Genomic DNA, 114,349 nt, shown 5'->3' on the forward strand with positions numbered 1-114,349 from the left:
TCCCGCAACAACCCGGACGGCCCCTACGGCGACTACTACATGTGGGCCGACGACGACAAGCAGTACCAGGACGCCCGCATCATCTTCGTCGACACGGAAGTGTCCAACTGGACCTTCGACCCGGTCCGCAAGCAGTACTTCTTCCACCGCTTCTTCTCCCACCAGCCGGACCTCAACTACGAGAACCCGGCCGTTCAGGAGGAGATCATCTCCGCGCTGAGGTTCTGGCTCGACCTCGGCATCGACGGCTTCCGGCTGGACGCCGTGCCCTACCTCTACGCCGAGGAGGGCACCAACTGCGAGAACCTCCCCGCGACGCACGAGTTCCTCAAGCGGGTCCGCAAGGAGATCGACGCCCACTACCCGGACACCGTCCTGCTGGCGGAGGCCAACCAGTGGCCGGAGGACGTCGTCGACTACTTCGGCGACTACACGGGCGGCGGCGACGAGTGCCACATGGCCTTCCACTTCCCGGTCATGCCCCGCATCTTCATGGCCGTGCGCCGCGAGTCGCGCTACCCCATCTCCGAGATCCTGGCCAAGACGCCGGCGATCCCGTCGGGCTGCCAGTGGGGCATCTTCCTGCGCAACCACGACGAGCTGACCCTGGAGATGGTCACCGACGAAGAGCGCGACTACATGTACGCGGAGTACGCCAAGGACCCCCGGATGCGCGCCAACATCGGCATCCGCCGAAGGCTCGCCCCGCTCCTCGACAACGACCGCAACCAGATCGAGCTGTTCACCGCGCTGCTGCTGTCCCTGCCGGGCTCGCCGATCCTCTACTACGGCGACGAGATCGGCATGGGCGACAACATCTGGCTCGGCGACCGCGACGCCGTCCGCACGCCCATGCAGTGGACCCCGGACCGCAACGCCGGTTTCTCGTCCTGCGATCCCGGCCGTCTCTTCCTGCCCACGATCATGGACCCGGTCTACGGCTACCAGGTCACCAACGTCGAGGCGTCCATGGCGTCGCCCTCCTCGCTGCTGCACTGGACCCGCCGGATGATCGAGATCCGCAAGCAGAACCACGCCTTCGGACTCGGGTCGTTCACCGAACTGCCCTCGTCCAACCCGGCCGTCCTGGCGTTCCTGCGGGAGCACGGCGACGACCTCGTGCTGTGCGTGCACAACTTCTCCCGCTTCGCCCAGCCGACCGAGCTCGACCTGCGCGAGTTCGCCGGGCGCCATCCCGTGGAGCTGATCGGCGGGGTGCGCTTCCCGGCCATCGGCGAACTGCCGTACCTGCTGACCCTGGCGGGCCACGGCTTCTACTGGTTCCGGCTCCGCGAGGACGCCGTCTAGGCCAGGTCCGCGGACGCCGCCGAAAGCCGCGGGCGGGGCGGTTTCCCCCGTCCCGCCCGGGGCACGCATCAGTAACACCCCGCCCACCCGGGGAAAGGACGTACGCCATGTCGGACGCCGTCACCCGCGTCGCCACGACCACGACGCCCAGCACGAGCCTGCTCGGGTCCCTGGACCCCCTGCTGCGGGAGTGGCTGCCGCGGCAGCGCTGGTTCGCGGGCAAGGGCCGCCCGGTCACCGGGTTCTCCCTGGTGGCGGCCACCGAACTGCTGCCCGCCACGGGCAGACTCGGCCTTTACCACCTGCTGGTGCGCGCCCACCAGCCGAGCGCGCCGGTCCCGGGCGCACCCCCCGCCCCCGCCGACTGCTACCAGCTGCTGATAGGCGTGCGCGAGGCGCTGCCGCCCCGGCTGGCGCCCGCGCTCATCGGCCACGTCACCGAGGGTCCGCTCGCCGGACGCACGGCGTACGAGGCCCTGCACGACCCCCGGCCCGCCGAGGTGCTCCTGGAGGCGCTGCGCGCCCGGGCCCGCATCGGCTCCCTGCGCTTCGAGCGCGACGCCGACCGGGAGATCCGTTCCGGCCTGATGCCCCGCCCGGTGACCGCGGAACAGTCCAACTCCTCGGTCGTCTACGGAGATACGTTCATTCTCAAGTTGCTGCGCCGGATCGTGCCCGGCGTCAACCCCGATCTGGAGCTGCCGCTCGCGCTGGCCCGCGAGGGCTGCCCGCGGGTGCCCGCGCCGACGGCGTGGATGCGCACGGAGCTGGCCGGGGAGTCGTACGTCCTCGGCGTCCTCCAGCCCTTCGTCCGGGGCGCCGCCGACGGCTGGGAGCTGGCGCTGCGCGAGCTGGCCAAGCGGCAGGACTTCGGTGCGCAGGCGCGGGCGCTCGGGCGGGCCACGGCCGAGGTCCACACGGCGCTGGCCCGCGCCCTGCCGACCGTCACCCTCGGTCCCACGCAGATCCGGCTGATGGTCGACGGCATGGTGGACCGCCTCGACGCCGCCGCCCACGCGGTGCCCGCGCTGCGCCCGTACGCGCCCGGGCTGCGCGCCGCGTTCGACGCGGTGACCGAACTGGCGGACGAGGGCCAGACCTGGACCGCCCAGCGCGTCCACGGCGATCTGCATCTGGGGCAGTGCCTGCGCTCGCCGGGCGGCGACTGGACGCTGATCGACTTCGAGGGCGAGCCGGCCCGGCCGCTGGCGGAGCGCCGTATGCCGCAGCCGGTCGTCCGGGACATCGCCGGGATGCTGCGCTCCTTCGACTACGCCGCGCACTCGGTCCGGCCCCCGGCCGAGGACTGGGCGCAGACCTGCCGGGCCGCGTACTGCGCCGGGTACGCCGAGGTCGGCGGGCGGGATCCGCGGACCGACCCGGTGCTGCTGCGGGCCCATGAGACCGACAAGGCGGTATACGAGGTCGTGTACGAGGCGCGGCACCGCCCGGACTGGCTCCAGGTGCCGTTGTCGGCGATACGGCGCCTCGCTTCCGACCGACCGACCTGACCCTCTCCTAGGAGGCTCCGCCCGTGACCCCCCGTACCTCGCCCAGCGGTCCGGATCCCGAGAAGACGGCCGAGCAGCCGCCGGCCGAGGAGAAGGCGGCCCCGGCCGCGGGCTCGACGCCGGTTCCGGCCGCGCCCGCGAAGAAGACCGCGGCGCGGAAGAAGGCGCCTGCCACCGCGAAGAAGGCGTCCGCCACCGCCAAGAAGACCGCGGCCGTGAAGAAGACCGCGGCCGCCCGGACGCCGGCGGACCCGCAGGCGGCGCCCGCCGCCCGGAAGGCCCCCGCCGAGAAGGCGGCGGACAAGAGGACGGCGGCGACCAAGAAGGCCGTGACCGAGAAGGCAGTGGCCGACAAGGCCCTGTCGAAGAAGGCAGTGGCCAAGAAGGCGGCGGCGAAGACCGCCGCGGACCGGACCGCCGCCCCCGCCAAGAAGACGGTGCCGGCGCAGAAGGGCGCCGCGGCGAAGAAGACGGCCGCCCGGAAGACCACGGCGAAGGCCACCGCCACGGCGGCCAGGACCACCGCCGCGAAGACCACCGCCGCCAGGACGACGGCGAAGGCCGCCGCCGAGGCCGCCCCCGCCGAAGCCGCACCGCCGAAGACCCCCGCCGCGCGCAGGCCCGCCGACGCCGCCCGCCCCCCGCAGTCCGCGCCCCCCGTCGACCCCGCCCTCTCCCCCGCCGACCGCACCCGTCTCCTCGCCGGCGCCCACCACGCCCCGCACTCGGTGCTCGGCGGCCACCCGGTGCCCGGCGGTGTGGTCTTCCGCGCCTTCCGCCCGTACGCCCTGGCCGTCACGGTCGTCGCCGGGGAGCTGAGCGCCGAGCTGCACGACGACGGCGACGGGTTCTTCTCCGGGGTGCTGCCGCTCACGGACGTGCCCGCGTACCGGCTGCGGGTGCGCTACGAGGGGACGGTGCTGGACACCGAGGACCCGTACCGCTTCCTGCCCACGCTCGGCGACCTCGACCTGCACCTCATCGGCGAGGGCCGGCACGAGGAGTTGTGGCGGGCGCTGGGCGCCGAGCCGATGACGCACCAGGGCGTGGCCGGCACCCGGTTCACCGTGTGGGCGCCGAACGCGCTGGGCGTGCGGGTGGCCGGCGGCTTCAACTTCTGGGACGCGACCGGCTTCCCGATGCGCTCACTGGGCGCGACCGGGGTGTGGGAGCTGTTCGTGCCGGGGATCGGCGAGGGCGCGCAGTACAAGTTCGAGATCACCCGCCCGGACGGCTCGAAGACGCTGCGCGCCGACCCGATGGCCCGCCGTACCGAGGTCCCGCCGAACACGTCCTCGATCGTGCACGCCTCCGCCTACGAGTGGGGCGACCAGGAGTGGCTGGCGCGCCGCGCCGAACGCGCCGCGCACGAGGCGCCGTTCTCCGTGTACGAGGTGCACCTGCCGTCATGGCGGCCTGGGTTGACGTACCGTCAGCTCGCCGAGCAGCTGCCCGAGTACGTCAAGGAGCTCGGCTTCACCCATGTCGAGCTGATGCCGGTCGCCGAGCACCCCTTCGGCGGCTCCTGGGGCTACCAGGTCACCGGCTTCTACGCCCCCACGGCCCGCCTGGGCACCCCGGACGACTTCAAGTACCTGGTCGACCGCCTCCACCGGGCCGGCATCGGCGTGCTGATGGACTGGGTGCCGGCGCACTTCCCGCGCGACGACTGGGCGCTGGCCGAGTTCGACGGGCGGCCCCTGTACGAGCACTCCGACCCGCTGCGGGCGGCCCATCCCGACTGGGGCACGCTGGAGTTCGACTTCGGCCGGCGCGAGGTGCGCAACTTCCTGGTGGCCAACGCGGTGTACTGGTGCGAGGAGTTCCACATCGACGGGCTGCGCGTGGACGCCGTCGCCTCGATGCTGTACCTCGACTACTCGCGCGAGCCGGGCCAGTGGACGCCGAACGAGCACGGCGGCCGGGAGAACACGGACGCGGTGGCGTTCCTCCAGGAGATGAACGCCACCGTGTACCGCAGGGTGCCCGGCGTGGTGACCATCGCGGAGGAGTCCACCGCGTGGGACGGCGTCACCCGCGCCACCCACCACCAGGGCCCCAGCGGCTTCGGCGGTCTCGGCTTCGGGCTGAAGTGGAACATGGGCTGGATGCACGACTCGCTCCAGTACATGGGCCACGACCCCATCCACCGCAAGTACCACCACCACGAGCTGACCTTCTCGATGGTGTACGCGTACAGCGAGAACTACGTGCTGCCGATCTCGCACGACGAGGTGGTGCACGGCAAGCGGTCGCTGGTGTCGAAGATGCCGGGCGACTGGTGGCAGCAGCGCGCGAACCACCGCGCCTACCTGGGCTGGATGTGGGCCCATCCGGGCAAGCAACTGCTGTTCATGGGGCAGGAGTTCGCACAGGGCGCGGAGTGGTCGGAGACGCGCGGGCCGGACTGGTGGCTGCTGGACCCGGCGTACGGGGCGGCGGCCGACCACCAGGGGGTGCGCGATCTGGTGGGCGATCTGAACGCCGTCTACCGGCGGACGCCGGCGCTGTGGGAGCGCGACGTCCATCCGGACGGCTTCCAGTGGATCGTGGGGGACGCCGCCGACGACAACGTGGTCGCCTTCCTCCGGCTGGACGCCGCCGGGACGCCGCTGCTGTCGGTCAGCAACTTCTCGCCGGTCGTCCGCCCCGACTACCGGCTCGGCGTCCCGGACGACGTCCCGGCCTGGCACGAGGTCCTCAACACCGACGCGGCCCGCTACGGCGGCAGCGGCGTCGGCCACCCGGACCCGGTCAAGCCGGAGGCCACGGGGTGGCACGGCCGCCCCGCGAGCATCCGGCTGACGCTGCCGCCGCTGGCTACGGTGTGGCTGCGGCCCGCCTGAGCGCCTCGGGCAGGTCCCCGGTGTGCAGGACGCCGAGCCGCTGGGTGGCGCGGGTCAGGGCCACGTAGAGGTCGCTGGTGCCGTAGCGGCCCGGCTCGACGACGAGGACGGAGTCGAACTCCAGGCCCTTGGCCTGACGCGGGTCGAGCAGCACGACGGTCCGCGTCAGGTCGGGTTCGGCCCCGGCGGTGACGCCGTCCAGGTGGGCGGCGAGGCGGCGGTGCAGGTCGCGCGGGGCGATCACCGCGAGCCGCCCCTCGGCGGGGGTCAGCTCGGCGACCGCCTTCGCGACGGCGCCGGGCAGGTCGCCGGCGTGGCGCACCCAGGGGCGGATTCCGGTCGAGCGCACCGAGCCGGGCGGCTCGAAGTCCGGGTTCTCGGCCCGTACGACGGCCGCCGCGAGCTCCATGATCTCGGCGGGCGTGCGGTAGTTGACGCCGAGGCGGGTGTGCTCCCAGCGGTCCTCGACGTACGGCGCGAGGATGTCGGCCCAGGAGCCGACGCCGGCCGCCTCCGCGGTCTGGGCGGGGTCTCCGACCAGGGTCATCGAGCGGGTGGGGCAGCGCCGCATCAGCAACCGCCACGCCATCGGGGACAGTTCCTGCGCCTCGTCCACGATGATGTGCCCGAAGGCCCAGGTGCGGTCGGCGGCGGCGCGTTCGGCGGTGGAGCGGTGGTCGTCCTCCTCGTGCCGCTCGGCGAAGCGCTCGGCGTCGATGATGTCGTGCGCGGACAGCACCTCCGAGCCCTCGGGGTCGTCCTCCTCCTTGTCCTCGAACTCGTAGGTCCGGGACGCGTACGACACGTCGAGCACGCCCTGCGCGTAGGCGATCTGCGTCTCCCGCTCGCGTTCGGCACGGGCGCGGGCGGGGCGGTCGTCCTCGCCGAGGAGTTCGGCGGCCTCGTCCAGCAGCGGCACGTCGGCGGCGGTCCAGGCGCGGGTGACCGGGCGGCGGACCGCGGCGGCGTCCTCGGCGGAGAGGTAACGGTCGGGCTCGGCGAGGAAGTCCGCGACCAGCCGCTGGGGCGTGAGCACCGGCCACAGCCGGTCGATGGCGTCCCAGACCTCGGGGTTCTCGGCCAGTTCGTCGCGGATCTGGGTGATGTCGCTCGCGTCGAGCAGGCTGGAGCCGTCGTAGGGGTCGGTGCCGATGCGCTCGGCGACCATGTCGGTGAGGGTGTTGAGGATGTGGCCCTCGAAGTGCTCGCGGGCCACGTTGTGCGGCAGCCGGGCGGCGCGGGTGCGCTCGCGGGCGACGTTGACCAGGCCGTCGTCCAGCATCAGGACCTCGCGGTCGTGCTCGATGGCGAGGACCGGGTCGGGCAGCGTCTGCCGGTCCCGTACGACGGCGGCCAGCACGTCGGCCATGTCGGCGCGGCCCTTCACCGCCGCCGCCCCGGGCGTGTCGGCGGCGGTCGCCCGCACCCCGGGGAACAGCTCCCCGACGGTCGCCAGCAGCACGCCGGTCTCGCCGAGGGAGGGCAGCACCTCGCCGATGTAGCCGAGGAACGCGGGGTTGGGGCCGACGATCAGCACGCCGCGGCGGGCGAGCAGCTCGCAGTGCTCGTAGAGCAGGTACGCGGCTCGGTGCAGGGCGACGGCGGTCTTGCCGGTGCCGGGGCCGCCCTCGACGACGAGCACGCCCCGGTGCGGGGCGCGGATGATCTCGTCCTGCTCGGCCTGGATGGTGCGCACGATGTCGCCCATCCGGCCGGTGCGGGCGGAGTTCAGCGCGGCGAGCAGCACGGCGTCGCCGGTGGGGTCCTCGTGGCCGGTGCGGGTGGCGTCGCCGAGGTCCAGGATCTCGTCGTGCAGGGCGGTGACCCGGCGGCCCTCGGTGGAAATGTGGCGGCGCCGGCGCAGGCCCATCGGGGTGTGGCCGGTGGCGAGATAGAACGGGCGGGCGACGTCGGCGCGCCAGTCGATCAGGACCGGGGTGCGTTCGGCGTCGTCGGCGCGCAGTCCGATCCGGCCGATGTGATGGGTGACGCCGGAATTCAGGTCGATCCGGCCGAAGCACAGGGAGCCGTCGACGGCGTTCAGGGCGGCGAGCAGTCCGGACCGCTCGGCGACCAGGACGTCCCGCTCCAGTCTGGCCTGCATCGGCTTGTCGCCCTGCGCGAGGGCGTCCGTGACGGCGGCCTCGGTGTCGCCCCGCAGCAGGTCGACGCGCGCGTACAGGCCGTCGATGAATTCCTGCTCGCGACGCGTTTCATCGTCTGGAAAAGCGACGTTTGACAATTCCACTCCCGCCCGGATATACTTTGCCCATCGAACTTTTCGCGTTTCCGTAACCTCTTCCGGCACGAAGTCGCGAATCATTGAATATACGCAGAGAAATCCCCCGGGCGCAATTACCGCCCGGGGGATTTTCGTTTGCCGTCGGGTTACGGATCGCCGCACGGCCCGACGAGGGTCACAGCACCTCGTCCAGCTCCGCCAGCAGTCGGCGCCTGGGCCGCGCCCCCACCACCGACATCACGGGCTCACCCGCGCGGAAGACCATGAACGTCGGCATGGACAGCACCTTGTAGGCGTTGGTGGTCTCCGGGTTGGCGTCCACGTTCAGCTGCACCACCTTCAGCCGCTGCGCCTCCTCGGCGGCGACCGCCTTCAGCACCGGGGCCATCTGCCGGCAGGGCGGGCACCAGTCGGCGGTGAACTCCACCAGGACCGGCAGGTCCGAGCCGATCACCTCGGCCGCGAAGTCCTCGTCCGTCACTTCGATCACGACGTGTGCCCTCCCAGTTCGCAGACCGGCTCCGGACCGCCCGGAACCGACGCCTCGGCGGCCAGCGACTCCCGCGCCCGCTCGGCCCGGGCCAGCTGCGCCCCGACCTCGGCCCGCACCGCGCCCAGCTCTTCGATCAGCGCGTCGAGTTCGGCCAGCTTGCGGCGGTAGACCGCGAGCGAGGCGGGGCAGGAGTCGCCCTCCGGGTGCCCGGCCCGCAGACACTCCACGAAGGGCCGCGTCTCCTCCAGGCCGAACCCGAAGTCCTGGAGCGTCCTGATCTGCCGCAGCAGCTTCAGGTCCCCCTCGTCGTAGGTCCGGTACCCCTTGCCGTCCCGCCGCGCGGGCAGCAGCCCCCGCGCCTCGTAGTACCGCAGCGCGCGCGCCGTCGTCCCGGCCCGCGCGGCCAGCTCACCGATTCGCATGTCCCGACGCTAAGCCCTGACGCCGACGTCAGGGCAAGGCCCGCGCCTGCGGGCAGGGGTGCGCCCCGCGCCCCTGGGGAGGGGGGTGGGCGCGGGGCGCGGTGGGGGGAATCCGGTCGAGGGGGCGGCGATGGCGTCAGGCCTTGGCCAGTTCCTTGTCGCCGCCGGCGGTCGGCCCGGCCGGCGCGGCGTCCGCGTCCGCGCCGTCCGTGTGGTCGTCCCCGTGGTCGTCCAGGAGGGTCTTCTCGTCGAACGGCGCCCGGCCCGCCAGGACCTCCGTCACCCGGTCCCGGTCGATCTCCTTGGTCCAGGTGCCGATCAGGACCGTGGCCACCGCGTTGCCCGCGAAGTTGGTCAGGGCGCGGGCCTCGCTCATGAAGCGGTCGATGCCGACGATCAGGCCGATGCCGTCCACCAGGGCGGGCTTGTGCGACTGGAGGCCGCCCGCCAGCGTGGCCAGGCCCGCGCCGGTGACGCCGGCCGCGCCCTTGGAGGCGACCAGCAGGAACAGCAGCAGCGGGATCTGCTCGCCGACGGACATCGGGGTGCCCATGGCGTCGGCGATGAACAGGGACGCCATGGTCATGTAGATCATCGTGCCGTCGAGGTTGAAGGAGTAGCCGGTCGGCACGGTGATGCCCACGACGGGCTTGCTGACGCCCAGGTGCTCCATCTTGGCGATCAGCCGCGGCAGCGCCGACTCGGAGGAGGACGTGGACAGGATCAGCAGGAACTCCCGGCCCAGGTACGCGAACAGGGACAGGATGTTCAGGCCCGAGACGATCTTCAGCAGCGCGCCCAGCACCAGGAAGACGAACAGCACGCAGGTCACGTAGAAACCGAGCATGAGCACGGCGAGGCTCTTGAGCGCGTCGAGGCCCGCGGAGCCGGTCACCGCGGCGATGGCGCCGAACGCCCCGATCGGCGCGGCCCACATCACCATGGCGAGGATGCGGAAGACCAGCCGCTGGATGTGCTCGATCCCGCGCAGGACCGGCTGCCCGGCCCGGCCCATCGCCTGCAGTGCGAAGCCGGCGAGCAGGGCGATCAGCAGCGTCTGGAGGACCTCGCCCGAGGTGAACGCCGACACGATCGTCGTCGGGATGACGCCCAGCAGGAACTCCGTCGTGTCCTTGGCCTCCGCCTCGACCTGCGCCTGCCCGGTCTCGCGCACCGCGTCGGTGACCGCGAGGCTGCTGCCCGGCTCCAGGAGGTTGCCGACGAGCAGACCGATGCCGAGCGCCACCAGCGACATGACCAGGAAGTACGCCAGCGCGATCCCGCCGACCGCGCCCACCTTGGCCGCCTTGCGCACCGAACCGATGCCCAGCACGATCGTGCAGAAGATGATCGGCGAGATCATCATCTTGATCAGGTTCACGAACCCGGTGCCGATGGGCTTCAGCTCCACCGCGAAGTCCGGCGCGATCAGGCCCACGGCGATGCCGAGCGCGACCGCGACGATCACGGCGATGTAGAGATAGTGGGTGCGGTCCCGCTTGGCGGCGGGTGCGGCAGGTGCCGCCGGGGGTGTGCCGGCCACGGCTGCCCTCCTTGACGTCGTCGTCGGTGTCACCGGCGTGCGGCTCACGTCCGGGGGATGCCGTGACTATGGCGCGCCCTGTGAGGGCGGTCACCCTTGCGTTCATTTAGTTCACGCACGGGCGCCGGGGCACACTGGCGCCATGCGCCTCCCGTCCCTCCCCCGGCCGCGCAGCCTGGCCGGGCAGCTGTTCGCGATGCAGGCCGTGCTGATCGCGGTGCTGGTCGCCGGGTACGCGCTGTTCGCCTACGTCAGCGACACCCGGCAGGCCGAGGAGGCCGCGGGCCGCCAGGCGACGGCGGTGGCCCGGGCCGTCGCCGACGCGCCCTCGGTGCGGGAGGCGGCCCGCGCCCCCGACCCGACCGCGGCCCTCCAGCCGTACGCGCTGCGGGTCGTCCACGGCACCGGCGTCGACTTCGTGACGATCATGAGCCCGGACGGCATCCGCTGGACCCACCCCAGCGCCGACCAGATCGGCGGGCGCTTCCTCGGCCACACCGACCGCGCCCTGCGCGGCGAGACCTTCACCGAGACCTACACCGGCACCCTCGGCCCCTCGGTCCGCGCGGTCGCCCCGATACGGGACGGCGACCGGATCACCGGCCTGGTCAGCGCCGGCATCCGGGTGGAGGCGATCAGCGAGCGGGTGCGCGGCCAGCTCACCGCCCTGATCGGGGTCGCCGCGGGCGCGCTGACGCTGGGCGCGATCGGCACGTACGTGATTAACGCCCGGCTGCGCCGGCACACCCACGGCATGAACGCCGCCGAGCTGAGCCGGATGCACGACTACCATCAGGCCGCGTTGCACGCCGTACGGGAGGGACTGCTGATGCTGGACGGGCAGTACCGGGTGGCGCTGATCAACGACGGCGGGCGGGAGCTGCTGGGCCTCGGGGGCGAGGTGGTCGGCCGTTCCGTGGCCGACCTAGGACTGCCCGCCCCGCTGACGGGGGCGCTGCTGGCGTCGGAGCCGCGGGTGGACGAGGTGCATCTGACGGCGGACCGCGTGCTGGTGGTGAACACCTCACCGGTGTCGGGCGGCGAGCGCCGCGGCACGGTGGTCACCCTGCGGGACGTCACCGAGCTGCAGTCGCTGATGGGCGAGCTGGACTCCGAGCGCGGCTTCACCCAGGCCCTGCGCTCCCAGGCGCACGAGGCGGCGAACCGGCTGCACACGGTGGTCTCGCTGATCGAGTTGGGCCGCGCCGAGGAGGCGGTGGAGTTCGCCACGGCCGAGCTGGAGCTGGCGCAGGCGCTCACCGACCAGGTCGTCGCGGCCGTCGGCGAGCCGGTGCTGGCGGCGCTGCTGCTGGGCAAGACCGCGCAGGCCAACGAGCGGGGCGTGGAGCTGGTGGTGTCGCCGGACAGTCGGCTCGACGACGGGCTGCTGCCCGAACGGCTGCCCGCCCGCGACCTGGTCACCATCCTCGGCAACCTGATCGACAACGCCGTCGACGCCGCGCAGGGCGCGGTGCCCGCCCGGGTGACGGTGTCGGCGCTCACCGAGGACGGCGAACTGGTGCTGCGGGTCTCGGACACCGGCGACGGCGTGGACCCGGCCCACGCCGAGGCGGTGTTCCAGCGCGGTTTCTCCACCAAGCCGGCCGGTCCGGGCGGGCGGGGGCTGGGGCTGGCGCTGGTGCGGCAGGCGGCGCACCGGCACGGCGGGACGCTGTCGGTGGCCGGGGCCGAGGGCGGGGGCGCCGAGTTCGAGGCACGGCTGCCGCTGACCGCCGCGCCGGCCGCCACGCGCGCCACGCCCGCGGGAGCCGGCGCATGACCGGGGAGCGCGAGCCCATCCGCGTCCTGGTCGTCGAGGACGACCCGGTCGCCGCCGACGCGCATGCGATGTACGTCGGCCGGGTGCCGGGGTTCGTCGCGGTCGGGAAGGCGCACACGGGCGTGGCGGCCCGGCGCGCGCTGGAACGCACGCCGGTGGACCTGCTGCTGCTCGACCTGCACCTGCCGGACGTGCACGGGCTGCAACTGGCGCGCTCGCTGCGGGCGGCCGGGCATCACGCGGACGTGATAGCGGTGACGTCGGCGCGGGACCTGGCGGTGGTGCGGGAGGGCGTGTCGCTGGGCGTCGTGCAGTACGTGCTGAAGCCGTTCACCTTCGCGACGCTGCGCGACCGGCTGGTGCGTTACGCCGAGTTCCGGGGCGCGGCGGGCGAGGCGAGCGGCCAGGACGAGGTGGACCGCGCACTGGCGACCCTGCGCGCACCGGGCCCCGCCGCCCTGCCGAAGGGGCTGAGCGCGCCGACGCTGGAGCGGGTCACGGGCGCGCTGCGCGAGTCGGCCGAAGGGCTCACGGCGGCCGGCGTGGGCGAGGCCGTGGGCATCTCGCGCATCACGGCGAGGCGCTATCTGGAGCATCTGGTCGACGCCGGCCGGGCCGGCCGCAGCCCGCTGTACGGGCAGGTGGGCAGGCCCGAACTGGTGTACCGCTGGGTGCCCGCGACCCCGGAACCGGGCCGCTGAACGCCGGCCCGGCGCCGCCGGGCGCCGGACGCTGCCGCCGCCGAGCCAAGGCCGGTCGCCCCTGGGCCGGCCGGCACATGCCGCCGCCGGCCGCCCCCGAGCGCGCCCCCGACCGCCCAGCGCGCCCCATTGACCGGACTGGACCACGCTCTTACGTTCACCGTGCAGCCATCCCCGCGCCACAACGACGTGCGCCCGCAGGAGGTCATGCCCGTGCGCCCCACCGCCGCCCTGCTCTCCACCGCCCTCGCCCTCGCCGCCGCCTCCCTCACCGCCTGCGGCGGCGGTTCCGGAAGCGACCCGGACACGATCGAGGTCTCCTTCAAGCAGTCCACGGACAACTCCGTGAAGGTGATGGACACCTACCTCGCGGACGTCAAGGAGCAGTTCGAGCGGGCGCACCCGGGCAAGAAGGTGAAGCTGGTCCCGATCAAGGCCCCGGACGCGGAGTACTACACCAAGCTCCAGCAGATGCTGCGCTCCCCCAAGACCGCCCCCGACCTGGTCTACGAGGACACCTTCCTCATCAACTCCGACATCACGAGCGGCTATCTGCAGCCGCTGGACCCCTACCTCGCCCGCTGGAAGGACTGGGACCGGTTCATCGACCCGGCGAAGGCCGCGGCGCGGGGCGAGGACGGGAAGACGTACGGCGTGCCGGACGGGACGGACACCCGGGGCCTCTGGTTCGACAGGGGGATCTTCGCGAAGGCCGGGCTGCCGGCCGACTGGCAGCCGAGGACCTGGGAGGAGGTCCTCGACGCCGCCCGCACGATCAAACGGAAGGTCCCCGGCGTCGTCCCGCTGAACGTCTACACCGGCAAGCCCGCCGGCGAGGCCGCCGCCATGCAGGGCTTCCAGATGCTGCTGTACGGCACCAACGACGGCACCTCGGACCCCCTGTACGACCGGCGCGCCAAGAAGTGGATCGCCGGCAGCCGGGGCTTCCGGGACGCCCTCGCCTTCGTCGGGACGGTCTACGCGGAGAAGCTCGGCCCGGACGTCGCCGACGCCCTCGACCCCAACTTCGCCACCCGCGTGCGCGGCGAGCTGCTGCCCCAGGGGAAGCTCGGGATCGCCCTCGACGGCTCCTGGCTCCCGCAGGACTGGCTGCCCGGCAGCGGCCACGAGTGGCCCGAGTGGTCCGAGCGGCTCGGCCTCGCCGCGATGCCCACCCAGCACGGCCAGGCGCCCGGCAAGGTCAGCATGTCCGGCGGCTGGACCTGGGCCATCCCCGCCGAGGCCGCCAACCCCGACCTCGCCTTCGCGTTCGTCAAGACGATGCAGACCAAGGAGAACGCCCGCAAGTGGTACGTCGCCAACTCCGGCATCGCCGTCCGCGGAGACGTGGCCGGCGACCCGGCGTACGCCGACGCCCAGCCCGGCACCCGGTTCTTCACCGGCCTGGTCGCCCACACCCACTACCGGCCCGCCTACCCGGCGTACCCGAAGGTGTCGGTGGCGATCCAGGAGGCGATGGAGGGCGTCACGACCGGTGATCTGTCCGTCGCGGAGGCCGCACGCGGCTACGACGAGACGCTCGAGGAGGTCACCGACGGCCAAGTGGTCCACAAGTGACCGCCCGGCGCCTAGTCCGCCTGCTGCCCCTGTCCCCCGCCGTCGTCCTGCTGCTGCTCTTCCTCGGCGGGCCCCTGGCGTACTGCGTCTGGATCGCCTTCACCGACCTCCAGCTCACCGGCCAGGCCGAGGCGTCGTTCGTCGGGCTGGACAACTTCCGCACGGCGTTCCGGGACGAGGCGTTCCGCAACGCCGTCTGGCTCACCGTCGTCTTCACCGTGCTGTCGTCCCTGATCGGCCAGAACACCCTCGGGCTCGCCCTGGCCGCGCTGATGCGGCGCGCCTCGAAGCCGGTGCGCACGCTGACCGGAGGGATCGTGGTGACGGCGTGGGTCCTGCCGGAGGTGGTCGCGGGCTTTCTCCTGTACGCGTTCTTCCGCCGCGAGGGCACCTTGAACGCCGTGCTGGACCTGCTCCGTCTGCCGTCCCAGGACTGGCTGTTCACGCTGCCGATCCTGGCGGTGTCCTTCGCCAACGTATGGCGCGGCACGGCCTTCTCGATGCTGGTGTACTCGGCGGCGCTGAACGAGATCCCGAAGGAGATCACGGAGGCCGCCGAGGTCGACGGCGCCGGCGGCTGGCGGCGCATGTGGCACATCACGCTGCCGATGATCCGCCGCTCCATCGGCACGAACCTGATGCTCAACACCCTGCAGACGCTGTCGGTGTTCGGGCTGATCTGGGTGATGACCCGGGGCGGGCCGAGCGGGCGGAGCCAGACGCTGCCGCTGTTCATGTACGAACAGGCCTTCCAGAACAGCATGATCGGCTACGGCACGGCGGTGGCCCTGCTGTTGCTGCTGGTGGGCTCGCTGTTCTCGGTCGTGTATCTGCGGCTGCTGCGGACGGAGGTGTGAGCCGCGTGTCCCTCTCCCACCGGCGTACCCGGCGCCGCCTCGCCGCCGACGCCGGGCTGCTCGCGGTCGCCGCCGCGTTCGTGCTGCCCCTGGCCTGGGTGCTGCTGTCGTCCGTGGACCCCGGCGCCGATCTGCGGGTGAAGGCCCCGGACGGGCTGACGGCGGAGCACTTCGACGCCGTGCTCACCGCGGACGTCACCTTCACCCCGCTGCTCAACAGCCTGATCCTGTGCGGCGGCGCGACCGCGCTGACCGTGGTGTGCGCGGCGCTCGCGGCCTACCCGCTGTCCCGCCACCGCTCCCGGCTGAACCGGCCCTTCCTGCTGACGATCCTGTTCGCCACCGGCCTGCCCATCACGGCCGTCATGGTGCCGGTGTACGCGCTGTTCGTCCGGATCGACCTGATCGACACCCTGCACGGGACGATCCTGTTCTTTGCCGCGTCCCAACTGCCGTTCGCGATCTGGCTGATGAAGAACTTCATGGACGGCGTGCCGAAGGAGCTGGAGGAGGCGGCGTGGACGGACGGGGCGGGCTCCCTGCAGTCCCTGCTGCGGATCGTGCTGCCGCTGATGGGGCCGGGCGTGGCCGTGGTGACCGTCTTCTCGTTCGTGATGACGTGGGGGAACTTCTTCGTCCCGTTCATGCTGCTGCTCACGCCCGAGAAGATGCCGGCGTCGGTGAGCATCAACGAGTTCTTCGGCAACCGCGGCATGGTGGCGTACGGCCAGCTGGCCGCGTTCTCGGTGATCTACTCGACGCCGGTGATCCTGCTGTACGTGCTGGTCGCGCGCCGGCTGGGCGGCGGCTTCGCGCTGGGCGGCGCGGTCAAGGGCTGACCGCCCGGTCCGGAGGACCGGGCGGGGACCTCGCCGGTCTAGAAGACCGACTCGGCCTCGTCCATGCGGTCCGTCGGGACCGTCTTCAGTTCGGTGACGGCCTCGGCCAGCGGCACCATCACGATGTCCGTGCCGCGCAGCGCGGTCATCCGGCCGAACTCGCCCCGGTGGGCCGCCTCCACGGCGTGCCAGCCGAAGCGGGTGGCGAGGACGCGGTCGTACGCGGTCGGGGTGCCGCCGCGCTGGACGTGCCCGAGGATGACCGGCTTGGCCTCCTTGCCGAGCCGCCGCTCCAGCTCGTACGCCAGTGCCGTGCCGATGCCCTGGAAGCGCTCGTGGCCGAACTGGTCGATCTCGCCCTTGCCGTAGTCCATGGTGCCGTCGGCCGGGTGGGCGCCCTCGGCGACGCAGATGACGGCGAACTTCTTGCCGCGCGCGAACCGCTCCTCGACCATCTTGACGAGGTCGGCGGGGTCGAACGGGCGCTCGGGCAGGCAGATGCCGTGCGCACCGGCGGCCATGCCGGACTCCAGCGCGATCCAGCCCGCGTGCCGGCCCATGACCTCGACGACCATCACGCGCTGGTGGGACTCGGCGGTGGTCTTGAGCCGGTCCATCGCCTCGGTGGCGACACCGACGGCCGTGTCGAAGCCGAAGGTGCGGTCGGTGGAGGAGATGTCGTTGTCGATCGTCTTCGGCACGCCCACCACGGGCAGGCCCGCGTCGCTGAGCATCCGGGCCGCGGTCAGGGTGCCCTCGCCGCCGATCGGGATCAGCGCGTCGATGCCGAAGTCGCGGGCGATGTCGGCGGCGTTCTCGCAGGCCTCGCGCAGCCGGTCGCGCTCCAGCCGGGAGGAGCCGAGGATGGTGCCGCCGCGGGCGAGGATGCCGCTGACCGCGTTCAGGTCGAGGGTGCGGTAGCGGCCGTCGAGCAGGCCGGAGTAGCCGTCCTCGAAGCCGATGACCTCGTCGCCGTAGTTGTCGACCGCTCGGTGCACGACCGACCGGATCACTGCGTTCAGGCCGGGGCAGTCGCCGCCTGCGGTGAGAACTCCGATACGCATCGTGCTGTGTCTCCTGCTCGCTGTTGACGCCGGTGAGCCACTGCCGATTCTTCCACGTCCGGCAGGCCGTTGCCGACAGGGCACTGACGGGCGCTCTACATACGGCCGGAGGTATTGTCAAGAGGGTTCCGCTCACCCCTGTGGGCGATCTTTACGACGGAATCTCTGTGGCACGACGGATTCTCTTGTGACGTACCGGAAGGACGGAGAGCACACGTGACGCGCAGCGTGTACGTGACCGGGATCGACCGCGGCGACGGCCGCCAGGTCGTCGAACTGGGGGTCATGGAACTCCTGACCCGCCAGGTCGACCGGGTGGGCGTCTTCCGTCCGCTCGTCCACGACGGGCCCGACCGGCTCTTCGAGTTGCTGCGCTCCCGGTACCGGCTGACGCAGGACCCGTCCACCGTGTACGGCATGGACTACCACGAGGCGTCCGCCCTCCAGGCCGAGCAGGGGGCGGACGAGCTCGTCTCCGCGCTGGTCGAGCGCTTCCACGTGGTCGCGCGCGACTACGACGTCGTCCTCGTCCTCGGCACCGACTTCGCGGACACCCAGTTCCCGGACGAGCTGTCGCTCAACGCCCGGCTCGCCAACGAGTTCGGCGCCTCCGTCCTCCCGGTCGTCGGCGGGCGACGCCAGACCGCCGAGTCGGTGCGCGCGGAGACCCGCAACGCCTACCGCGCCTACGACGGGCTGGGCTGCGACGTGCTCGCCATGGTCGTCAACCGGGTCGCCCGCGAGGACCGCGACGAGATCGCCGAGCGGCTCGCCGGCCGGCTGCCGGTGCCCTGCTGGGTGCTGCCGGACGAGCCCGCGCTGTCCTCGCCGACCGTCTCCCAGATCGCGCACGCCCTCGGCGCGAAGGTGGTCCTGGGCGACGACTCCGGGCTCGCCCGCGACGCGCTGGACTTCGTCTTCGGCGGGGCGATGCTGCCGAACTTCCTGGCCGCCCTGACCCCGGGCTGCCTCGTCGTCACCCCGGGGGACCGCGCCGACCTCGTCGTCGGCTCCCTCGCCGCGCACAGCGCCGGCACCCCGCCCATCGCCGGCGTGCTGCTCACCCTGGGCGAGACGCCGGGCGACCGCGTGCTCACCCTGGCCGGCCGTCTCGCCCCCGGCACGCCGGTGCTCTCGGTGCCGGCCAACAGCTTCCCCACCGCCGAGCAGCTGTTCTCCCTGGAGGGCAAGCTGAACGCGGCCACCCCGCGCAAGGCGGAGACCGCGCTCGGCCTGTTCGAGCGGTACGTCGACACCGGCGACCTCAACAAGCGGGTCTCCGCGCCCAGCAGCGACCGCGTGACGCCGATGATGTTCGAGCACAAACTGCTGGAGCAGGCCCGCGCCGACCGCCGCCGGGTCGTCCTGCCCGAGGGCACCGAGGAGCGGGTGCTGCACGCCGCCGAGGTGCTGCTGCGCCGGGACGTGTGCGACCTGACCCTGCTCGGCCCGGTCGACGTCATCCGCAAGAAGGCCGCCGACCTCGGCATCGACCTCGGCGACGCCCAGCTGATCGACCCGGCCGTCTCCGATCTGCGCGACCCCTTCGCCGAGCGGTACGCGGCCCTGCGCGCGCACAAGGGCGTGACCGTGGAGCTGGCGTACGACGTGGTCTCCGACGTGAACTACTTCGGCACGCTGATGGTCCAGGAGGGCCTGGCCGACGGCATGGTGTCGGGCTCGGTGCACTCCACGGCGGCGACCATCCGCCCGGCCTTCGAGATCATCAAGACGAACCCGGACGCGGCGATCGTCTCCTCGGTGTTCTTCATGTGCCTGGCCGACAAGGTGCTCGTCTACGGCGACTGCGCGGTCAACCCCGACCCGGACGCCGAGCAGCTCGCCGACATCGCCGTCCAGTCGGCGTCGACGGCCGCGCGGTTCGGTGTGGCGCCGAGGATCGCGATGCTGTCGTACTCGACGGGCACGTCCGGCTCGGGCGCCGACGTCGACAAGGTGCGCGAGGCGACCCGGCTCGTGCGCGAGCGCCGGCCCGACCTGAGCGTGGAGGGGCCGATCCAGTACGACGCCGCGGTGGAGCCGACGGTCGCGGCGACGAAGCTGCCCGAGTCGGAGGTCGCCGGGCAGGCGAGCGTGCTGATCTTCCCCGACCTCAACACCGGCAACAACACCTACAAGGCGGTGCAGCGCTCGGCCGGCGCGATCGCCGTCGGCCCCGTGCTCCAGGGGCTGCGCAAGCCGGTCAACGACCTGTCGCGGGGCGCCCTGGTCCAGGACATCGTCAACACGGTCGCGATCACCGCGATCCAGGCCCAGTCGGCCGAGTCCGCCCGGCCCGCCCCCGCCCAGCCCCCGACCGGGAAGGCCCCCGCCCAGTGACCGCCCAGCCGTCGCCCGTCTCCGACCTGCCCGACGGGCCCCGCCCGGCGGGGCCCGCCCGGGTCCTCGTCCTCAACTCCGGCTCCTCGTCGGTGAAGTACCAGCTGCTCGACATGCGCGACGAGCGCAGGCTCGCGGGCGGCCTCGTCGAGCGGATCGGCGAGGAGACCTCCCGGCTGCGGCACACCCCGCTCACCGGCGGCGAGAGCCGGGAGCGGACCGGCCCGATCGCCGACCACGACGCCGCCCTGAAGGCCGTCGCCGCCGAGCTGGCCCGTGACGGCCTCGGGCTGGACTCCCCGGAGCTGGCCGCGATCGGCCACCGGGTGGTGCACGGCGGCAGGCGCTTCACCGAGCCCACCGTGATCGACGACGCCGTGCTCGCCGAGATCGAACGGCTGATCCCGGTCGCCCCGCTGCACAACCCGGCCAACCTCACCGGCATCCGCACGGCCCGGGCCCTGCGTCCCGACCTGCCCCAGGTCGCCGTGTTCGACACCGCCTTCCACACCACGATGCCGGAGGCCGCCGCCCGCTACGCCATCGACCTCGAGACCGCCGACGCCCACCGCGTGCGCCGCTACGGCTTCCACGGCACCTCGCACGCCTACGTCTCCCGCACCACGGCCGCGCTGCTCGGCAAGGACCCGTCCGAGGTGAACGTGATCGTGCTGCACCTCGGCAACGGCGCGTCCGCCTCGGCCGTGCGGGGCGGGAAGTGCGTGGACACCTCCATGGGGTTGACGCCTTTGGAGGGACTGGTGATGGGTACGCGGTCCGGCGACGTGGACCCGGCCGTCATCTTCCATTTGATGCGGGTTGGCGGAATGTCCACGGACGAGATCGACACTCTTCTCAACAAGAAGAGCGGGCTGGTCGGGCTGTGCGGGGACAACGACATGCGGGAGATCCGCCGCCGTGTCGACGCGGGCGACGAACGGGCGAGGCTGGCTTTCGACATCTACATTCACCGGTTGAAGAAGTACATCGGCGCCTATTACGCGGTGCTCGGTACGGTGGACGCGGTCACCTTCACGGCCGGGGTCGGCGAGAACGCCGCCGCGGTGCGGGAGGCGGCCATCGCGGGCCTGGCGGGACTGGGCCTGCTGGTCGACCCGGAACGGAACGCGGTCCGCAGTGACGAGCCGCGGCTGATCTCCCCCGGCGACGCACGGGTGGCGGTCGCCGTGGTGCCGACCGACGAGGAACTGGAGATCGCCATGCAGACCTACGCACTGGTCGGAGCACTGGTCGGAAAGAACAACTGAGCACCCCGCTCCTCGTTTGTACATTCCGCCAGACGGAATATTCCGGAGCGAAACAAACGGATAGGATCGCCCCATGCGCCGTTCGAAAATCGTCTGTACTCTCGGCCCCGCGGTCGACTCCCACGAGCAGCTCGTCGCGCTGATCGAAGCCGGCATGAACGTGGCCCGCTTCAACTTCAGCCACGGCTCGCACGCCGAGCACCAGGGGCGGTACGACCGCGTCCGGGCCGCCGCCAAGGAGACCGGGCGGGCCATCGGTGTCCTCGCCGACCTCCAGGGCCCCAAGATCCGCCTCGAGACCTTCGCCGAAGGGCCCGTCGAGCTGGTGCGCGGTGACGAGTTCACCATCACCACCGAGGACGTGCCCGGCGACAAGTCGATCTGCGGCACCACCTACAAGGGCCTGACCGGGGACGTGGCGCGCGGCGACCAGATCCTCATCAACGACGGCAACGTCGAACTGAAGGTGCTGGACGTCGAGGGTCCCCGGGTGCGGACGATCGTCATCGAGGGCGGCGTCATCTCCGACCACAAGGGCATCAACCTGCCCGGCGCGGCCGTCAACGTGCCCGCGCTGTCCGAGAAGGACGTCGAGGACCTGCGCTTCGCCCTGCGGATGGGCTGCGACCTGGTCGCCCTGTCCTTCGTCCGGGACGCCAAGGACGTGGCCGACGTCCACAAGATCATGGACGAGGAGGGCCGCCGCGTCCCGGTCATCGCCAAGGTGGAGAAGCCGCAGGCGGTGGCCAACATGGAGGACGTCGTGATGGCGTTCGACGGTGTGATGGTCGCGCGCGGCGACCTCGCCGTCGAGTACCCGCTCGAGAAGGTCCCCATGGTGCAGAAGCGCCTGATCGAGCTGTGCCGGCGCAACGCCAAGCCGGTGATCGTGGCGACCCAGATGATGGAGTCGATGATCACCAACTCCCGTCCGACCCGCGCCGAGGCCTCCGACGTGGCCAACGCCATCCTCGACGGCGCCGACGCGGTGATGCTGTCCGCGGAGTCGTCGGTGGGCGCGTACCCGATCGAGACCGTCAAGACGATGTCGAAGATCGTCCAGGCGGCCGAGCAGGAGCTGCTCTCCAAGGGCCTGCAGCCGCTGGTGCCCGGCAAGAAGCCGCGCACGCAGGGCGGTTCGGTGGCCCGCGCCGCCGCCGAGATCGCCGACTTCCTCGGCGGCAAGGGCCTGGTCGCCTTCACCCAGTCCGGCGACACCGCCCGCCGCCTGTCCCGCTACCGCGCCACCCAGCCGATCCTGGCCTTCACCACCGACGAGTCCACCCGCAACCAGCTGGCCCTCAGCTGGGGCGTGGAGTCGCACGTCGTGCCGTTCGTGAACAGCACCGACGAGATGGTCGACCTGGTCGACCAGGAGATCGCCAAGCTCAACCGCTTCTCCCCCGGCGACATCATGATCATCACCGCCGGCTCGCCCCCCGGCGTCCCCGGCACCACCAACATGGTCCGCGTCCACCACCTCGGCGGCGGCACCGCCAACTGACGCGCCCCGCACCGGCTCCGTGACGACACTGAGGGTGCCCCCTGTGGACAGGGGGCACCCTCAGTGGTGTTGCGCGGCTCCCGGATGGGTTCTTGGGGGGGGCTCAGTCGGTGATGTACTGATGCAGCCCGGGCACGTGCAGAGTGCCGCCGAACTGGCCGGCCTGCTGCACCTTCACGTCGGTGAAGTAGATCAGCGGGATGTTCAGGGGCGGCGGGTGCTCCGGGTCGAAGGTCACCGGGATCAGCCCCAGCAAGTTGCCTGAGATGCTCTCGGTGTACATCACCGTCTTGCCGTCGCGGATGGTCGACATCGAGCCCTTGGCCGCCTGGACGTGGTACGTCTTGCCGGTCTGCTCGTCCTTCACCGTCTGGTGCAGGTCGCCGATGTCGGTGCCGTCGGACACGACGTACTTCAGCACCTTCTTGACGGTGCCGCTCGCGGTGCGCACCTCGACGATGCCCTGGTAGTCGGCGCCCTTCAGCAGCAGCGAACTGGCGTTCAGGTACCAGGGGTTGTCGGGCAGCGCCACGGTGTTGTCGACGCCGCCCTCCGCCTCGGTGGCGGCAGGGCAGTCCTCGGGGCCGACGGTCTCGCTCGCCGACGGGCTGGGCGTCGGGGACGCGGTGACGTCCTCGGCGGCCTCCTCGACGGTGCCCTCGACCGTTTCGGTGACCTTGCCGGCCGTGTCGCCCACGGTGTCGATGACCTCGCCGACGGTGTCCTCGACGGCGTCGGAGGGCTCGTCCCCGGCCTGGCCATCGGTCTCGCTCGCCGACGGGGTCGGGGTGGGCGTCGGGGACGCCGTCTCCTTGCCGCCGGTGCCGGCGAGGCCGTCCACAAGCCCACCGACCAAACCGGTGAGGCCGTCGCCGACGGTCTCCAGGACGCCTTGGCCGGCCTCCTGGGTCTCTTGCGGCACGGTGCCGGAAGAGGCGGCGGACTCGGCTTCCTTCTCGGGCGCGGACGACGAGGCGGACGGCTCCGGCTCGGCCCCGTCGTCGGAACCTGAATCCGACGAAGAGGAGTCACCGGTGGAATTCGAAACGCCTTCCGTTTCCCGGGAGTCGGTCTCCGAGGGCGTCGGCTCGACCGACGGGGTCGCGCTCTCGCTCGCCGAGGCCGACGCAGAGGGCGTGGCCGAGGCGGACTTGTCCTTCTCGGCGTTCTCCAGGGCTTCGACGCAGTCCTCGTACTCGTCGACCGTCAGACTCCGCGAGGGCGGGGTCGGCTGGTCCTCCGCGACGGCGAGTTTCGGCGTGAAGCCCATGCCCATGAGCACGGCGGTCGGCATCGCCGCCAGGGCTATCGCCTTGCCGGCCGGCATGTGGAACCTGGTGAACAGCGGCTTCTTGGGTGCCGCGTGGCGCGGCCCGGTTCTCGCACGGGACGCGTCCACGTCCGTCCCGTGGGTCACCTCGTCAGCCGGCACTGTGCCTCCCGTTCGCCTCGTTGCCGGGGCTCATTCCGGACAGATCATCGGTCTTGTCCCACACGACGCCCGCGGTACCGGCCTCGGCCGGCGGCGCGGACTCGGAGGCGTCGCCTTCCGTCGCCGTATCCTCCGCCGCGCCCGCCGGCGCGGGCGGCGTGCCCTCGCCCCACGCGACGGCCATCGCGCCGCCGATGAGCGCGAACAGGAAGCCGATCACGAAGCCGCCGAAGTTCGACACGGGGATCGACACCAGCCCCAGCAGGATCGCCGCGACGCCCGCGAAGACCCGCACGTGCTTCTGGAACCAGAGGCTGATGCCCAGGACGACGAGCAGCACGCCGATGATCAGGGAGCCGGCTCCGGCGGTGGTGGCCATGGCCAGCGTGAGGTGGCCGATCTGGAGGTTCGCGTACGGGAAGTACATGATCGGCAGGCCGCCGATGAGGATGTACAGACCGGCCCAGAACGGCCTAGTGCCCCGCCATGCGCGGAACTGCAGCCTCCAGCGGGTGAACTGGCCGGCGACGGCAGAAGTTTCGGCGCTCATGGAAAACAGCTCCCTGGAACGGCGTTGCTGAGGTGGAGAGTTGTACTGCGGGGAGGGGCGGACGGGCGAGGGCTCCGAAGGACCCCCGCCCGTCAGCGAGTGCTTAGTAGCACTCCTTGACGCCCGTCGAGAGCTTCATGCTCAGGTCCGGCAGCTTGAAGGTCCCGGCGGTGGTGGCCCATGCCGTCTGCTTCACGTCGGTCAGGACGACGTCCGTGGCCTGCTGGGCGAAACCGAACTCGTTCGCCTGCTCCCCGCCGCCCTTCATGCCGGGGCCCTTGGTGGCACCCCCGGCAGCCACACCGATGTCGATGTTGCTGAAGGTGGCATCCGCCTCGAGGTCGGCGACGTCGATGTACAGGTTCTTCGCGAAGACCTTCTCGTCCTCAGCGCCGGCCCGCAGGATCAGGCTGACGTTCCCGAAGATCGGGACCTTCGGCGTGACGACGGACTGGCACAGAGCCGTGATGTCCGCCTCGTCGAACGCCGAGACGGCGACGGGGTGAATCGTCTTCTCACCGGTGAGGGTGTACCCCTGGTCGATGGCGCCGTACTGGGTGAAGCCCCGGCCCTCGAGTTGCTTCGTCGTGACCTTGAACGACTGGCCTGACACGCTGAACGACGCGGCAAGAGCACCCTGCGCCAGAGCAACGCCTATGCAGGCGGTGGCGGCGACGCTGGGCACCATGACCACAGCGAACCGCTTCCATCTGGTCCCACCACGCACTTGGGACTCCATATTTCCTCCTTCTCGGACGTACATCTCCTGACCCTGACTGGCCCCCGGAACGGCGGCTCAGCCGGGCAGGGATGGGAGAAGTGCTACGTCCTCGGGAAGGAGAGCGCCGCGCCCGGTGGCGCTGGACGCGCCCGAATCACCGGCGATCACCCCCGAGCGACAACCACTGGTCGCGCCTGACGCACATCACGCACAACCCTGCCGGACAGGCTCCGCCGGATGGGCGAAGACCCCCCTGTCCAAGAACGGGCGCCTTGGACGCCCGCTCTGCTCGGTGGGGACCCAGGAGATCCCGCCCCCCAACCGGATGCCGGGGTACGGGATGGGACCGAGCGTGGCCGATCGTGGTGCATTCTCGCCGCCCGCACAAGGGGGTTCATTACTCGCTAGTAACGACCGGATAACCGAACCACGACCCCTTGATCTCGTTCGGCGACGCAGGGTGTCATCACGGGGGTGAACAAAGAGGCTGATCCGCGGACAGAGTCCGACAGATCAACGCCCTCGACTTACTTGCAGTAACAGCGGAGGAGATTGCCAAGTTTTGGCAAAGTGCCGCCGTACCAGGGCTTCCGTGAAAGCCCCGCCCAAGGGTGCCGGACCTCCGAGCGGGGCGGGGAACCCGTGCAAACGGGTTCCCCGCCCCGCTCGTCGCACCTGTCAGAACAGCGCGCGCGCCAGCGCCCGCCGGGCCGCGGTCACCCGCGGGTCCTCGGCGCCCACCACCTCGAACAGCTCCAGCAGCCGCAGCCGTACGGCGTCCCGGTCGTCGCCCGCCGTGCGGCGCACGGTGTCGATGAGCCGGCCGAAGGCGTCCTCCACGTGACCGCCCACCAGGTCCAGGTCGGCGGCGGCGATCTGCGCCTGGGGGTCGGAGGGCTTGTCCGCCGCCTCCTTGCGCACCGCCTGCGGGTCAAGACCCTGCACCCGCTGGAGCAACTCGGCCTGCGCGAGGCCGAGTTTGGCCTCGGGGTGCGCCGGGTCCTCGGCGAGCACGTTCTTGTACGCCTGGACGGCCCCGCCGAGGTCGCCCGCGTCCAGCGCCTGCGCGGCGGCGTTCAGCAGCGCCTCGTGGGGGCCGGCCGGGACCTGCTCCGCCGGGGCGGCGCCGCCGGGCTCGGCCTCGGGGTCGACGGTGAGCCCGGTCAGGCCGAAGCGCTGCTCGGCGACCGCCACCAACTGGTCGAGGGTCTGCCGGATCTGGGCCTCGCCGGCCGCGCCCTGGAAGAGCGGCAGCGCCTGTCCCGCCACGACGGCGAAGACGGCCGGGATCCCCTGGATCCCGAACTGCTGCATCAGCATCTGGTTGGCGTCGACGTCGATCTTGGCGAGCAGGAAGCGCCCGTTGTACTCGACGGCCAGCCGCTCCAGGACGGGGCTCAGCTGCTTGCAGGGCTGACACCACTCGGCCCAGAAGTCGATGACGACCGGGACCTCGGCCGACCGCTGGAGGACGTCCCTCTCGAACCCCGCCTCATCGACGTCGATGACGAGGTCGGCGGGGGAGACGCCCCCGCCCCCGCCCTGCCGGGCCGCCTGGGCCCGCGCCTGTTCCGCCTTGGCCTTGGCCTCTTGGGCGGCCTTCACCGCGGCGAGGTCGACGACTCCGCTCATGGACATGTTCCGTGGCTGCATGCGTCTATCCTCCCCCGTACCCGCGCGTGTGTGAAAAACGCCGTGGAAGCCGGGCCGCCGCGACCGCCGGACCGGCTACTCCCGGGCCGCCGTGACCGCCGGACCGGTACTCCCGGACCGCCGTGACCGCCGGACCCGGGTGCTGCGCGGCGCCGGGTCCCCACCCGCGCCATGTGGTCGTCGCTCGCGCACGCCGTGCACGCGCTTTCGCTACGGGTCGTAGCGTAATGCCGCCGCAGCCCTTTCCGACACCCTCCGCCGGTGATCTCCCTCACGGTCGCGCCCGGTTCCCGTGGCCGCGTGGCCGGATATCGTCATGCCATGCCGAGCAGCCCCGTCCCCAGTCGCGCCGGACGCCCGCGCAGCGCGGCGGCGGACGCGGCGATCCTGGCCGCGACCCGGGCGGCACTGGTCGAACTGGGCTGGTCCAAGCTCACCCTGGGCGATGTCGCGACGCGCGCGGGAGTGGCCAAGACGACCCTGTACCGCCGCTGGTCGGGCAAGAACGAGCTGGTCGTCGACGCGGTCGCGGAGCTCTTCGACGAACTCGAACTCCCCGACCGCGGCTCCCTGGCCGCCGACATCGAGGGCGTGGTCCTCCAGTTCGCCGCGATCCTGGCCCGCCCGGAGGCGCGCAGCGGCCTGATGGCGGCGGTGGCGGAGTCGACGCGCGACGACGCGCTGCGCGACCGCATCCGCACCTCGATCGTGGACCGCCAGAAGGGCCTGGTCCACGAGGGCCGCGCCCGCGCCCAGGCCCGCGGCGAACTCCCCCCGGAGTCCAGCCCGGAGGAGCCGTCCCGCACGGTCGACCTGATCTTCGACATGGTCGCGGGCGCGGTGGTCCACCGCACCCTGGTCAGCGCGGAACCGGTGGACGGGGCATGGGTACGGAGCCTGGTCCGGGTCCTGTTGCTGGGGCTGGCGGGCGCGGCGGCCACCGAAGAACACCAGGGCCCGTAGAGGCCCTGCCCAACCCTGGAACGGCTAGAACCCCGCCGGTTCCGTGTACACCCCCCACTCGTCCCGCAGCACCCCGCAGATCTCGCCCAGCGTCGCCTCCGCGCGGACCGCGTCGAGCATCGGGCCGATCATGTTGGCGCCCTCGCGGGCGGCGCGGAGCATGGTGTCCAGGGTTTCGCGGACCCGGGACTCGTCGCGCTCGGCACGGCGGGCGGTGAGGGCGGCGACCTGGTCGCGTTCGACCTCGTGGCTCACCCGCAGGATCTCCAGGTCGCCCGTGACCGAGCCGGTGTGGGCGTTGACGCCGACGACCTTCTTGTCGCCCTTCTCCAGGGCCTGCTGGTAGCGGAAGGCGGACTCGGCGATCTCGCCGGTGAACCAGCCGTCCTCGATGCCCCGCAGGATGCCGGAGGTGATCGGGCCGATGGGGTGCTGCCCGTCCGGGTGGGCCCGCAGACCGCGCTCACGGATCTGGTCGAAGATCTTCTCGGCGTCCGCCTCGATCCGGTCGGTGAGCTGCTCGACGTACCAGGAGCCGCCGAGCGGGTCGGCGACGTTGGCGACTCCGGTCTCCTCCATCAGGACCTGCTGGGTGCGCAGGGCGATCTCCGCGGCCTGCTCGGAGGGCAGCGCGAGGGTCTCGTCCAGGGCGTTGGTGTGCAGGGAGTTGGTGCCCCCCAGGACCGCGGCGAGCGCCTCGACGGCCGTGCGGACGACGTTGTTGTACGGCTGCTGCGCCGTCAGCGAGACGCCGGCCGTCTGGGTGTGGAAGCGCAGCCACTGGGCCTTGTCGGTCTTCGCTCCGTAGACGTCCCGCATCCAGCGCGCCCAGATCCTGCGCGCGGCCCGGAACTTGGCGATCTCCTCGAAGAAGTCGACGTGCGCGTCGAAGAAGAAGGACAGGCCCGGCGCGAAGACGTCGACGTCCAGGCCGCGCGACAGGCCCAGCTCGACGTAGCCGAAGCCGTCCGCCAGCGTGTACGCCAGCTCCTGCGCGGCCGTCGCCCCGGCCTCGCGGATGTGGTAGCCGGAGACGGACAGCGGCTTGTAGGCGGGGATGCGCTCGGCGCAGTACTCCATGAGGTCGCCGATGAGGCGCAGGTGCGGCTCGGGCTGGAAGAGCCACTCCTTCTGCGCGATGTACTCCTTGAAGATGTCCGTCTGGAGCGTGCCGTTCAGCACGGACGGGTCGACGCCCTGCCGCTCTGCGGCGACCAGGTACATGCAGAAGACCGGCACGGCCGGTCCGCTGATCGTCATCGACGTGGTGACGTCCCCGAGCGGGATGTCGCGGAAGAGCACCTCCATGTCGGCGGCCGAGTCCACGGCCACCCCGCAGTGCCCGACCTCGCCCAGCGAGCGCGGGTCGTCGGAGTCGCGGCCCATGAGCGTCGGCATGTCGAAGGCGACGGAGAGCCCGCCTCCGCCGTTGCCGAGGATCATCTTGTACCGCTCGTTGGTCTGCTCGGCGTTCCCGAAGCCGGCGAACTGCCGGATGGTCCACGTGCGCCCTCGGTATCCGGTCGGATACAGACCGCGGGTGAAGGGGTACTCCCCCGGCCAGCCGATCCGCTCGAAGCCCTCGTACTTGTCCCCGGGTCGGGGCCCGTACACCGGCTCAACGGGGTCTCCGGAGAGCGTGGTGAAGTCGGCGTCGCGCTTGCGCGCGGCGTCATACCGGGCCTGCCACCGTCGGCGGCCCTCTTCTATGGCGTCAGCGTCCATGCCATCGAATTTACTAGGACGTCCTAGTAATTGTCGATGGGAAACCGCCCGGTATCGCCACACACTGCTCCGAACGGCGGTACCGGGCGGGTTCTCGCGGCTTACGCCTTCGCGGTCGCGGGGGCCGCGTCGGTCACCAGCGGCTCCAGCTCGCGGCTGATCCGGCGCTCCACGAAGAACGCGGCCGTCGGGATCGTGCCGGCCAGCAGCACCCACACCTGCTTGGCGATCGGCCACTTCGCCTTGGAACCCAGGTCGAAGGCGAAGACCAGGTAGACGACGTAGAGCCAGCCGTGCGCGATGCTGACGACCTGCGTGAAGTCGGCCGCGCCGTCGATGTCGAGCGCGTACTTGCCGATCATGCCGAAGGTCAGCAGGACGAGCAGGACGCCGGTCACATAGGCCATGACGCGGTAGCGGGTCAGCACGCTTTTCTTCATGCCGTCGAGCGTAACCGGCCGTTCCGGGTGATCTCGGCCAGGGTCGGTCTTCGCGGGCCAGGTCGGCCTTCGCCGAACTTCGCGGGTCTTCGCAGATCTTCGCCCGTCTTCGCAGATCCTCGCACGTCGTCGTAGATCTTCGCCCGTCGTCGTTCTTCGCCCGTCGTCGCCGGAAGCCGGGGCGGCGTTCCCCGAGCGCCGGTCAGTCCTCCTCGAAGTCGCCCGCCGCCACCCGCAGCGGGCGCAGCATCGCGAAGATCTCCGCGCATTCCTCCGCGTCGTACACGCCGAGGCCGAAGTCCATCGCCATCAGGTCCCGCGTGGCCGACTCGACCACCTCGCGGCCCTTGTCGGTGATCACGGCAAGGGTGCCGCGGCCGTCGTTGGGGTTGGGGCGCTTGGCCACCAGCCCGGACCTCACCAGGCGGTCGACCGTATTGGTGACGGACGTGGGGTGGACCATCAGCCGCTCGCCGATCTTCGACATGGGCAGCTCGCCGGCCTTGGAGAAGGTGAGCAGGACCAGCGCCTCGTAGCGCGCGAAGGTGAGGCCGTACGGCTTGACCACCGCGTCGACCTCGGCGAGCAGGATCTGGTGGGCCCGCATGATCGAGGTGATCGCGGACATGGCGGGCACGTTGCCCCAGCGCTGCTTCCAGAGTTCGTCGGCGCGGGCGATGGGGTCGAAGGCAAGGCTGAGCGGCTTCGGCACGGCACCAGACCCTACCGGCCGGTCATATGACGGTCAGCCCCGTCTCGCGGATCGGTCGGCCGGGGGAATCCGGCGGCTCCGGTCGGCGGGGCGAGGCCATGTCGTTCCCGCGCCGGTCGTCCCTCTGTGCAACGATTGCGGCCGGATCGTCACCGTACGTAACCTCCCCCCGGCCAAGGAGCGGCATGCCCCGGTTGATCCACACCCTCACGGCGCTCGCGGTCCTCGGGCTGACCGCCGGCTGCTCGTCGGCCCCCGACGTCGACGAGGCCTCCGTCACCGGCGGCCGCAAGGCCAAGCCCCCCGCCTCGCCCTTCTGGGTCGACCCGGACAGCCCCGCCGCCCGGCAGATCGCCCAGTGGCGTGAACAGGGGCGCACCCGGGAGGCGGAGCTGCTGCGGCGGATCGCCGACCGGCCGGCCGCGCTGTGGCCGCCCGGCGAGATCGACCCGACCGCACAGGTCCGGGCCGCCGCCGGGGCCGCGAGCCGCGCCGGGCAGACGGTCGTGCTCGTCGCCTACAACATCCCGCACCGCGACTGCGGCCAGCACTCGGCGGGCGGCGCGGCGAGCGCGGACGCCTACCGGGCCTGGATCGAGAAGTTCGCGCGGGCCATCGGGCGGGCGAGGGCCCTGGTCGTGCTGGAGCCCGACGCGATCGCCCATGTCGTGTCCGGCTGCACGCCGCGTGCGTACGAGGCCGAACGCGAGCAGCTGCTCGGCGAGGCCGTCGACCGGCTCAAGCGCCAGCCTAACACCAAGGTGTACCTCGACGCGGGCAACCCCGCCTGGATCAAGGAGAGCTGGAAGCTGGTCGAGCCACTGCGGCGGGCGGGCGTCGAGCGCGCCGACGGGTTCGCGCTCAACGTCTCCAACTTCCAGACCAACGCGACGACGACGGCGTACGGGCTGGCGCTGTCGAAGGCGCTCGGCGGCAAGCACTTCGTCGTGGACACCAGCCGCAACGGCAACGGTCCGCTGGACGGGCAGTGGTGCAATCCGCCGGGGCGGGCCCTGGGCACCCCGCCCACCACCGACACCGGGTCGCCCGTCGTGGACGCCTACCTGTGGATCAAGCGGCCCGGCGAGTCCGACGGGACCTGCCGGGGCGGACCGGACGCCGGACGGTGGTGGCCCGAGTACGCCCTGGGGCTCTCGCGCAACGCCAAGGGCTGAGGCCCGGCGCCCCCACGCCCGGGTACGGTCGCGTCGCTTCACCGGGTCGTGCGTCGCTTCACCGGTGGTGCGTCACCTCACCTCGTCGTGCGGCGTCGTGGTGGGTCGCTTGTCGTGGTGGGTCGCTTCGTCGTGGTGGGTCGCTTCGTCGTGGCGCCTCGCTTCGTCGTGGCGCCTCGCTTCGTCGTGGCGCCTCGCTTCGTCGTGGTGCCTCGCTTCGTCGTCGTGCGTCACTTCACCTGCACCCACTTCGCCTCGGACGGCGTCCCCTTCGCGTCCGTCGCGAACAGCATGTACCAGCCCGGCGGGACCAGTGTCCGGTCCTTCGGCACCGTGAACGTCGCCGACCTCGCGCCCCTGGTCACGCCCAGCTCGATCGAGCGCTGCTCCACGTCCGTCGTGTGGGTGACCGCGCTCGGGCGCATCAGGCGCGCCCCGGCGATCCGCTCCGGGTGGGCCGTCTCGAACGTCACCCGGTGATCGCGGTCCAGCTCCTGCGGGCCCGCGCCGAGCACCGGCCGCTGCTTGCCGTACTTGTGCAGCGCGGGCGGGGTGAAGACCTCCATCCGCTGCTCGAAGTGGCCGAGCTTGGTGTTCTGCTGGTCGTCGAAGAGCGGGTCCGAGCCGAACGTGGCGACCCGGCCGTCGGGCAGCAGCAGCGCCTCGGAGTGGTAGTTGCGGCCCACCCGCGGGGCCGCGGCCTCCCGGAAGGCATTGGTCCGCGGGTCGTAGAACTGCGCCTTGAGGATGTTGCTGGCGCTGCGGCCCCGGTAGTCGCGGGAGCCGTTCGAGGTGAACACCGTGTCGTCCGGCATGATCACGCTGTTCAGGTAGCGCGTCCCCTGCGGCAGGTCGGGGCCGTCCTTGAAGGCCGGGTTGTCCTTCTTCAGGTCCACCACCGCCGTGCGGGGCGTCGACAGCTTCGACTCGCCCACTCCCCCGCCGCCCAGGATCATCACCTTCTGGTCCTGCGCCGGGGGCAGGAGAAGGGACGCGGACGTCTCCGTCTGGTTGGAGTCGCGCAGGCCCGGGACCGGTTCGAAGGTGTTCTTCTTCACGTCCCACAGGCCCGGCTCGCGGCCCTTGTCCGCCGGGCCGTACCCGGCGTTGGAACCCGGGTAGAACAGCTTGCCGCCCTTGGTGAGGAACAGCGCCGGGTACGTCGGGAAGTACCGTTTCGGCCCCGTGCTCCACTTCTTGGTCCTCGGGTCGTAGATCTCGTTGTCGCCCGGGTCGATCATCCCCACGTCGTCCAGCCCGGAGACCGCGAGGATCCGGCCGTCCTCCAAGCCCACCAGCGTCGGGTACCAGCGCGCCTTGGCCATCGGGTCGACGGGGACGTACCGCTCCGCCTTCGGGTCGAACTCGTAGGCCGCCCGGATCCCCTGGAAGTCCTGCTTGTCCATGGTGATCTTCTCGGACAGGCCGTAGGTGTTCGCCGCGTCCCTGCCCTTGAGGCCCACGATCTCGTACTGCGCCTGCTTCTCGGTGACCGACAGCGGGCCCTTCTCGACGGCCTCCACGAAGACCCGCGCCTCACCGGCGGTGATCTTCGTCTGCCAGGGCTGCATCACGCCCTCGCGGTTGTACGTGATCTTGAAGGTGCGCTTGGCCTTCGGGATCGTGACGTCGAACTTCGTCACGTACTCGACGCCCGCCGGGGAGCGGAAACGGGTGCCCTTCTTCAGCCGGACCGTCTTGTCCGGGCTCTCGTTCTTCACCCGCATGCCGCCGCCCGCCCGCTCCACCTCGCCGTCGAGCAGTTCGTAGCGGGCCGTGCCGCCTGCCACCAACAGGCGGCCGTCGGGGAGCTGGGCGTGGCCGGCGCAGAAGAAGTCCTCCGGGGTGGGGATCTTCTTGAAGGTGTTCGCCTTCGGGTCCCACAGGACCGTGTCGAACTCGCCCTTGTCGAACTTCTTCTGCTCGTTGCCCGAGCCCGCGACGATCAGCACCTTGCCGGTGTGCAGCAGCGCCGCGTGGATCGCGTTGGTGCGGAACTCCTTCGGGATGTCGACCTGGGTCCAGGAGCCGTACCTGGCCTTGTAGCCGGGCTGCGCGATCTTGTACTCGTGGTACTTCTCGCTCGCGAAGTCGATGGCCGCCGGTGCGTTGAGGCCGGCAAGGATCGCGACCCCGCCGATGCCCAGGACTGTCTTCTTCGTCTTCTGCGAGGGCTGGAAGGCCATGGGCTAGTTGCCTCCTGTCGTGGTGCCGGAGACGGTGGACACCGTGCCGGTCGTCGCCGTGGCCAGGGCGGGTTCGGGGGCGGCGGCCGCGGTCTCCCGGGGCGTGATGGCGGTCGCGCTGCGGGCAGTCGCCGGGTTCTCGCGGCGCTCCTTGAGGACCGTCGCCGCCCAGATCGCCGGCGGCGCCAGGGAGATCGCCAGGGCCAGGCACGCCCAGGTGCGCATCGCCGCGTGCGTGTGGTCCAGGACGACGGACACGGCGAGGGACGTGGCCAGGAGGATCGCCCAGAACAGGTGGATGCGGAAGGTGAGCAGGCGGTCCGGGCTGGCGTCGTCCCCCTTCGGGGTGACCACGAAGCGGCTCGGGCGGCGCAGGACCGCCTCCGTGAACGACTTCAGGTAGATCGGCGCGGACATCGCGGACATCGCCATGCCCGCCAGGCCGCCCGAGCCCTGGGGCTCGTGCGGGGAGACGTTGTGCCGGCGGTTCCAGAGGTACAGGCCGATCTGGAGGGCCGCCGCGTCGCTGTAGAGCATCAGCCAGACCGATGCGGCCACCTGGGTGCCGGACGCGCCGAACCACAGGAACAGCACGCAGCTGAGGATGCCCAGGAACCAGTTCACCGCCGTCATCGGGTAGTAGACGAGCATGAGCGTGTACGAGAACAGGCGGCCCTTCGGCATGCGGAGAGGGGCCTTCCAGTACTGCTTCAGCAGCGTCTCGTAAGTGCCCCGCGACCAGCGCATCTGCTGCGTGAAGAAGTCCGTCCACGACGCCGGGCCCTCGCCCACCGCCAGCACGTCGGGGGTGTAGACCGACTGCCAGTGGTTGCCCGTGCGGGGGTTGCGGGTGCGGTGCAGCTCGAAGCCCGTGGCCATGTCCTCGGTGATGGAGTCGTACAGGCCGCGGATCTGTTTGACGGCGGCGATGCGGACCACGTTGTTCGTGCCGACGAACATGGGGGCGCGGTAGCGGTTGCCGGCGCGCTGGATCAGGGCGTGGAAGAGGAACTGCTGGGACTCGGCCGCCTTCGTGACCGGGTTGTGGTAGTTGCCGTACACCTGGGGGCCGACGACGAACGCCACGTCCGGGTCCCGGAAGTAACCCATCATCCGCTCCAGGAAGTTGGGCAGCGGGACGTGGTCGGTGTCGACGGAGGCGAAGAAGTCGTAGGCGCCGCCGTGCATGGCGATCCAGGCGTTGTAGTTGCCGTGCTTGGTGCGGGCCTTGTGGACGCCGGTCGGGCGGTTCCACTCCGGGACGCCGTGCCGGGTGAAGTGGCGTACGCCCAGCTCCGCGCAGAGCGCCTTGGCCTGGTCGTCGTCGCCCTCGTCGAGGAGCCAGACGTCGAAGGGGCCGGTGTGGCGGATGCGGGTGGCCGCCTCCAGGGTGGCGCGGACCATCTCCAGGGGTTCCTTGCCGGGGACGTACGTCGTGAGGAAGGCGACGCGCGTGCCGGGTTCGGGGGTGACGGGGACGGGGTCGCGGGCGACCATGGTGGCGTGCGCGACGGAGGCGACGTTGACGAGCATGAACAGCTCGATCAGGCCGATCGCCAGAAGCATGGCGACGTCCAGGACGATCAGCCAGCTGTCGGCGCCCTCGCGGTCCACCCAGTGGGTGGGCCAGATCAGGTACACCAGCAGGACGCCGGTGAGGACCGGGGCGAGCGCCATGAGGAGGACGGCTCGTATTCGGTGGGGCTCGCCGGAGAGGAGCGAGGTGTACTGCACCCGGTACGCCTCGGCCGGCTCCGTGAGCGGTCCGGCGAGTCGGCTGTGGGTGTCGTAGTCGTAGCCCTCCGGCCGCACAGCGCCCTCCAGTGATCGAACTGCTCGAACTACTCTCACGAAAGTGGAGAATTCGGGACGTGTCGAGTTGGGAGGGGCCAGGTGGGTGGGGGCGGGGTCGCGTCCGCTCGGGGCGGCGTTCCGGGGGCTCGTCGTGGTGGTGGATTCGTCGCCGGGCGGGTCGAGGGCGGTGCGGATTTCTGCCTGCGGCGGCCTGTCGGGGTGGGTTCTCGGTTGCGGTGGCGCTGTCGCCTGGTGCCTCGTCGGGGCCGGGCCGGGGGTGTCCGTCCTCGGAACGGCGCGGAATCGGTCCGTTGCAAGTGGTACCCGTGTTGACGCGCCAACCGCTGCGGGCGGACACCCCCGGCCCGTCCCCTTCCCGCCGTACGCGGCCTTTCCGCCGTCGTGGCCAGACAGGGTGGGGAGTGCGCCCCCACGAGGGCGGCCTTTCCGCCGTCGTGGCCAGAGAGGGTGGGGAGTGCGCCTCTACGAGGGCGGCCTTTCCGCCGTCGTGGCCAGACAGGGTGGGGGGTGCCGCCCCCATGGGGGCGGCCTCCCGTGGGGGCGGGAACGGCCGCCGACTTTCCCTCGTCTGGGCTAGTGCGCCAAGTGGCGTTCCACCGTTTCGACCTTGGCGGTCAGGCCGTCCTGCACTCCTGGGCGGATGTCCGCCTTCAGGACCAGGGAGACTCTGGGAGCCCTTGCCTCTACGGCCGCCACCGCGCGCTTGACGACGTCCATGACCTCGTCCCAGTCGCCCTCGATGGACGTGAACATCGCGTCCGTGCGGTTCGGGAGGCCCGACTCGCGGACCACCCTGACCGCGTCGGCGACGTATTCGCCGACGTCCTCGCCCACGCCCAGGGGGGTCACGGAGAAGGCGACGATCATGCCGTGGCCTTTCGGGCCTGCGAGGCGAACACCGCGTTCTCGGCCTCGGTGCGCAGGCGGCGCTCCGCGTAGAAGCCGCCGGCCGGGAGGACCGAGAGGACGAAGTAGAGGGCGGCGGTCTTCAGGGACCACTTGGTGCGGTTCCAGGCGTCCGCCCAGAAGATCACGTAGAGGATGAACAGGACGCCGTGGATCGCGCCCATCACCGGGACCGCGTTGAATTCGGTCGTGCGCTTGAGCACCGAGCAGACGAGCAGGACGAGGAAGGACACCGCCTCGGGCGCCGAGACCAGGCGCAGGCGGCGGAGGGCGGTGGCGGTCTTGAGGTCCACGGGGGTCACCTTCGGGGTCGCTTTGTGAACGGGTGCACAAACTTTCCGTCATTGTGACAAACGCTCGCAGGCCGAGTCCCGGCAGGGGTAGGTACCTTCCTTCCTGTGGCGATGTTTCGACTCCAAGGCAGCAAGGTGCTGGCCGTCGACATGACCGGGGACGCCGTGAAGGCGAAGAACGGCTCGATGGTCGCGTACGACGGGCAGATGACCTTCAAGAAGCTGAGTGGCGGGGGTGAGGGGATACGGGGGATGGTGACCCGGCGTCTCACCGGTGAGCAGATGACCCTGATGGAGGTGACGGGGCACGGGACGTGCTGGTTCGCCGACCGGGCCTCGGAGATCAACCTGGTGGCTCTGCAGGGTGACAAGTTGTTCGTGGAGTCGAGCAATCTGCTCGCCACGGACTCGGGGCTGCGGACGGGGACGTCGTTCACCGGGGTGCGCGGCGCAGCTCAGGGCAACGGGCTGTTCACGACGACGGTCGAGGGGCACGGGCAGGCGGCGATCATGTCGGACGGGCCGGCCGTGGTGCTGCGGGTCAGTCCGCAGTTCCCGCTGAGCGTCGACCCCGGTGCGTACATCGCGCATCAGGGGAACCTCCAGCAGTCCTTCCAGTCCGGGGTGACCTTCCGGACGTTCATGGGCGAGGGCGGCGGCGAGGCCTTCCAGATCAGGTTCGAGGGTGACGGGCTCGTGTACGTGCAGCCCAGCGAGCGGAACACCGTCGCGGGGGGTGTGTGAGATGGGTTTCCGTGAGCTCAACGCGAAGATGATCGAGGCGACCGTCGCCCCGGGTCAGCGGCTGTTCAGTCAGCGCGGGGCCATGCTCGCCTACAAGGGAGATGTGTCCTTCACGCCCAACATGGCGGGCGGGCAGGGCGGGGTCGTGTCGATGATCGGGCGGCGCGTGGCCGGTGAGGACACGCCGCTCATGACCGTCGAGGGCAGCGGGACCGTGCTGTTCGGGCACGGCGGACACCACGTGCAGGTGATCAATCTCGGCGGGGAGACCCTGTGCGTCGAGGCCGATCGGCTGCTGGCCTTCGAGGGGACCCTGCAGCAGGGGACGCTCTTCCTGGGGTCCCAGGGCGGGGTCATGGGGATGGTCCGCGGGCAGATCAGCGGGCAAGGGCTGTTCACGACCACGCTGACCGGGCACGGGGCCGTGGCCGTGATGGCCCACGGGGGCGTCTTCGAGGTGCCCATCAGACCCGACCGGCCCGTTCACGTCGACCCGCAGGCGTACGTCGCCCACCATGGTGACGTACGGAACAAGCTGTCCACGGCCCTGGGCTGGCGGGACATGGTGGGGCGCGGCTCCGGCGAGGCGTTCCAGCTGGAGCTGAGCGGCAGCGGTGTGGTGTACGTGCAGGCCTCGGAGGAGAAGCTGTGAACGGTGTCTATGGGCCGCCGGGGCCCGTTGTCCACGATCCGATGACGTTGCCCGTCGACGACAACGTCAACCCGTACACCTTCTGTGTGGAACTCAAGGGCAACCAGTGGTTCCTCCAGAAGGGCAAGATGATCGCCTACTACGGCGCCATCCAGTTCAACGGCATCGGGCACGGTGCGCTCGACCGGCTGGTGCGGACGTCGTTCCATTCGCCTCTGCACGCGGCCGACTGGGTGGTGGCGGACGGCTCGGGCAAGATGCTGCTGGCCGACCGGGCCTTCGACGTCAATTCGTATGACCTCGAAGACGGCAACTTGACCATTCGCTCCGGCAATCTGCTCGCTTTTCAGCCAACCCTCGCGCTGAAGCAGTCCATCGTCCCGGGCTTTCTGACGCTCATCGGAACCGGGAAGTTCGTGGCCGCGTCCAACGGACCGGTGGTGTTCATGGAACCGCCGATCCGGGTGGACCCGGAGGCGCTCGTCGGGTGGGCCGACTGCCCCTCCCCGTGCCACCACTACGACCACGGCTACATGAGCGGGGTGATGGGCGGTCTACGTGCGCTGACTGGCCTCGGCGGGGCCTCCGGGGAGGAGCACCAGTTCGAGTTCGTCGGGGCGGGCACGGTGCTGCTCCAGTCGTCCGAGGCGCTGATGACCGAACAGTCCGTGGGGGCGGGTCCGCAACAGGCCGGAGGGGGTATGGCCGGAGGGCATGGGGCGCAAGGCGGCGCACCGCGTCTTCCCGGACAGCTGGGGGACGTCCAGCGTCGCTTCGGGCTGTGAGCGGTAGTCTGCGGAGTGTGACAGTCGAACGCGTGCGCACTGTCACACGACCCTCACTAGTTCGCCTTTCAACCTTTTAGGTAGACTTCATTCATGGAGACCGAGACGGCCACGCGCTGGCTGACCGATGCGGAGCAGTGTGCTTGGCGCACCCATCTGGACGTCAACAGACTCTTGACGTACCAGCTCGAAAAGGATCTGCAGCCGTTCGGCCTGACGATGAACGACTACGAGATCCTGGTGAACCTCTCGGAGTCGGAGGATTCGCGGATGCGGATGAGCGATCTCGCCGCCGCGACCCTCCAGTCCAAGAGCCGGCTCTCGCACCAGATCACACGCATGGAGAACGCCGGGCTCGTGCGGCGGGAGAACTGCGAGTCGGACCGCCGCGGTCTGTACGCCGTCCTCACCGAGCACGGCATGGAGACCATGCAGAAGGTCGCGCCGCACCATGTGGCGTCCGTGCGCCGGCACTTCATCGACCTGCTGTCCCCCGAGGCCCTGACCGAGCTGGACAAGGCCCTCAAGCCCATCGCGGAGCATCTGCGCGGGCACCGGGGGCGCCCCTGACGAGTCGGTAGCGGGCGCGGGCGGGGCCTCTGCGGGCCCCGCCCGCTCCGTCATGACCGGGTCAGTTCCGCGATCAGGTCGTCCGCCGCGCGGTACGGGTCCAGTTCGCCGGCGACGATGCGCTCCGCCAGGGCGTCCAGCCGGCGGTCGCCGTGAAGGTCGCCGATGCGTTCGCGAAGGGCGGTGACGGCGATCGTCTCGACCTCGCGGGCGGCGCGGGCCCGTCGGCGCCCGCTCAGGACGCCGTGCTCCTCCATCCACGCGCGGTGCTTCTCCAAGGCCTCCACGACCTCGTCGACGCCCTCGCCGCGCGCCGCCACCGTCTTCACGATCGGCGGGCGCCAGTCGCCGGGGCCCCGCGACTGACCGAGGCCCAGCATGTGGTTCAGCTCGCGGGCGGTGGCGTCGGCCCCGTCGCGGTCGGCCTTGTTGACGACGTACACGTCGCCGATCTCCAGGATGCCCGCCTTCGCGGCCTGGATGCCGTCCCCCATGCCCGGCGCGAGCAGCACGACGCTGGTGTCGGCCTGCGAGGCGATCTCCACCTCGGACTGGCCGACGCCGACCGTCTCCACCAGGATCACCTCGCAGCCGGCGGCGTCCAGGACGCGGATGGCCTGCGGCGCCGCCCAGGCGAGGCCGCCGAGGTGGCCGCGGGTCGCCATGGAGCGGATGTAGACGCCCGGGTCGGAGGCGTGCTCCGACATGCGGACCCGGTCGCCGAGCAGGGCCCCGCCCGAGAACGGCGAGGACGGGTCCACGGCGAGGACGCCGACCCGCCTGCCCTGCTTGCGGTACGCCGTCACCAGCGCCGACGTGGAGGTCGACTTGCCGACGCCCGGCGAACCCGTCAGGCCGACCACGTAGGCGTTGCCGGTCAGCGGGGCCAGGGCCGCCATCACCTCCCGCAACTGCGGGGACGCCCCCTCCACCAGGGAGATCAGCCGGGCGACGGCACGCGGCCGGCCTTCCCTGGCCTGGGCCACCAGTGAGGAGACGTCCTGCATCACAGCTCCGTTCGAGAGTTCTTCGGCGAGGGTCAGGCCTTCGGCACGCGGATGATCAGGGCGTCGCCCTGACCGCCGCCGCCGCACAGCGCCGCCGCTCCGACGCCGCCGCCGCGCCGCTTCAGCTCCAGCGCCAGGTGCAGCACCAGACGGGCGCCGGACATGCCGATCGGGTGCCCCAGGGCGATGGCGCCGCCGTTCACATTCACCTTTTCGACGGAAACGCCGAGGTCCTTCATTGACTGCACGGCGACCGCGGCGAAGGCCTCGTTGATCTCGATCAGGTCGAGGTCGGCGACGTCCAGGCCCTCCTTCTTCAGCGCGTGCGCGATGGCGTTGGACGGCTGGGACTGCAGGGAGGTGTCGGGGCCCGCCACGTTGCCGTGGGCGCCGATCTCGGCGATCCACTCCAGGCCCAGCTCCTGCGCCTTGGCCTTGCTCATCACGACCACCGCGGCGGCGCCGTCGGAGATCTGCGAGGAGGAGCCGGCGGTGATCGTGCCGTCCTTGGTGAACGCCGGGCGCAGCTTGCCCAGCGACTCGGCGGTCGTGTCGCCGCGGATGCCCTCGTCCTGGCTGACGACCACCGGCTCGCCCTTGCGCTGCGGGATCTCCACGGGGGTGATCTCGGCCTCGAAGACGCCGTTCTTCTGGGCGGCGGCGGCGCGCTGGTGGGACAGCGCGGCGATCTCGTCCTGTTCGGCGCGGCCGATGCCGAGGCGCGTGTTGTGCCGCTCCGTCGACTCGCCCATGGGGATGTTCTCCCACGGGTCGGTCAGACCGTCGTACGCCATCGCGTCCAGCATCTGCACGGCGCCGTACTTGACGCCCTCGCGGGACTTCGGCAGCAGGTGCGGGGCGTTGGTCATGGACTCCTGGCCGCCGGCCACGATCACGTCGAACTCGCCGGCGCGGATGAGCTGGTCGGCGAGCGCGATGGCGTCCAGGCCGGAGAGGCACACCTTGTTGATCGTGAGCGCCGGGACGTTCATCGGGATGCCGGCCTTGACCGCGGCCTGGCGCGCCGGGATCTGCCCCGCCCCGGCCTGCAGCACCTGGCCCATGATCACGTACTGCACCTGGTCGCCGCCGATCCCCGCACGGTCCAGGGCGGCCTTGATCGCGAAGCCGCCGAGGTCGGCTCCGGAGAAGGACTTCAGCGAACCGAGCAACCGCCCCATCGGGGTCCGGGCGCCCGCGACGATGACGGACGTCGTGCCGTTCGTTGCAGAAGACATGAGCTGAGATCCCCTTACCGGCCTTGCACGGGCCGAGGAGTGAACGAGGGTTTACTCGAATGTACTGAGCGGTACTCCACCCGTCATCGGGCGGTCGGTGTGATCGCGCGCACGTTGCGTAACCACCTCCGGAACGCTGCACTGAATCCATGCTGACGCGAATCGACCACATCGGAATCGCCTGCCACGACCTCGACGCGACCGTGGAGTTCTACCGGGCCACGTACGGCTTCGAGGTCTTCCACACCGAGGTCAACGAGGAGCAGGGCGTGCGCGAGGCCATGCTCAAGATCAACGATACGTCGGACGGCGGTGCGTCGTACCTCCAGCTTCTCGAACCGATCCGGGAGGACTCCACCGTCGCCAAGTGGCTGGCGAAGAACGGGGAGGGCGTCCACCACATCGCCTTCGGCACCGCGGACGTCGACGCCGACGCCGCCGCCGTGCGGGACAAGGGCGTGCGCGTGCTCTACGACGAGCCCCGCCGCGGCTCCATGGGATCGCGGATCACCTTCCTGCACCCCAAGGACTGCCACGGCGTTCTCACCGAACTGGTCACTTCGGCGCCCGTTGAGTCACCTGAGCACTGATGCTCGTACATAGGGGCCGGTAGGGTTGGGGGCGGTCGCCGCTCCTTCCAGGGCGACCGAGGTCCTGTCGCGTTGACGGCAGGACCGCCGGGGTCCGGGTTTCGGGGGACGAGCGTCGGGGCAGCAGCCCATGCTCCGCCGTTGATCTGACACCATTCCCCGGGGGCCCCGTTCGGCGGATGGACGGAGCTCGTTCGGAAAGACTTGCGACCAGGGGACGGATGGGACCGCGCAGTGCGGGGCTACGAGAGCCAGGAGCGAGAGCCGGCGGCTGACGTCGACCACCTCACTCGGTTCGAAGCCGAGATGAAGCGGCTGAGGACCGAGCGGGAAAAGGCCATCCAGCACGCCGAGGACCTCGGCTACCAGGTCGAGGTGCTGCGCGCCAAGCTGCACGAGGCGCGGCGCACGCTCATGACGCGGCCTGCCTATGACAGTGCCGACATCGGCTACCAGGCCGAGCAGTTGCTGCGCAACGCCCAGATGCAGGCCGACCAGATCCGCGCCGACGCCGAGCGCGAGCTGAGCCAGGCCCGCGCCCAGACCCAGCGCATCCTCCAGGAGCACGCCGAGCAGGCGGCCCGCCTCCAGGCCGAGCTGCACCAGGAGGCCGTGACCCGGCGCCAGCAGCTCGACCAGGAGCTGGCCGAGCGCCGGGCCACCGTCGAGTCACACGTCAACGAGAACGTCGCGTGGGCGGAGCAGCTGCGCGCCCGCACCGAGCAGCAGGCCCGCCGGCTGCTGGAGGAGTCCCGCGCCGAGGCCGAGCAGGCCATGGCCGCCGCCCGCGCCGAGGCCGAGCGGCTGACCGCCGAGGCCCGTCAGCGGCTGCGCGGCGAGGCCGAGGCCGCCCGCGCCGAGGCGGAGCAGCTGCTGCGGCGCGCCCGCGCGGACGCGGAGCGGCTGCTGAACGCCGCCTCCACCCAGGCCCAGGAGGCCACCGACCACGCCGAGCAGCTGCGCACCACCACGGTCACCGAGTCGGACGCCGCCCGCCGCCAGGCCGCCGAGCTGAGCCGGGCCGCCGAGGCGCGGATGACCGAGGCCGAGGAGGCGCTGCGCAAGGCGCAGTCCGAGGCGGAGAAGCTGGTCACCGAGGCCAAGGAGGCCGCGGCCAAGACCCTCGCGAGCGCCGAGTCGGCCAACGAGCTGCGCACCCGTACGGCCAAGGAGCAGGTCGCCCGGCTGGTCAGCGAGGCCACCAAGGAGGCCGAGACTACCAAGGCGGAGGCCGAGCAGCTCGTCGCCGACGCCCGCGCCGAGGCCGAGAAGATCGTCGCGGAGGCCGCCGAGAAGGCCCGCACGATCACCGCCGAGGAGACCGCGACCCAGCTGTCCAAGGCGGCCAGGACCGCCGAGGACGTCCTCAACAAGGCCGCCGAGAACGCCAAGAACACCACCAAGGCCGCCGCCGAGGAGGCCGAGCGGATCCGCCGCGAGGCGGAGGCCGAGGCGGACCGGCTGCGGGCCGAGGCGCACGACATCGCCGAGCAGCTCAAGGGCGCGGCGAAGGACGACACCAAGGAGTACCGCGCCAAGACGGTCGAGCTGCAGGAGGAGGCGCGCCGGCTGCGCGGCGAGGCCGAGCAGCTGCGCTCCGACGCGGTCGCCGAGGGCGAGAAGATCCGCGCCGAGGCCCGCAAGGAGGCCGTGGCGCAGATCGAGGAGGCGGCCAGGACCGCCGAGGAGCTGCTCGCCAAGGCCAAGGCGGACGCGGACGAACTGCGCCGGATCGCGACCGCGGACAGCGAGAAGGTCCGCACCGAGGCCATCGAGCGCGCCACCACGCTGCGCCGGCAGGCCGAGGAAACCCTGGAGCGCACCCGCAACGAGGCCGAGCGCCACCGCGACGAGGTGCTGGAGCAGGCCGAGGGCATCCGCGCGGACGCCGAGCGGGCCGCGCTCGAACTGCGCGAGGAGACCGAGCGCGCCGTCGCGGCCCGGCAGGCGGAGGCCGCCGACGAGCTGGCCCGGCTGCACGCGGACACCGAGGCCCGTCTGGCCGCCGCCGAGCAGGCCCTCACCGACGCCCGCGAGGAGGCCGCGCGGATCCGCCGCGAGGCCACCGAGGAGGCCGACCGGCTGCGCACCGAGGCCGCCGAGCGCATCCGCGCCCTGCAGCAGCAGGCGGAGGCGGAAGCGGAACGGCTGCGCACCGAGGCCGCGTCCGACGCGTCCGCGTCCCGCGCGGAGGGCGAGGCCGTCGCCGTACGGCTGCGGACCGAGGCCGCGACGGAGGCCGAGCGGCTGAAGACCGAGGCGCAGGACACCGCCGACCGGGTGCGCGCCGAGGCGCAGGCCGCGGCCGAACGGCTGGCCGCGGAGGCGTCGGAGACGCTGGCCGCCGCGCAGGAGGAGGCCGTACGGCGTCGGCGCGAGGCCGAGGAGACGCTCGGCGCGGCCCGGCAGGAGGCCGACCAGGAGCGCGAGCGGGCCCGCGAGCAGAGCGAGGAACTGCTGGCCTCTGCGCGCACCCGCGTGGAGGAGGCGCAGGCCGAGGCGGTCCGCCTGGTCGAGGAGGCCGACCGGCGCGCCACCGAGATGGTCTCCGCCGCCGAGGCCCACGCCCAGCAGGTGCGGGACTCCGTCGCCGGGCTGCACGAGCAGGCGCAGGAGGAGATCGCCGGTCTGCGCAGCGCCGCCGAGCACGCGGCGGAGCGCACCCGGCGCGAGGCCGAGGAGGAGGCGGACCGGGTCCGCGCCGACGCCTACGCCGAGCGGGAGCGGGCCAGCGAGGACGCGAGCCGGGTCCGGCGCGAGGCGAGCGAGGAGGCGGAGGCCGCGAAGTCCCTCGCCGAGCGGACCATGGCGGAGGCCATCGCCGAGTCGGAGCGGATGCGCGCCGACGCCGCCGAGCACGCGCAGCGCGCCCGGACCGAGGCGTCGGACGCCATCGCGCAGGCCGACCAGGAGGCGGCGCGCGCCCGTGCGGACGCCCGCGAGGACGCGAACCGGATCCGTTCGGACGCGGCGGCGCAGGCGGACACGCTGATCACCGAGGCGCGCTCCGAGGCGGAGCGGCTCACCACGGAGACGGCCGCCGAGGTCGAGCGGGTGCGGGCCGAGGCGGTCGCCCAGGCCGAGAAGCTGCTCGGGGACGCGAACGGCGAGGCGGAGCGGCTGCGTGCCGAGGCCGCGCAGACGGTCGGCTCCGCGCAGCAGCACGCCGAGCGGGTGCGCGGCGAGTCCGAGCGGGTCAGGGCCGAGGCGCTCGCCGAGGCAGAGCGGGTCACCGCCGCCGCGCGCGACGAGGCCGAGCGGACGCTGGACGCGGCCCGCAAGGAGGCCAACAAGCGGCGTTCGGAGGCCGCCGAGCAGGTCGACAAGCTCATCACGGAGACCGCGGCCGAGGCCGACAAGCTGCTCGCCGAGGCGCAGGCGCAGGCGCTCAAGACCACCGCGGACGCCGAGGCGCAGGCCGACACCATGGTCGGCGCGGCCCGCAAGGAGGCCGAGCGGCTGGTCGCGGAGGCCACGGTCGAGGGCAACTCCCGGGTGGAGAAGGCCCGCACGGACGCCGACGAGTTGCTGGTCGGCGCCCGCCGGGACGCCACCGCCGTCCGGGAGCGCGCCGAGGAACTGCGCGCCCGGATCACCGCCGAGATCGAGGAGCTGCACGAGCGGGCCCGCCGGGAGGCGGCCGAGACGATGAAGTCGACCGGCGACCGCTGCGACGCGCTGATCAAGGCCGCCGAGGAGCAGCTCGCCAAGGCCCAGGCGAAGGCGAAGGAGCTGGTGTCGGAGGCCAACTCCGAGGCCGGCAAGGTGCGCATCGCCGCCGTGAAGAAGGCCGAGGCCCTGCTGAAGGAGGCCGAGCAGAAGAAGGCCACCCTCATCCGGGAGGCCGAGGAGCTGAAGGCCGAGGCGATCCGCGAGGCCCGGCGCACGGTCGAGGAGGGCAAGCGCGAGCTGGAGGTCCTGGTGCGCCGGCGCGAGGACATCAACGCCGAGATCTCCCGGGTGCAGGACGTGCTGGAGGCGCTGGAGTCGTTCGAGGCGCCGCCGTCCGGCAAGGACGGCGCGGTCAAGGCCGGGGCGGCCGTGGGACCGCCGCGCTCGGGCGGCAAGGCGTCGGACGGGTAGCCGTGGCGACCGTTGGAGATCGTCCGAAAGTGTTTGGCCTGATTTCCGGAAGCTCGTGCGCTGGTCAGCCGTCCAAATGGGGTGTCATTCTCCAGATCAAACCCGTATCCGCTCGATGACACACCGCTTCGGCCCCTAGGATTCCACCTATCACCTCACCGGTCTCATTCGACAGGAACCCCATGAGCGACACTTCCCCCTACGGCTTCGAGCTTGTGCGGCGTGGGTACGACCGCGCTCAGGTGGACGAACGGATCTCCAAGCTCGTCTCCGACCGTGACAGCGCTCTCGCCCGCATCACCGCTCTGGAAAAGCGCATCGAGGAGCTCCACCTCGAGACGCAGAACGCCCAGGCCGCCGTGACCGACGCGGAGCCGTCGTACGCGGGTCTCGGCGCGCGCGTCGAGAAGATCCTCCGCCTCGCGGAGGAGGAGGCGAAGGACCTGCGCGAGGAGGCCCGGCGCGCGGCCGAGCAGCACCGTGAGCTGGCCGAGTCGGCGGCCCAGCAGGTGCGCAACGACGCCGAGTCGTTCGCGGCGGAGCGCAAGGCCAAGGCCGAGGACGAGGGCGTCCGGATCGTCGAGAAGGCCAAGGGCGAGGCCGCCCAGCTGCGTGCGGACGCGCAGAAGGACGCGCAGTCCAAGCGCGAGGAGGCCGACGCGCTCTTCGAGGAGACCCGCGCCAAGGCCGCTCAGGCCGCCGCCGACTTCGAGACCAACCTGGCCAAGCGCCGCGAGCAGTCCGAGCGCGACCTGGCGTCCCGTCAGGCCAAGGCCGAGAAGCGGCTCGCGGAGATCGAGCACCGGGCGGAGCAGCTGCGCCTGGAGGCCGAGAAGCTGCGCACCGACGCCGAGCGCCGCGCCCGCCAGACGGTGGAGACCGCCCAGCGTCAGGCCGAGGACATCGTCGCCGACGCCAACGCCAAGGCGGACCGCATCCGTTCGGAATCCGAGCGCGAGCTGGCCGCTCTGACCAACCGCCGCGACTCCATCAACGCCCAGCTGACGAACGTCCGCGAGATGCTCGCCACGCTCACCGGCGCCGCGGTGGCCGCGACCGGCCCCGCCGACGACGAGTCCGTCTCCCGCGGCGTCCCGGCGCAGCAGTCCCGGTAAGCAGTAAGCAGTACACGGCGTACCCTCCGCGAGGCCCCCCGTCACTGAAGTGGCAGGGGGCCTCGTGCCGTTTTAGCGTGGCCGCATGATCGAGCTCGAGGGGCTGACCAAGCGGTACGGCGAGAAGGTCGCGGTGAACGGGCTGACGTTCACCGTGCGGCCCGGCGTCGTCACCGGCTTCCTCGGTCCCAACGGCGCCGGCAAGTCGACCACCATGCGGATGATGCTGGGCCTGGACCGGCCCACCGCGGGGGACGTGCGCATCGACGGCGTCCACTACGACCGGCTGAAGGACCCGCTGAAGTACATCGGCGCCCTGCTCGACGCCAAGGCCGTGCACGGCGGCCGCAGCGCCCGCAACCATCTGCTGTGCCTGGCGCAGAGCAACGGCATCCCCGAACGGCGGGTGGCCGAGGTGCTGGACACGGTGGGCCTGACGGCCGTCGCCCGGAAGAAGGCCAAGGGGTTCTCGCTGGGCATGGGCCAGCGGCTGGGCATCGCCGCCGCGCTGCTGGGCGATCCGCGCATCCTGATGTTCGACGAGCCGGTGAACGGGCTGGACCCCGAGGGCATCCACTGGATCCGCCATCTGATGAAGTCGCTGGCCGCCCAGGGCCGTACGGTGTTCGTCTCCTCGCATCTGATGAGCGAGATGGCGCTGACGGCCGACCACCTCGTCGTCATCGGCCAGGGCCGGCTGCTGGCGGACACCTCCATGGCCGACTTCATCGCGCGGAACAGCCGCACGTACACCCGGATCCGCTCCCCCGAGCGGGAGCGGCTGCTCGACGTGCTGCACGGGGCCGGGATGACGGTGGTGGAGAACGGCGGCGGCGCGCTGGAGGTGGACGGCGCCGGTGCGGAGCGGATCGGCGAGCTGGCCGCGCGGCACGGGATCACGCTGCACGAGCTGAGCCCGCAACGCGCCTCGCTGGAGGAGGCGTTCATGCGGCTGACGGCGGAGTCGGTGGAGTACCACGCGCACTCCGACTCCCCGGAGCCGCCGGCGGCCTGGGGCGAGGGCTGGAGGAAGGCAAGCACATGACGGCGGCCCAGGTCATCCGCTCCGAATGGACGAAGATCCGCTCCGTGGCGTCCACCGTGTGGACGCTGTCGCTCGCCGTGGTCGTGACGATCGCGCTGGGCATGCTGATCTCGGCGCTGTCGAAGAGCGAGTTCGACCGGATGGACGAACGCGACCGGCTCTCCTTCGATCCGACGTTCATCAGCTTCGCCGGGATGAGCCTCGGCCAGCTGGCGATGATCGTCTTCGGGGTGCTGGTGGTGTCGAACGAGTACAGCTCCGGCATGATCCGCACCTCCCTCGCGGCGGTGCCGCAGCGCGGGACGTTCCTGTTCGGGAAGCTGGCGGTGGCCACGGCGCTGGCGCTGGCGGTCGGCATGGCGACGAGCTTCGCCGCGTTCTTCCTGGGGCAGGCGATGCTCGGCGAGCTGCGGGCGTCGCTCGGCGACCCGGGGGTGCTGCGGGCGGTGCTCGGCGGCGGGATCTACATGACGCTGATCGCGATGTTCTCCATGGGCGTCGCGGCGATGCTGCGCTCGCCCATGCTGTCGCTGGGCATCCTGATGCCGTTCTTCTTCCTGATCTCCAGCATCCTCGGCAACGTCCCGGCCACCGAGAAGGTCGGCCGGTTCCTGCCCGACCAGGCCGGCAGCCGGATCATGCAGGTGGTCACCCCGGTGGACGACGACACCCCGTACGGCCCCTGGGGCGGGCTGCTGATCATGCTGGCGTGGGTGGCGGCGGCGGTCGCCGGCGGCTATCTGGTGCTGAAGCGGCGGGACGCCTAGCCGCACTGTGCACGGAGCGTTCTTTTGCCCGCGCTTGAAGGGAACCGGCGGGGCCTGGATATCCTCCTAAGCCTTACGGGGGCGTGTGCCCCGCTGTCCAGGACCTTTCGATGGGTGCGGAGCATGATCGAGGCAGTCGGCCTGACCAAGCGCTACGGCGACAAGACCGCTGTGCACAACCTTTCCTTCCAGGTGCGGCCCGGAGCCGTCACGGGCTTCCTCGGGCCGAACGGCTCCGGCAAGTCGACGACGATGCGGATGATCCTCGGCCTGGACAACCCCACCTCCGGGCAGGTGACGATCGGCGGCTACCCCTACCGCAAGCTGCCGAACGCCCCCCGCCAGGTCGGCGCCCTGCTCGACGCCAAGGCGGTCCACGGCGGCCGGTCCGCCCGCAACCACCTGCTGAGCCTCGCCCAGCTGTCCGGCATCCCGGCCCGCCGCGTGGACGAGGTGCTCGGCGTGGTGGGCCTCCAGGACGTCGCCAAGCGGCGCTCCAAGGGCTTCTCCCTCGGCATGGGCCAGCGGCTCGGCATCGCCGGCGCGCTCCTCGGCGACCCCCAGGTGCTGCTGTTCGACGAGCCGGTCAACGGCCTCGACCCCGAGGGCATCCTCTGGGTGCGCAACCTGATGAAGTCGCTCGCCGCGGAGGGCCGCACGGTCTTCGTCTCCTCCCACCTGATGAGCGAGATGGCGCTGACGGCCGACCACCTCATCGTCATCGGACGCGGTCAGCTGCTCGCCGACATGAGCGTGCAGGACTTCATCGCGGCGAACTCCGCGGGCTTCGCGCGCGTGCGCACCCCGGACACCGAGCCGCAGCTGCGCGAGAAGCTGGCCTCCGCGCTGGCCGAGGCGGGCGGGCACGTGCTGCCCGAGCCGGACGGGGCGCTGCGGGTGACGGGACTGCCGCTGCCCCGCATCAGCGACATCGCGCACGACACGGACGTACGGCTGTGGGAGCTGTCGCCGCACCAGGCCTCGCTGGAGGAGGCGTACATGCGGATGACGCAGTCGGTGGTGGACTACCGCTCGACGGCCGACCAGAAGGCCGGACTGATGCAGCCGCTGCCGGCGGGCGCGCAGCCGCCGGTCCCGGTGCCCGGCCAGGGCCAGCCGGGCTGGTACGCCCCGCCGCCGCCCCAGCAGGGCGGTCAGCCCTTCGCGGGCCCGTACGGTGGCCCTCAGCCGTCCGCGCCCGCCCAGGGCGGTACGCCGAACCCGTACGCGCAGCCGGCGCCGCAGCCGCCCGCCCAGGCCCCCGCGCAGCCCGCCCAGGCCCCCGCGCAGCCGCCCGCCGCGGCCCCCTCCGCCTCTGCTCCCGCCGACCAGACCAAGCCCGAGGACGCCCGATGAGCACGCCCCAGCCCTCCACGCCACAGGCCGCGCCCCAGTGGGGAGCGCCCTCCGGCGCCCCGTACCCCGGTTACACCTCGCCGATCCCGGTCGTGCGCACGCACCTCGGGCACGCCGTCGCCTCCGAGTGGACGAAGATCCGGTCGGTGCGCTCCACGATGTGGACGCTGGGCGTGTTCGTGCTGCTCGTCGTCGGCATCGGGCTGTCCACCGGCGCGCTGGTCGCCGGCTCCTCGGAGGCCGACCTGGGCGGCGAGAGCCCGCTCGCGCTCGGCTTCTTCGGGCTGCTGCTGGGCTGCATGTGCATCATCACGCTGGGCGTGCTGACGACGGCCTCGGAGTACGGCACCGGGATGATCCGGACCACGATGACCGCGTGCCCCTCGCGCGCCCGGGTGCTGGCGGCGAAGGCGATCGTGTTCTTCACGGTCGCGTTCGTGGTGACGCTGGTCTCCTCCGGCTTCGTCGCCCTGGCGCAGGTCGGCATGGTGAGCGAGGCGCGCGAACCGTCCGGCGGCGAGTGGTTGAGGGGGACGGTCGGCGTCTCCCTCTACATCGCGCTGCTGGGCCTGCTCTCGCTCGTGGTCGGCTCGATCGTGCGGCACTCGGCGGGCGCCATCACCATCATGATCGCGGCGGTGCTGGCGCCGCTGGTGATCGCGCTGTTCATGTTCTCGTCGTCGCTGGAGGACCTGCGCGAGGCGCTGTTCGAGTACTCCATCCCGAACCAGCTGAGCGTGTTCTACGCCAACTCCCTCAGCGAGTCCGGCCCCTCGGGCTGGGACCCGCTGTGGATCATGCTGGGCGTCACGGCGGTCGCGTTCGCCGGGGCCGTCGTGCTGCTGGAGAAGCGGGACGTCTGAGACTCCCGGGGGCCGGCGTCCGGGCCACCCTAGAACTTCGGCGCGTTTCGGGACCGCTGCACCCGGGTGGTGCGGCGGTCCCGCGCGTTCCAGCAGGACTTGTGCCAGTGCCGGCGGTCGTCCACGCCCGCGTGCTCGGGCCAGGCCACGACGTGCGGCACCCCGGAGGGGATGAGCTGGTCGCAGCCGGGGCAGCGGTACGACTTGCCCTGCGAGGAGGCGCCGGCGACATGGCGCACGCTCCAGCCGTCGCCCTGCCAGTCCTCGGTGGACTGCCAGCCGCCGTAGCGGCCCGGGCGGTCGTCCTCGGCACTCCGGCCGGAGGAGCCTGAGCCCTTGGGTCGGTTGCGGCGCGGCGACACGGGACACCTCACGGAGTCGTCGGGGAGTGTTCGCGACAAGCCTACGCGTCCCCCGTAGGGGTACCCGGAAGGGTCCGAAGCTCACAAGTCCCCCGCGCGCGCCACCGATTCTGCCGACAATCCGCAAATCCCTCCGCCCGCCCGTGTCCTCGGTACGTGTCGGCCGGTTATGCCCGTGGGGGAGCTCCGTGTCGGAGCCAAGGAAGCAGGAATTGCGATGCGCGTAGGAACATTCGTGCTGGCCGCCCAGTTCCCGGGGCAGGGCCAGGGGGAGGCGCTGCACCGCGCGGTCCGCTCGGCGGAGGCCGCGGAGGAGGCGGGGCTCGACTCGGTCTGGCTGGCCGAACACCACTTCGTGCCGTACGGGACGTGCCCGTCGGCCGTCACCCTCGCCGGGTTCCTTCTCGGCCGCACCCGCCGCATCCGGGTCGGCACGGCGGTGAGCGTGCTGCCGACCGCCCACCCGGTCGCCCTCGGCGAGCAGGCCGCGCTGCTGCACATCGCGAGCGGTGGCCGGTTCTCGCTGGGCGTGGGGCGGGGCGGCCCCTGGGTGGACCTGGAGGTGTTCGGGTCGGGCCTGGAGGCGTACGAGAAAGGGCTCCCGGAATCGCTCGATCTGCTGCTGCGCTGGCTGCGCGAGCCGGCCGTCGCGGGCACCGGCGAGCGCTTCGCCTTCCGCGAGGTGCCCGTCGTGCCCCGGCCCGCGGAGGCGCTGACGGACGCGCCGGGGCCGGAGGTGCTGCTGGCCTGCACCTCCCCGCAGGGCGTGCGCACGGCCGCCGAGCGCGGGCTGCCGATGCTGCTCGGCATGCACATCGGGGACGAGGAGAAGGCCGAGATGGTCGCCCTGTGGCGGCGGCACGCACGCGCCTGCGGACGCCCTGCGGCGGAGATCGCCGGCGCCGCCCATGTCTCGGCCGGCGTCTGCCAGATCGCCGACCGGCGCACCGACGCGGCCGAGACGCTGCTGAAGGCAATGCCGGGCTGGCTGCGCCAGGGGCTCGACGCCCATGTCACGGTGGACGGCCGCGAGCGCCGGATGCGCGATCCGCTGGCATACACGGAACTGCTCTGCGGACTGCACCCGGTGGGCCCGCCGCGGCTGTGCGCCGACCGGCTGGCGGCGACCGGCGAGCGCACGGGCGTCACCCGCTTCGCCCTGCTGGTCGAGGGCTCCGGCGACCTGGCGACGACGGAGGAGAACGTACGGCGGCTGGGCGCGGAGGTGCTGCCGCAGCTGACGTGACCGGGGCCGCGGCGGCGTGCCGCGCGGCGTGGTGGGCTTGCCGCTCCGGTACGGATCGCACCTCCCCCGCGTACGGAGCGGCAAGCGAGCGGATCGCCGCCGTCAGCAGTCCCGCAGCTCCGGGGACTGGTTGAGCAGCTGGCTGCGGACCGAGGTGAAGCGGGTCAGCGTCGCGTCCGCCGAGGCGTCCAGCGGGAACACGGCCACCCGGTGGCAGTTCTGGAACGCCAGCCGCACCCCGAAGTGCCGCGACAGCGCACCGCGAATGGCGTCACTCGCCAGCGCACGCAGCAGCTGACCGCGTGCCTGCTCGTCCGGCGGGGGCGTCAGGTTGTCGGCGAACTGTCCGCCGTCCACCTTCAGCTGGGCCACCAGGGAGCTGATCATCTCCCATGCGTAGGGCAGGGAGGTCCGGACGCAGTCGACGAAGGCAGCTTCGTCGACCTCGCCTCGCTCGGCCTGTTCGAGTAGGGCCGGTGAGACGTCGAGCGACATGGGTTCTCCTCTCGCACCCCCAACGAGCAGGGGTTGCCGGACAGATGAGGGAGCACGCACGGCGAACACGCTGGGTACACGCGCGGCGACCTCCCGTTTATACGGTAGGCAACTGCCGGAGGCGGCACCAGGAGAATGCCGACACAGACGCGTTCCGCTGTGTTCACTATCGGCCATTGCCGAACAGGTCTCTTCCAGGGCGAATCGCGTGCGCTCTCGTCCGTCGAGTAGCGTTGCCGACCATGCGTCTCGTCATTGCCCGATGCTCCGTCGACTACGCGGGCCGGCTCACCGCCCACCTTCCGACCGCTCCCCGTCTGATCCTGGTGAAGGCGGACGGCAGCGTCTCGATCCACGCGGACGACCGGGCCTACAAGCCCCTGAACTGGATGTCGCCGCCCTGCACGCTGAAGGAGGGGACCGGCGAGGAGGCCGGCGTCTGGACCGTCGTGAACAAGGCCGGCGAGAAGTTGATCATCACGATGGAGGAGGTGCTGCACGACTCCTCGCACGAACTCGGCGTCGATCCCGGCCTGATCAAGGACGGCGTGGAAGCGCACCTCCAGGAACTGCTCGCCGACCGCATCGAGACCCTCGGCGAGGGCTACACGCTGATCCGCCGCGAGTACATGACGGCCATCGGCCCGGTCGACATCCTGTGCCGCGACGCCGAGGGGCGGACCGTCGCCGTGGAGATCAAGCGGCGCGGCGAGATCGACGGCGTGGAGCAGCTCACCCGCTATCTGGAGCTGCTGAACCGCGACCCGCATCTGGCGCCGGTGCGCGGCATCTTCGCCGCGCAGGAGATCAAGCCGCAGGCACGTGTCCTCGCCACGGACCGCGGCATCGGCTGCCATGTGCTGGACTACGACGCCCTGCGCGGCATCGAGGACGACAAGCTGCGGCTTTTCTGACCCGCACCTGTGCCCCACCCGCGCCCGCCGGGCCCGGGTGGGCTCTCAGATGACCGGCTCCTCCGCGTGGTCTTCGGGGTCCTCGGGAGAGGAGGCCGTCGAAGTGCCCGGGCCGGTCGCCGAGTTGGTGGTCGACGGGCTGGTCGAGGTGTCGGTGGGCGTCGGGCTGCTCTGGCTCGGCGTCGGGTCCGGGCTGGGCGACTGCGATTCGTCGGAGGACGGGCTCGGCGTCGGGCTCGACGAGGTCGGCTTCGACGTGGACGGCCTGGTCGGCGTGGAGGGGTCCGCCTCGTCGTCCGGCTTCGTCGTGCCGGTGGGCTCGGCGTCGGGCTCGTCCGCTCCCTCGTCGCCGTTGTCGCCGACGGCCGTCGGGGTCGGGTCGTCGGCCGTGCCGAGGGTGCCGTCGGGTCCGGGGGCGGTGGGCCGGCTGGTCGCCGAGCCGGTGTCGCCCACGTCGTCCCCGTCCGCCACGCCGAGGTTCTCCTCGCCGTCGTCCTGGGTGGCCGTCGGGTTGACGCCGACGCGGCCGGACGGGCCCTCGGCGTCGTTGTCGGAGGTGGCGCCGAGGGTGACGACGGTGCCGAGCACCGCCACGAGCAGGGCGCCCGCGCCGGCCGCGACCAGGTTGCGCCGGGCCAGTCCGCGCAGGCCGGCGCGCGTGTGCCGGGACGGCGTGCCCGGCACGGAGACGCCGCCGTACGCGGCCAGCGCCGGGGCGTCCGTGGGCGGCTGGAGTTCGGGGAAAGGCTCCGGCGACGCGGGCGCCTTGGCGGCGTCGCCGTCGGCGAAGGCGTCCGGGAAGTCCGCGAGGTCGTCGCCGAACGGGAGACCGGCCCCGGCGATCGCGGCCGTGCCCCCTCCCGGTGCGGTCGCGAGCCCCGGTGTGCCCGAGCGGTCGGCGACCAGGGCGAGGGCGCGGCGGCCGGCGACCGTGCCGCGCTTGTCGGCGAGGGCGCCGCGCAGCCCGATGGACGCCTCCAGCTCCGCGCGGGCCCGGTCCAGCCGGCCCCGGCACAGTGCGAGGACGCCCAGTTCGTGCTGGAAGTAGGCCTGTTCGGCGACGTCGCCGGCGAGCCGGGCGGCCTCGGCGCCGGCGCGCAGGGCGCGTTCCCAGGCGCTCCAGTGCAGTCCGGCGGCGAACGCGGGCGCCGCCGTGCGGGCCAGCCGTACGGCTGGGCTGTCCCCGTCGTCGCCGACCGGGGCGGCGGGCTGGAGCGCGGCGAGCAGGGCGTCGGCCTCGGCGCCGACGCGCTCGGGGTCGACGGAGGGGTGTCCGGCCCACCAGGCGTAGTGCCGGGCGGCGGTGAGGGCGTGGGCCGGGGCGTCCTGGGCGTATCCGGCGGCCTCCAGCTGGGTGCGCACGCCGGCCGCGAGCCGGTAGCGGGTGCCCACCGGGGAGACCAGGGCGCAGCGGAGCAGTTCCCCGAGCGCGGCGTCCGCGTGGGTGTCGCCGACGAGGGCGGGCAGGTGGGCCTGGTGCGGCACCTCGCCGCCGAGCGCGACGGCGAAGCGCAGGGTGGCCCGCGCGGAGGGGCTCAGCCGGGAGGCGAGCAGCGCGGCGGGCGCGGCGCCCTCGGCGAGGGAGGGCAGCGGCACGTCGTCGGCGAGCGCGGCCGGGTCGACGGGGGTCTCGAAGGCCGGGTCGGCCGGGATGTCGCCGAAGACGCCGAACTCGTCCAGGGCGTCGGCGCCGGCCCGCAGCCGGTCGCGCTGCCGCAGCAGGGCGCCGGCCTGCACGAACCGCAGGGGCAGGCCCTCGGACTCGAACCACAGGTCGCCGGCCCAGTTGGCCTCGTCCTCGGTCAGGGGGCGGCCGACGGCGTGCTCCAGCAGCCGCAGCCCGCCGGCGCGGTCGAGGCCCCCGAGGGCGACCTCCTCGATGCCGGCGTCCGCGGAGGGGGCGGGCGCGCCGGGGGCGGCGCCGATCAGGAAGGCGCACTCGGGGGTGGCGTCGAGCAGCTCGTCCAGCGCGGCGCCGCCGAGTTCGGCGTCGTCCAGGACGACGACCGCGCCGATCTCCCCGACGAGTTCGAGGAGTTGCTCGCGGTCGGGGCGGTGGCCGGGGGCGGCGTAGACGGCGTGGAAGAGGTCGTGGAGCAGGTCGTCGGCCGTGCGGCGCAGTCCGCAGAGGCGGACGACGCCGTCGGGGGCGAGGTCGGCGCAGTCCTCGGCGACGGTGTCGAGCAGGGTGGTGCGGCCGGAGCCGGCGGGGCCGGTGACGCGGGCCGAACGGCCACGGGCGAGCAGGCGTATCAGGCGCTCGCGTTCCTCCTGGCGGCCGAGGAGCGGCGGCGCGGGCCGGGCGGGGCCCGGCGGGACAGGGGGGCGGGCGGCGCGGGCCGCCTCGGCGCGTTCGGCGGGGGTGCGCTTGGCGGGGCGGGCGGGCCGCTCGGCGGGCGGGCAGACCTCTATCTCGCTGCCGTCGACGGGGTTGACGGTGAGCAGCAGGTCGCCGGAGACCAGCCGCGCGGTGCGGGCGGGCGCGGGCGCGTGCTGGCCGAAGTCGGAGGTGAGGGGGTCCCTGGGCGGCCGCCGGCCCGACGGGCCGTCGTCGTGGCCGTACTCCTCGGGTCCCCGGGTGTTCGGGTCCATAGGTTCCAAGCCCCCAAAAGCGTCGAGTGCGTCCAGCCCCTCCCGGCCTTGCCGCACACCGCGCTGTCGCTTCTGGTCCGGGCCCGCTCGAGGGTCGAACAGTCGCGGGCGTCCGAACACTAACCGCAGGCCGGTGTCCGCGACAGCCCGGGGTGCCGCGCCGTCCGAGACGTCACGGTCCAAGCGGAATGCGCGCGTCGGGCGTTTCGCCGTGGGCTGCCCGGGTCTCCCCCGGGCGGCCGTTCACACCTGCCGGGTCAGACCCGCGGCAGGGACTCCACGCCGATGCCGCCCTCGATCGCCAGGATCCGGTGCAACCGGGTGGCGACGAGGAGGCGTTGCATCTGGGGCGGTACGCCGCGCAGCACCAGCCGCCGGCCGCAGCGGCCGGCGCGCCGGTGGGCGCCCATGATGACGCCGAGTCCGGTGGCGTCCCAGGAGTCCAGTTCGGACAGGTCGAGAATCAGGTCTCCGGCGCCGTCGTCGACCGCCGTGTGCAGAACCGCACGGGCGTCCGCCGCGGTGCGGACGTCGAGGCGGCCCCCGACGACCACCTCGGCGTGGTCGCCCCTGATGTGCATATGCGCTCCCCGTGAGTGCGGTTGACGTACTGCAGAACGGTGGCTGTGCAACGTCTGACGGCTTCCGTGGCGATGCGGTTGCTGGTTGTGAGCGAACCGATACCGAATTCACCCCGAGGTGTGATGCCCTCGGGGCGAGTGCTGTTTCAGTGCTTGTAGAAGCCCTGCCCGCTCTTGCGCCCGATGTCACCGGCGTCAACCATCCGGCGCATCAGCTCCGGCGGGGCGAACTTCTCGTCCTGGGTCTCGGTGTAGATGTTGCTCGCGGCGTGCAGGAGGATGTCGACGCCGGTCAGGTCGGCCGTGGCGAGCGGGCCCATGGCGTGCCCGAAGCCCAGCTTGCAGGCGAGGTCGATGTCCTCGGCGGAGGCGACGCCGGACTCGTAGAGCTTGGTGGCCTCGACCACGAGCGCGGAGATGAGCCGGGTGGTGACGAAGCCGGCGACGTCGCGGTTGACGACGATGCAGGTCTTGCCGACCGACTCGGCGAACTCCCGCGCGGTGGCGAGGGTCTCGTCGCTGGTCTTGTGGCCGCGGACGAGTTCGCACAGCTGCATCATCGGGACCGGCGAGAAGAAGTGGACGCCGACCACGCGCTCCGGGCGCTCCGTCGCGGCCGCGATCTTGGTGATCGGGATGGCGGAGGTGTTGGACGCGAGGACGGCGTCGTCCTTCACGAGCTTGTCGAGCGCCCGGAAGATCTCGTGCTTGACCTCGAGCTTCTCGAACACGGCCTCGACCACGACGTCCGCGTCGGCGGCGGCGTCGAGGTCGGTGGTCGCGGTGATCCGGGCGAGGGCGGCGTCGGCGTCGTGCGCCTCCATCCGGCCCTTGGAGACGAACTTGTCGTACGACGCCCTGATGCCGTCGGTGCCACGGGTCAGCGCCTCGTCGGTGACGTCGCGCAGGACGACGTCCCAGCCCGCCTGCGCGGAGACCTGGGCGATGCCGGAACCCATGAGACCGGCCCCGATGACGGCGAGCTTCCGTGCCACTGTGCGACTCCCCTGATACGCGCTGTCCTTACTTCTCTCGCCGGGACACTAGCGCTCGTGAGGCGCGCTGTGACCGGTAAGTAACGCGCGTCACGTCTCACATGACGGACATCACACCGGCGGCGGCAGGGCGCGGCAGGCGGTGCCGCGCGCCGGGGCGGCGGCGACGCCCCGGCGCGAACGCCCCCTCGGCCGCCGCGGGTTCGGCCGGTCGCCCGTCGGCGCCGGCCTCGACGGGCGTCTTGCCCCGCATTGTCCGCACGCCGGCGCGGGCGCCGGCCCTTCGCGTACGACCGGACGCCCGCACGAAGCGCCCGCACGGACGAAGGACCTCGTACACGCGTGGGTTCGCGCGCCCGGCGCCGCGCCATACCTCGGCGAAAGTGATCGTCGGGCCGGTCGGCGGGTGCCAGAGTAGGAGGACCCGCGTCCCGTTGCACCGGAGGAGAACCACCCGCATGGCCGTGATCCACCGCACCACCCTGAAGCCGACCAAGCTGGAGCTGCTGACCGCCTGGCTGCCCTCGCGCCCCTGGTACCACGGGGGCGCGGAGAAGCCCGTGCTGACCAAGGCCGGCGGCTTCCGGCTGGACGACCCGGAGGGGGAGGTCGGCATCGAGTTCATGATCGTCACCGATGGCTCCGGACCCGAGCCGGGCGCCGCCTACCTGGTGCCGCTCAGCTACCGGGGCGCTCCGCTGGAGGGGGCCGAGGACGCCCTCATCGGCACCACCGAGCACGGCGTCCTCGGCCGGCGCTGGGTGTACGACGGCTGCCACGACCCGGTGGTGACGGACCGTCTGGCGGCGCTGGTGGAGGGCCGCGCCGAGCCGCAGGCGCAGAGCGAGACGGACACCCCCGACCGTGAGGTGAGCCGCGCCCACGCGGGCGCCGGCCCGGTCCCGTCCGTGTTCACCGCCGTGGCCGACACCGAGCGGGACACCGCGCTGACGGCGCCGGACGGCACGGTCCTGCGGGTGCTGCGGACCCCGCACCCGGCCCCCGGCGGCACGCCGCTGCCCCCGCCGGGCACGACGGGCCACGTCGCCGGCGCCTGGAACGCGGCGGACGGGACCCGCGTCCAGGGGATCCTCTTCACCCTCGCGGACTGAGCGGGCCTACGCTGGCCGCATGGTCAATCTGACGCGCATCTACACCCGGACCGGCGACAAGGGCACCACCGCCCTGGGGGACATGAGCCGGGTCGCCAAGACCGATCTGCGGATCGCCGCGTACGCCGACGCCAACGAGGCGAACGCGGTGATCGGCACGGCCATCGCGCTGGGCGGTCTGGAGGAGGACGTCGTCAAGGTCCTCACCCGCGTCCAGAACGACCTGTTCGACGTGGGCGCGGACCTGTCGACGCCGGTCGTGGAGAACCCCGAGTATCCGCCGCTGCGGGTCGAGCAGTTCTACGTCGACCGGCTGGAGGCGGACTGCGACCGGTTCAACGAGCGGCTGGAGAAGCTGCGCTCCTTCATCCTGCCCGGCGGCACCCCCGGCGCGGCCCTGCTGCACCAGGCCTGCACGGTGGTCCGCCGGGCCGAGCGCTCGACGTGGGCCGCGCTGGAGGCGCACGGCGAGACGATGAACCCGCTCACCGCGACCTACCTCAACCGGCTCTCCGACCTACTGTTCATCCTCGCGCGCACGGCCAACGGCCGCGTCGGGGACGTGCTGTGGGTTCCGGGCGGAGAACGCTGAGCCCTGCCGCCGCACCGTCTTCGGCGCCTTCTTCGGGAAGACGGCGTAGGACAGCGCGATCAGTCCGTGGATGCCGGTCACCTGCCAGGCGACGGCCCGCCACTGCTCCAGGGACGTGACGCGGGAGGCGTCGTCGACGTACCAGACGGCGATCTGGAGCAGCACGGTCGCGGTGGCCGCGCCGATGACCGTGCCCAGCCACACCTTGCCCTCGTGGCGGGCGCGGGCCATGCCGTGCCGGGGCGCCCCGGCGGGCTTGGGGGCGTCGCCGAACCGGTGGGCGGCGTGGCCGTCGAGCCACTTCACGGTGCGGTGGCCGTGGCCGACGGTGTAGCCGATGTAGAGGGCGGCCAGGCCGTGCTTCCAGCTGGGGTCGGCGCCGTTCTTCAGGTCGAGCGCGGTGACGACCAGCAGCACTACCTCCAGCAGCGGCTCGCACAGCAGCAGGGCGAGTCCGGTGCGGGGCATCTTGAGCAGGTAGCGGAAGGCCAGGCCGGCGGCCAGCAGCACCCAGAAGCCGACCTCACAGACGACGATCAGTGTGACGATCACGGCTCGCGCTCCTCCCAGTGCGTCGGATCACCCTTCAAGGCTCCCGTCGCGGCGGCCGGATTTCGTCGTCGCCGCAGACGAACCGCGACTGCATCCTTCGATGTACTGCCGGGGGGCCGGGGACCGTCCCGGAGGAGCAGGCGCGCCCCGCGCGGGCCGTGTTGGATGGTCCCATGGCCGTACGACTCCCCCGCCCGTCCCGCTTCGACGTGTACATCGCGCTGGCGGGCCTGCTGGGCGGGCTGCTGCTGTGGGGCATCGGTCTGGGCATGCGGTCCGCCGACGAGCCGGTCGTGCTGTGGCCCGGGCGCTGGCCGATCCTGCTGCCGCTGGCGCTGATGGCGGGCTGCGAGCTGCTGCGCCGGTCCGCGCCGCGGGTCGCGCTGCCCGCCGCGACGGCGGCGCTCCTGCTGGACACGCTCACCCAGGGCAGCCTGGTCACGGCCCTGATGTTCACCGACGTGATCTACGCCGCCGTCCTGTACGGCTCCCCCGCCGCCGCCCGCCGCATCCCCCGGGTGACGGGGCTGCTGTCGGTGGCCGCCGCGATCGTGCCGTTCGCGGTGTGGCAGGCGCCCGAGGTGCTGCTGATCGGCGTGGCCGTGGGCATCGTGGGGTTCGCGCCGGCCTCCACGGGGCTGATCGTGCGCAACCACCGGGACGCCGCCGAGTCGGCCCGGCTGCGCGCCGAGCAGACCGCGCTGCTGGCCGAGATGGACCGGACGCAGGCGGTGGTCGCCGAACGCGCCCGTATGGCACGGGAACTGCACGACATGGTGGCCAACCACCTCTCCGCCATCGCCATCCACTCCACCGCCGCGCTGTCCCTGGACGACCCCGGCACCAGCCGCGAGGCCCTCGCCGTGATCCGCGAGAACAGCGTCGCCGGACTGGCCGAGATGCGTCGACTGATCGGCATCCTGCGCGACGGGGACGCCGACCGGGAACCGGCGGCCACACCGACGCTCGACGGCCTCGACGCCCTGGTCCGCGCGGCCCGCGGCAACGGCCTGGACGTCACCCTGGAGGCCGAGCACGGCGCGGTCCCGGCGCCGGTGGAGCTGGCCGCCTACCGCATCGTGCAGGAGTCGCTGACCAACGCCCTCAAGCACGCCGTCCCCGGCCGGGTCGCCGTCGTCCTCGCCCGCCGCGACACCACCCTCGACGTGCGGGTGACCAGCCCCTACGGTCACCGGAACGGCCCCCGCGCCCCGGGCTCCGGCGCCGGACTGATCGGCATGCGGGAGCGTGCCGCGCTGCTCGGCGGGACGCTGGAGGCCGGGCCCGAGGGCGACCGGTGGACCGTGCACGCCCGTCTGCCCCTCGCCGAGGGGGACCGCATGACCGAAGGAGAATCCGCATGATCCGCGTCCTCGTCGCCGAGGACCAGTCCGCCGTCCGCGCCGGGCTGGTCCTGATCCTGCGCAGCGCGCCCGACATCGAGGTGGTCGGCGAGGCCGCGGACGGCGAGCAGGCGGTGGCGCTGGCCCGCGAACTGAGGCCGGACCTGGTGCTGATGGACGTTCAGATGCCGCGCCTGGACGGGGTGTCGGCCACCCGGCAGGTGGTCGCGGAGAAGCTGGCGGACGTGCTGGTGCTGACCACCTTCGACCTGGACGAGTACGTGTTCGGGGCGCTCAGGGCGGGCGCCGCCGGGTTCCTGCTGAAGAACACCGACGCACGGGACCTGCTGGAGGCGGTGCGGACGGTGGCGCGCGGCGAGGGGCTGATCGCGCCGGCCGTGACGCGGCGGCTCATCGCCGAGTTCGCGGCGGGGCCGGCGCGGGAGCCGAAGGCCGACCGGGCGGTGCTCGCGGAGCTGACCCGGCGCGAACGCGAGGTACTTTCCTGCCTGGGTGAAGGGCTGTCCAACGCGGAGATCGCGATACGCCTGGACATGGCCGAGGGAACGGTGAAAACGCACGTCAGCCGGTTGCTGGGGAAGCTGGAGCTGCGCAGCCGGGTGCAAGCGGCGGTGCTCGCTCAGGAGTTGGGGATATAGGTTCGCGAGCCGTAGGTGGTCCAGACCTATTGACCTGTGGTCCAGACCTTTCTATTCTCGCCGCACCGTGGACATGAAGGCTCAGTCATGTCCCCCACAACCCCCATAAGGAGGCGCAGCATGCGCTTCAGACACAGAGCCGCGGCAGGGTTCGCGACCCTGTTGCTGCCGCTGGCCGGTCTGGTCGGCCTCGCGAGCCCGGCCCAGGCCGCCACGTCCGCCACCGCCACCTACACCAAGGCCTCGGACTGGGGCAACGGCTTCGAGGGCAAGTGGACGGTGAAGAACACCGGCACCACGTCCATCAGCTCCTGGACCGTCGAGTGGGACTTCCCCTCCGGCACGTCGGTCACCTCCGCCTGGGACGCCGACGTCACGTCCTCCGGCACCCACTGGACCGCCAAGAACAAGGCCTGGAACGGCACGCTCGCCCCCGGCGCGTCCGTCTCCTTCGGCTTCAACGGCACCGGCACCGGCTCGCCCACCAACTGTAAGCTCAACGGCGGCAGTTGCGACGGCGGCCCGTCCGTGCCCGGCGACGCGGCCCCCTCCGCGCCCGGCACCCCGACCGCCTCCTCCGTCACCGACACCTCGGTGAAGCTCACCTGGAGCGCGGCCACCGACGACAAGGGCATCAAGAACTACGACGTCCTGCGCGGCGGCGCCAAGGTCGCCACGGTCACCGGCACCACCTACACGGACACCGGCCTGAGTGCCGGCACGGACTACTCCTACACCGTGCAGGCCCGTGACACCGCCGACCAGACCGGCCCGGTCAGCGGCTCGGTCGCCGTGCGCACCACCGGCGGCGGCAGCGGCGAGGAGCCGCCCCCCGGCACCAAGGTCAACCTGGGCTACTTCACCGAGTGGGGCGTCTACGGGCGCAACTACCACGTCAAGAACCTGGTGACCTCGGGCTCCGCGTCCAAGATCACGCACATCAACTACTCGTTCGGCAACGTCAAGAACGGTCAGTGCACCGTCGACGACACCTACGCCGCCTACGACAAGGCGTACACCGCCGACCAGTCCGTCAGCGGCACCGCCGACACCTGGGACCAGCCGCTGCGCGGCAACTTCAACCAGCTGCGCCAGCTGAAGGCGAAGTACCCGCACATCAAGGTGCTGTACTCGTTCGGCGGCTGGACCTACTCCGGCGGCTTCGGCCAGGCCTCGCAGAACGCCGCGGCGTTCGCCAAGTCCTGCAAGGCCGTCGTGGAGGACCCGCGCTGGGCCGACGTCTTCGACGGCATCGACATCGACTGGGAGTACCCGAACGCCTGCGGCCTGACCTGCGACACCTCGGGTCCGGCGGCGTTCAAGACCCTCTCCCAGGCGCTGCGCGCCGAGTTCGGCAAGGACTACCTCATCACCGCCGCGATCACCGCGGACGGCTCCGAGGGCGGCAAGATCGACGCGGCCGACTACGGCGGCGCGGCGCAGTACCTCGACTGGTACAACGTGATGACGTACGACTACTTCGGCGCCTGGGCCAAGACCGGCCCGACGGCCCCGCACTCCCCGCTCACCTCGTACCCGGGCATCCCGACCGCGGGCTTCAACTCCGCGGACGCGATCGCCAAGCTCAAGGCGAAGGGCGTGCCGGCCGCCAAGCTGCTGCTCGGCATCGGCTTCTACGGCCGCGGCTGGACCGGCGTCACCCAGTCCGCCCCGGGCGGCACGGCGACCGGCGCGGCGCCGGGCACGTACGAGGCGGGCATCGAGGACTACAAGGTCCTCAAGACGGCCTGCCCGGCCACCGGCACCATCGCCGGCACGGCCTACGCCCACTGCGGCACCAACTGGTGGTCCTACGACACCCCGGCGACGATCGCGGGCAAGATGGCCTGGGCCAAGAACCAGGGCCTGGGCGGCGCGTTCTTCTGGGAGTTCAGCGGCGACACCAGCAACGGCGAACTGGTCACGGCGATCAGCAACGGCCTGAAGTAACCCAGCTCCACCCCGAGCCCGTCGCAGGAGACCCCTGCGGCGGGCTCGCCCTTTTCCCCCGGCCCCGGCCGGAGCAGGCGCCTTCCAGGCGCTCGGCCTCTGCCGCCGGGCACCGGAAACGCCCCGAAGGGGCGCGGGGAACCGCGCGACCGGCCCACCACGACCCGCACCCGACCCATCTCGCCCGGGACACCCCCACCCCGCCCCACAAACGAATACGCCCCTCCCGATCCCTCGAAGAGGGGCGGTGGGGCGTCGGACGTCAGGCGCCGGCCGGACTCAGGCCACGTTCACCCGCTGGCCCGGCGGAGCCGCCTCCAGCCACGCCAGGAACCCGGTGAGCGCATCCTCGCTCATCGCCAGCTCCAGCCGCGTCCCCCGGTGCAGACACGCGAGGATCACCGCGTCGGACAGCAGCGCCAGCTCCTCCTCGCCCTCGGGCAGGCGGCGGCCGGCCACCTCGATCGAGGCGCGTTCCAGGACGCGGCGCGGGCGGGGGGCGTAGGAGAAGACGCGGAACCATTCGACCCGATCTCCGTTGTAGCGGGCCACCCCGTAGGCCCAGCCCTTTCCGTCACCGTCCGGCGTCACCGGGGCGTCCCAGCGCAGGCTGCAGTCGAACGTGCCGCCGGAGCGCTGGATCAGCCGGCGCCGCAGGCCGAAGACGGCGAGCCCCAGCACCACCAGGAACACCACGATTCCGCACACAGTCAGAGCGAGGACCATCGACACCGACCTCCTCGTCTCCTAGGTAACGGAACGGAAAAAACATCCATATCTGCCTCAGCCGCGACCGGCACCGGATCGCTCCGGTCCCAGCCGCGGCTGAGTGACGTCATCGCGTACGCGGGTGCGCTCAGCGCCCCGCGGTCGCCGCACGCAGTCGTACCTCCGCACGACGCTCGGCAAAGGCGTCGTCCTCGGACTTCGCGCGCTCCAGCGCCCGCTCGGCGCGCTGGACGTCGATCTCCTCCGACAGCTCGGCGATCTCGGCCAGCAGCGACAGCTTGTTGTCCGCGAACGAGATGAAACCGCCGTGCACCGCGGCGACGACCGTTCCACCATCACTCGTGCGGATGGTCACCGGGCCCGACTCCAGCACACCGAGCAGCGGCTGGTGACCGGGCATGACGCCGATGTCGCCGGACGTGGTGCGCGCGACGACCAGGGTGGCCTCGCCGGACCAGACCTCTCGGTCGGCCGCGACCAGCGCGACGTGCAGCTCAGCAGCCAAGGGTGGCTCCTCGGGTCACCACCCGGCGGGTCTGCCGGGTGTTGGGGTCAATTCTAGTAGGAGTGCGGAGAGGGGCAGGACACACCCCGCGCGGGTGGATCCCGCCCCTCATCAAGAGCGCGGGGGTCAGGAGACGCCCAGCTCCTTCGCGTTCTTCTTCAGGTCCTCGATACCACCGCACATGAAGAACGCCTGCTCCGGGAAGTGGTCGTACTCGCCGTCGCAGATCGCGTTGAAGGCCGCGATCGACTCGTCCAGCGGGACGTCCGACCCGTCGACGCCGGTGAACTGCTTGGCGACGTGGGTGTTCTGGGACAGGAAGCGCTCCACGCGACGGGCACGGTGGACGACGAGCTTGTCCTCCTCGCCGAGCTCGTCGATACCGAGGATCGCGATGATGTCCTGGAGGTCCTTGTACTTCTGCAGGATGTTCTTGACGCGCATGGCGGCGTCGTAGTGGTCCTGCGCGATGTAGCGCGGGTCCAGGATGCGGGACGTGGAGTCCAGCGGGTCCACGGCCGGGTAGATGCCCTTCTCCGAGATCGGACGGGACAGAACCGTCGTCGCGTCGAGGTGGGCGAAGGTGGTGGCCGGGGCCGGGTCGGTCAGGTCGTCCGCGGGGACGTAGATCGCCTGCATGGAGGTGATCGAGTGACCGCGGGTCGAGGTGATGCGCTCCTGGAGGAGACCCATCTCGTCGGCCAGGTTCGGCTGGTAGCCCACCGCGGAGGGCATACGGCCGAGCAGGGTCGACACCTCGGAACCGGCCTGGGTGAAGCGGAAGATGTTGTCGATGAAGAACAGCACGTCCTGCTTCTGGACGTCGCGGAAGTACTCGGCCATGGTCAGGCCGGCCAGCGCGACGCGCAGACGGGTGCCCGGGGGCTCGTCCATCTGGCCGAAGACCAGCGCGGTCTTGTCGATGACGCCCGACTCGCTCATCTCGTCGATGAGGTCGTTGCCCTCACGGGTGCGCTCACCGACGCCGGCGAACACCGACACACCGTCGTGGTTGTTGGCGACGCGGTAGATCATCTCCTGGATGAGCACCGTCTTGCCGACGCCGGCGCCGCCGAACAGACCGATCTTGCCGCCCTTGACGTACGGGGTCAGCAGGTCGATGACCTTGACGCCGGTCTCGAACATCTCGGTCTTCGACTCGAGCTCGTCGAAGTTCGGGGCCTTGCGGTGGATGGACCAGCGCTCGCCCGTGTACTTCTCGTCGACGTTCAGCACCTCACCGAGGGTGTTGAACACCTTGCCCTTGGTGAAGTCGCCGACCGGGACGGTGATGCCGTCGCCGGTGTCGACGACCGGGGCCTGGCGGACCAGGCCGTCGGTCGGCTGCATGGAGATGGTGCGGACCAGACCGTCGCCCAGGTGCTGGGCGACCTCGAGGGTCAGCGTCTTCTTCTCGCCGGCGTTGGCCGGGTCGGCCACCTCGACGTGCAGAGCGTTGTAGATCTCCGGCATCGCGTCGACGGGGAACTCCACGTCGACGACCGGGCCGATGACCCGGGCGACGCGGCCCGTAGCCGTCGCGGTCTCAACAGTGGTGGTCATTAGCGGTCACTCCCCGCGGTCGCGTCGGCCAGGGCGCTGGCGCCACCGACGATCTCGCTGATTTCCTGGGTGATTTCGGCCTGGCGGGCCGCGTTGGCAAGACGGGAGAGCGTGTTGATCAGCTCGCCCGCGTTGTCGGTGGCCGACTTCATCGCACGCCGGGTGGCGGCGTGCTTGGAAGCGGCCGACTGAAGCAGCGCGTTGTAGATCCGGCTCTCGACGTACCGCGGCAGCAGGGCGTCGAGGACGTCCTCCGCCGACGGCTCGAAGTCGTACAGCGGGAGGATCTCGTCCTTGGCAGACGCCTCCTGCGCGACCTCGTCGAGGCTGAGCGGCAGCAGGCGGTCGTCGAGCGCCGTCTGCGTCATCATCGAGACGAACTCGGTGAAGACGATGTGGATCTCGTCCACGCCGCCCTCGGCCGTGTCCTTCTGGATGGCCTCGATCAGCGGCGCCGCGACCTTCTTGGCGTCCGCGTACGAGGGCTCGTCGGTGAAGCCCGTCCACGACTCCGCGACCTTGCGCTCACGGAAGTTGTAGTGCGCCACACCACGCCGGCCGACGATGTACGTGTCGACCTGCTTGCCCTCGCGCTCCAGGCGCTCGGTCAGCTGCTCCGCCGCCTTGATGGCGTTGGAGTTGAAGGCGCCGGCCAGACCGCGGTCGCTGGTCAGCAGCAGGACCGCGGACCGGGTGACCGTCTCGGCCTGGGTGGTCAGCGGGTGCTTCGTGTTCGACCCGGTGCCGACCGCCGTGACCGCGCGGGTCAGTTCCTGCGCGTACGGCGTGGAGGCCGCCACCTTGCGCTGCGCCTTGACGACGCGCGAGGCGGCGATCATCTCCATCGCCTTGGTGATCTTCTTGGTCGCGGTGACGGATCGGATGCGACGCTTGTAGACCCGGAGCTGGGCTCCCATGAGTCAGGTCCCTTCCTACGTCACTTGGAGACGTTGACAGCCGCCGGGGCGTCCTCGCCGAGAAGCTTGCCGTCCGAGGTCTCGAACTGCTTCTTGAACTCCGCGATGGCGTCGGCAACGGCGCCGAGGGTGTCGTCGGACATCTTGCCGCCCTCGCGGATGGAGGTCATGAGGCCCTGCTCCTTGCGGTGCAGGTACTCCAGGAGCTCCTTCTCGAAGCGGCGGATGTCGGCGACGGGGACGTCGTCCATCTTGCCGGTGGTGCCGGCCCAGACGGAGACGACCTGGTCCTCGGTGGACATCGGCTGGTACTGGTTCTGCTTCAGCAGCTCGACCATGCGCTGACCGCGCTCCAGCTGCGCCTTCGACGCGGCGTCCAGGTCGGAACCGAAGGCGGCGAACGCCTCCAGCTCGCGGAACTGGGCCAGGTCCACGCGCAGACGGCCGGAGACCTGCTTCATCGCCTTGTGCTGCGCGGAACCGCCGACTCGGGAGACGGAGATACCGACGTTCAGCGCGGGGCGCTGACCGGCGTTGAACAGGTCCGACTCCAGGAAGCACTGGCCGTCGGTGATGGAGATGACGTTGGTCGGGATGAACGCCGACACGTCGTTGGCCTTGGTCTCGACGATCGGCAGACCGGTCATCGAGCCGGCGCCCATGTCGTCGGAGAGCTTGGCGCAGCGCTCCAGCAGACGGGAGTGCAGGTAGAAGACGTCGCCCGGGTAGGCCTCGCGGCCCGGCGGACGGCGCAGCAGCAGGGACACGGCGCGGTAGGCGTCGGCCTGCTTCGACAGGTCGTCGAAGATGATCAGGACGTGCTTGCCCTCGTACATCCACTGCTGGCCGATGGCCGAGCCGGTGTAGGGGGCGAGGTACTTGAAGCCGGCCGGGTCGGACGCCGGGGCGGCGACGATGGTCGTGTACTCCAGCGCGCCGTTCTCCTCCAGCGCGCGGCGGACCGACGCGATGGTCGAGCCCTTCTGGCCGATGGCGACGTAGATGCAGCGGACCTGCTTCTTCGGGTCGCCCGAGCGCCAGTTGTCGCGCTGGTTGATGATCGTGTCGACGGCCAGCGCGGTCTTGCCGGTCTGACGGTCGCCGATGATCAGCTGACGCTGGCCACGGCCGATCGGGGTCATCGCGTCGACGGCCTTGTAGCCCGTCTCCATGGGCTCGTGCACCGACTTGCGCTGCATGACCGTGGGGGCCTGCAGCTCGAGGGCGCGGCGGCCCGAGGTCTCGATCTCGCCGAGGCCGTCGATCGGGTTGCCGAGCGGGTCGACGACGCGGCCGAGGTAGCCCTCGCCCACTGCCACGGAGAGCACCTCGCCGGTACGGGTGACCGGCTGACCCTCCTCGATGCCGCTGAACTCGCCGAGGATGACGCAACCGATCTCGCGCTCCTCGAGGTTGAGGGCGAGACCGAGGGTGCCGTCCTCGAACTTCAGCAGTTCGTTGGCCATGGCCGAGGGGAGGCCCTCGACCTTCGCGATGCCGTCGCCGGCAAGGGTGACCGTACCGACCTCCTCGCGCGAGGCCGCGTCCGGCTTGTACGACTGGACGAAGGTCTCCAGTGCGTCCCGGATCTCCTCCGGCCGGATCGTGAGCTCCGCCATCTGGGTTCCCTGCTCTCCTTGTTGGGCCCGAAGTTTCACTTTGGGGGGATGGGGACTCCCCCCAACAGGAGGTGAATCCTCTGCACGGCCCAACCAGGGCCGTAAGTACGTACTGCGTTCTGTTTGTGCGCTGCCGGCGGTGCCGTCAGCCCGCCAGGCGGCGGCTCGCGTCTTCCAGCCGGTCCGCGATGGAGCCGTTGATGACCTCGTCGCCGACCCGCACCCGGATCCCGCCGAGGACCTCGGGGTCCACGTCGAGGTTGAGGTGCATCCGGCGGCCGTAGAGCTTCGCGAGGGCGGCGCCGAGGCGCTGCTTCTGCGAGTCGCTCAGCGGGACCGCCGAGGTGACGACGGCGACCGTGCGGTCACGGCGCTCGGCGGCGAGCTTGGACAGGGACTCCAGTCCCGTCTCCAGGCTACGGCCTCGCGGCGCGGTCACCAGGCGCGTCACCAGCCGCTCGGTGGCGGCCTCGGCCCGGCCGCCGAGCAGGCTGCGCAGCAGCTCGCCCTTGGCCGCGGTGGTGGCCTTGCGGTCGGTCAGCGCGGCGCGCAGCTCGGTGTTCGAGGAGACGATCCGGCCGAACCGGAACAACTCGTCCTCGACGTTGTCGAGCGTGCCCGCCTTCTGCGCGGCGGTGAGGTCGGCGACGGCCGCCAGCTCCTCGAGGGCGTCCACCAGGTCGCGCGACTGCGACCAGCGGGAGCGCACCATGCCGGACAGCAGGTCCACGGTCTCGCCGCCGACCTGCCCGCCGATCAGGCGCCGGGCCAGGTCGGCCTTGGCCTCACCGGCCTGCGCCGGGTCGGTCAGGACCCGACGCAGCGACACCTCGCGGTCGAGCAGCGCGGTCACCGCGGCCAGCTCCTCGGCGAGCCGCTGCGCGTCCACGGACGTGGCGTCCGTCAGCGCGTCGAGACGCTCACGTGCGGCTGCCAGGGCCTCGCGGCTCGCTCCGTTCATCGAGACGCCTCGGCCTTCTCCTCGAGCTCGTCGAGGAAGCGGTCGATCACGCGGCTCTGCCGGGCGTGGTCCTCGAGGGACTCGCCGACCAGCTTGCCGGCCAGGTCGGTGGCGAGCTTGCCGACGTCCTGGCGCAGCGCGGAGGACGCGGCCTTGCGGTCGGCCTCGATCTGGGCGTGACCGGCGGCGACGATCTCCTCGCGCTGCCGCTGGCCTTCCGCGCGCATCTCGGCGATGAGCGCGGCTCCCTGCTCCTGCGCCTCCTGGCGCAGTCGCGCGGCCTCGTGACGGGCTTCGGCGAGCTGTGCCTTGTACTGCTCAAGGACGCTCTGGGCCTCGGTCTGCGCGGCCTCGGCCTTCTCGATACCGCCCTCGATGGCCTCGCGACGCTCTTCCAGAACCTTGTTGATGTTCGGGAGGAGCTTCTTGGCGAGGAAGCCGAAGACGATGACGAAAGCGATGAGGCCGATGACAACTTCCGGCCACGGCGGAATGAGGGGGTTCTCCTTCTCACCCTCAGCCGCCAGGAAAACCAGGGCGGATGTCACATCAGTGCCTTTCGTCAAATGGGACGGTCGTCAGGGCTCGTCTTAGTAGACGAACGGCATGACGAGACCGATGAGGGCGAGCGCCTCACAGAAGGCGAAGCCCAGGATCTGGTTGGCGCGGATCAGGCCGGCCGCCTCGGGCTGGCGGGCGAGGGCCTGCGTGCCGTTACCGAAGATGATGCCAACGCCGACGCCCGGGCCGATGGCCGCGAGACCGTAACCGACGGAACCGAGGTCACCGGTGACAGCAGCAAGGTTGGACATGCCAGTTCTTCCTTCTCTTTACGGACCGGTGGGGGTTGGCCACCGGACGACTGGGGGGTGCGAAAGCGGGATCGCTCAGTGGTGCTCGGCGAGCGCGCCCTGGATGAAGGTGCAGGTCAGCAGGACGAAGACGTACGCCTGGACCGCCTGGATGAAGAGCTCGAAGGCCGTCATCACGATGACCATCACGAACGAGACCGCCGAGTAGGCGATGCCGATGCCGTTCAGCATGTACCAGGCGGCGATGGTGAACAGCAGCAGCAGCGTGTGACCGGCGAACATGTTCGCGAAGAGCCGGACCGCGTGCGTGAACGGGCGGACCAGCAGGTTCGAGAAGAACTCGATGGTCATGGCCAGCGGGAGCACCGGGCCGAGCGACTTGTCGTAGCCCGTGAAGTTCTTGAGGGCGCCGACGAAGCCGTGGCGCTTGAAGGTCAGCGAGACCCAGGTGACGTAGACGATCAGGGCCAGGATCGCCGGGTAGGCGATGATCGAGGTCACCGGGAAGGCGGCGACCGGCACGATCGACCAGAGGTTCATCATCCAGATGAAGAAGAACAGCGAGACGGCGAGCGGGACGTACTTCTCGCCCTCCTTCTTGCCGATCGTCTCGTAGACGATGCCGCGGCGTACGAAGTCGTAGCCGGCCTCGGCGACCATCTGGAGCTTGCCCGGGATCAGCTTCGGCTTGGCGAACGCCGCCCAGAAGAAGCCGACCACGATGATCGAGCCCAGCAGGGCCAGCAGCATCGGCTTGTTGAAGTACAGGCCGTTGCCGTCCGCGTCGCCCCAGAGCGGCTCGAAGAGGAACGAGTGCAGGCCCGGGGCCGGGAAGCCGCACCCGTCGAACAGGTGGCAGTCGGTCTCGAAGGCGAGCACCTGCGTCGGGTCAGCACTCACCGCGGGCTCCTTCATCGTGGCGCATAGGTACGGCAACCTCGTTGTGTCGGCGCGGCATGTGGCCGCGGTTCGGCACGGGACTGGTGTTACGGATGTGGGGGCGGCTGTGGGGCATCTCGCCTCGCGATTGAGCAGGCGTCAGCTCGGATGCCCGCGCCCGCGATGCCGCAGTTGGCACCGGACGATAGCAGGATCTGTCATGTGCCTTTATCCCGGCCCTACCCCTCACGACGAGTGCCCCGACTTCTCGGGCTCGACGTAGAGGATCTTGGACTTCATGTGCGCCCGCGTCTGCGCCGCGATCCACGCCAGGGTGGCGGCGACCAGGGTGAGCGCGAAGGCCCGGGGGTGGAACAGCGTCGTGTTCTTGAAGGCCGCGACGAAGACGAACAGCAGCAGGATCTGGGCCGCGTACAGCATCAGGCCCATGGCCTGGAAGAGGTGCGGGAGCGACCTGGCGGTGCGCTGGAGGACGTAGAGGCCGATCCCCATGAAGAGGATCACCACGAGCGTCGCGACGACCGCCCCGATCGCGCCTTCCCCGCCGGCGACCACACCGCTGACGACGGCGGCGACTGCGCCGACGGCGGCTGTGGGCACAGCGGCCTGGGCCAGGATCCGGACGTCGTTGGACGGCATGGCGGCAACTCCGCTTTCAAAGGGGGCAGGGGTGTCGTCATGGACGAGCGTAGTCCCGGGTGGAGAGAGGTCCTCACGCCGCCTGACCGTCGCATTCGCGGTCCTTCGGCTCTGTCCGGGGGTTCTCGTGAACCGTATCACAAACTATTTGATGAGGTCTTTACCTGCCGGGTGTGCCAGCTGTCACACATGAGAGTGAACATGCGCGTCTGTGCAGAAACCGGGACCCTTTGTCGGGTATAGGACCGGTTCGTTCCCCCACGGGTTGGCAATGCTTTAGTCAGATTCTTACCTTGTGAAGCGCGATCGAGGGCCCACGGCGGTCGCCCCGTTGACCCCGGACACCCCAACGGCCACAGGCGTACGGTGCTCCTCCACGGCCGGGGTCTCCGCCGGCGCCTCCGCGGCGGCCGGCGCCGGTGCCGGGGCCGGCTCGGCGAGCGCCCTGCGACGGTAGCGCGGGGGCACGAAGCGCTCCGCCCAGACCGGGGCGCGCGGGGTGAAGCGCGGCATCAGCAGCAGGGCCAGGCCGATCGCGCTGAGGAAGACGATGCCGAGGACGATCCACATGGACGCCGAGTTGACGGAGTAGGCGAGCGCGCCGAAGGCGATCAGGGCCGACCAGAAGTACATGATCAGCACGGCCCGGCTGTGCGAGTGGCCGATCTCCAGCAGGCGGTGGTGCAGGTGGCCGCGGTCGGCGGCGAACGGGGACTGGCCGCGCCAGGTCCGGCGGACGATGGCGAGCACCAGGTCGGCGGCCGGGATCGCGATGATGGTCAGCGGCATGACCAGCGGGATGTAGACGGGCACCATCTGGTGCACGGCGTTGCGCTCGGAACCGGAGAACAGCTTCATCACGTCCGGGTCCACCTGCCCGGTGACCGAGATCGCGCCCGCCGCCAGGACGAGGCCGATCAGCATCGAGCCCGAGTCGCCCATGAAGATGCGGGCGGGGTGCATGTTGTGCGGCAGGAAGCCCAGGCACATGCCCATGAGGATGGCCGCGAACAGGGTCGCGGGGGCGGCGGCCTCGATGCCGTACGAGTACCAGATGCGGTAGGCGTACATGAAGAACGCCGCCGACGCGATGCACACCATGCCCGCCGCGAGGCCGTCGAGGCCGTCCACGAAGTTGACCGCGTTGATGGTGATGACGACGAGCGCCACCGTCAGCAGCGTGCCCTGCCACTGGGTGAGCGCGACCGTGCCGACGCCCGGCACCGGCAGCCACAGGATGGTCAGGCCCTGCATGACCATCACGCCGGCGGCGATCATCTGACCGCCCAGCTTGATCAGCGCGTCGATCTCGAACTTGTCGTCCAGCACGCCGATCAGCCAGATCAGCGCGGCCCCCGAGAGCAGGGCTCTGGGCTCGTTGGACGTCTCGAAGACGTGGTTGAGGTTGGTGAGGTGGTCGGCGACCAGCAGACCCGCGCACAGGCCGAAGAACATGGCGATCCCGCCGAGGCGCGGAGTGGGCTCCCGGTGCACGTCACGGGCCCGGATCTCCGGCATCGCCCCCGCCACGATCGCGAACTTCCGCACCGGCCCTGTGAGCAGATACGTCACCGCGGCCGTGATGCAGAGCGTCAGCAGGTATTCACGCACGGGCTTCCCCACAAGTCTCGCCGGCCATCTCAGCCCCACACCCTAGCGACGTCCGGATACGGGACGCATATACGAGGGGACTGCCGGGTAGCGACGATGGTTGCACGCCTGGCTGTGCGCGCGACGGCGCACCCGGTCGTCTACCCCGCATCGCCCGGGACATGACGGGGATACGGCGGGAACGCCCCGGCCAGTTCGCGCACCTCCTCGCGCACCCTCCGGCCGTCCCGCCGCCCCCGCAGCACGCCCGCGGCCAGCTCGGCGATGTGCCGCATCTCCCTCTCCCCCATGCCCTGCGTGGTGACCGCGGCCGTGCCCAGGCGCAGTCCGCGCGTGCCGGGGTGGGGCAGGGCGCAGCAGTCCATGACCATGCCGGCGGCGGCGAGCAGGCCGCGGGCGGCACGGCCGTCCACGCCGAGCGGGGCCGGGTCGGCGGTGATCAGGTGGGTGTCCGTGCCGCCGGTGGTGACGACGAGCCCCTCGGCGGCCAGTGCGGCTGCCAGGGCGCGCGCGTTGGCGACGACCCGGTGGGCGTACGCGGCGAAGGCCGGGGTGGCCGCCTCGCCGAACGCGACGGCCTTGGCGGCGATGGTGTGCATCTGCGCGCCGCCCTGGGTGAACGGGAACACGGCCCGGTCCACCCGCTCGGCGAGGTCCGCGCCGCACAGGATCATCCCGCCGCGCGGCCCGCGCAGCACCTTGTGGGTGGTGGCGCACACCACGTCGGCGTACGGCACCGGGCTGGGCGCCGCTCCCCCGGCGACCAGCCCCATCGGGTGCGCCGCGTCGGCGATGAGGTAGGCGCCCACCTCGTCGGCGACCTCCCGGAAGAAGGCGTAGTCGAGGTGGCGCGGGTAGGCGATGGAGCCGCACACGATCGCTTTGGGGCGGTGGCTGCGGGCCAGCGCGCGGACCTGGTCGTGGGCGATCAGGCCGGTCTCCTCGTCCACGCCGTAGCCGACGAAGTCGAACCAGCGGCCGGAGAAGTTGGCGGGCGAGCCGTGGGTGAGGTGGCCGCCGTGCGGCAGGCCGAGGGCGAGGACGGTGTCGCCGGGGCGCAGCAGGGCGGCGTAGGCGGCCAGGACGGCGGAACTGCCGGAGTGGGACTGGACGTTGGCGTGCTCGGCGCCGAACAGGTCGCGGGCCCGCTGCACGGCGAGGCGCTCGGCGACGTCGACGATCTCGCAGCCGCCGTGGTGGCGGGCCCCCGGGTAGCCCTCGGCGTACTTGTTGGCGAGCGGCGAGCCGAGGGCGGCCAGCACGGCGGGCGAGGTGAAGTTCTCGGCGGCGATCAGCTGGAGGGTGGTCGACTGCCGCTCGCGCTCGCCGAGCAGGATCTCGGCCAGCTCGGGATCCTGCTGGCGCAGCACGTCGGCTTCGGCATCGGCCGCTGGGGCATGGGTGACCGACATGGGTGGCTCCCGGGGCGTCGACGGTGACGTACGTCCAATGTAGGCCCGGGGCGGGCGGGGCGCCCGGCCGTCGCTCCCGCCGGGTGTCAGGTCCGGGCGGGGACGCCGGTGAGGGCCGTGACGACCGGGTCGAGGGCCTGGTGTATCTCGTCGCCGACGGAACGGAAGAACGTCAGCGGGGCGCCGTAGGGGTCGTACACCTCGTCCGCCTCGGCGGTGGGCGCGAGCAGCCAGCCGCGCAGCGCGGCGGCGGCCCGCACCAGGGCGCGGGCGCGGGTGACGACGCCGTCCTCCAGCGGGGGCAGGGTGGCGGGGTCGATCGCCCGGACCAGGCGGGTGAACTCCTTCAGGGTGAAGGTGCGCAGGCCCGCCGAGTGGCCCATGGAGATGACCTGGGCGCGGTGGTCGCGGGTGGCGGTCAGCACCAGGTCGGCGCGGATGACGTGCTCATCGAGCAGTTCCCGGCCGACGAAGCCGGAGGCGTCCGCGCCGAACTCGGCCAGCACCGTCTCGGCGTTGGCCTCCATCGGGGCGCCCTCGTGGCCCCAGGTGCCGGCGCTCTCCACGATCAGCCCGCCGCCGAGGATGCCGAGGCGCTCGTGCAGGAAATGCCGGGTGAGCCGCTCGGTGATGGGCGAGCGGCACACGTTGCCGGTGCTGACGTGGAGGATGCGGAAGGTGTCGCGCGGAAACCCGAACGTCGTCGTCTCCTCCGCGGGCCGTTCCCGGTTGCCTATGCCGCGCCCCGCCTCGGGGGCTGTCAATTGGCCACCTCGAGGTCGGGTACGACCTTGCGCAGCTCGTCCGGCGACAGCGCCCCCTCGCGCAGCAGCACGGGCACCGGCTTGGTGACGTCGACGATGGACGACGGCACGATGCCGGGGGTCGGGCCGCCGTCGAGGTAGACGGAGACGGAGTCGCCGAGCATCTGCTGGGCGGCGTCGCAGTCCTCGGGCGCGGGGTGGCCGGTGAGGTTGGCGGAGGAGACGGCCATGGGGCCGACCTCGGTGAGCAGTTCGATGGCGACCGGGTGCAGCGGCATCCGCACGGCGACGGTGCCCCGGGTGTCGCCCAGGTCCCACTGGAGGGACGGCTGGTGGCGGGCGACGAGGGTGAGGGCGCCCGGCCAGAACGCGTCGACCAGCTCCCAGGCCTGCTCGGAGAAGTCGGTGACGAGGCCGTGCAGGGTGTTCGGGGAGCCGATGAGGACGGGCGTGGGCATGTTGCGGCCCCGGCCCTTGGCGGCCAGCAGGTCGGCGACGGCCTCCGCGGAGAACGCGTCGGCGCCGATGCCGTACACGGTGTCGGTCGGGAGGACCACCAGCTCGCCACGGCGGACGGCGGACGCGGCCTCGCGCAGACCGGTCGCGCGGTCGGTCGCGTCGTTGGTGTCGTATCGCCGTGCCATGTCAGCGGGCCTCCTCGTACACGAGCTGCTGGGGGGAAGAAGGGAAGGGGTGGGGTGCGCTCACGGCATCGCCTTGCGGGCGGTGGCGAAGCGCGGGCGGTTGTTGAGGTCGGGGTGGTCGGCCGCGTCGGCCCACCCGCGTTCCTCGGTGAAGATCCACGGCACCTGGCCGCCCTGGGTGTCGGCGTGCTCGATGACGACGACGCCGCCGGGGCGCAGCAGCCGGTGCGCGGTGCGTTCCAGGCCGCGGATCAGGTCGAGGCCGTCCTCGCCGGAGAACAGCGCCATCTCGGGGTCGTAGTCCCGCGCCTCGGGAGCGACGTACTCCCATTCGGTGAGCGGGATGTAGGGCGGGTTGGAGATCACCAGGTCGACCTGGCCGTCGAGGTCGCGGAAGGCGTCCAGGGCGTCGCCCTGGCGCAGGTCGACGCGGGAGCCCTCCATGTTCTTGCGGGTCCAGCGCAGCGCCTCCTCGGACAGCTCCACGGCGTGCACGCGCGAGCGCGGCACCTCCTGGGCGAGGGCGAGGGCGATGGCGCCGGACCCGGTGCACAGGTCGACGATGCAGGGCTCCACGACGTCCATGGCGCGCACGGCGTCTATCGCCCAGCCGACGACCGACTCGGTCTCCGGACGGGGCACGAAGACGCCGGGGCCCACCTGGAGCTCCAGGTAGCGGAAGAAGGCGCGGCCGGTGATGTGCTGCAGCGGCTCGCGCTGCTCACGGCGAGCGACGACCTCCCAGTAGCGGGCGTCGAAGTCGGAGTCCTTCACGGAGTGCAGCTCGCCCCGCTTCACGCCGTGCACGAACGCGGCGAGCTCCTCCGCGTCGTTGCGCGGCGAGGGCACGCCGGCGTCGGCCAGGCGCTGGGTGGCCTGGGCCACCTCCGCGAGCAGCAGGTTCACGCAAGTCCTCCGTGTCGTACTCGTCGTACCCGGTCGTACGCGTGGTGCGTACGCGCCTTACGCGGCCGCCAGCTTCGCCGCCGAGTCCGCGTCGACGCAGGCCTGGATGACCGCGTCGAGGTCGCCGTCCAGGACCTGGTCCAGGTTGTACGCCTTGAAGCCGACGCGGTGGTCCGAGATGCGGTTCTCCGGGAAGTTGTACGTGCGGATCTTCTCGGAGCGGTCGACCGTGCGGACCTGGCTGCGGCGGGCGTCGGCGGCCTCCCGCTCGGCCTCCTCCTGCGCCGCGGCGAGCAGCCGTGAGCGCAGGATACGCATCGCCTGCTCCTTGTTCTGCAGCTGGCTCTTCTCGTTCTGGCAGGAGGCGACGACTCCGGTCGGAATGTGCGTGATGCGCACGGCGGAGTCGGTGGTGTTGACGGACTGGCCGCCGGGCCCGGAGGAGCGGTAGACGTCGATGCGCAGGTCGTTCGGGTTGATCTCGACGTCGACCTCCTCGGCCTCGGGCGTGACCAGCACGCCGGCGGCGGAGGTGTGGATGCGGCCCTGGGACTCGGTGGCCGGCACGCGCTGCACGCGGTGCACGCCGCCCTCGTACTTCAGCCGGGCCCACACGCCCTGGCCGGGCTCGGTCTGGCCGCGGGCCTTCACGGCGACCTGGACGTCCTTGTAGCCGCCCAGCTCGGACTCGGTGGCGTCGATGATCTCGGTCTTCCAGCCGACGCGCTCGGCGTAGCGCAGGTACATGCGCAGCAGGTCGCCGGCGAACAGGGCGGACTCGTCGCCGCCCGCGCCCGCCTTGATCTCGAGGATGACGTCCTTGTCGTCGCTGGGGTCGCGCGGGACGAGCAGCAGCCGCAGCTTCTCGGTCAGCTCCTCGCGCTGCTTCTCCAGCTCCTTGACCTCCGCGGCGAAGTCCGGGTCGGCGGCGGCGAACTCGCGCGCGGTCTCGATGTCGTCGCCGGTCTGCTTCCAGGAGCGGAACGTGGCGACGATCGGGGTCAGCTCGGCGTAGCGCTTGTTCAGCTTGCGCGCGTTGGCCTGGTCGGAGTGGACCGACGGGTCGGCGAGCGTCTTCTCCAGGTCGGCGTGCTCGACTACGAGCTCCTCGACGGCCTCGAACATCTCTGGCTCCTGAATGACGTGCGGTGAGGAAGGGCGGGCGACCAAAAACGCCGGTCCCGGCGCGCCCGTGAGGGGCACGGCCGTGGACCGGCGATTGGAGGCTCGCTACTTCTTGGAGCCGGCGGCCTTGCCGAAGCGGGCCTCGAAGCGGGCCACACGGCCACCGGTGTCGAGGATCTTCTGCTTGCCCGTGTAGAACGGGTGGCACTCGGAGCAGACCTCGGCCCGGATGGAACCGGACTGGATCGTGCTGCGGGTGGTGAACGACGCGCCGCAGGTGCAGCTGACCTGGGTCTCGACGTACTCGGGGTGGATCTCGCGCTTCAAGGTGTCTCCTAGGTTCGGGAGGGCGCCGGGTCGCTGCCGCGGGATGCGGAGGCGTGAACCGGAGCCGACGTACCAGTCTGCCAGGACTGGGGCCACTCCCCAAAACCGGGGGCGGCCCGGGGGTATTCCCGAGTGCGGTGACCCCGCTCGGCGGCGACCCCGCCGCCGCGTCCGTCGCGACGGTGTTCCCCGGCGGCGCCGGGCCCGCTCAGGCGGCGTCGACCACGTCCCCGGCCTCACCGGTGGCGGTGCCCTCGGTGGCCGACCTCGGTATGGGCCGGTCGCCGCGCAGCGCCTTCCACACCTGGTCGGCCTTGGCTTCGTCGAGGACGACGCGGTTGCGGTCGGCGGGGTCGTACTGGACCGGCAGGGTGATCATGGTCAGGTTCTCGGAACCGATGCCCTTCAGGCTGCTCGCGAAGGAGATCAGTTCGTTGACGGAGCCGAGCCCGGAGTCGGTGGTGACGGCCTTGGTGGCGGTGTCGGCGAGGTCGTAGAGCTTCTTGGGGCTGGTGAGCACGCCGAGGTCCTCGACGCGGTCGGCCAGCGCCTTGACGAAGGCCTGCTGGAGCTGGATGCGGCCGAGGTCGGAGCCGTCGCCGACGCCGTGCCGGGTGCGGACGAGGCCGAGGGCCTGCTCGCCGGTGAGGGTGTGGTCGCCGGCCTTCAGGCTGAGGTGGCTGTCGGGATCGTGGATGTCCTCGGTAGTGGTGATCTCGACGCCGCCCAGTTCGTCCACGAGCTTCGCGAACCCGGCGAAGTCGACCTCCAGGTAGTGGTCCATGCGGATGCCGGTGAGGGACTCGACGGTCCTCACCGCGCAGGCGGCGCCGCCGGTGGTGTAGGCGGAGTTGAACATCACTCCCCTGGCGGTCCGGTGCGTCCTGCCGTCGGCGTCGGTGCAGGCGGGGCGGTCGATCAGGGTGTCGCGCGGCACGGACACCACGCCGGCCCTCTTACGGCCCTCGTACAGGTGGACGATCATCGCCGTGTCGGCGCGGGCGCTGCCGTCGTCGGCGCCGCCGCCGAGCCGGCCGTTGGAGCCGGAGCGGGTGTCGGAGCCGAGGACCAGGATGTTCTCGGACCCGTTGTCGACCTTGGCGGGCCGGTCGGCGCCGAGTGCCTGGTCGATGTCGAGGCTGCGCAGATTGCCGTTGAGCTTGAGGTACACGTAGCCCACTCCGGTGCCGCCGAGCAGCAGCACCCCGGCGGCGGTCCACACGGCGAGGGCCAGTCCCTTCCCGCGCTGGCCCGCCGCCCTGCCGCCCCGGCCCGGTGTCCCGGACTCCCGCATACGCCGCTCCTCGCCTCTGTCCACCCACCGGGTACCCCCATCGTCGCCCGGTACGGCCACGGAGGGAAACGGGGGGCCGCGGCCACGAGGGAAGCCGTCCGCGACTGCGGCGGGAACCCGGAGCCGGCCGCGCAAAGAGGGCCGCCCCCGTCACCGGCGAGGTGACGGGGGCGGCCCCTTCGGACGAAGAACCTCGACGTCAGTCGCCGTTGCCCGGCGTCGGCGTCGTCTTCTGGATCTGCATCAGGAACTCGACGTTCGACTTGGTCTGCCTCATCTTGTCGAGGAGCAGCTCGATCGCCTGCTGCTGGTCCAGCGCGTGCAGCACGCGCCGCAGCTTCCACACGACGCCCAGCTCCTCGGCGCCCAGGAGGATCTCCTCCTTGCGGGTGCCGGACGCGTCGACGTCGACGGCCGGGAAGATGCGCTTGTCGGCGAGCTTCCGGTCGAGCTTGAGCTCCATGTTGCCGGTGCCCTTGAACTCCTCGAAGATCACCTCGTCCATGCGGGACCCGGTGTCCACCAGCGCGGTGGCGAGGATGGTCAGCGAGCCGCCGTCCTCGATGTTGCGCGCCGCGCCGAAGAACCGCTTCGGCGGGTACAGGGCCGTGGAGTCGACACCGCCGGACAGGATGCGGCCGGAGGCCGGCGCGGCCAGGTTGTACGCGCGGCCCAGACGGGTGATCGAGTCGAGCAGGACGACCACGTCGTGACCCAGCTCCACCAGGCGCTTGGCGCGCTCGATGGCCAGCTCGGCGACCGTGGTGTGGTCCTCGGCCGGGCGGTCGAAGGTCGAGGAGATGACCTCGCCCTTCACCGACCGCTGCATGTCGGTGACCTCTTCCGGACGCTCGTCCACCAGGACGACCATCAGGTGGCACTCGGGGTTGTTGTGCGTGATCGCGTTGGCGACCGCCTGCATGATCATGGTCTTGCCGGTCTTCGGCGGGGCCACGATCAGACCGCGCTGGCCCTTGCCGATGGGCGAGACGAGGTCGATGATGCGGGTCGTCAGGACGCCGGGGTCCGTCTCCAGGCGGAGGCGGTCCTGCGGGTAGAGCGGGGTGAGCTTGTTGAACTCGGGGCGGCCGCGGCCGTGTTCGGGCGCCATGCCGTTGACCGAGTCCAGCCGGACCAGCGCGTTGAACTTCTCGCGCCGCTCGCCCTCCTTGGGCTGACGCACCGCGCCGGTGACGTGGTCGCCCTTGCGCAGGCCGTTCTTGCGGACCTGGGCGAGGGAGACGTACACGTCGTTGGGGCCCGGCAGGTAGCCCGACGTGCGGATGAAGGCGTAGTTGTCGAGGATGTCGAGGATGCCCGCGACCGGGATGAGGACGTCGTCCTCGTTGATCTGCGGCTCCTGCACCTCGTCGCGCCCGCGGCGGCCCCGGCGGTCGCGGTAGCGCCCGCGCCGGCCCCGGCGTCCGCCGTCGAAGTCGTCGTCGTCCTGCGGCCCGGCGTTGCGGTCCTGGCGGCCGCCGCCCTGCTGCTGGCTCTGCTGCTGGCGCTGACCGCCCTGGCCCTGCTGGTCGTCGCCCTTGCCGCGGCGGTCGCCGCGGTCGCGCTCGCGGTCGCCGCGGTCGCGGTCCCGGCCGCGCTCACGGCGGTCCCGGCGGCGCCCCTCGGCGCCGTCCGCGTCGCCGCCCGGCTGCTGCTGCGCGGACGCCTCGGCCTTCGGCTCGCTCTTGGCCTCGGCGACGACGGTCTCGGCCGCGCCGGCGGGGGCGCCGGCCTCGGCGGTCACACGGCGACGACGACGCTCGACGGGCGCGTCGTCCCCGCCGCGCTCGGCATCGCCCGCGCGGGCGATGCCGCCGGCGGGCTGGCCGGGGATCTCGATCTGCTGCTGGGCGACGGCCTGCTCGGCGGCGGGGGCGGCGTCGGCCTTCTTCGCCTTCTCGGCGGGGGCCGCGGCCTCGCCCGTACGGGCCTTGGAGGTGGCCCGGCGCTTCGGCTTGGCCTCGGCGGTCTCCGCGGCCTTGGCGGCGGGGGCTCCGCCGGCGGCCTGGGCCTCCTTGATGACCTCGATCAGCTGGCTCTTGCGCATACGCGCCGTGCCCCTGATGCCGAGGCCCGATGCGACCTGCTGCAGCTCGGCCAGCACCATGCCCTCGAGGCCGGTACCCCGGCGCCGCCGGGAGCCGGCACCGGTGGCAGGCGCGGAGGCGTCCGTGGCGGGCGCGGCAGCGGTCTCCTCGACACGTGCGCCCATCAGATCGGTGGTGTCGCTCACGAAGGGTCCTTCCCTGGAGCGGACGTCGGCCTGTCTGGCTCGGCGACCGGTTGTGCTGTCCGGCTTCGGTCCTCGATCGAACCGTGCCGGGGCGGTAATCCGCCGGAGCGGCGGAGGAGATATCTGGTGATGGCGCTACCTCGAGCCGTGGCACCCAGTGTCACGTGGCGTGGTCGCACCGGTTCCGGAGCCTGCCCGTCGGTCCGCTCGGTGTCGGCGTACGACGTACTGCCCACGTACGACGTACTCAACACAGTGCGGCTTGGGGGGCTCCCGGAAGGATGTCTGTCCCGGACTGGGACACGAGGCACCTCGCCATGGTGGGGTCGGGTGCAGACTTGAGATTAACACTACCGGATCCAACAAACATTCCCCCTCTCGCATCCGGCCGTCGCGTGTCATGCCGCGAGCGGCAGCACGCTCGCTCCCTGCAGGTCCAGGGCCAGCCGGTTGGCCGCCCAGCCGGGCCCGGCGAGCTGCTCGACCTTGTCGGCCGAGTCGGCGTCGGCGAGCGCCATGACGGTCGGTCCGGCGCCCGAGATGACCGCCGGGACCCCGTCGGCCCGCAGCCGCTCCACCAGCGCCGCGCTCTCCGGCATGGCCGGCGCGCGGTACTCCTGGTGCAGACGGTCCTCGGTGGCGGGCAGCAGCAGCTCGGGGCGCCGGGTGAGGGCCTCGACGAGCAGCGCGGCACGGCCCGCGTTGGCGGCGGCGTCGACGTGCGGCACGGTGCGCGGGAGCAGTCCGCGGGCGGTCTCGGTCAGCACCGGCTTCCCAGGCACGAAGACCACCGGGACGACGGAGGCGTCGGGCTCCATCCTGATCGCGCGGGCGGCGCCGGCCTCCATCCAGGAGAGCGTGAAACCGCCGAGCAGACAGGCGGCGACGTTGTCCGGGTGGCCCTCGATCTCGGTGGCCAGCTCCAGCAGCGCGGCGTCGTCCAGCCGGGCCTCGCCGCCTATGGTCACGGCGCGCGCCGCGACGATGCCGGCGCAGATGGCGGCGGAGGAGGAACCGAGGCCGCGGCCGTGCGGAATGCGGTTGGCGCAGACGATTTCGAGGCCGCGGGGCTGTCCGCCCAGCAGATCGAAGGCGGTGCGCAGGGACCGTACGAGAAGGTGCTTCTCGTCGCGCGGGAGGGTCTCGCTGCCCTCGCCCGCGATGTCGATGTGCAGCCCGGAGTCGGCCACCCGGACGACGACGTCGTCGTACAGCCCCAGCGCGAGGCCGAGGGCGTCGAAGCCCGGGCCGAGATTGGCGCTGGTGGCGGGGGTGCGCACCCGGACGGCGGCGGCGCGGAACGCTGGACCGGCCATCGCTCGATGACTCTCCTTGAGCTGCGTGACTTGCGTGACTGTCGAATGACATTCGACGACGTACGAGAACCCGGAGCTTCCGTGCGCCCCCCGTGGTCCCCAGGGACGGCGCGCGGCACCGCGGCATATGCGGCGGGCGAGTTCGGTACAGCCTATCGAAGGTCGGTTCTGTGGCGACACAGGGCGCACCGGGGGCGCACGATGCGTGTCGTAAGCCCCCTGTGCATCCGCTGTAGAGAACATCCCCAGGTGAGCGTCCCCTTACTCCCGGGTGTGTGCCGGAGTGCGGGGACGCGGCATCACACCGGGCCGAGGCGCCCGGTGATCACACCAGGCCGAGGCGCTCGGCGGCCGTGGCCGCGTCGACCGGCACGGTGACCGGCTGCGGGGCGCCGGCGACGGCCCAGTCGGGGTCCTTGAGGCCGTTGCCGGTGACGGTGCACACGATGCGCTGGCCCGGGTCGACCTTGCCCTGCTCGGCGGCCTTCAGCAGACCGGCGACCGAGGCGGCGGAGGCGGGCTCCACGAAGACGCCCTCCTGCGCGGCCAACAGCCGGTAGGCCCGCAGGATCTCACGGTCCGTCACCTCGTCGATGAGACCGCCCGACTCGTCGCGCGCGGCGAGCGCGTACTGCCACGAGGCCGGGTTGCCGATGCGGATCGCCGTGGCGATGGTCGAGGGGTCCTTGACGACCTCGCCGCGCACGATGGGCGCGGAACCGGACGCCTGGAAGCCCCACATGCGCGGGGTGCGCGAGGCGACGCCGTCGGCCGCGTACTCGGTGTAGCCCTTCCAATAGGCCGTGATGTTGCCCGCGTTGCCCACCGGAAGGACGTGGATGTCGGGGGCGTCGCCGAGCATGTCGACGATCTCGAACGCGGCCGTCTTCTGGCCCTCGATGCGCACCGGGTTGACCGAATTGACCAGCGACACCGGGTAGTTGTCGGACAGCGCGCGGGCCAGGGTGAGGCAGTCGTCGAAGTTGCCGTCGACCTGGAGGATCTTCGCGCCGTGCACGAGGGCCTGCCCCATCTTGCCCAGCGCGATCTTGCCCTGCGGCACCAGCACGGCCGACACCATGCCGGCGCGCACGGCGTACGCGGCGGCGGACGCGGAGGTGTTGCCGGTGGAGGCGCAGATGACCGCCTTCGCGCCCTCCTCCTTGGCCCGCGTGATGGCCATGGTCATGCCGCGGTCCTTGAAGGAACCGGTCGGGTTCGCGCCCTCCACCTTGAGGTGGACCTCGCAGCCCGTGCGCTCGGAGAGCACCTGCGCGGGCACGAGCGGCGTGCCGCCCTCGCGGAGCGTCACGACCTGCGTGCTGTCGGAGACGGGGAGCCGGTCCCGGTACTCCTCGATGATTCCGCGCCACTGGTGGGTCATTGCTGGTTACTCTCCTTCAACCCGCATGATGCTGGCGACACCACGCACGGTGTCGAGCTTGCGCAACGCCTCGACGGTCCCGGTGAGGGCCGCGTCGGACGCACGGTGCGTGACGACGACGAGGGACGCCTCGCCGTCCTTCCCCTGCTGCCGGACCGTGTCGATGGACACCCCGTGCTCGGCGAACACGGTCGCCACCTGGGCGAGGACGCCCGGTTTGTCGGCGACGTCGAGGCTGATGTGGTACCGCGTGACCACGTCGCCCATGCCCGAGACCGGCAGCGCGGCGTACGCCGACTCGCCGGGCCCGGTGGTGCCGCTGAGCCGGTTGCGGCAGACGGCGACGAGGTCGCCGAGGACGGCCGAGGCGGTGGGCGCGCCGCCGGCGCCGGGGCCGTAGAACATGAGCTGCCCGGAGGCGTCCGACTCGACGAACACGGCGTTGTAGGCGCCGCGCACGGAGGCGAGCGGGTGGCTCAGCGGGATCATCGCCGGGTGCACGCGCGCGGTGACGGAGGCGCCGTCCGCGGCCCGCTCGCAGATGGCGAGCAGCTTGATGGTGCAGCCCATCTCCTTGGCGGAGGCGAAGTCCGCGGCGGTGACCTCGGTCATGCCCTCGCGGTAGACGTCGTCGAGGCGCACGCGCGTGTGGAAGGCGATGCCGGCGAGGATCGCGGCCTTGGCGGCGGCGTCGAAGCCCTCGACGTCGGCGGTCGGGTCGGCCTCCGCGTAGCCGAGGGCGGTCGCCTCGTCCAGGGCCTCCTGGTAGCCGGCGCCCGTGGAGTCCATCTTGTCGAGGATGAAGTTGGTGGTGCCGTTGACGATGCCGAGCACGCGGTTGACCTTGTCGCCGGCGAGGGACTCGCGCAGCGGCCGGATCAGCGGGATGGCGCCGGCGACGGCGGCCTCGTAGTACAGGTCGGCGCCGTGCTCCTCGGCCGCCGCGTGCAGGGCTGCGCCGTCCTGGGCGAGCAGCGCCTTGTTCGCGGAGACGACGGAGGCGCCGTGCTCGAAGGCGGTGGTGATGAGGGAGCGGGCGGGCTCGATGCCGCCGATGACCTCCACGACGACGTCGATGTCCCCGCGTTTGACGAGGGCGGTGGCGTCGGTGGTGACCAGGCCGGAGGCGATGCCCTCGCGGACGCGGTCGGGACGCCGTACGGCCACGCCCGCGAGCTCCACCGGGGCGCCGATCCGGGCGGCGAGGTCGTCGGCGTGCGTCGTCATGATGCGCGCCACCTCTGAGCCGACCACTCCACAGCCCAGCAGCGCCACCTTCAGCGGACGCGTACGCATCATCCGACCTCGTTTCTCTTACGTCACGGTGGAACCAGTCTCACGCACCGGACGGGACTTTCTATCCCTTGTCCGGATTATGAGACGTCTATTTCATTTGTACGGGGGTGAAAGACGCAGATCTTCCACCCCCGACCGATTGACCGGCCGAAGTACCGGCGGGGCCCCCTGGCCCGGTCGCCGCTCAGCCGACGTCGAGCCGCAGCAGATCGTCCTCCGTCTCGCGCCGGACGATGACCCGCGACGCCCCGTCGTGCACGGCGACGACGGGCGGGCGCAGCACATGGTTGTAGTTGCTGGCCATGGACCTGCAGTACGCGCCGGTGGCCGGTACGGCGATCAGGTCGCCCGGCGCCACGTCGGCCGGCAGGAACGCGTCCCGCACCACGATGTCACCGCTCTCGCAGTGCTTGCCGACGACGCGGGCGAGCATCGGCTCGGCGTCGCTGGTGCGGGAGACGAGGGCGACGCTGTACTCGGCGTCGTAGAGCGCGGTGCGGATGTTGTCCGACATGCCGCCGTCTACGGAGACGTACGTCCGCAGCCCGTCGAGCGGCTTGACCGTGCCGACCTCGTAGAGCGTGAACGCGGTCGGCCCGACGATGGCCCGCCCCGGCTCGACGGAGATCCGCGGCGTGCGCAGCTTCGCCGCCTCGCACTCGCGCGTCACGATCTCGGTGAGCGCCTTGGCGATCTCGTGCGGCTCCCGGGGGTCGTCGTCGCTGGTGTACGCGATCCCGAGCCCGCCGCCGAGGTCGATCTCGGGCAGTTCGACCCCGTGCTCGTCCCGGATCTCCCTGAGCAGCCCCACGACCCGGTGGGCAGCCACCTCGAACCCGGACATGTCGAAGATCTGCGACCCGATGTGCGAGTGGATCCCGATCAGCTCCAGCCCGTCCAGCCGCAGCGCCCGCCGCACGGCCTCCGCCGCCTGTCCCCCGGCGAGCGGGATGCCGAACTTCTGGTCCTCGTGCGCGGTGGCGATGAACTCGTGCGTGTGCGCCTCGACGCCGACGGTGATACGAATCTGCACCCGCTGCCGCGTGCCCAGCTCCTGGGCGATGTGCGCGACCCTCACGATCTCCTGGAAGGAGTCGAGCACGATCCGCCCCACCCCGGCGCGGACGGCCCGCTCGATCTCCTCCTTGGACTTGTTGTTGCCGTGGAAGGCGATCCGCTCGGCGGGCATCCCCGCGGACAGGGCGGTGGCCAGCTCCCCGCCGGAACAGACGTCGAGGTTGAGCCCCTCCTCGTGCAGCCACCGCACGATCGCGCGGGAGAGGAAGGCCTTGCCGGCGTAGAAGACGTCGGCGTCCTGCGAGAACGCGGTGCGCCAGGCCCGCGCCCGGGCCCGGAAGTCGGCCTCGTCGAGGATGTAGGCCGGAGTCCCGTGCTCCTGCGCGAGATCGGTGACACGGATGCCCCCGACGGTCACGATCCCGTCGTCGTCCCGCGCGACGGTCTGCGCCCACACCTTGGGGTCGAGCGCGTTGAGGTCGCTGGGCGGACCCGAGTAGTGCCCCTCGGGAAGAACGTCGGCGTGCCGGGGGCCGGCGGGGTGTGCGGAACGGCTCATGGTGTGGGGTGGCTCTCTGTCTGTCGTCGTCGGGCGTCTTCTGTCGACGTCGTCGGGCGGCGCGGTCTGTCGCCGTCGGGCGGCGTCGGATGCCGTCGTCGGGCGGCGTGGTTTGTCGTCGCGGTCGTCTCGGAGGTGGTCCGGGCGCGGGCCGGGCGCGGAGGCGGGGCGGGTCCGGTCCGGGTCTCAGAGGTGATCGGGCGCATGGATGCCGAGCAGGGACAGGCCGCCGGCCAGCACCGCCCCGGCGGCTGCGGCAAGGGCGAGCCGGGCACGGTGGGCGGCCGAGGGTTTCTCCTCGCCGATCGGCAGGACGGCGGGAAGAAGGGGCAGCACGGCATCGGCGACGCTGACGAGGTGCCGGGCGAGACGGTCGGGGGCGCGGTGGGAGGCGGCCTGGGAGAGGACGCGGGGGTGGTCGGCGAGGAGGGCTTGTACGGGTGACGGGGGTACGCCTGCTCCGGCGTCCGGGGCGAAGCCGAGGTCGGCGGCGTTGCGGAGGAGGGCGCGGGTGCGGGCGTGGGCGTACCGGACGCGGAAGAGGGGGTTGCCCTCGCGCTGGACCAGGTGCTCGGGGGTGAGGCGGGGCCGGTCGTGGGCGGCGGGGTGGAGCAGGGCCCAGCGGGTGGCGTCGGGGCCCAGGAGGGTGAGGGGGTCGGGGTGGGGCGGCGCCGGGACGGGACGGATGGTCTCGGGCGGGGGCGCGTCGGGGAGCAAGTTGCCGGTACTGCCGTGGGCACCGGTGCCGTGGGCGTCGATGCGCAGGCCGAGGGCGTCTGCCGAGCCCCCCTCCAGCTCACCGGCGCAACTGATCCGGACGTCGGCGCCCTGGGAGCGGAGGATGCGGGCGAGGGCGTCGGCGACGACGAGGGCGCGGAGCTCTGCGGGGCAGTGGAGGTGGACGGGGGCGGACCGGGTGTCGGCGCGGTGGGGCTGGGCGTGTCCGTAGCGGGGGCCGGCGCGGAGGATGTCCTGGACCAGCTCGCCGGGGGCGTCACGGCGGAGCCGGAGGTTGAGGAAGCCGGGCCCGGTGACGACGACGTCCGTGACGCCGGGGGCCTCGGCGAGCCGGGCGCGCAGTATCTCGGCGACGTGGAGGGGCGGCTGCCCCGCGGCGCGGGAGAGCTGGAGGGCGATGTTGGTGGCGTAGTCCCCGCATCCCCCGGGCCCGGGCGAGGTGACGACGGCCCGCTCCGGAACGCTCACGGACAGCTCTCCGCCGTCGACGGCACGACGCACGGCGTGCAGGACGGTGCGGGAGAGCTCGACGGGGGTCACGGGACAAGCGTAGGGGAGGAGGGGGGTGGGTATGCGAGCCGGTTTGGCGGGGTCCCGAGATGTGGACGGGGCCGGACGGAGAGGACGGGCGGACCAGCACCACTGCCCTCCCTGACTGTCACGCGAGCCCGGCGCGCCCCGGCTCGGCAGCGCCGGGGAACCGCTTCCCCTCGACCTCCCCCTCCCCGTCCATGAGCTGCCGAACGAGCCGCACCAGCGCGTCGGGCTCGAAGGGCTTGGCGAGGAACGCATCGACGCCGACTTCGAGGCCGCTCTCGACCTCGTGCTGCGAGCATGCGCTGATGATGGCGAGGGGCAGATGGCGGGTGAGCGGATCCGCACGCAGCCGGGCGGCGGTCCTCAGCCCGTCGAGCCGAGGCATGACGACATCGAGGGTGACCACATCGGGCCGCACCCTATGGATGACTTCAAGACACTCGGCACCATCGGACGCGGTCACGACCTCGAGGCCCTCCAGCTCGAGATTGACCCTGATCAACTGCCGGATGACCTTGTTGTCGTCCACAACAAGCACCCGGCCCGAAGCGCCTGGCACCCCTTGAGAGTAGGTCGGGACCGGCCACCGCGTCCGGGTTTTCCCGACTTCCACCCCTGCGGGCGACGGCACCCTCCGGGGTGGACGCGTAACCCGTTCATGAACACCCCACCGGAGCTGGTAGTGTTCTACCCGTCGCCGCGAGCGAAGCCCGCGAAGGACACGCCCCCGTAGCTCAGGGGATAGAGCAACGGCCTCCGGAGCCGTGTGCGCAGGTTCGAATCCTGCCGGGGGCACCCTGCATGAGGTGCCCAAAGACCCCGTCACCAGCGGAAACGCTGCGAGCGGGGTCTTCGCGTATGTGCAGGCGTGTGCGGCCCGGAGCGGGCGTATGTCGGGGTCCGTGGACGAGGCGTGGACGGGATCTTGGAACATCTCCGCAGGTGAGGTCTATCTAAGAGAAGGCGACGCTCGCGCTAACGCCAGACGCCTGACCCAGGTACATGTCGTCGCGCCACCGGGGCTACCAACGGCGTCCATGAGTGCTGCCAGCACCCAGGGGTTCTCTTATGGATCTAGACGAACGACGAGGCCGGAGTCAGAGACGGGCTGACCTGCGTCGTACCGTCCCATCCAATCGTTGGTCCGGTCGTCCCGTCGACTGACGCGTATTGGGTGTACCTGAGCCGCGAATACCGTTCACAGAGTCATGGCGAGCAGGCCGAGGAAGAGGGGCTTGTCGATGGGCACCGCTACTATCCGGGATGCCTCACGGGACGACGAGTGGAGTCAGGGGATGGGCGACGTGAACGAATCAGCGGTCAAGCGGAAGTTGGGTATCCCGAACTGGCGGAACCTGTCCAAGGACAAGGTGCTCAAGTTCGCGGCAGCGATGCCCGAGATGGCCACCGAGGCGCGGCTCAAGCTCATCGAGCAGTTCCCTGCATTCAAGGACCTGGGCAAGGCCAACATCGATGCAGTCGCAGAGGCCCACAGGTCCACTCTCGCAGCCAACGAGAACAGTCAGAACCACTTCTACAAGGCTGCACAGGACCAGCGGGACGCTCTGCAGGCCGACCTCGCTCGGGACCACCTCAGCGAGGCACAGCGGGAGTCCCTCCACGACCGCCTCGAACGAAACGTGGGGCGGGTATTCGAGAAGGACAGCGAGAGCAAGCAGTTCCAGGGGGCGGGGATGAAGCTGGTAGCAGCCACCGGTGTAGCCGCCCTCGCGCTGAGCGTGGCGTTCGTCGGCGGCAGAGTCGCTGGAGTGAGCGAGGACGGTTCCGAGGAATCCCAGTAGGGCTGTTATCGGCCCGTTACGAAACGAAGCATTGGCGCGGGTAGGGCCGGAACGAGGGAGGCCCCAGGCGGCATGCCTGGGGCCTCGGTATCGGTGTAGGTTGTCTCACTCGTACTCGCGGAGCAGGTCCTCGATACGCCGGTTCGCAACCTCCTGCCGTCCGTCGAGGCACTTCGCGTAGCGGGTCAGCAGGACCTCGACACTGTTGCCGGCGCGCTCGGCCACCTCTGTCGGGTCGACGCCGGCGTTGAGCCATGTCGACAGCGCCGAGTGCCGGAGGTCGTACGGCCGACTCGCGAGCGGCGAGGCCGCGACGGCCGGCGGAAGCGCGAGGAGCCGGGCCTCCTGCCACACGCGGTAGTAGGTCGAGGACGGGACGACCGAGCCCTTCTCACTGAAGAACAACCGCCCGTCGTCCGCCGTGCCGAAGGTGGCCAGGTGCTCGCGGAGAACCGCGACGAGGTGGGGCGGGATGGGCACCCGTCGGACATCCTCGGTCGGCCGGTTCTTCAGCCCGCGGTCGTCGTGGGTCTCCCCCGAGTCCGTCCATTGCTTTCCGACGGACGGGCGAGTTCGGTGGAGCAGGGCCGAGCCCCAGCCGTGTTCGGGCAGGCTCAGGTCCGACTCGGCGAGGCCGACCGCTTCCGCCGGCCGGAGGCCGCCGAAGTACATGGCGGCGAACAGACCCACTAGGCGGCGACCACGGGCACGCCGATACCCGCCCACGTAGGAAACCGCCGCCAGGAGGTTCCGCGCCTGCTCCGGGTTGGCGACGACCCGCAAATCTACCTGGTTGGACACCTTCGGCTTCTGCCAGCGGACAGCCGTGATCGGGTTCTCCCGCAGCTCCCCCAGGTCGACGGCGTAATTCGCGGCGTTGACGAGCGTCCGACGCTTGCGCCGCACCGTCTCCGCCGCTGCCGCCGTGCCATCGAGCTTGAGCTTCAGCGAATCGAGGACCGCGCGAGCCGTGGCCGGTTCAGCGAGGTCGGCGAGCGGCCGGGACGCCTTGGACACCCAGTGGAGAACGTTCCGCACGTCGTCCGGGACTTCCCGGTCATCGGGCCCCGGTAGCACGAAGGCCCAGTTGCGCAATGCTCTGCGGATCACCTCGTCGGACGGCCGTCCGGCTCGCTCGTCGAGAAGTTCCAGCGTCACGCTGGTGAGGGCTTCGTTGATGCCGTCCCGCGTGTTGGGAGCGGCATGAGGCCACTTCATGGCGAGGTACCTGAGAGCGAAGGCATACCACGACACGGCCGACTTCTTCTCTTCCATCGAGACCGGAAGGCCCGACTGCGTGTCAAATTCCTCGCCGTCGCGCATCGCGCGCATGAGCTTCGTGCGGTAATGGTCGGCAAGCGCCTTGGTCCGGAAGGACTCCGAGAAGACGTTGCCCGCAACAGACCAGCGGACTCCGTACGAGGGCGTCTTGGTGTCCCGCTTACGGACGCCCCAGACCTTCACATCGAGAGACTTCACGCCGCCGCCTCCAACTGCCGCAGCTACGTGGTGAAGTCACTTCGCCATACCCGAAGTTCCCCGTTGGGCAGCTTGAAGGCAGCGGGTCCCTGACCCAGCTCGCGCCACCGGTAGAAAGTACGGCGGGACACACCACCCAGCTCTGCGAGGATCTGCGGGACGGTCATCAATTCGTCGCGTCGGTGGTCCACGCCGGTTCTCCTTCCGTGTCATCGTCTGTCGGGGCTACGGGCGAAGAAATGCCATGAGCGATGAGGTGTTCTGCACCGGTCAGTCCGGTGCCGGCGAAGCGCCAGTGCGAGAGGACGGTGTCCGGGTCGGGCAGCGGATGGCCGGCTTCGGCCGCGCGTGCGCGGGCCAGGGCTTCGTTGTGGTCGGCGCGTTCCTGGCGGAGGGCGCCGAGGGTGACGGAGTAGGCGCGGGATTCGGTGGAGAAGTGGCCGCGGAAGCCGAGCATGTGGGCCCACTTGCGCAGGCGCAGGGCTTCGAGTTCGGGCCAGGCGCCGAGGTGCCAGCAGGTGAGGATCATTTGCCGGGCGTGGTCGGTGACGCGGGAGCCGATCAGGTCCGTGATCGGGTTGCGGATGGGGCGGTCGAGGGTGCCCGCGGTCTCGGCGCCCTTGGTGGCGTACTTGGCGATGTAGGCCGCCACGGCGCGGCTGGACAGTTCCGAGGTGCCCGCGAAGTCGGCCGAGCGGATGGGGCGGATGTCGAGCTGTTCGCCGAAGCGGAAGGCGTACGCGTGGCCGTCGAGGACCGGGCCGGGTGTCTCGGCCGTCCGGGCCGCGGAGCGGATCGCGTCGGTGAGCAGTTCGGTGGTGGCCCAGGCCTGCGGGACGTCCTCGGCGCCGTCCGGGCCGTCGAGGCGGATGACGGCGTGGAAGTGGATGGCACCGCGCCGCTGGTACTCGGCGACCTTGGCGTAGGAGACCTTGAGGCAGTGGCGCAGCGCCGAGCGGCTGAGGCCCGCGCGGGAGGCGAGTTGCTGGCGCAGGTAGGTGGTGAAGCGGCCCCACAGTGCCCCGGCGTGTGCGTTCCACAGGACGGCCGCGCGGTAGTCGTAGCGGTCCGGGTCCGGGGGCGTGCCGAGGGCGGGGTCGTCGTCCGAGTGGAGGCGTCCGCAGCGGCACCGGCCGCCGCCGGGTCGGTTGTGGACGGGGCCGAAGGACGGGGCGGTGAAGGTGGCGAAGACGCGCGGGTGCCCGGCGACGGACGGGCCGATGCCCTTGCCACCGCTCAGCCCGGCAGTGACCAGGTGGAAGGTGTCTTTGCGGTAGATCTCGACGCAGGAGGCGCACCGGGTGGCGCGGCGGTTGTTGCAGCGGATGAGGAGCTGTCCTGCCGGGAGGTCACGGTCGGTGATCTCGCGGACGATCTCGCCGGTGGCGGCGTGGACGTCGAGCCGGTGGCCCTCCATCCGTACGGGCTGCTCGCAGCCGCCGAGGCGCTGGATCTGGTGGGCGTAGGCGCTAAGGTCGCCGTGCCGGGCGAGTGCTGCCAGCTGGCGAATGGCTACGGTCTCAGCCGCAGGACTCATGTGCGAGTTCCTCCTTGAAGATAGCGGACGTGCGGTGTGAGCGCCCGGCCTGTCCAGGGGGCTAGACAGCATGAGCAGGCCGGGCAGACGGAGCAATGAGGTCAGCGGCGGGTGAGGACGGAGCGGATGGCGACGGCGCACACGGCCACGGATGTGGCGGTGAGGGCGACGGCGAGGAGCATGGAGACCAGGACGGTGCCGACGACCAGGACCACGGCGGTGCCGCCGCCGACGAGGGCGAGCGCGGTGCCGGGCGTGAGCCGGACGGTCGGGCGGGGCGGGACCGGGGCGAAGGGGGTCGGCGGCGGAGCCGGGGTGCCCGGCGTGATGGTGGTCGGTTCGCCGACGGCGGGAGGGGCGACCGGGCCGGCGGGCTGCGGCATGGCCGGGACTTTCGGTCGGAACATGAGCGCTCTCCCTTCGCGGGTCACTTGAGGGCGGGGTCGATGACGGGGGCGAGCAGGCTGTCGGCGAGGAGGTAGCCGCCGAGGAGCAGCACGGCGATGAGCCACCAGGGTGGGCGGATGAGCTTGACGCCGAGGACGCCGACGACGAGCAGGGCGAGCCAGAGCGGAACGTCCACTTCGGTGGTCTCCTGTCAGGCGGAGCAGCGATGGGTACGGGCGGCCAGTTCTGCAGCGGCGCGACTGTCGTACTCGACGGAGAAGTCGCAGCGGGGCGCGGTGCAGGCGGCCAGGTGACGGCCCCGGCCGCGGTCGACGTACGAGGCGACGTTGACCGGTCCGATACGGCGGACGTTGCGGAAACGCCGGTTCATGGCGGTGCTCCTCTCTCAGAGATGTGCGGCGACGGATGCGGTCATGGACGGGGGCAGACCGAGCCGGGCGCGCACGGCGTCCGGGTCGGCGGGATGGCCGGTGGTCGAGCGGTGCTCGTCGGCCAGGGCCCGGACGCGGTCGACGAGGGCGGGCGGCAGGGCGACGGCGGGGGCCGGAGTAGGGACCGGTTCGGCAGTGGGCTCCGGAGCCGGGCCGGGGTCGATGGAGGACGCCGGCACCGCCTCACGGCCGGGCCGGTCGACGGCAGACGGAACGGCGTGCGGCTCCGCAGGTGTGTCCGCTGCCGAGGGGGCCGGGGCCGCCGGTGTTTCCGGGGTGTGCGGAGCGTGGGCCAACAGCGTGCCGCCGAAGAAGGCGATGGCCGGCCAACCGGCGACCGTCACGCGGAGCCAGGCCGGTACGTCGTCCAGGTCCAGGAGCCCGGCCGTGGCCACGTTGGCGCCGAGGGACGCGGCCAGGGCCACCAGGAACCACAGCCGCGGGCCACCGGCCGCTTGTCCCGCTCGCTGCTGCTGGCGCATCCGGCGCCAGGCGGCGACCAGGAGCAGGTCAACGCTCACGGGGTAGGCCCACGCCTTCCAGCCGTCCTGTCCGGCCGCTGCGGCGAGGTCGTGCAGGTGGGAGAAGGACAGGGCACCGGCGATGACGGCCTGAACGATCACGGCGTCCACGCGGGCCAGGTGGGCACGCATCGGCTCGGTCTCCTTCCGGCGTGATCAGTCGGTGGACTTGAGCGAGTCGGCGTGCTCGCGGGCGAGACGGGCCACCTCGGCGGCCTCGGTGTCGCCGGGCGTGTGGTCGGCGATGCGCTCCAGCAGATCCGCCTTACGGTCCATGAGCACGGCGTACTCGGCAGAGGTCCGGTCCTGCCGGAACGCGGCCAGGTCCGCGATGAGCGCGCTGACCTCGGCGATGGAGGGACGTAACACGGGGCTTCCTTCCGGTTTCGGGCATGAGAGGGGTAGGGACATGGCGCGAGGCGGTCACGCCGGCCGTGGGAGAGGGAGTGCGGTTACTCGACCACCGGTCGAGCCGTGGGCACCGTGGCGGGGAGCGAGGGCGGCCCGGCCGGTTCGGCGACGACGGGCCGGAAGGCGTCGAGGCGGGGCAGTTCCGGGACCAAGCCCGAGGTGTCGCGGCAGATGGCCGCCACGTCGTCGAGGGTGAGGTGGGGCGAGCGGACGCGGGACCAGCCGCCGGAGGAGTCGCCGACGACCGCGACGACGGGCCGTTCGGCCGGGATGGAGGTGGCGGCCAGTGCCGCTTCCGGTGCGATGTCGCCGAGCGCCATGTTCGCGGACGTCTCGTCGTTGACGCGGTGGCAGACCCGTCCGGTGAGCTGGGCGCGGAGCATGGCGGCGCCCTTGCCGAGTTCGGCGCCGAAGCGCTGCCCGCACACCTCCAGGTAGATGCCGGCCGCCCGGCCGAGCTGGGCGAGGCGGATGAGCTTGGTGACCATCGCGTCCCGCCGCTTCTCGTCGTCCTTGCTCGCGGCAAGGAAGAGTTCGGCGACCTCGTCGACGACAACCACGACCGGCACCGGCCGCGCCTTCTCCGGCAGGCCCCACACGTCCGAGGTGAGCACGGCGTCCGGACCGGTCCCGCCCCTCATGCCGATCAGGCGGAACCGTGCCTCCATCGAAACCCAGCTCACCAAGATCCCCAGCAAGACCCAGGGCAAGAAGACATCTCTTGCCTTGCCCATTGGACTCCGCCGGCCTCGGGGCCCAGCGCGGGATGCATGAGAACGGGACCTTGCGCTCCACCGAGATCACATACTCGTGGACCGGCCGATGGCGATGCCCACCGTGGCGAGTGCCGTGAAGACCGCGGGCAACAGTCTGAAACATCTCTGCAGAAAACTATCTCCATGCGCAAATATGGATATTTCATCCCATCGCGCAGTAAGATTTTGAGGCAGATTGGCTGCGATGTCAGCGGCAGTCCCTATCCTGTTGCCAAGCGTGCACGAATTGTGAAGGCAGGGGTGGGCCGTGGACGGGAACAATGGGCAGTCCGGCGGCAGTACTGGCTCTGCGGACATGCTGCCCGTCGCGTCTTATGAATGGTGGCAGGCGCACTTCGCCCGGCAGTACTTCGGACCCGAGCAGGCCGGCAGGCCAGTCCTGTTCTTCGTCGACTCTTACGAGTTGGAGAGCAGTGATGTTGAGCAGGCCCGGCCTGCGCTGCTGGGCGATGCTGTCTCGGCGCTGCTGAACTGGCGGGGCAACCCGTACGAGCCCGTCGCTCTGCGCACGGAGCTCTGGAGGCATGGATCTCGCGAGGAACCCCCACCTTGCCTCCCTCTTCTGGCGGCCACGGTGTATGCGGCGGTCCAGATGCGGGCTCGACGGGGTGCGGGCGCGCCGGCGTACTACGACCGGCTCGCTGAGATCCTCAGGCCTACCGTACCTGTAGACCACCACGTCAAGCTCCTCAAAGATCATCGGGGGACCGTCAAGCTCCTCTGGCACGATCTTGACGAATGGATGACTGCCCAGGGTGGTGAGCGGGGCGTCAGCACGCTACGGCGAGTGGCGAAGACCTCCTTCATCGACTACGCAAAGTCCCAGGCCGTCGTGCGCATGACGGATCGACCGGCCCTGGCCGAGTTTCTGCATTCCATTCCCGATGCCGCTCACGTTCCCGGTCGCCAGCTGCTGGATCACCTCAGACGCTGGAGTACGAACAAACGGGGGCTTTCCCGGCGTTTCAGAGATGCATTGGAGAACCGGGCGGATGACGAGGTGCTTGAACCGCTCCTGGAGAAACTCGCTGCCGAGGGCATTCCCGACGTTGCGTCGGCCTCCGGGCTTCGTGAGATCCGCCTGCTGGTCCGCGCCCGCGATGACTTCGTCGATGGGTGGCTGCTGAGCTGGTACGCGCCGAGCGTTCCTGACGTTCCGCATGACACGCTCAGGCATTCGGTCGGCAGCATCACCGTCGACATCGCCGAGCCTGACACCGAGCGTTACACGCTGTCTGGCGGCCTGCCCTCGATCGAGGACGCACTGTCGGGCGGCTTCTCAGCCGCAAGCGCGACTGCACAAATTTGCTTGCCGCCTCGGAACGTCGTGATCCTTGGTGAGCACGAAGAGGCGGGAGGGTTGGTAGAGGTCTCCTCCGTAGCTGTAGGGGAGCCGTATCGGCTTCTGTTCGATGCCGCAGGGGAAGCGGCAGCCCGGTGCTTCTTTGCGGAGGCAGGAGAGCGGTGGTACCGGCCGGACGAGACATCCGTCCCAGGCTGGTGCTTGACGGATGAGGTTGAGCTCACTGAAGAGCAGCTCCTCAGCAATGCGTTGGCTGCAGCTGGAATGACTGGTATGCACACCCGGGCCGGGCGGCGGGCGCGGCTCGTGGGCGGTCTCCGAGCCAAGGTCTCGGGATCTATTGCGCACCATTGTTACCTCGTAGGCGGCGAACCTGACGTCGTGCTCTCCGGCGACAGCAGTGGGGAGGCCCTTCTTCATCCCAGCCGGGGGGGCAGCCCTGTGCGTCTCAGCGCCCCGGGATATGTACCGCTGCGCGGACGGGACTTGCGCGCAGGGAACTATCGCCTGGAGTATTGCGGGCAGTCCGTCAACTTCTCGCTCCACGAACTGCACGGACGTCTATCCGGCACCAGGCAAGTGGCGGCTCGCCACCGTGTGTCGGACGGCCGTCGCATCGCCGTACCCGTCAACGGGGACGTCCGATTTCTGACAGCGAAGGGCAAATTTGAGTTCCCCCGCCGTCCTGCGCAACCACGCTGGTGGATTGCAAGGGGCACCGGGCTCGATAAGTCAGCCCAATGCTATGTCGACCTTCCTGAGGAGGCGGTATGGCTGGTCATCACCCCCGAAACGGGAGAGACGACTATTACGCTTCTCCAAGAGCGGGAGCCAGAAATAAGCATGCTCAGCGACGCCGCCCGGCATTACTGGGCGCGCCTCGTTCTTGTCGGGCCCCGCAACAGCCAGCACAGGCGACTGTGGACTCGATACTGCACAAGCGTCCTCGCCCATGCAGCCCAGACAGGATTCCACCGTGTTCGACCCTGACCTCATTGTTGCGTGGATGGCGGAGCACCAGTCCGGGAACCTTTCGCGCCTTGTCAAGAGCGTAGAGTGGGCCGCATCTCGGGAACGAAAAGCAGCCCGGAACTGGGTTGCCCAGCTCCAGCGACTCGGGATCGCAGACATCGACTGGCAGGCCGATCGATGGAAATCGCGACCGTGTGTACTCACCCCGCTGCCCAGTAATCTCAAGACAACCCTTCTCAGCGGTGCCCGCCCGGTGATCGCCGAGGAATACATCAGCCGTGGCGCTGTCGTACACCGCGAGGTCTCACTGGACTGGCAGATGCCGCACCCCTCCACCGTGTGGTGGCATCTCAGCGGATCGGGCGAGCGCGACGAACTCGCTACGTCCCTGGGTATTCGGTCCGAACCCTGCGCCGCCGACAGGCTCGCCGATACTTTGGCCGTACTGAAGCTCGGCGCCACTACTGCGCCGCCGACGGGCCGATTGGCCGACTGGTTCAACCCGGCCAGCCTCTCCTTCGAGCGGATCGAAGTGGGAGCTCAACCGCGGAATGGCCTCTACAAGGGCCATATCGACGGCGACCGGACCCGCTACGCCATCTTCGACGGACACGACTGGTACAGGAGTGATCGCTGGGAAGGCGCCTACTATGTGCTGTCGCCCAACAGCCACCCGCTCGTCTGGCGGTCCGAGTCGCGCTATAGAACCAGCAGTTCTCTCGGCACCCTTGTCGTTGACCGCCGGATGCACCTGCCTGCCGCTCATGCCGAAGCCGCAATCCTGTGCACCGGCCTCCCACCGCGCCTCACTGGGCAAACAACGGAATACGACGGTGTTCCCTTCCGCATCGCCGAAAAGATAGCCCGTTCCCTTCGCCGCAAGCTGGAGACCACGTGACCACGCCTGCCGGACTTGATGCCTTCAGAGCCGTGGACGCTCTGCGGGATGCCTACCTGCGCTATTACGACACGGCCTTCCGGCTACGTGACGACCACCTCCAAGCAGAACGGCGCGCTCTGCTTGAGCAGGCTGGAAGTATCTCCGCCGAGCCCTACATCGAACTGCGGCCGCGGTACCGGCAGGTCGACCGCGATCTTCGGGCATCCATGAGGGGCGCTGACCCAACAGGAGAACTCGGTGATTTCGCCGCATGCGGCCTCTTCGACAGACCCGAGATGAAGCTGTACACACACCAGGAGCGCATGCTTACCGGCACCGCCGCTCCCGGGAAAAACGCGGTAGTCACCGCCGGCACGGGATCCGGCAAGACCGAGGCGTTCATGCTGCCGATCATTGCGGATCTCATCCGGGAATCTCGGTCCTGGACTGGCGGCCCGGCCCCATTTGACCCCTGGTGGCAGAAGCCATCCAGGCCCTTCCGCAGCCAGCGCGAAGGAGAGAGTGGGCACCGGCCCAAGGCGGTCCGTGCGATGGTCCTCTATCCCATGAACGCCCTGGTCGATGACCAACTGGTGCGTCTGCGCCGGACCCTTGACAGCGCAACTGCCCGGGCCTGGCTGCGGGAAAACCGCCAGGGCCACCGCTTCTACTTCGGCCGCTTCACCGGGGCTACGCCCGTTACCGGTGTCCGGCCGGACGACGCCCCGAGAGGGGGGAACCGTTCCAACGGCTCGCTCGAAGAGCTGCGGAAGCATCTGAGCGCCACGGCAGCCCGGCATGCAAAGGCGGTGGAGGTCGACCGGGCGAAGATGGACCAGCAGGGGCGGCAGTACTTTGTCCCTAGCCTGGATGGCGCTGAAATGCGCTCTCGGTGGGACATGTACGACGCCCCTCCGGACATCCTCATCACCAACTACTCAATGCTAAACGTCATGCTGCAGCGAAGCCGCGACCGAGGCTTCTTCGACAGCACCGCCGAGTGGCTCGATACAACTCCCGATGCTCGCTTCACGCTCGTCGTCGACGAACTGCACATGTACCGCGGCACTGCCGGCACCGAAGTCGCCTACCTCATCAGGAACCTTAAACAACGCCTTGGCCTCGCAGGCCACTCTGAGAAGCTGCGCGTCCTCGCCGCGTCCGCCTCACTCGACGAGCAGCGGGCCGAGGACCGGCAGTTCCTCCAGGAGTTCTTTGCCGTTGGCAAGGAGACCTTCGAGTTCATTCCAGGCCTACCCGCTCCCCGCCCGGTGGGACCCCCGGCTATCCAGACTGCTGCTCAGGTACTGGCAGAAGCCGCAGAACGGGACCTGACCTCTGACCAAGCTACCGAACTCCTGAAGCAAACAGGGGCTGACACTGCGGTCTTCAAGGCGCTGGGAGGAGACGGGACTGCCGTTGCTCCATCAGCAATCCCTGCCACGGAGCTGGCTGCGAAGCTCTTCCCGGAGAGCAGCCCTCGGGGGGCGCTGACCGCGCTGCGTGGCACCGCGACGGCCATCCGCACTGCCACTGCAGACGAAAAGCACGCACGGCCGCAACTACGGATCCATCTGTTCTTCCGCAACGTTGCCGGCATCTGGGCCTGCACGGACCCGGACTGCACGGCAGTGTCCGCAGAGTACGCTTCGCCGGAGCGGCGCATCGGTCGTCTGTACACAGTGCCCCGCAGCACATGCGATTGCGGAGCACGGGTTCTGGAGCTCGTCTATTGTCTCTCCTGCGGCGAAGCAATGCTGGGCGGCTACGCCCCGCGCAACGCCTTTGGCCGGACCACTTTCTCCTCCTTCCTGCTCCCTGACAGCCCTGATCTGAGCCGCGTTCCCGACGCATCCAGGAGCGACCGTACAGCGGACAACTACGTCGTCTACTGGCCGACGAATCAGATCCAGCGCGCCGACGACGACGGCAAGTGGACGGCAGACGGCGGGAAGGTCACCTTCGCCTTCCGGCGCAGCCGCCTGGAGCCGGGCTCTGGCCGACTTGAGAACGACGGCGAGAACTGGACCGGCTGGAGCTTCCACGTCAGGAGCCAGCGAAGCCGGGACAGCAGCAAACAACCCAAGGCCGACACCGGCCGGATTCCTGCGTTCCCCACAAGGTGCCCGTGCTGCGGCGCAGACTGGGAGCGCACATGGAATCCTGCCACGAAAGCGACGCTGCCTCCGCTAGACCCAGCCCGGTTTGTGTCCCCAATTCGCGGGATGAGAACCGGTTTCGAGAAGGTCAACCAGCTGCTCGCCGACGAGCTGGCCGAGCAGTTCCGCGAACGACGTGACCGGAAACTGCTGATCTTCACGGACAGCCGCCGCGACGCGGCTAAACTGGCGCCGGGCATGGCCCTCCGCCACTACCAAGACCTCGTACGCCTCGTCACTCTCGATGAGCTGAGCAAACTCGAAGCCCCGGCCGCGGGTATCGCAGCAGTCCGTGCTCTGGCCAACGGCGACAAGTCCGCAGAGGTCAAGGAGGCCGTGGCACAACTCGAAGAGGTCATGCCCGATGCGGTAAGAGAACTCCTCTTCGCCGTGATGCGCGGCGAAGAGGAAGCTGCCCTGAGTGCGGAAGCCCAGCTCGCCACCGCTCCCTCACTGTGGGACCTCGTACGCAGCAGAGTTCACCCGAGGCTTCTCCGGCTGGGTGTGAATCCTGCAGGCACGATGCGTTCCGCCCAAGGCCATAATGGCACTGACTGGTACTCCATCTACGACTGGACGGACGACCAGCCCAAGCTCAGCAACTATGCAAGTGCAGCCGACAAAGCAGCTGCATTCAGCTCGGAGGGCGGGCTACTCGAGAACGCTCTCGAATCGCTGTTCTCCGGCGGAGGACGCGATGTTGAGTCCATTGGGCTCGGCTACATCTCCAACCTTCAAGCGGCGCCAGACCCGACGTCACTTGGCCAGGCAAGCCTCCGGCTCCTAGCCGGCATGCGACGCTTCAACGGCATGGACCGGGATCCGCGCACCAAAGCCCCCAGCAAGCTTCGAACCTACTGGAAAGCGGTCGCCCTCCTTCGCGGTCCCGCATGGGACGAGGACAGCGTCCAACAGGAAGCGGAGAAGGCATGGGGTAACTCCGTACGGGAATACCTCATCGACCCGGCCAAGGTATGTATCCGGCAGCCAGGCCCCACCATGAAAGTCTGCTCGACATGTGGTTGCAGGCACCTCACCGACGCCGCTGACGTCTGCATCCGCTGTCACGCGACGCTCCCCCCCGATTCAGCCCCTGTCGAACGAGCATGGGAGGACGACTACTACGCGTGGAAAGCACACAGCCGACGCGGTGAGTTCCCCATGAACAGCGCGGAACTCACCGGTCAGACTGGCCGCACCGAAGCACAGGCCCGGCAGGCCCGTTTCCAGGGCGTCTTTCTTCAAGACGAAATCGAGAAGGTACACGAACTCGACCTACTCTCCGTCACTACCACGATGGAGGCCGGCGTCGACATCGGCCCGCTGTCCGCAGTTGTGATGGCGAACATGCCGCCAAGCCGGTTCAACTATCAGCAACGCGTCGGTCGCGCTGGCCGCCGGTCCAGCCCGGTGGCTGTTGCGCTCACGGTCTGCCGCGGCCGCAGTCACGACGAGCACTACTTCGCCAACCCTGATGCGATCACCAACGAACCGACCCAGCCGCCGTACCTCACCCTGGGCCGTATGGAGATCTTCCAACGTGCCCTGACCGCCGAGGTACTGCGCCTCGCCTATGCAGCACTTCCCGCCATCGGCGGAACAAGCAATCCCCACGGGGAGTTCGGGCTCGCCAACTCCTGGCCCGCTGCCGAGCCGCACGTACGCGACTGGCTGACCAAACACCCAAACGAAATCACCTCAGCCGCGCGCGCCCTGACCGCGTTCACTCCCTTCGAGCACGACTCAAGCCCCGACGGTGCATGGGTAGATCACGTCATCAAGGCGATCACGAACATCGCAGCCCAGCCTGTTGGTGCTCAGGAGCTCAGCGAGCGCCTGGCCCACGCTGGCATCCTTCCGATGTTCGGCTTCCCCACGAGAGTGCGCCAGCTCTACCTGGAACGGCCCAAGCGTTCCTATCCCTGGCCGCCGGACATGACGATCGACCGGGATATCGCCATCGCCGTCTCCGAATTCTCCCCCGGTGCCGAGTCCATCCGGGACGGCGAGGTGTACGTCGCAGTTGGCGTCACGGAGTTCGAGGCCAAATTGTCCCGCGAGCCCAGGTATATCGACGAACCCCTCGAAAACCATCAGCCGGTCGGACTGTGCCAGACCTGCAACTCCATCGACACCACTCCCACAGGAGATAGGGCCGTCTGCAAAGTCTGCGGATCCAGCGAGTACACCGTCGTCGACCTGCGGGAGCCAGCTGGGTTCCGAGCCCGGTACGACCGGGACTTCGACGGGAACTTCACGTGGTCACCGAGGACCGTGACCTCACGAGCGTCGGTCAATCTCCCCGACCTGACGAGGAACTCCTGGCACGAGGCAGACGTCTATGCAGGTCCTGCGACGCGCTACGTGATCAATGACAACGGCGGCAAACTCTTTTCGTTCCGCCGCGCTACCGGGAACTGGGGCGGATACATCGCCACCACGAGCGTCGACCAGACGAAGGGCTTCGGAGCCCACGGCGATCCCTTCGAGGTAGCACTCAGCGCACGACTCCAGACAGACTTCCTGTTCATCGGCCCCCAGGCAACCACCGACGCTGAACGCGGCCTTCGGCTCAACTTCACCCAGGAAACGAATCCGCTGTACGCGCAGGACCTGAGCGAGGGCCGCCGGGCTGCCTGGTATTCCCTTGCCTTCCTGCTCCGCGCAGCGGCAGCACTGCATCTCGATATGGCTCGGCAGGAGCTGGTCGCAGGCGTGCACACAGGCCCTCACTTGGATGGCCACGCCATGTACGCCTTCCTTGCTGATTCCCTAGAGAACGGGGCCGGCTTCAGCACACACCTGGGCACGTCGCCGGGTCTCGCCCCCTTCATGGACGACGTCACCGAACTGATCATGGAGCTTCAGAAACCCGGACATGCAGACGTCTGCAAGTCCTCCTGTCCCCAGTGTCTGCGCGACTACTCCAACATGGCAGTTCACCCGCTGTTGGACTGGAGGCTGGCCGCGGACCTGCTCGAGGTTCTGCGCGGCAGCAACATCCCGGACGACGCGCAACGCGGTGCCCGGTCGCTCTCCGCACTCCAGTCGCTCTTCGGAGGGGAAGTGCTACTGCAGGGACCGACTTCGACGCTCCAACTGACCTACCGCAGGGAGCCGTGGGTGGTCATTGCCAAGCATCCGCTCGAGGCATGCGAGGGCAGGCTAGTCAGCCCTCGGCTCGACACGGCACTGAACGCCGCGCAAGCGCACACCCAGAACGCTTCGCGAGTCCTTGTCGCTGACTGGTTCACCCTAGAGAAAAGCCCTGTCCGCATCCTGGACTGCCTTGAGGCTGCTCGACGGCGGTGACGGATGTGGGCCGGCCTTTCTCGGCCTCGCCGCACCCGTGTGCAGCTACAAGCGACACGCCCGCCTCACCACGTAGGACACGGTTTTAACTACATGAATAGGCGCCCACGCACAAAGACAAGCGTGGGCGTCTGTGGACCGTCGTGGCAGGCGAGGGGCACACCAGCCAAGCGTCGAGCAGCCGCGCAAGTCGGTCTCCCGCCCGTGCATGTGTTTCAAGCGAGCGATCCGCTCAGGATGGCGGAAGCGATCAGCCCAAGCCCTTTCGCCATACGCACCGGGACGGCATTGCCGATCTGGCGCTCGATAGAACCGTAGTAACCGTAGAACTTGTAGTTCACCGGAAACGTCTGAAACGTAGCTGCCTCACGCAGCGTCAAACCACGGTTCTCGGTCGGATGTATGAACGTGCCACAGGCTGGAGTCGTGCACCGTGTGGTCATGGTGGGGGCAGGTTCATCAAGCTTGACCCTGCCGTAAGAAGAGCCGGCGTTTCGCGAAGCTAGTCGCTTGTGACAGTCCAGCTGGTGCTCCTCCGGTAGATCGAAACGGTTGCCACCCACCGGAATGGCTGCAATCCGCGCTTCAACGGAGGCCGAACTCTTGCGGTGCACGTTCAGCGGGTCGTCAGGACGGGAACGGCGCGCCAGATGCGCGAGCGCCTGCCCGGCTGTCCGCGGAGCCCTCTGGAAGCTGCGAGGCAACAGATCCGTAAGGTTGCCGTCGAATGCGAAGGGGACATCTTCCCTGACAGCGAAGCATATGAAGCGCTTGCGACGCTGGGGCACTCCGAACGCGGCGGCGTCCATTGTGCTTGTCCTTATTTGATACCCAGCCTCCGTCAGCAGGCGTTGAAGGTTGGGTAGTCGACGATCCCTGGCCAGTCCCGGGACGTTCTCAAGCAAGACGACTCGCGGCCGCAGCGCTTCGACGAAGCGGAAGGTATCCAGCACGAGGTCGTTCCGCCGCTCGTCGACCAGGCCCTTCGCGAGGGTAGAGAATCCCTGACAGGGCGGGCAGGCCTTGAGCAGATCAAGTTCCCCTGGCGAGAGAGCGGTGCCGGCGAGGAGTGCCTGCGGTTCCACAGTGCGGATGTCCTCAACGAAGAGGGCCACTCTGGGGTGGTTCCTACGGTAGGTTCCGGCCGCCTCCAGGTCATTCTCCACGGCGGCGAGCATCGCGAAACCCGCATCCCTCAGGCCTCGTGTTGCGCCCCCCGCCCCAGCGAACAGATCCACAGCGCTGTACGTGGGCATGGCGTGATCTTAGTCTGTCAGGACGTTAGCGCGTCAGGTACCTCTTTTTGACAGCCCCTCAGCTGTGCTTAGCTGGCGAGTACTTGATGACACCGGGGGGTGGGTTCGTGACGCACGTGGGTCCGGAGCGGCCGGAGACTGATGGCCTCTTCCCAGTAGTGCCAAGGCAGAAAGACCGGAGCCACGACGTTTCCGGTAGGAGCGCTACCGGCCCAGGCGATGCCACCGGCCCCTACCGCATGCGGATCAGCCGGCTCACAGTCGACAAGCTCGGCATCAAGCTGTACGACCGCGTCTCTGCGGTCCTCGCCGAGATCATCGCCAACGCCTACGACGCGGATGCCACAGAGGTGAAGGTCCGTCTGCCGTTTGGTACTTGGCTTGCCTCACCGGCTGGCAAGCCGGTCGCCGATCAGTATGAGATCTCCGTGGAGGACAACGGGCACGGGATGACGGCCGATGAGGTCAACACCCATTACTTGCTTGTCGGATCCGATCGGCGGGGGCGCTTCGGCAAGGACACCTCCCGTCTCAAGGGGCGGCGCGTCATGGGCAGGAAGGGCATTGGGAAGCTGGCGCCCTTCGGGATCTGTCGGACAGTTGAGGTAATCACGGCTGGGGGCGACCCGACCGACCAGGGATACCGGGTGTCCCACATAAAGCTGCACCTCGACGACATGATGTTTGACTCCGAGGACGACTACCTTCCTGAAGTGGGCCATCTCGACGGTACATTTCGGGAACATCACGGCACGAGCATTCGTCTCACAGATTTCAACCGAAAACTGGTCCCCAAGGGGGACGAACTGCACCGGCAGCTCTGCGCTCGCTTCGGCATTCGCCGCGACGACTGGGATGTCGAGATATTCAATACCCGAGAAAGTGAAGCACTCCCTGGGCTGGCACAGGAGTCTTTTCGTCTCGGCGAGTTGAGTATTGACCTTCAGGAGGACACCAAGGTCACGTTCGACCGAACCCCGATCGGACCAGAGGGTTCGGATCCACTTCCCGTGTCAGGATGGCTCGCCTTCGCGAAGAACCCGTACAAAGACGAGGTCATGGCCGGCGTGCGCATCTATGCTCGCGGAAAGATCGTGGCCACGACCCGGGACTTCGGCGCGACCTCTGGTTTCACAGGAGAATGGAGCGTTCGATCGTACTTAACGGGTGAGATCCACGTTGAGTGGCTGGACGAAGACGAAGACCTAGTCCGGTCCGACCGGCAGGACATCATCTGGACCTCCGACCTTGGCCAAGTCCTGCAGACGTGGGGCGCGAAACAGGTCAAGGAGCTCGCCAAGCGGGGCAGGTCATCGGTCCAGAGGCGGACGCGTGAGGTCTTCGAGCAGGCCGCGGATCTTGATGCCCGACTACTAGTCGAGGCCCCTGGCGACCCGCAGTACCGAAATTCGGTGAAGGAGGCATTTCGTGTTCTGGTCGCCGACAGCGACCGCGAAGCGGCCTCGGACCCTCAGCGAGTTGAGCGCTACCTTCAGTTGTCCAAGAACATCGCACCGCACAAGGAGCTCCTGGAAACGCTGCACCAAGTTTCTAAGGAAGTAGATAGTCCGCTCGACATAGTTCTCGCACTATTCCAGAAGGCCAGGGTCGCAGAGTTCTATGCTCTCGGCCAAGTAGCGCAGGAACGGGTGGAGGTCGTCACCAGACTGCGGCAGCTGATCGCAGATGGAGCCACACTAGAACGTCCCCTTCAAGAACTCATCGAGAAAGCTCCGTGGCTCCTGGCTCCCGAATGGACCCCGCTGGGCATGAACGACGCACTCGAACGTGTCCGCAACAGTTTCGAGTCCTGGTACTTCAAGAAATCGAACCAGCTGATCGCTACCACTGCGATCCGGGACCCGGAGCGCCGACCAGATTTCGTACTCCTCAACGGCCCCCGAGGTACCATCTGGGTGGTTGAGATCAAACGAGTCGACTATCATCTGACTGACGAAGAATTCACCAGGGCGGTCGACTATCTGGAGAGCCTCGAAGAATTCCTTGACGATACTCCGGAATTTGGGGCTACCTTCCCAATCCGCCGACTCACCTTCATTGTGGATCACATCGATCGGCTGAGTCGCACCAACCGCAGACTCCTCAAAGAGAGTGTGAACGTCGAACGGCGTAGCTGGTACGACCTGTTGGAACAGACTGATCAGGCACATCAGGACTTCCTCAGGAAGGTCGAGAAACTGCGGCGCGACCCAGGAGGGCTCGATGCCCCGTAGGCGCCAACAAGCCTCGCGCCGGAGGCAGTGCCCCATCGAGCCGTGGACTATCCATGGACTAGCCTCGCTCAGTGGCGGCACTAGAGCTCTGTGACCTGCGCGCATGCATGGGACCGAAGAGGCCTCCGGAGCCGTTGGTCAAGGTTCGGCCGCCCGGCGCTGCGGTCATAACACGGAACCGGACTGTAGGTCAGGGCCTTGTTCAAGCAGATAGAGCAGCACATCGCCCGATCAGATCAAGCACCCGCTCACCATCAGTCAGGTCAGCAACGATGTGATCAGCTCCAGCCGCCGCAAGCTCATCGGCCGGCGTAGTACCAGATGCCACCGCGATGACGCTCGCGCCGCCCTCCCGGCCCGTGCGGACGTCTTCCAGGGAGTCGCCGATGATCACGGTCGAACGGCGGGTGAAGGATTGGCCGTAGCGGATGCCGGCTCGTTGTTGGGCCATCCGGACGAGGGGCGGGCGATGGGAGTCGTCTGAGGCGTAGCCGCCGATGGTTAGGTCCAGGTGCTCGGCCAGGCCCAGGACTCTGAGCTTGGTTTCGGCACTGCCTCGTAGGTTGCCTGTGAAGACCGTTGGGATCAGTTCGGGTTGCGACCGCCGCGAGCGCTTCGGGGGCGCCTGGCATCACGCGGCCCGTGCGGACGATGTCGTCGCGGTGAGCGGCGAGTTGTGCGGGCATGCGCTCGACTAATGCGTTCCGCAAATTCCTCGATCCTCGCGGGCTCCACCCCGTTGACCCGGAGGAGTTCCCGTACCGCCAACGGCATGGTCACCCCCGTACCACGTGCCGGGAGGTGGGTGGCCGGGCGCCCGATCACCTCCTCGAAGAGTTCGCGGTACACCTGGCGGTCGATGTCCCCTGTGTAGAGGAGGGTGCGGTCGATGTCCCACAGGACGAGGAGCATGCGGTGACTCGTTCCTTGAGGACGCGCTGTCCTTGGTCGAGGAGGTCGCGGACGGGCTTCGTTCAGCGTTGTACGCGGGTTGTGGGCGAGTAGGCAGAGTGAATGCCCCCGATGAGGATGAGGACCTCCTGGGCAGGGACGCAATCGCCTCTGGCGGCACTGGCACGCGTCTGCGCGGTTGCTGCCCGTAGGAGGAACGGGGCAGTCGTGCGGGTCTCGTCGCGATGGAGCACCTCACGAGAAACGGCAAAAGGTTCGGCGGCGCGGGCCGGACGCCCGTGTTCAGGTAGCAACTGCCAGCCTGTCCGAGGGTCTCGCCCGATTGGTCCGGGCGAGCCAGTGCGGGGCCGTCCTCCCGGGCTGCGGGCCCGGAGGCCATCGGCCTCGGTCAGGGCCGCTGACGTGGCGTTCCTCGCGACGGCGGGCGTCGCCCGTTCCCCCTGGTGGGTGAGGAACATGCCAGAGCGTCCTGGTCGGTGGGCCTGGCGTGCCACGCGGGCGGCGGGGATGCCATCGCGTGGGCCGTCGGCGGAGCAGCCGTGGATAGCCAGGAAGCCCCGGGCGCAAGCGCATAGGCGGGACTCGCCCGGAGTCGTGGGCAGCGCGCAGTACGCCGAGGAACAGGTGCTGAGCGGTGTCGTCGTCCCCGTTGTCGACGCTGTCGAAGGCGCCGGCAGCTCAGCATCGGCCACCTACGCATCTGGTCCAGGTGAACAGCCGTCCACTCCCCGGCGTGGTGGCATCCGCAGTAGCATAGAGAGCATGAGTGAGCCCACCCGGAAGTACTCGATCACGATGCCCCGCGACATCGCCGAAGCCGCGCGCGACCGTAGTGGCCCTTCCGGGCTGTCGGCCTACGTCGCCGCCGCCGTTGCCCGGCAGATCGAGCGTGACAACCTCAACGACCTCATCCAGGTCGCCGAGGCCGAGCACGGCCCGATCACGGAGGACGAGGTGCAGGCCCTGCGCGACCAGCTGCACCAGGCACGCGCGCAGCAGGCCGGGGATGAGGTCGACGCGGCGTGACGCACTCCCCTGCCAACCCGGGCGGCACGCTGGTACTCGACAGCGAGGGACTGGCCAAGGCTGTGTTGCGTGACCGCACAGTCACCGCCTGGCTCGCGTTGGCGCGCGCCGATGACCTGCGAGTGATCACGTCGGCGGCCACTCTGGTGGAAGTCGTCCATCCGCGCATCAACCGCCCGGCCCTGGAGTGGACGCTCTCCCGCCTCGTCGTGGAGCCGGTCACCGACGCAGTCGCGCGCCGTGCCGCCGCCCTGCTCGCCGATGCCGGCCTGCACGGCCACAAGTACGCCATCGACGCCATGCTCAGCGCGACCGCGCTCGCTGCTCCAGGGCCCGTCACCGTGCTCACGTCCGACCCGGAGGACCTCACCACGCTCTGCGGTACGCGCGTCACTGTCATCAAGATCTGACTGCGTCCACCTCCTCATGCGTGGGCGGGCCGTGAGGAGCCCACGCCCCCGGATGCGGCGGGGACGGAGCCTCTCCCCACGACCTCGTGAGTCCAGCCCCGGCCCCGGTGCGGGCCACGCCCAGGCCCAGGCCCAGGCCGGGCCCCGGTCACAGGTCCAGCACCAGCCGGCTCGTCTTCGCCCGGCCCACGCAGATCATCATCGTCGTGCCCGATCTCCTCTCCTCCTCCGTCAGGACGGTGTCGTGGTGTTCCGGGACTCCGGCGAGGACCTTGGTCTCGCAGGTGCCGCACATGCCCTCCTCGCAGGAGTAGGCCACCGTCGGGATCGCCTCGCGGACGACGTCCAGGAGAGTGCGGCCGGGCGGGACGTGGAGGACCTTGCCCGTGCGGCGGAGTTCCACCTCGAACTCGCCGGTGGGCGGGCGGGGTTCCGTGTCGGGGGCCGTGAAGCGTTCGACGTGCAGGGTGCCGGCGGGCAGGATGCGGGCGCAGCGTTCCCGTACCGCCTCGATCAGCGGTGGCGGGCCGCAGCAGTAGACGGCCGTCGTGGCGGGGACGGCCTTCAGGGCCCGGTCGAGGTCCAGCAGGCCCTGGGTGTCCTGGGGGACGATCGTCACCCTGCCGGGGTCCTCGCCGGCCAGCGCCCTCAGTTCCCGGCGGTACGCCATCGAGGAGAGGGTGCGGCCGCCGTACAGGAGGGTCCAGGGGGTGGCGGTGGCCGCCGTCCGGCGGATCATGGGGAGGATCGGGGTGATGCCTATGCCGCCCGCTATGAAGAGGTAGTGGTCGGCGGGGGTGAGAGTGAAGCGGTTGACCGGGGGTTTCGCGGTCAGCAGGGTGCCGGGCAGTTGCGTTGTGTGGATCTCTTCGGATCCTCCTCTGCCGTTCCGCTCGCGCAGGACGCCCAGGCGGTAGGTCGTGCGGTCCTCCGGGTCGCCGGTGAGGGAGTAGTGGCGTATCCGGCCGGACGGGAGGCGCACTTCCAGGTGGGCGCCGGGGGTCCAGGGCGGCAGGTCCGCGCCCCGGGGGTCGGTGAGGACGACCCCCAGGACGCCGTCCGCCTCGTGGACCGTCTCTCGGACCAGGAGTGTCAGTTCCGTCATCGTCGGGACGCTTCCGGCGTCGTGGCGGGTTCGGGCCATACGCGGCACAGCGCGGCGTACACCGCTGCGGCCAGGGCGAAGGAGACGGGCAGGCTGAGGTCGACGCCGTCGGTCAGGTCGGTCAGCGGGCCGACGTACAGCGGGTTGTTGACCCACAGGATGCCGACCGCCGAGCCCGTGACGAAGGCTGCCAGGGCACGGGGGTTGAAGCCCTGCGTGTACCAGTAGCGGCCTCCCCCGCCCGTGGTGAAGGACCGCAGGTCCTCGGAGTGGTAGCGGCCTGCGTGCAGGTGGTGGCCGACCGTGAGGACGGCGGCCCACGGGGCGATCACCGTCAGCAGCAGGGTCACGAACGCGCCCATGGAGTCCATGGCGTCGTGGCGCACCGCGCCCAGGTACAGCACGATCCCCGCCAGCACCGCGACCACGGCCGTCACCGCGGCGCGGGGCGCGCGCCACACCATGGAGTTGGCCGAGAGGCCCGCGGCGTACAGGCACAGGGCGCCCTGCGGGAGCGTGCCGGCGAACCCGA

100 protein-coding genes, 1 tRNA gene and 1 pseudogene (1 of these 102 cut by a window edge) are annotated in these 114,349 nt (G+C 70.6%); 39 read left to right on the forward strand and 63 right to left on the reverse strand.

From position 1 onward, the window contains the following. The 3 genes from treS to glgB all read left to right on the forward strand — a co-directional run. Window positions 1-1,308 (forward strand): maltose alpha-D-glucosyltransferase (gene treS / locus ACZ6KF_RS22510; protein ID WP_469239783.1); only part of this gene is annotated, 1,308 nt, incomplete at its 5' end. A 107-nt stretch (window positions 1,309-1,415) separates the two neighbouring features. Continuing rightward, window positions 1,416-2,819, forward strand: a complete 1,404-nt coding sequence (locus tag ACZ6KF_RS22515) for a maltokinase N-terminal cap-like domain-containing protein (RefSeq protein ID WP_469239785.1) — start codon at window positions 1,416-1,418, stop codon at window positions 2,817-2,819. 23 nt (window positions 2,820-2,842) lie between these two features. Beyond that, on the forward strand, window positions 2,843-5,665 hold the full coding sequence (gene glgB, locus ACZ6KF_RS22520; RefSeq protein ID WP_469239787.1) for a 1,4-alpha-glucan branching enzyme: 2,823 nt from the start codon (window positions 2,843-2,845) through the stop codon (window positions 5,663-5,665). Here the strand turns inward: glgB and ACZ6KF_RS22525 are convergent. The 4 genes from ACZ6KF_RS22525 to ACZ6KF_RS22540 form a co-directional block, all read right to left on the reverse strand. Further along, complete coding sequence (locus ACZ6KF_RS22525; protein ID WP_469239789.1) at window positions 5,640-7,907, reverse strand: HelD family protein; 2,268 nt, start codon at window positions 7,905-7,907, stop codon at window positions 5,640-5,642. The genes glgB and ACZ6KF_RS22525 overlap by 26 nt on opposite strands. Window positions 7,908-8,082: 175 nt before the next feature. Next, window positions 8,083-8,397, reverse strand: a complete 315-nt coding sequence (locus tag ACZ6KF_RS22530) for a thioredoxin family protein (RefSeq protein ID WP_356636877.1) — start codon at window positions 8,395-8,397, stop codon at window positions 8,083-8,085. Then, on the reverse strand, window positions 8,394-8,822 hold the full coding sequence (locus ACZ6KF_RS22535) for a MerR family transcriptional regulator (RefSeq protein ID WP_356636875.1): 429 nt from the start codon (window positions 8,820-8,822) through the stop codon (window positions 8,394-8,396). Before ACZ6KF_RS22535 ends, ACZ6KF_RS22530 begins: the two co-directional genes overlap by 4 nt. 136 nt (window positions 8,823-8,958) lie before the next feature. Then, window positions 8,959-10,365 (reverse strand): cation:dicarboxylate symporter family transporter, encoded by a 1,407-nt coding sequence (locus ACZ6KF_RS22540; protein ID WP_356636873.1) that lies wholly within the window; start codon window positions 10,363-10,365, stop codon window positions 8,959-8,961. Between the two features lie 142 nt (window positions 10,366-10,507). On the opposite strand from ACZ6KF_RS22540, the gene ACZ6KF_RS22545 reads away from it, so the two are divergent. The 5 genes from ACZ6KF_RS22545 to ACZ6KF_RS22565 all read left to right on the forward strand — a co-directional run bounded on the left by ACZ6KF_RS22545 (window position 10,508) and on the right by ACZ6KF_RS22565 (window position 16,120). After that, entirely contained in the window at window positions 10,508-12,145 is a 1,638-nt protein-coding gene (locus ACZ6KF_RS22545; RefSeq protein WP_356636871.1) for a sensor histidine kinase, read from the forward strand. Next, window positions 12,142-12,846: a response regulator gene (locus ACZ6KF_RS22550; protein ID WP_356636869.1), complete on the forward strand. Its 705-nt coding sequence runs from the start codon at window positions 12,142-12,144 to the stop codon at window positions 12,844-12,846. Before ACZ6KF_RS22545 ends, ACZ6KF_RS22550 begins: the two co-directional genes overlap by 4 nt. A gap of 207 nt (window positions 12,847-13,053) precedes the next feature. Then, complete coding sequence (locus ACZ6KF_RS22555) at window positions 13,054-14,424, forward strand: extracellular solute-binding protein (protein ID WP_356636891.1); 1,371 nt, start codon at window positions 13,054-13,056, stop codon at window positions 14,422-14,424. Continuing rightward, the gene (locus tag ACZ6KF_RS22560) at window positions 14,421-15,281 is read left to right on the forward strand and encodes a carbohydrate ABC transporter permease (RefSeq protein ID WP_469160237.1); all 861 of its coding nucleotides are present in this window, start codon (window positions 14,421-14,423) and stop codon (window positions 15,279-15,281) included. The genes ACZ6KF_RS22555 and ACZ6KF_RS22560 overlap by 4 nt, the downstream gene beginning before the upstream one ends. A gap of 5 nt (window positions 15,282-15,286) precedes the next feature. Further along, on the forward strand, window positions 15,287-16,120 hold the full coding sequence (locus ACZ6KF_RS22565) for a carbohydrate ABC transporter permease (protein ID WP_469160238.1): 834 nt from the start codon (window positions 15,287-15,289) through the stop codon (window positions 16,118-16,120). A 38-nt stretch (window positions 16,121-16,158) separates the two neighbouring features. Here the strand turns inward: ACZ6KF_RS22565 and ACZ6KF_RS22570 are convergent, their stop codons facing one another. Then, the gene (locus ACZ6KF_RS22570; protein ID WP_469160239.1) at window positions 16,159-17,184 is read right to left on the reverse strand and encodes an ATP-dependent 6-phosphofructokinase; all 1,026 of its coding nucleotides are present in this window, start codon (window positions 17,182-17,184) and stop codon (window positions 16,159-16,161) included. Between the two features lie 216 nt (window positions 17,185-17,400). On the opposite strand from ACZ6KF_RS22570, the gene pta reads away from it, so the two are divergent. The 3 genes from pta to pyk all read left to right on the forward strand — a co-directional run bounded on the left by pta (window position 17,401) and on the right by pyk (window position 22,296). Next, window positions 17,401-19,524 (forward strand): phosphate acetyltransferase, encoded by a 2,124-nt coding sequence (gene pta, locus ACZ6KF_RS22575; protein ID WP_469239791.1) that lies wholly within the window; start codon window positions 17,401-17,403, stop codon window positions 19,522-19,524. A 26-nt stretch (window positions 19,525-19,550) separates the two neighbouring features. Beyond that, window positions 19,551-20,792, forward strand: a complete 1,242-nt coding sequence (locus ACZ6KF_RS22580) for an acetate kinase (protein ID WP_469239922.1) — start codon at window positions 19,551-19,553, stop codon at window positions 20,790-20,792. A gap of 73 nt (window positions 20,793-20,865) precedes the next feature. Beyond that, on the forward strand, window positions 20,866-22,296 hold the full coding sequence (gene pyk, locus ACZ6KF_RS22585) for a pyruvate kinase (protein ID WP_469177395.1): 1,431 nt from the start codon (window positions 20,866-20,868) through the stop codon (window positions 22,294-22,296). Window positions 22,297-22,399: 103 nt separating this feature from the next. Here pyk and ACZ6KF_RS22590 read toward each other — a convergent pair whose 3' ends face one another. The 4 genes from ACZ6KF_RS22590 to ACZ6KF_RS22605 form a co-directional block, all read right to left on the reverse strand. Next, window positions 22,400-23,728 carry a hypothetical protein gene (locus ACZ6KF_RS22590; RefSeq protein WP_469160241.1) on the reverse strand — a complete coding sequence of 443 codons (1,329 nt, stop codon included), beginning with the start codon at window positions 23,726-23,728 and terminating at the stop codon, window positions 22,400-22,402. Continuing rightward, window positions 23,718-24,278: a DUF6114 domain-containing protein gene (locus ACZ6KF_RS22595; protein WP_469160242.1), complete on the reverse strand. Its 561-nt coding sequence runs from the start codon at window positions 24,276-24,278 to the stop codon at window positions 23,718-23,720. Before ACZ6KF_RS22595 ends, ACZ6KF_RS22590 begins: the two co-directional genes overlap by 11 nt. Before the next feature lie 103 nt (window positions 24,279-24,381). Then, entirely contained in the window at window positions 24,382-25,017 is a 636-nt protein-coding gene (locus ACZ6KF_RS22600; RefSeq protein WP_469160243.1) for a DUF6230 family protein, read from the reverse strand. A 660-nt stretch (window positions 25,018-25,677) separates the two neighbouring features. After that, entirely contained in the window at window positions 25,678-26,652 is a 975-nt protein-coding gene (locus tag ACZ6KF_RS22605; RefSeq protein WP_356637446.1) for a tetratricopeptide repeat protein, read from the reverse strand. Window positions 26,653-26,973: 321 nt separating this feature from the next. On the opposite strand from ACZ6KF_RS22605, the gene ACZ6KF_RS22610 reads away from it, so the two are divergent. Further along, window positions 26,974-27,615, forward strand: a complete 642-nt coding sequence (locus ACZ6KF_RS22610; protein WP_469177391.1) for a TetR/AcrR family transcriptional regulator — start codon at window positions 26,974-26,976, stop codon at window positions 27,613-27,615. A gap of 24 nt (window positions 27,616-27,639) precedes the next feature. Here ACZ6KF_RS22610 and ACZ6KF_RS22615 read toward each other — a convergent pair whose 3' ends face one another. The 3 genes from ACZ6KF_RS22615 to ACZ6KF_RS22625 form a co-directional block, all read right to left on the reverse strand. Further along, on the reverse strand, window positions 27,640-29,340 hold the full coding sequence (locus ACZ6KF_RS22615) for an acyl-CoA mutase large subunit family protein (protein ID WP_469160245.1): 1,701 nt from the start codon (window positions 29,338-29,340) through the stop codon (window positions 27,640-27,642). Between the two features lie 101 nt (window positions 29,341-29,441). Next, window positions 29,442-29,780, reverse strand: coding sequence for a DUF3817 domain-containing protein (locus ACZ6KF_RS22620; protein ID WP_356637452.1), 339 nt, complete (start codon window positions 29,778-29,780; stop codon window positions 29,442-29,444). A gap of 202 nt (window positions 29,781-29,982) precedes the next feature. Beyond that, a complete protein-coding gene (locus ACZ6KF_RS22625; RefSeq protein WP_356637454.1) occupies window positions 29,983-30,492 on the reverse strand; it encodes a MarR family winged helix-turn-helix transcriptional regulator in 510 nt (169 codons plus the stop codon). A 185-nt stretch (window positions 30,493-30,677) separates the two neighbouring features. Here ACZ6KF_RS22625 and ACZ6KF_RS22630 point away from each other — a divergent pair, with 185 nt between their 5' ends. Beyond that, the gene (locus ACZ6KF_RS22630) at window positions 30,678-31,667 is read left to right on the forward strand and encodes a glycoside hydrolase family 6 protein (protein ID WP_469239793.1); all 990 of its coding nucleotides are present in this window, start codon (window positions 30,678-30,680) and stop codon (window positions 31,665-31,667) included. Between the two features lie 72 nt (window positions 31,668-31,739). Here ACZ6KF_RS22630 and ACZ6KF_RS22635 read toward each other — a convergent pair whose 3' ends face one another. The 5 genes from ACZ6KF_RS22635 to ACZ6KF_RS22655 form a co-directional block, all read right to left on the reverse strand. Then, on the reverse strand, window positions 31,740-31,901 hold the full coding sequence (locus ACZ6KF_RS22635) for a hypothetical protein (RefSeq protein WP_469239795.1): 162 nt from the start codon (window positions 31,899-31,901) through the stop codon (window positions 31,740-31,742). Further along, complete coding sequence (glxA, locus tag ACZ6KF_RS22640; protein ID WP_469239797.1) at window positions 31,898-33,853, reverse strand: radical copper oxidase GlxA; 1,956 nt, start codon at window positions 33,851-33,853, stop codon at window positions 31,898-31,900. The genes ACZ6KF_RS22635 and glxA overlap by 4 nt, the downstream gene beginning before the upstream one ends. Before the next feature lie 3 nt (window positions 33,854-33,856). Further along, on the reverse strand, window positions 33,857-35,665 hold the full coding sequence (locus ACZ6KF_RS22645; RefSeq protein WP_469239924.1) for a glycosyltransferase family 2 protein: 1,809 nt from the start codon (window positions 35,663-35,665) through the stop codon (window positions 33,857-33,859). A gap of 576 nt (window positions 35,666-36,241) precedes the next feature. Beyond that, a complete protein-coding gene (locus ACZ6KF_RS22650) occupies window positions 36,242-36,535 on the reverse strand; it encodes an MTH1187 family thiamine-binding protein (RefSeq protein ID WP_356626795.1) in 294 nt (97 codons plus the stop codon). Further along, a complete protein-coding gene (locus tag ACZ6KF_RS22655) occupies window positions 36,532-36,867 on the reverse strand; it encodes a DUF3817 domain-containing protein (RefSeq protein WP_356626793.1) in 336 nt (111 codons plus the stop codon). Before ACZ6KF_RS22655 ends, ACZ6KF_RS22650 begins: the two co-directional genes overlap by 4 nt. 111 nt (window positions 36,868-36,978) lie before the next feature. Between ACZ6KF_RS22655 and ACZ6KF_RS22660 the strand changes: the two genes are divergently transcribed. The 4 genes from ACZ6KF_RS22660 (at window position 36,979) to ACZ6KF_RS22675 (ending at window position 39,618) form a co-directional block, all read left to right on the forward strand. Then, window positions 36,979-37,611, forward strand: a complete 633-nt coding sequence (locus ACZ6KF_RS22660) for an AIM24 family protein (protein ID WP_356626818.1) — start codon at window positions 36,979-36,981, stop codon at window positions 37,609-37,611. A gap of 1 nt (window position 37,612) precedes the next feature. Continuing rightward, window positions 37,613-38,263: an AIM24 family protein gene (locus ACZ6KF_RS22665; protein WP_469239799.1), complete on the forward strand. Its 651-nt coding sequence runs from the start codon at window positions 37,613-37,615 to the stop codon at window positions 38,261-38,263. A gap of 41 nt (window positions 38,264-38,304) precedes the next feature. Further along, a complete protein-coding gene (locus ACZ6KF_RS22670) occupies window positions 38,305-39,048 on the forward strand; it encodes an AIM24 family protein (RefSeq protein ID WP_469239926.1) in 744 nt (247 codons plus the stop codon). A 93-nt stretch (window positions 39,049-39,141) separates the two neighbouring features. Next, window positions 39,142-39,618, forward strand: coding sequence for a MarR family winged helix-turn-helix transcriptional regulator (locus tag ACZ6KF_RS22675; protein ID WP_356626789.1), 477 nt, complete (start codon window positions 39,142-39,144; stop codon window positions 39,616-39,618). A gap of 50 nt (window positions 39,619-39,668) precedes the next feature. Here ACZ6KF_RS22675 and meaB read toward each other — a convergent pair whose 3' ends face one another. Both meaB and ACZ6KF_RS22685 read right to left on the reverse strand, forming a co-directional pair. Further along, window positions 39,669-40,625, reverse strand: coding sequence for a methylmalonyl Co-A mutase-associated GTPase MeaB (gene meaB, locus ACZ6KF_RS22680; RefSeq protein ID WP_469160246.1), 957 nt, complete (start codon window positions 40,623-40,625; stop codon window positions 39,669-39,671). 32 nt (window positions 40,626-40,657) lie between these two features. Next, window positions 40,658-41,863 (reverse strand): acetyl-CoA C-acetyltransferase, encoded by a 1,206-nt coding sequence (locus ACZ6KF_RS22685; RefSeq protein WP_356626785.1) that lies wholly within the window; start codon window positions 41,861-41,863, stop codon window positions 40,658-40,660. A gap of 149 nt (window positions 41,864-42,012) precedes the next feature. On the opposite strand from ACZ6KF_RS22685, the gene mce reads away from it, so the two are divergent. The 7 genes from mce (at window position 42,013) to ACZ6KF_RS22720 (ending at window position 51,682) form a co-directional block, all read left to right on the forward strand. Next, window positions 42,013-42,453: a methylmalonyl-CoA epimerase gene (gene mce / locus ACZ6KF_RS22690; protein ID WP_356626783.1), complete on the forward strand. Its 441-nt coding sequence runs from the start codon at window positions 42,013-42,015 to the stop codon at window positions 42,451-42,453. Between the two features lie 234 nt (window positions 42,454-42,687). Then, on the forward strand, window positions 42,688-46,536 hold the full coding sequence (gene scy / locus ACZ6KF_RS22695; protein ID WP_469239801.1) for a polarized growth protein Scy: 3,849 nt from the start codon (window positions 42,688-42,690) through the stop codon (window positions 46,534-46,536). Window positions 46,537-46,718: 182 nt separating this feature from the next. Continuing rightward, window positions 46,719-47,651: a coiled-coil domain-containing protein gene (locus ACZ6KF_RS22700; RefSeq protein WP_356626779.1), complete on the forward strand. Its 933-nt coding sequence runs from the start codon at window positions 46,719-46,721 to the stop codon at window positions 47,649-47,651. 85 nt (window positions 47,652-47,736) lie between these two features. Further along, a complete protein-coding gene (locus ACZ6KF_RS22705; protein WP_469160249.1) occupies window positions 47,737-48,696 on the forward strand; it encodes an ABC transporter ATP-binding protein in 960 nt (319 codons plus the stop codon). Continuing rightward, window positions 48,693-49,463, forward strand: a complete 771-nt coding sequence (locus ACZ6KF_RS22710) for an ABC transporter permease (protein WP_469239804.1) — start codon at window positions 48,693-48,695, stop codon at window positions 49,461-49,463. The genes ACZ6KF_RS22705 and ACZ6KF_RS22710 overlap by 4 nt, the downstream gene beginning before the upstream one ends. 123 nt (window positions 49,464-49,586) lie before the next feature. Then, entirely contained in the window at window positions 49,587-50,819 is a 1,233-nt protein-coding gene (locus ACZ6KF_RS22715; protein ID WP_356626773.1) for an ABC transporter ATP-binding protein, read from the forward strand. Beyond that, a complete protein-coding gene (locus tag ACZ6KF_RS22720; protein WP_356626772.1) occupies window positions 50,816-51,682 on the forward strand; it encodes an ABC transporter permease subunit in 867 nt (288 codons plus the stop codon). The genes ACZ6KF_RS22715 and ACZ6KF_RS22720 overlap by 4 nt, the downstream gene beginning before the upstream one ends. Window positions 51,683-51,711: 29 nt before the next feature. On the opposite strand, the gene ACZ6KF_RS22725 is transcribed toward ACZ6KF_RS22720, so the two are convergent. After that, window positions 51,712-52,044: an ATP/GTP-binding protein gene (locus ACZ6KF_RS22725; protein ID WP_356626770.1), complete on the reverse strand. Its 333-nt coding sequence runs from the start codon at window positions 52,042-52,044 to the stop codon at window positions 51,712-51,714. 217 nt (window positions 52,045-52,261) lie between these two features. On the opposite strand from ACZ6KF_RS22725, the gene ACZ6KF_RS22730 reads away from it, so the two are divergent. Then, complete coding sequence (locus tag ACZ6KF_RS22730; protein WP_469177384.1) at window positions 52,262-53,290, forward strand: LLM class flavin-dependent oxidoreductase; 1,029 nt, start codon at window positions 52,262-52,264, stop codon at window positions 53,288-53,290. A gap of 102 nt (window positions 53,291-53,392) precedes the next feature. On the opposite strand, the gene ACZ6KF_RS22735 is transcribed toward ACZ6KF_RS22730, so the two are convergent. Continuing rightward, window positions 53,393-53,785 (reverse strand): SCO5389 family protein, encoded by a 393-nt coding sequence (locus ACZ6KF_RS22735; RefSeq protein WP_469239810.1) that lies wholly within the window; start codon window positions 53,783-53,785, stop codon window positions 53,393-53,395. Between the two features lie 242 nt (window positions 53,786-54,027). Between ACZ6KF_RS22735 and nucS the strand changes: the two genes are divergently transcribed. Continuing rightward, a complete protein-coding gene (gene nucS, locus ACZ6KF_RS22740; RefSeq protein WP_356626764.1) occupies window positions 54,028-54,699 on the forward strand; it encodes an endonuclease NucS in 672 nt (223 codons plus the stop codon). 45 nt (window positions 54,700-54,744) lie between these two features. Here nucS and ACZ6KF_RS22745 read toward each other — a convergent pair whose 3' ends face one another. The 3 genes from ACZ6KF_RS22745 to ACZ6KF_RS22755 form a co-directional block, all read right to left on the reverse strand. Next, entirely contained in the window at window positions 54,745-57,291 is a 2,547-nt protein-coding gene (locus ACZ6KF_RS22745; RefSeq protein WP_469177382.1) for an ATP-binding protein, read from the reverse strand. Window positions 57,292-57,548: 257 nt separating this feature from the next. Continuing rightward, window positions 57,549-57,872: an STAS domain-containing protein gene (locus ACZ6KF_RS22750; RefSeq protein WP_356626760.1), complete on the reverse strand. Its 324-nt coding sequence runs from the start codon at window positions 57,870-57,872 to the stop codon at window positions 57,549-57,551. A gap of 146 nt (window positions 57,873-58,018) precedes the next feature. After that, entirely contained in the window at window positions 58,019-58,867 is an 849-nt protein-coding gene (locus ACZ6KF_RS22755; RefSeq protein WP_356626758.1) for a 3-hydroxyacyl-CoA dehydrogenase family protein, read from the reverse strand. A 458-nt stretch (window positions 58,868-59,325) separates the two neighbouring features. Between ACZ6KF_RS22755 and ACZ6KF_RS22760 the strand changes: the two genes are divergently transcribed. Then, entirely contained in the window at window positions 59,326-59,979 is a 654-nt protein-coding gene (locus ACZ6KF_RS22760) for a maltokinase N-terminal cap-like domain-containing protein (protein WP_469239812.1), read from the forward strand. Between the two features lie 19 nt (window positions 59,980-59,998). Continuing rightward, on the forward strand, window positions 59,999-60,571 hold the full coding sequence (locus ACZ6KF_RS22765) for a cob(I)yrinic acid a,c-diamide adenosyltransferase (protein ID WP_356626754.1): 573 nt from the start codon (window positions 59,999-60,001) through the stop codon (window positions 60,569-60,571). Here ACZ6KF_RS22765 and ACZ6KF_RS22770 read toward each other — a convergent pair. Then, on the reverse strand, window positions 60,497-61,123 hold the full coding sequence (locus ACZ6KF_RS22770; protein ID WP_356626752.1) for a hypothetical protein: 627 nt from the start codon (window positions 61,121-61,123) through the stop codon (window positions 60,497-60,499). The genes ACZ6KF_RS22765 and ACZ6KF_RS22770 overlap by 75 nt on opposite strands. 173 nt (window positions 61,124-61,296) lie before the next feature. On the opposite strand from ACZ6KF_RS22770, the gene ACZ6KF_RS22775 reads away from it, so the two are divergent. The 3 genes from ACZ6KF_RS22775 (at window position 61,297) to ACZ6KF_RS22785 (ending at window position 65,075) form a co-directional block, all read left to right on the forward strand. Next, entirely contained in the window at window positions 61,297-62,487 is a 1,191-nt protein-coding gene (locus ACZ6KF_RS22775; protein WP_356626750.1) for a sensor histidine kinase, read from the forward strand. After that, window positions 62,484-63,125 (forward strand): response regulator transcription factor, encoded by a 642-nt coding sequence (locus tag ACZ6KF_RS22780; protein ID WP_356626749.1) that lies wholly within the window; start codon window positions 62,484-62,486, stop codon window positions 63,123-63,125. The genes ACZ6KF_RS22775 and ACZ6KF_RS22780 overlap by 4 nt, the downstream gene beginning before the upstream one ends. A gap of 120 nt (window positions 63,126-63,245) precedes the next feature. Next, the gene (locus ACZ6KF_RS22785; protein ID WP_356626747.1) at window positions 63,246-65,075 is read left to right on the forward strand and encodes a glycoside hydrolase family 18 chitinase; all 1,830 of its coding nucleotides are present in this window, start codon (window positions 63,246-63,248) and stop codon (window positions 65,073-65,075) included. 279 nt (window positions 65,076-65,354) lie between these two features. On the opposite strand, the gene ACZ6KF_RS22790 is transcribed toward ACZ6KF_RS22785, so the two are convergent. The 25 genes from ACZ6KF_RS22790 to ACZ6KF_RS22910 all read right to left on the reverse strand — a co-directional run bounded on the left by ACZ6KF_RS22790 (window position 65,355) and on the right by ACZ6KF_RS22910 (window position 91,514). Then, the gene (locus ACZ6KF_RS22790) at window positions 65,355-65,801 is read right to left on the reverse strand and encodes a DUF2550 domain-containing protein (protein WP_356626745.1); all 447 of its coding nucleotides are present in this window, start codon (window positions 65,799-65,801) and stop codon (window positions 65,355-65,357) included. Between the two features lie 130 nt (window positions 65,802-65,931). Next, the gene (locus tag ACZ6KF_RS22795; RefSeq protein ID WP_356626744.1) at window positions 65,932-66,309 is read right to left on the reverse strand and encodes a F0F1 ATP synthase subunit epsilon; all 378 of its coding nucleotides are present in this window, start codon (window positions 66,307-66,309) and stop codon (window positions 65,932-65,934) included. Between the two features lie 126 nt (window positions 66,310-66,435). After that, window positions 66,436-67,872, reverse strand: a complete 1,437-nt coding sequence (gene atpD, locus ACZ6KF_RS22800; protein WP_356626743.1) for a F0F1 ATP synthase subunit beta — start codon at window positions 67,870-67,872, stop codon at window positions 66,436-66,438. After that, complete coding sequence (locus ACZ6KF_RS22805; protein WP_356626741.1) at window positions 67,872-68,789, reverse strand: F0F1 ATP synthase subunit gamma; 918 nt, start codon at window positions 68,787-68,789, stop codon at window positions 67,872-67,874. The genes atpD and ACZ6KF_RS22805 overlap by 1 nt, the downstream gene beginning before the upstream one ends. 20 nt (window positions 68,790-68,809) lie before the next feature. Then, window positions 68,810-70,408, reverse strand: a complete 1,599-nt coding sequence (atpA, locus tag ACZ6KF_RS22810) for a F0F1 ATP synthase subunit alpha (protein WP_356626739.1) — start codon at window positions 70,406-70,408, stop codon at window positions 68,810-68,812. A 145-nt stretch (window positions 70,409-70,553) separates the two neighbouring features. Further along, window positions 70,554-71,369 carry a F0F1 ATP synthase subunit delta gene (locus tag ACZ6KF_RS22815; RefSeq protein WP_356626737.1) on the reverse strand — a complete coding sequence of 272 codons (816 nt, stop codon included), beginning with the start codon at window positions 71,367-71,369 and terminating at the stop codon, window positions 70,554-70,556. Beyond that, on the reverse strand, window positions 71,366-71,917 hold the full coding sequence (locus tag ACZ6KF_RS22820; RefSeq protein ID WP_356626735.1) for a F0F1 ATP synthase subunit B: 552 nt from the start codon (window positions 71,915-71,917) through the stop codon (window positions 71,366-71,368). The genes ACZ6KF_RS22815 and ACZ6KF_RS22820 overlap by 4 nt, the downstream gene beginning before the upstream one ends. 42 nt (window positions 71,918-71,959) lie before the next feature. Then, window positions 71,960-72,181 carry an ATP synthase F0 subunit C gene (gene atpE / locus ACZ6KF_RS22825; RefSeq protein ID WP_004925497.1) on the reverse strand — a complete coding sequence of 74 codons (222 nt, stop codon included), beginning with the start codon at window positions 72,179-72,181 and terminating at the stop codon, window positions 71,960-71,962. A 75-nt stretch (window positions 72,182-72,256) separates the two neighbouring features. Further along, window positions 72,257-73,096 carry a F0F1 ATP synthase subunit A gene (atpB, locus tag ACZ6KF_RS22830; protein ID WP_356626733.1) on the reverse strand — a complete coding sequence of 280 codons (840 nt, stop codon included), beginning with the start codon at window positions 73,094-73,096 and terminating at the stop codon, window positions 72,257-72,259. Between the two features lie 210 nt (window positions 73,097-73,306). Continuing rightward, on the reverse strand, window positions 73,307-73,720 hold the full coding sequence (locus tag ACZ6KF_RS22835; protein WP_356626731.1) for a hypothetical protein: 414 nt from the start codon (window positions 73,718-73,720) through the stop codon (window positions 73,307-73,309). Between the two features lie 288 nt (window positions 73,721-74,008). Continuing rightward, a complete protein-coding gene (locus ACZ6KF_RS22840; protein ID WP_356626729.1) occupies window positions 74,009-75,331 on the reverse strand; it encodes an MraY family glycosyltransferase in 1,323 nt (440 codons plus the stop codon). 140 nt (window positions 75,332-75,471) lie between these two features. Continuing rightward, on the reverse strand, window positions 75,472-76,743 hold the full coding sequence (locus ACZ6KF_RS22845; protein WP_469239814.1) for a serine hydroxymethyltransferase: 1,272 nt from the start codon (window positions 76,741-76,743) through the stop codon (window positions 75,472-75,474). An 86-nt stretch (window positions 76,744-76,829) separates the two neighbouring features. Further along, window positions 76,830-77,507 carry an arsenate reductase/protein-tyrosine-phosphatase family protein gene (locus ACZ6KF_RS22850; RefSeq protein WP_356626726.1) on the reverse strand — a complete coding sequence of 226 codons (678 nt, stop codon included), beginning with the start codon at window positions 77,505-77,507 and terminating at the stop codon, window positions 76,830-76,832. After that, window positions 77,504-78,151 (reverse strand): L-threonylcarbamoyladenylate synthase, encoded by a 648-nt coding sequence (locus ACZ6KF_RS22855; RefSeq protein ID WP_356626725.1) that lies wholly within the window; start codon window positions 78,149-78,151, stop codon window positions 77,504-77,506. The genes ACZ6KF_RS22850 and ACZ6KF_RS22855 overlap by 4 nt, the downstream gene beginning before the upstream one ends. 60 nt (window positions 78,152-78,211) lie before the next feature. Next, window positions 78,212-79,057, reverse strand: coding sequence for a peptide chain release factor N(5)-glutamine methyltransferase (prmC, locus tag ACZ6KF_RS22860; protein WP_356626723.1), 846 nt, complete (start codon window positions 79,055-79,057; stop codon window positions 78,212-78,214). 57 nt (window positions 79,058-79,114) lie between these two features. Beyond that, window positions 79,115-80,182 carry a peptide chain release factor 1 gene (prfA, locus tag ACZ6KF_RS22865; RefSeq protein WP_356626721.1) on the reverse strand — a complete coding sequence of 356 codons (1,068 nt, stop codon included), beginning with the start codon at window positions 80,180-80,182 and terminating at the stop codon, window positions 79,115-79,117. A 105-nt stretch (window positions 80,183-80,287) separates the two neighbouring features. Beyond that, window positions 80,288-80,509 carry a 50S ribosomal protein L31 gene (gene rpmE / locus ACZ6KF_RS22870; RefSeq protein WP_356626720.1) on the reverse strand — a complete coding sequence of 74 codons (222 nt, stop codon included), beginning with the start codon at window positions 80,507-80,509 and terminating at the stop codon, window positions 80,288-80,290. 208 nt (window positions 80,510-80,717) lie between these two features. Next, window positions 80,718-81,803 carry an LCP family protein gene (locus tag ACZ6KF_RS22875; RefSeq protein ID WP_469239816.1) on the reverse strand — a complete coding sequence of 362 codons (1,086 nt, stop codon included), beginning with the start codon at window positions 81,801-81,803 and terminating at the stop codon, window positions 80,718-80,720. 199 nt (window positions 81,804-82,002) lie between these two features. After that, window positions 82,003-84,036 (reverse strand): transcription termination factor Rho, encoded by a 2,034-nt coding sequence (gene rho / locus ACZ6KF_RS22880; RefSeq protein WP_469239818.1) that lies wholly within the window; start codon window positions 84,034-84,036, stop codon window positions 82,003-82,005. Window positions 84,037-84,434: 398 nt separating this feature from the next. Continuing rightward, a complete protein-coding gene (gene thrB, locus ACZ6KF_RS22885) occupies window positions 84,435-85,352 on the reverse strand; it encodes a homoserine kinase (RefSeq protein ID WP_356626714.1) in 918 nt (305 codons plus the stop codon). A gap of 325 nt (window positions 85,353-85,677) precedes the next feature. Then, window positions 85,678-86,736 carry a threonine synthase gene (thrC, locus tag ACZ6KF_RS22890; RefSeq protein ID WP_356626712.1) on the reverse strand — a complete coding sequence of 353 codons (1,059 nt, stop codon included), beginning with the start codon at window positions 86,734-86,736 and terminating at the stop codon, window positions 85,678-85,680. Between the two features lie 6 nt (window positions 86,737-86,742). Continuing rightward, window positions 86,743-88,035 carry a homoserine dehydrogenase gene (locus ACZ6KF_RS22895; RefSeq protein ID WP_356626711.1) on the reverse strand — a complete coding sequence of 431 codons (1,293 nt, stop codon included), beginning with the start codon at window positions 88,033-88,035 and terminating at the stop codon, window positions 86,743-86,745. A gap of 181 nt (window positions 88,036-88,216) precedes the next feature. Then, window positions 88,217-89,608 carry a diaminopimelate decarboxylase gene (gene lysA / locus ACZ6KF_RS22900; RefSeq protein WP_469239820.1) on the reverse strand — a complete coding sequence of 464 codons (1,392 nt, stop codon included), beginning with the start codon at window positions 89,606-89,608 and terminating at the stop codon, window positions 88,217-88,219. 186 nt (window positions 89,609-89,794) lie between these two features. Then, window positions 89,795-90,886, reverse strand: a complete 1,092-nt coding sequence (gene nrtL, locus ACZ6KF_RS22905; protein WP_469239822.1) for an ArgS-related anticodon-binding protein NrtL — start codon at window positions 90,884-90,886, stop codon at window positions 89,795-89,797. A gap of 118 nt (window positions 90,887-91,004) precedes the next feature. Continuing rightward, window positions 91,005-91,514 carry a response regulator gene (locus tag ACZ6KF_RS22910; protein WP_469177367.1) on the reverse strand — a complete coding sequence of 170 codons (510 nt, stop codon included), beginning with the start codon at window positions 91,512-91,514 and terminating at the stop codon, window positions 91,005-91,007. A 92-nt stretch (window positions 91,515-91,606) separates the two neighbouring features. On the opposite strand from ACZ6KF_RS22910, the gene ACZ6KF_RS22915 reads away from it, so the two are divergent. Together ACZ6KF_RS22915 and ACZ6KF_RS22920 are read left to right on the forward strand one after the other, a co-directional pair. Beyond that, window positions 91,607-91,678, forward strand: a tRNA-Arg gene (locus ACZ6KF_RS22915). Window positions 91,679-92,091: 413 nt separating this feature from the next. Next, a complete protein-coding gene (locus ACZ6KF_RS22920) occupies window positions 92,092-92,685 on the forward strand; it encodes a hypothetical protein (protein WP_469239824.1) in 594 nt (197 codons plus the stop codon). A 105-nt stretch (window positions 92,686-92,790) separates the two neighbouring features. Here the strand turns inward: ACZ6KF_RS22920 and ACZ6KF_RS22925 are convergent, their stop codons facing one another. The 9 genes and pseudogenes from ACZ6KF_RS22925 to ACZ6KF_RS22965 form a co-directional block, all read right to left on the reverse strand. Beyond that, the gene (locus ACZ6KF_RS22925) at window positions 92,791-94,164 is read right to left on the reverse strand and encodes a tyrosine-type recombinase/integrase (protein ID WP_469239825.1); all 1,374 of its coding nucleotides are present in this window, start codon (window positions 94,162-94,164) and stop codon (window positions 92,791-92,793) included. Window positions 94,165-94,187: 23 nt separating this feature from the next. Continuing rightward, window positions 94,188-94,331 (reverse strand): helix-turn-helix transcriptional regulator, encoded by a 144-nt coding sequence (locus ACZ6KF_RS22930; protein ID WP_469239928.1) that lies wholly within the window; start codon window positions 94,329-94,331, stop codon window positions 94,188-94,190. Continuing rightward, on the reverse strand, window positions 94,331-95,701 hold the full coding sequence (locus tag ACZ6KF_RS22935; protein ID WP_469239827.1) for a replication initiator: 1,371 nt from the start codon (window positions 95,699-95,701) through the stop codon (window positions 94,331-94,333). The genes ACZ6KF_RS22930 and ACZ6KF_RS22935 overlap by 1 nt, the downstream gene beginning before the upstream one ends. 101 nt (window positions 95,702-95,802) lie before the next feature. Further along, entirely contained in the window at window positions 95,803-96,108 is a 306-nt protein-coding gene (locus ACZ6KF_RS22940) for a SpdD-like protein (RefSeq protein ID WP_469239829.1), read from the reverse strand. A gap of 20 nt (window positions 96,109-96,128) precedes the next feature. Then, on the reverse strand, window positions 96,129-96,284 hold the full coding sequence (locus ACZ6KF_RS22945; protein ID WP_006134826.1) for a hypothetical protein: 156 nt from the start codon (window positions 96,282-96,284) through the stop codon (window positions 96,129-96,131). Between the two features lie 15 nt (window positions 96,285-96,299). Next, the gene (locus tag ACZ6KF_RS22950; RefSeq protein WP_469239832.1) at window positions 96,300-96,479 is read right to left on the reverse strand and encodes a mobile element transfer protein; all 180 of its coding nucleotides are present in this window, start codon (window positions 96,477-96,479) and stop codon (window positions 96,300-96,302) included. 15 nt (window positions 96,480-96,494) lie between these two features. Continuing rightward, a complete protein-coding gene (locus tag ACZ6KF_RS22955) occupies window positions 96,495-97,193 on the reverse strand; it encodes a DUF2637 domain-containing protein (protein WP_469239834.1) in 699 nt (232 codons plus the stop codon). Window positions 97,194-97,217: 24 nt separating this feature from the next. Further along, window positions 97,218-97,430, reverse strand: a complete 213-nt coding sequence (locus ACZ6KF_RS22960; RefSeq protein WP_469239836.1) for a hypothetical protein — start codon at window positions 97,428-97,430, stop codon at window positions 97,218-97,220. A gap of 83 nt (window positions 97,431-97,513) precedes the next feature. Then, window positions 97,514-98,143, reverse strand: a pseudogene (locus tag ACZ6KF_RS22965) (FtsK/SpoIIIE domain-containing protein); the annotation flags it as partial. A 352-nt stretch (window positions 98,144-98,495) separates the two neighbouring features. Here ACZ6KF_RS22965 and ACZ6KF_RS22970 point away from each other — a divergent pair. Genes ACZ6KF_RS22970 through ACZ6KF_RS22980 form a run of 3 tightly spaced genes read left to right on the forward strand, consistent with a single transcriptional unit; the run spans window position 98,496 to window position 106,874 of the window. Further along, entirely contained in the window at window positions 98,496-100,541 is a 2,046-nt protein-coding gene (locus ACZ6KF_RS22970) for a hypothetical protein (RefSeq protein WP_469239838.1), read from the forward strand. After that, on the forward strand, window positions 100,528-101,421 hold the full coding sequence (locus ACZ6KF_RS22975) for a hypothetical protein (protein ID WP_469239840.1): 894 nt from the start codon (window positions 100,528-100,530) through the stop codon (window positions 101,419-101,421). The genes ACZ6KF_RS22970 and ACZ6KF_RS22975 overlap by 14 nt, the downstream gene beginning before the upstream one ends. Next, entirely contained in the window at window positions 101,418-106,874 is a 5,457-nt protein-coding gene (locus tag ACZ6KF_RS22980; protein WP_469239842.1) for a DEAD/DEAH box helicase, read from the forward strand. Before ACZ6KF_RS22975 ends, ACZ6KF_RS22980 begins: the two co-directional genes overlap by 4 nt. Before the next feature lie 215 nt (window positions 106,875-107,089). On the opposite strand, the gene ACZ6KF_RS22985 is transcribed toward ACZ6KF_RS22980, so the two are convergent. Continuing rightward, window positions 107,090-108,130, reverse strand: coding sequence for a DNA cytosine methyltransferase (locus ACZ6KF_RS22985; protein WP_469239844.1), 1,041 nt, complete (start codon window positions 108,128-108,130; stop codon window positions 107,090-107,092). Between the two features lie 107 nt (window positions 108,131-108,237). On the opposite strand from ACZ6KF_RS22985, the gene ACZ6KF_RS22990 reads away from it, so the two are divergent. Further along, entirely contained in the window at window positions 108,238-110,364 is a 2,127-nt protein-coding gene (locus ACZ6KF_RS22990) for an ATP-binding protein (protein ID WP_469239846.1), read from the forward strand. A 202-nt stretch (window positions 110,365-110,566) separates the two neighbouring features. On the opposite strand, the gene ACZ6KF_RS22995 is transcribed toward ACZ6KF_RS22990, so the two are convergent. Then, window positions 110,567-110,815 carry an HAD family hydrolase gene (locus ACZ6KF_RS22995; RefSeq protein WP_469239849.1) on the reverse strand — a complete coding sequence of 83 codons (249 nt, stop codon included), beginning with the start codon at window positions 110,813-110,815 and terminating at the stop codon, window positions 110,567-110,569. A gap of 1,223 nt (window positions 110,816-112,038) precedes the next feature. Between ACZ6KF_RS22995 and ACZ6KF_RS23000 the strand changes: the two genes are divergently transcribed. Both ACZ6KF_RS23000 and ACZ6KF_RS23005 read left to right on the forward strand, forming a co-directional pair. Then, entirely contained in the window at window positions 112,039-112,302 is a 264-nt protein-coding gene (locus ACZ6KF_RS23000) for a CopG family transcriptional regulator (protein WP_469239851.1), read from the forward strand. Further along, window positions 112,299-112,712, forward strand: coding sequence for a DNA-binding protein (locus tag ACZ6KF_RS23005; protein ID WP_469239853.1), 414 nt, complete (start codon window positions 112,299-112,301; stop codon window positions 112,710-112,712). Before ACZ6KF_RS23000 ends, ACZ6KF_RS23005 begins: the two co-directional genes overlap by 4 nt. A 148-nt stretch (window positions 112,713-112,860) precedes the next feature. On the opposite strand, the gene ACZ6KF_RS23010 is transcribed toward ACZ6KF_RS23005, so the two are convergent. Both ACZ6KF_RS23010 and ACZ6KF_RS23015 read right to left on the reverse strand, forming a co-directional pair. Then, window positions 112,861-113,817 carry a PDR/VanB family oxidoreductase gene (locus ACZ6KF_RS23010; RefSeq protein ID WP_469239855.1) on the reverse strand — a complete coding sequence of 319 codons (957 nt, stop codon included), beginning with the start codon at window positions 113,815-113,817 and terminating at the stop codon, window positions 112,861-112,863. Then, window positions 113,814-114,349: the final stretch of a purine-cytosine permease family protein gene (locus ACZ6KF_RS23015; protein ID WP_356626681.1), read on the reverse strand. The gene runs 919 nt beyond the window's last position; 536 of the gene's 1,455 nt are visible here — the last part of the coding sequence; its start codon lies off the right edge, out of view; its stop codon occupies window positions 113,814-113,816. Before ACZ6KF_RS23015 ends, ACZ6KF_RS23010 begins: the two co-directional genes overlap by 4 nt.

This window comes from Streptomyces sp. NPDC046379 (genome assembly GCF_055587785.1).

Bases quoted from the DNA above. Each gene is read 5' to 3' on its own strand.
- ACZ6KF_RS22515 (WP_469239785.1), top strand. From the start codon at position 1,416: ATGTCGGACGCCGTCACCCGCGTCGCCACGACCACGACGCCCAGCACG.
- ACZ6KF_RS22535 (WP_356636875.1), bottom strand. From the start codon at position 8,822: ATGCGAATCGGTGAGCTGGCCGCGCGGGCCGGGACGACGGCGCGCGCG.
- ACZ6KF_RS22545 (WP_356636871.1), top strand. From the start codon at position 10,508: ATGCGCCTCCCGTCCCTCCCCCGGCCGCGCAGCCTGGCCGGGCAGCTG.
- ACZ6KF_RS22550 (WP_356636869.1), top strand. From the start codon at position 12,142: ATGACCGGGGAGCGCGAGCCCATCCGCGTCCTGGTCGTCGAGGACGAC.
- ACZ6KF_RS22555 (WP_356636891.1), top strand. From the start codon at position 13,054: ATGCCCGTGCGCCCCACCGCCGCCCTGCTCTCCACCGCCCTCGCCCTC.
- ACZ6KF_RS22570 (WP_469160239.1), bottom strand. From the start codon at position 17,184: ATGCGTATCGGAGTTCTCACCGCAGGCGGCGACTGCCCCGGCCTGAAC.
- pyk (WP_469177395.1), top strand. From the start codon at position 20,866: ATGCGCCGTTCGAAAATCGTCTGTACTCTCGGCCCCGCGGTCGACTCC.
- ACZ6KF_RS22595 (WP_469160242.1), bottom strand. From the start codon at position 24,278: ATGAGCGCCGAAACTTCTGCCGTCGCCGGCCAGTTCACCCGCTGGAGG.
- ACZ6KF_RS22600 (WP_469160243.1), bottom strand. From the start codon at position 25,017: ATGGAGTCCCAAGTGCGTGGTGGGACCAGATGGAAGCGGTTCGCTGTG.
- ACZ6KF_RS22605 (WP_356637446.1), bottom strand. From the start codon at position 26,652: ATGCAGCCACGGAACATGTCCATGAGCGGAGTCGTCGACCTCGCCGCG.
- ACZ6KF_RS22610 (WP_469177391.1), top strand. From the start codon at position 26,974: ATGCCGAGCAGCCCCGTCCCCAGTCGCGCCGGACGCCCGCGCAGCGCG.
- ACZ6KF_RS22615 (WP_469160245.1), bottom strand. From the start codon at position 29,340: ATGGACGCTGACGCCATAGAAGAGGGCCGCCGACGGTGGCAGGCCCGG.
- ACZ6KF_RS22620 (WP_356637452.1), bottom strand. From the start codon at position 29,780: ATGAAGAAAAGCGTGCTGACCCGCTACCGCGTCATGGCCTATGTGACC.
- ACZ6KF_RS22630 (WP_469239793.1), top strand. From the start codon at position 30,678: ATGCCCCGGTTGATCCACACCCTCACGGCGCTCGCGGTCCTCGGGCTG.
- glxA (WP_469239797.1), bottom strand. From the start codon at position 33,853: ATGGCCTTCCAGCCCTCGCAGAAGACGAAGAAGACAGTCCTGGGCATC.
- ACZ6KF_RS22650 (WP_356626795.1), bottom strand. From the start codon at position 36,535: ATGATCGTCGCCTTCTCCGTGACCCCCCTGGGCGTGGGCGAGGACGTC.
- ACZ6KF_RS22660 (WP_356626818.1), top strand. From the start codon at position 36,979: ATGTTTCGACTCCAAGGCAGCAAGGTGCTGGCCGTCGACATGACCGGG.
- ACZ6KF_RS22665 (WP_469239799.1), top strand. From the start codon at position 37,613: ATGGGTTTCCGTGAGCTCAACGCGAAGATGATCGAGGCGACCGTCGCC.
- ACZ6KF_RS22670 (WP_469239926.1), top strand. From the start codon at position 38,305: ATGACGTTGCCCGTCGACGACAACGTCAACCCGTACACCTTCTGTGTG.
- ACZ6KF_RS22675 (WP_356626789.1), top strand. From the start codon at position 39,142: ATGGAGACCGAGACGGCCACGCGCTGGCTGACCGATGCGGAGCAGTGT.
- meaB (WP_469160246.1), bottom strand. From the start codon at position 40,625: ATGCAGGACGTCTCCTCACTGGTGGCCCAGGCCAGGGAAGGCCGGCCG.
- ACZ6KF_RS22685 (WP_356626785.1), bottom strand. From the start codon at position 41,863: ATGTCTTCTGCAACGAACGGCACGACGTCCGTCATCGTCGCGGGCGCC.
- mce (WP_356626783.1), top strand. From the start codon at position 42,013: ATGCTGACGCGAATCGACCACATCGGAATCGCCTGCCACGACCTCGAC.
- ACZ6KF_RS22700 (WP_356626779.1), top strand. From the start codon at position 46,719: ATGAGCGACACTTCCCCCTACGGCTTCGAGCTTGTGCGGCGTGGGTAC.
- ACZ6KF_RS22705 (WP_469160249.1), top strand. From the start codon at position 47,737: ATGATCGAGCTCGAGGGGCTGACCAAGCGGTACGGCGAGAAGGTCGCG.
- ACZ6KF_RS22710 (WP_469239804.1), top strand. From the start codon at position 48,693: ATGACGGCGGCCCAGGTCATCCGCTCCGAATGGACGAAGATCCGCTCC.
- ACZ6KF_RS22715 (WP_356626773.1), top strand. From the start codon at position 49,587: ATGATCGAGGCAGTCGGCCTGACCAAGCGCTACGGCGACAAGACCGCT.
- ACZ6KF_RS22720 (WP_356626772.1), top strand. From the start codon at position 50,816: ATGAGCACGCCCCAGCCCTCCACGCCACAGGCCGCGCCCCAGTGGGGA.
- ACZ6KF_RS22730 (WP_469177384.1), top strand. From the start codon at position 52,262: ATGCGCGTAGGAACATTCGTGCTGGCCGCCCAGTTCCCGGGGCAGGGC.
- ACZ6KF_RS22735 (WP_469239810.1), bottom strand. From the start codon at position 53,785: ATGTCGCTCGACGTCTCACCGGCCCTACTCGAACAGGCCGAGCGAGGC.
- nucS (WP_356626764.1), top strand. From the start codon at position 54,028: ATGCGTCTCGTCATTGCCCGATGCTCCGTCGACTACGCGGGCCGGCTC.
- ACZ6KF_RS22745 (WP_469177382.1), bottom strand. From the start codon at position 57,291: ATGGACCCGAACACCCGGGGACCCGAGGAGTACGGCCACGACGACGGC.
- ACZ6KF_RS22750 (WP_356626760.1), bottom strand. From the start codon at position 57,872: ATGCACATCAGGGGCGACCACGCCGAGGTGGTCGTCGGGGGCCGCCTC.
- ACZ6KF_RS22760 (WP_469239812.1), top strand. From the start codon at position 59,326: ATGGCCGTGATCCACCGCACCACCCTGAAGCCGACCAAGCTGGAGCTG.
- ACZ6KF_RS22765 (WP_356626754.1), top strand. From the start codon at position 59,999: ATGGTCAATCTGACGCGCATCTACACCCGGACCGGCGACAAGGGCACC.
- ACZ6KF_RS22775 (WP_356626750.1), top strand. From the start codon at position 61,297: ATGGCCGTACGACTCCCCCGCCCGTCCCGCTTCGACGTGTACATCGCG.
- ACZ6KF_RS22780 (WP_356626749.1), top strand. From the start codon at position 62,484: ATGATCCGCGTCCTCGTCGCCGAGGACCAGTCCGCCGTCCGCGCCGGG.
- ACZ6KF_RS22785 (WP_356626747.1), top strand. From the start codon at position 63,246: ATGCGCTTCAGACACAGAGCCGCGGCAGGGTTCGCGACCCTGTTGCTG.
- ACZ6KF_RS22790 (WP_356626745.1), bottom strand. From the start codon at position 65,801: ATGGTCCTCGCTCTGACTGTGTGCGGAATCGTGGTGTTCCTGGTGGTG.
- atpD (WP_356626743.1), bottom strand. From the start codon at position 67,872: ATGACCACCACTGTTGAGACCGCGACGGCTACGGGCCGCGTCGCCCGG.
- ACZ6KF_RS22805 (WP_356626741.1), bottom strand. From the start codon at position 68,789: ATGGGAGCCCAGCTCCGGGTCTACAAGCGTCGCATCCGATCCGTCACC.
- atpA (WP_356626739.1), bottom strand. From the start codon at position 70,408: ATGGCGGAGCTCACGATCCGGCCGGAGGAGATCCGGGACGCACTGGAG.
- ACZ6KF_RS22815 (WP_356626737.1), bottom strand. From the start codon at position 71,369: ATGAACGGAGCGAGCCGCGAGGCCCTGGCAGCCGCACGTGAGCGTCTC.
- atpE (WP_004925497.1), bottom strand. From the start codon at position 72,181: ATGTCCAACCTTGCTGCTGTCACCGGTGACCTCGGTTCCGTCGGTTAC.
- atpB (WP_356626733.1), bottom strand. From the start codon at position 73,096: ATGAAGGAGCCCGCGGTGAGTGCTGACCCGACGCAGGTGCTCGCCTTC.
- ACZ6KF_RS22835 (WP_356626731.1), bottom strand. From the start codon at position 73,720: ATGCCGTCCAACGACGTCCGGATCCTGGCCCAGGCCGCTGTGCCCACA.
- ACZ6KF_RS22845 (WP_469239814.1), bottom strand. From the start codon at position 76,743: ATGTCGGTCACCCATGCCCCAGCGGCCGATGCCGAAGCCGACGTGCTG.
- ACZ6KF_RS22855 (WP_356626725.1), bottom strand. From the start codon at position 78,151: ATGGCACGGCGATACGACACCAACGACGCGACCGACCGCGCGACCGGT.
- prfA (WP_356626721.1), bottom strand. From the start codon at position 80,182: ATGTTCGAGGCCGTCGAGGAGCTCGTAGTCGAGCACGCCGACCTGGAG.
- ACZ6KF_RS22875 (WP_469239816.1), bottom strand. From the start codon at position 81,803: ATGCGGGAGTCCGGGACACCGGGCCGGGGCGGCAGGGCGGCGGGCCAG.
- thrB (WP_356626714.1), bottom strand. From the start codon at position 85,352: ATGGCCGGTCCAGCGTTCCGCGCCGCCGCCGTCCGGGTGCGCACCCCC.
- thrC (WP_356626712.1), bottom strand. From the start codon at position 86,736: ATGACCCACCAGTGGCGCGGAATCATCGAGGAGTACCGGGACCGGCTC.
- ACZ6KF_RS22895 (WP_356626711.1), bottom strand. From the start codon at position 88,035: ATGATGCGTACGCGTCCGCTGAAGGTGGCGCTGCTGGGCTGTGGAGTG.
- lysA (WP_469239820.1), bottom strand. From the start codon at position 89,608: ATGAGCCGTTCCGCACACCCCGCCGGCCCCCGGCACGCCGACGTTCTT.
- ACZ6KF_RS22920 (WP_469239824.1), top strand. From the start codon at position 92,092: ATGGCGAGCAGGCCGAGGAAGAGGGGCTTGTCGATGGGCACCGCTACT.
- ACZ6KF_RS22930 (WP_469239928.1), bottom strand. From the start codon at position 94,331: ATGACCGTCCCGCAGATCCTCGCAGAGCTGGGTGGTGTGTCCCGCCGT.
- ACZ6KF_RS22935 (WP_469239827.1), bottom strand. From the start codon at position 95,701: ATGAGTCCTGCGGCTGAGACCGTAGCCATTCGCCAGCTGGCAGCACTC.
- ACZ6KF_RS22940 (WP_469239829.1), bottom strand. From the start codon at position 96,108: ATGTTCCGACCGAAAGTCCCGGCCATGCCGCAGCCCGCCGGCCCGGTC.
- ACZ6KF_RS22950 (WP_469239832.1), bottom strand. From the start codon at position 96,479: ATGAACCGGCGTTTCCGCAACGTCCGCCGTATCGGACCGGTCAACGTC.
- ACZ6KF_RS22955 (WP_469239834.1), bottom strand. From the start codon at position 97,193: ATGCGTGCCCACCTGGCCCGCGTGGACGCCGTGATCGTTCAGGCCGTC.
- ACZ6KF_RS22985 (WP_469239844.1), bottom strand. From the start codon at position 108,130: ATGCCCACGTACAGCGCTGTGGATCTGTTCGCTGGGGCGGGGGGCGCA.
- ACZ6KF_RS22995 (WP_469239849.1), bottom strand. From the start codon at position 110,815: ATGGCCCAACAACGAGCCGGCATCCGCTACGGCCAATCCTTCACCCGC.
- ACZ6KF_RS23000 (WP_469239851.1), top strand. From the start codon at position 112,039: ATGAGTGAGCCCACCCGGAAGTACTCGATCACGATGCCCCGCGACATC.
- ACZ6KF_RS23010 (WP_469239855.1), bottom strand. From the start codon at position 113,817: ATGACGGAACTGACACTCCTGGTCCGAGAGACGGTCCACGAGGCGGAC.